Genomic DNA, 111550 nt, shown 5'->3' with positions numbered 1-111550 from the left:
GGTGACGGTGAGGGCTGCGAGAGCGACGGCGGCAATCTTGGTCTTGATCGACATGTGAAATTCCATCCGGGTTGAGGCGGTCCGTTGTGGTCCGCGTGCCCAATTGGACGAAGGCTTGCCGGATCAGGTTCGAGCGCGCGCGCCGCGACTCGCCGCTCCGGCTCTTTCTCGAACGATTTCAGGTGGATGAGAGCTAGCCGAGGGGACCCTTGGCGAGCCTGTTCACGTCGAAGTTATCGACCTCAGTCAGCAGCTCGCAAAAGGCGCGTGCGCCCTGGTCGAGCAGCTGCTCGCCCTTCGCCGGCACCGCCAGCGTCGCATTGCCGATCGCGCCGCTCGGGTGCAGATCCTGCGCCTGCCAGGCAAAGGGCGCGGGCCGCTGCGTCGAGAGCCAGCGATATTGTTGCTCCATCGCGATGCTGCTCGCGGGAAAATCCGCGATCGCGTTGGCGCGCACCTGGTCGGGATAGCGCGCCAGCATGATCGAGGTCTCGACCGCACCACCATGAATGCCGTGGCGCACTTCATCTGATGGGAACAGCTTGTCCGCAGCCGACAGCCGCGACCACGACGTCGTCACCACGAACAGCTTTTGATGCGCACGAAGATCCTGCGCCACCAGCATCATCGCCGCGCTGTTGCCGCCGTGGCTGGTGATGATGACGAGCTTTTTCACGCCGCGTCGTGCGATGTCCTCGCCGATTCCCGTCCAGCGCCTCAGCGCCACCTCGGTCGGCAGCGTCTGCGTGCCCGGATAGTCGATATGCTCGGTGGAGATGCCGACGGGTTCAACGGGCAGGAACGTCACCGGAAGAGACTCGGGCAGCAGCTCGTGCACGCGCGCCAGATAGGCCTCGCCGATCAGCACGTCAGTCTCGTATGGCAGATGCGGGCCGTGCTGCTCGGTCGCCGCCAGCGGCAGCACCGCGATCCAGCGCGACGCTTCCGTCGGACCAATGTCGGTCCAGCGGATCTCGGTCCAGTCGCGGGAAGGCGTCATCAAGGTTTCTTTGCCCGAATTTGTCACGTAGTTTGGGGTTATCAGGGGACGCGGGCCCGGCCGGCTCGCGTCCCCTGATGTGTTGCGGTTCTATCGTGTTGTTGTCACATCGGCTAGAAGCGATCGACGGAGTGCATTCATGAGCCCCTCTCATCTGCGGCGAGCGTTAATGGCGGGCTTGCTGGCCTCTGTGGTATCGATCCTGCCGGCGCGCAGCGAGACCCTGGACAAGGTCACCTTCGGCACCAATTGGGTCGCCGAGGCCGAGCATGGCGGCTTCTTCCAGGCGGTCGCAGACGGCACCTACAAGAAGTACGGGCTCGATGTCAGCATCGTGCCGGGCGGGCCGAACGAGAACAACCGGATGCTGTTGGTCGCCGGCAAGATCGATTTCTTCATGGCTGCGAACACGCTGATGTCGTTCGACGCGGTCGCCAACAACGTTCCCGTGGTGACGATCGCCGCGATGTTCCAGAAGGACCCGCAGGTGCTGCTGTCGCAGCCCGACGCGAAGGTCGCCAAGCTTGAGGACCTCAAGCCGCTGACGCTGTTCGTTTCCAAGGAGGGCATGTCCAGCTATTTCCAGTGGCTCAAGTCCGAATACGGCTTCAGCGAGAAGAACGTCCGCCCCTATAATTTCAATCCGCAGCCCTTCATCGCCAATCCCAAGAGCGCGATGCAGGGCTACGTTACATCAGAGCCCTTCGCGGTCGAGAAAGCCGGCGGCTTCAAGCCCAACGTCATCCTGCTCGCCGATGCAGGCTTCAACACCTATTCGACGCTGATCGAGACCCGCCGCGACATCGTCGAGAAGAAGCCGGACCTGGTGCAGCGCTTCGTCGATGCCTCGATCGTCGGCTGGTACAATTACATCTATGGCGACAATTCCGCCGGCAATGCCATGATCAAGAAGCTCAATCCTGAAATGACCGACGATCTGCTCGCCTATTCCGTCGCCAAGATGAAGGAGTACGGCATCGTCGATTCCGGCGACAGCGTGAAGGGCGGCATCGGCGCGATGAGCGACGAGCGCTACACGTCCTTCTTCAACAAGATGGTGAAGGCCGGCGTGGTGAAGGGCGATCTCGACTTCCGCAAGTCCTACACGTTGCGCTTCGTCAACAAGGGCGTCGGCGTCGAGCTGCGCCCCGCCAAGCCGTAACGCCAGCGTTGATGTCGTCAGCCAAGCCTTCATCCACGGTCGAGGCCAGCCTGACGGCGCTTGCCGTCAGCCTGCGCGGCGTGACGAAGGTCTACGACACCGGCGTCATGGCGCTCGGTCCGCTCGATCTCGCGGTCCGCAAAGGCGAGTTCATCTCGCTGCTCGGGCCCTCGGGCTGCGGCAAATCGACGGCGCTGCGGCTGATTGCAGGGCTCAGCCAAGCATCATCGGGCACAGTGCGGGTGTCGCGCCACGAGGGCGAGGTGCAAATTGGCCATATTCGTCAAGGTCATGGCATCGGCTTCGTGTTCCAGGAGCCGACCCTGATGCCGTGGAGTAGCGTGCGCGAGAACGTGCGGCTGCCGCTGAAGCTTGGCGGCATCGCGAAGGCCGAAGGGCGGGCACGCGCCGATGCGGCGCTCGCGAGCGTCGGGCTTGCCGACTTCGCCGATGCGTTTCCGCGCGAATTGTCCGGCGGCATGAAGATGCGGGTCTCGCTCGCCCGCGCGCTCGTCACCGATCCTGACATCCTGCTCATGGATGAGCCGTTCGCCGCGCTCGACGAAATCACGCGCTTCCGCCTCAACAACGATCTGCTGGCGCTGTGGCGCAGCCTTGGCAAGACCGTCATCTTCGTCACCCATTCGGTGTTCGAATCCGTCTACCTGTCGCAGCGCGTCGTGGTCATGACGGCGCGGCCCGGCCGCATCCAGGCCGATATCCGCATCGAAACGGTCGAGCCGCGCGGCGAGGAGTTTCGCACCTCGGCGGCGTACTCGGATTATTGCCGGCGCGTCTCGGCCGCGCTCGCGCCGTCTTATTCAGGGCAGTCGACGCTGTGAACGCGCAAGCCCCGGTCCCCGCAAAGCCGTCGGGCGCGCAAAGCGCGGTGCGCTTCGTGCTGCCCATCATCGTGTTCGCGGCGGGCCTTGCCGTCTGGGAGCTCGTGGTTCGCATCAGGGAGATTCCGCCTTACGTGTTGCCGGCGCCGTCAGCGATCTTCCTGACGCTGATCAAGGACTGGGCGGTGTTGTCACAATCGCTCGCCGCCACGCTGCTGACGACGCTGGAAGGTTTTGTCGCCGCAAGCATCGGCGGCATCGCGCTGGCGCTGTTGTTCAACCAGTCGAAATGGGTGGAATATTCGCTGTTCCCCTATGCCGTCGTGCTGCAGGTGACGCCTGTCATCGCGATCGCGCCGCTGCTGCTGATCTATCTGGAGCAGCAGACTGCCGTCGTCGTCTGCGCCTTCATCGTCGCCTTCTTCCCGGTGCTGTCCAACACCACGCTCGGGCTCAATTCGGTTGACCGCAATCTCGCCGGCCTGTTCCAGCTTTATGGCGCATCCAAGCCCCAAACCCTGCGTTTCCTGAAACTGCCCGCAGCATTGCCCTATATTTTGGGCGGCCTGCGCATCGCTGGCGGCTTGTCGTTGATCGGCGCCGTCGTCGCCGAGATCGCTGCGGGAACGGCGGGTGCCGGCTCGGGCCTTGCCTACAGGATCGCCGAGTCGGGCTATCGCTTGAACATACCCCGCATGTTCGCAGCGCTGCTGTTGTTGTCGCTGGCCGGGATTGTCATCTATGGGGTGCTGGCGCTAATTTCCCACCTCGTTTTACGGCGCTGGCATGAGAGCGCGCTTGGAAAGGAAAACTGATGTCTACCGGTTCGATTTCGTCCGACAAGATCGATCTTTTGATCTATGGGCCGGCGCGGCCGATCCTCGAGAACGGGTTTTCCGATCATTTCGTCGTGCACAAGGCCGAGACGCGCGGTGACCTCGAGCGGCTGACGCCGGCGATCCGCGACAAGATCCGCGGCGTCGCCGTGACCTATCACACCGTCCGCGCCGACAAGGATTCGCTGTCGCAGCTGCCCAAGATCGAGATGGTGGCGAGCTTCGGCGTCGGCTACGACCATATCGACGCCAAATACGCGGCCGAGCACAACATCATCGTCACCAACACGCCCGACGTGCTGACCGAGGAAGTCGCCGACGTCGCGATGGGCCTTCTGATCTCCACTGTGCGCGAATTCATCAAGGCCGATCGCTATGTGCGCTCGGGTCTCTGGCAGACGCAGAACTATCCGCTCAGCGTCGGCTCGCTGCGCGACCGCAAGGTCGGCATCGTCGGCATGGGCCGGATCGGGCAGGCCATCGCGCGCCGGCTCGATGCCTCGCTGGTGCCGGTGGTCTATCACTCCCGCAATCCGTCCAAGGACGTCTCCTACAAGCACTACCCTGACCTGATCGAAATGGCGAAGGCCGTGGACACGCTTGTCGTGATCGTGCCCGGCGGCGCTGCTACCGACAAGATGATCAATGCGGAGGTGCTGAAGGCGCTCGGCCCGCGCGGCGTGCTGGTCAACGTCGCCCGCGGTTCCGTCGTCGACGAGCAGGCACTGGTCCAGGCGCTGAAATCAGGCACCATCCTCGCCGCCGGTCTCGATGTATTTGCCGCCGAGCCGAACGTGCCTGACGAGCTCAAGGCCATGCAGAACGTCGTGTTGCTGCCGCATATCGGTTCGGCCTCGGTGGTGACGCGCAACGCCATGGACCAGCTCGTGGTCGACAACCTCAAATCATGGTTCTCCGGCAAGCCGCCGCTGACGCCGGTGGCCGAGACGCCGTTCAAGGGGCGCTGATGCAAATTCTCAGGGTCGTTGCATTCGCCGTCGCGGCCGGCATGGCCGCGATCGGCATCGCGCATGCGCAGGACGCGACGACCCTGAAAAAGGAGATGGTCGGGCAGTGGGAGCTCTCGACCACCGAACGCAGCAAGACCTGCGTCGTCACGATGAAGGGCGACGCCGCGGGACAGGGGTTCAAGCTCGAGCTTGAGCCGGCCTGCAAGGCCGCGCTGCCCTTCACCAAGGACATCGTCGCCTGGAGCGTCAAGGGCCTGGATATCGTCCGCTTGCAGGATGCATCAGGTGAATCCGTGATCGACTTCACCGAGGTCGAGGCCGGTATCTTCGAAGGGCTCCGACAGGGCGAGGGCGTCTACATCCTGCAGGACCTCGCTGCCGCCCGCTCCATGGCCAAGTCGATGGACCAGATGATCGGCGACTGGGCGATGGTCCGGGGCAATGGCCAGCCGATCTGCGGGATAACGCTGACCAACACGGAAGCCGACCAGGACAATTTCCAGGTTTTCCTCAAGCCGAAATGCGACGCGGCCATCACCCAGTTCAATCCGACGCAATGGCGGCTCGAGCGCGGCCAGATCATCCTGATGTCGAAATCAGGCGAGGTCTGGCAGTTCGAGGCCGACGACAATGCACAATGGCGGCGGGTTCCCGATACGGCCGACCCCTTGATCATGCTGCGCCAATAGGGGCCCGTCCGGTCCCGCAATTTTTCTGGGGCTCATGTCGATCCGGCACCGGCTGGATCGTCATCTGGATAGCGAGCTGATCGCGCGGCCGGCCCGGCCGTGTCTCGCCTTATCAGGAGTTTTGCATGCGGTTCATGTACATCGTCACCTCCAGTCAGCCCATGAAAGGCCCGAGCCCCGCGCTGATGGAGGCCATGCAGAAAATATCCGAGCGGGAAATCAAGGCCGGCCGGATGATCGACAATGGCGGGCTGATGCCGCTTGCGACCGGCGCCCGCGTGCGCATCGTCGACGGCGAGCTCAGCGTGATCGATGGCCCTTTTATCGAGGCCAAGGAAGTGATCGGCGGCTACGCCATTTTCGAGCTGCGCGACAAGGCGGAGGCCCTGGCCATGGCCAAGGAATTCATGCAGCTGCACCTCGATCACATGCCGGGCTGGGACGGGACCTGCGAATTGCGGGCGTTCGCCACGCCGGGCGTGGACGGGGCCTGCGAGGTTGATGCCAAATCGGCCGTAGCCGCTCACGCCTGATGGCCACCTGCGCGCCACCCGGTCGGCGGCGATGACGGCCGCCGACATCGATCAAGCCGTCCGTGCCACGATTCACGCAACCTGGCGCATCGTGCAGCCGCGGCTGATCGCGACGCTGTCGCGGATGTTGCGCGACGTGCCGCTTGCTGAAGAGCTGACCCAGGACGCGCTGGTGGCGGCGCTGGAAGCGTGGCCCGCCACCGGTGTCCCGGATAATCCCGGCGCCTGGCTGATGACGACCGCGAGGCGCCGTGCGCTCGATCATCTGCGCCGCGGCAGGATGCTGAGCGACAAGCACGACATGCTGGCGCGGGACATGTTGCAGGAGCAGGGGATCGTGCCCGATTTCGATGCCGCGCTCGACGACGACATCGGCGATGAGTTGCTGCGGCTGATCTTCACGGCTTGTCATCCGATCCTGTCGCGCGAGGCGCGCGCGGCACTGGCGCTGCGCATGATCTGCGGCTTGACCACGTCCGAGATCGCGCGCGCCTATCTCGTGCCCGAAGCCACCATCTCCCAGCGTATCCTTCGCGCCAAGCGGTCGCTGTCGAATTCCGGTCTCGCCTATGAGACGCCATCAGGTGAGGCTCTCTCGGAGCGTCTCGCCTCGGTGCTCGAGGTCGTCTACCTGATCTTCAACGAGGGCTATCTCGCGGCGCATGGCGAGGAATGGCTGCGTCCGCAGCTCTGCGACGAGGCGCTGCGCATGGGGCGGGTGCTCGCGGGTCTCGCCCCGGACGAGCCGGAGGTGCACGGCCTTGTCGCCCTGATGGATTTGAATGCCTCGCGGGCCCGTGCGCGGACCGATGCGAACGGTGATCCCGTTCTGCTGATGGATCAGGATCGCGCGCTCTGGGACTGGTTGCAGATCCGCAGCGGCCTGCATTCGCTCGAACGCGCCGGCGACCTCGGAGGCGCCGGTGGATTCTACGCGCTCCAGGCCGCGATTGCGGCGTGCCACGCCAGAGCGGAGACTGCCGCAGCGACCAACTGGCAGCGCATTGCACAGCTTTACGCCGAGCTGGCACTGCTGGTGCGCTCGCCGATCATTGAGCTCAACCGTGCGGTTGCGGTCGGCATGGCCGAGGGGCCGCAAGCCGGCCTCGACCTGCTGGACGCAGTCGCTGGCGAGCCGGCGCTGGCGACCTATCATCATCTGCCGGCGGTTCGCGGCGACCTGCTGCAAAAGCTTGGACGGCTCGCAGAAGCGCGGCAGGCTTTCGAAGCCGCCGCGCATCTTGCGACCAACGGACGCGAGCGTGTGCTGATGCGGCGCCGCGCCGCCGCCCTCGACGCTTAGACTATCCAGAGCATGATCCGGAAAAGTGCGCAGCGGTTTTCCCTCGCGACAAACGCGGAACGCGTTTGCGCGGAGATCATGCTTGAACAACAACCCAAAGCGCGACGACGATTCATCCCAATCTCATCGCGCTTCAGGTCGTCACCTTGGGCGGCGGCGCGGTGCCCTGGGCCCATTTCTCCATCTTGCCGAGCACGCCCCACGCGGTCAGCGCGAGCGAGATCGGGAGCGCGAATTGGCTCAGGCCCGGCACCGCACTCGCGATCGTTCCCAACAGCCCCGCAAGACCTCCCGCATTGGGGCTTGCGGTCACCGCGGAAAGCAGCGCGGTGATGAGCGAGCCGCCGATACCGAGCGCCGTCTTCTTGCCGTCGAGCATCTTGCCGATGGTCTCGCCAAGCGCACCGTTGACCTGGCCGAGCACGGGCTTGCCGTCCTTGTTGAGAAGGGTGCTCAGCAGGTCGACGATCGGTTTCAGTTGATCGGCAGGTGCGGGTGCAGGGGCGCCTGGTGTGGTTGGTCCAGTCGTCGGGACTGCGTTGTTGGCGAGAGCCAGAAGCCGTTCGAGCAGGCCGATCGGATCGTTGGCCACTGTCGTCCCTCCGGATATGACATTTCCTGACGTCGTGCCTCCCTTGGTCGCGCCTCCGCCTTGCAGCAATTGCCCAAGACTCTCCAGGCGCGACAGGATCTGGGACAGATCGACGGTGGGCATCTGGACCGGTTGTATCCCTGCGCGCGTGACGGCTGCGATCGTGGTCCCGTCGAGCAAGCCGGTGTCCTGCAGGCCGTTCTGCTGCTGGAACAGCGAAACCGCCGCCTTGGTCTTCGGTCCGCTGATACCGTCTTCGACCAGGGGCGGCTTGGCGCCGAGCCTGTTGAGGGTCTGCTGCATCAGCAGCACCGACGACGTCTCGTCCTCGTCGGGCTCGGAATGCGGGGCAATGGACGGGCTGTCGTCGAAATTGATCGAGGAATCCTGCGACATCATCGCGTGCAGGATGACCGCGGTGCCGAGCTGGGAATCGATATGGTTGGGATCGAAAACGTGGTCGGCCACGAATTTGCCGGCCCTCGCCTCGGGCTGCCCGTACAGGGTCGAGCCGCCGTAGAGGTAAGGCGAGTTGACGCCCTTGGCGTGATAGCCAAGGCCGTTGAAGCATTCGAGCCGGTACAGGGTGCGCGCGATGCACCAGTCCTGCGCGCCGACGAAGTTCTGGATCCTCAGCGCATCCACGGCGCCTTCGACAAACGAGGCGAACGGGCCGCGCCCTTTCGGAACGAGGCTTGTCACGCGATGCAGCGACTCGCCGTTGCCGAGATAGGTATCGAAATCGAAATTGGATTCGCGATAGTGGCAGAGCGCGACGAAGCACCAGGGCACGCCGGTCAGCCGCTCGACCTGCTGGTAGGTCGCCTTGCCGCCGATGGCCTTGCGTGCCGTTGCCTTGGCCTCGGCAAGGCGTGCGGGCCGGATCTGGAGATTGGCCCAGTTGCTCTCATACCCGCTCTTCAGGCTCTCGTATGACACCATTTCCTGCTCCCGCGAGTTGATGAAATATCGGTTCGTTGTGCAAATCAGGCGTGAGCCGCGTGCTGCCGTCGGGCGGGCACGTCCTCTGGGTGTGGTTCGGCAAATGTGGCAGGCCATCGCCGGAGTGCGTGTGAAATGACTTACAGATGCGGCGCGAAAGGTTGCGGTCAAAGGACGCAATCGTCCCCACACGCAACGCGGGAACCGGCCGAGCGGCCGTCCGTTAGCAATCAGGATGGTCCAGCTCGAGAATCTAGCAATGGCCAAGCGAATCCTTGCGATCGGCATCGAACCCGGCAGTGCGGATTACAGCGCCTTTCCGCAGCTCACGCCCGCGCTCGTGCGCAACTATATCGAAGCGCAGCTCCTGCGCCTGCGCGGCCTCGGCTACGAGGTCACAAGCTGTCTGATTGATCTCGATGCGACCGCTGAAGCTGCGGTGACGGCGGCGCTGCGCGACGAGCGCTTCGACTGCGTCGTCATCGGCGCGGGCCTGCGCGAGCCGAAGGAGCGGCTACGGCTGTTCGAGAAAGTGCTCAACCTCGTCCATCAGCTGGCGCCGCAGGCTGCGATCTGCTTCAACACGACGCCCGCCGACACCGCCGAAGCCGTGCAGCGCTGGGTCGATCCGTGATCGCGGCAAGCGCCTCTTTCCGGTGGTGCGCGGATCATGTTGCATGATAGGATTCATACAACCATTCCTAGAGCATAATTTTGCCGGATCCTGCGATGCTCAGAGCCGTCGTCATCGTCGTTGTCGCCCTTGCGTTGTCCGCCTGCGATGTCGTCGCCGTCGTGAAGGACGGCATGCGTCAGGCCGCGGCGGTCGAAGGCGATCTCGAGCAGTTGACCGGCGTCAAGCCGCAGGTCGGCTTTAACTGGCACAATGGACGCCTCACATCGGTGACCATCCTGTTTCCGAAGCTTTATGACACCAAGCCCCTGGGTGATCTCGCCGGCCTCGTGCGCGCGGCGGTAATCAAGGAATTCAAGCAGACACCGGACGCGATCGTGCTCTCATTTACACTCGACAAAGGGCCCTCGATCTGAGGCGGTGCAAAGGTCGTCAATGGGTGTCGCGACAGGCAGGCGCTTTGGCGCGAGGATCGGGGGTGTGCCGGATCCAGGCGAAATTTCTGGCCCGGGATCGCTTCAAACGCTATGACTGACCCGATCAAATGGAGGATTCGGAATGCTTCGACGCCTTGGAATTGCAGTATGTTTCTCGGTTGCGATGGCCGTCCCGGTCCATGACGCGATGGCGCAGGACGCCGTCGGCGGCGCCATCATCGGCGGCGTGGGCGGGGCGATTGTGGGCGGCGCGCTTGGCGGTGGCCGCGGTGCGGCCATCGGTGCCGTCGTCGGCGCCGGCACCGGAGCCGCAATCGCCGCCGAAGGCGAACGCCGCCGCTCCGGCTATTATGCCTATCAGCGCGGCTGCTACATGCAGCGCCGGGACGGCCGTTACGTCCCGGTCGATCCCAGGTACTGCTACTGAGGCGATCTCGCGCCGGCGCTGTCTCGCACGCGCCGGCTTGCCATGTCTGATCTGATCGTTGTGTCTGATCGCGCTGCTTAAGCGGCGCTGGCCCGTGTGACTGCGTCGCCAAGCACGGCATTGGTGTAGGCCTTGCCGCCGATGCCCCACAGGCCGTCCACCGCATAGAACCATGTTGACGACAATCCGCTTGCGCGGCTTGCGACCATATCACGATCGTTATATAACGATCGTGATTGCGATCGCACGGCGCGGGCGAGGCCGTCAATAAAGAGGCCGCGCGCGCGTGATCGCGGCTGCCGGCCGTTGCTTCCGCCGCCAGGGCAATTCAAGCGAGGAGTGCGAGATATGCGCCTGTCGAACTATCTCTTTTTCACGACCCAGTGTGAACCGGCGCTTGCCTTCTACGCGGCGTGCGGTCTCGGCAACGTCACCGAGATCATGCGTCATGGCCAGCCCGGCATGCCGCTCCGGAATCCCGCGATGCGGGGCAAGATCATGCACGCGAAGTTCGAAGGCCCCGGCATCTGTTTCTATGCATCGGACAACGACGACGCCGAGCCGATGCGCGGCTCCGCTCATATCCTGATCATGGATGATCAGGAGGCAACCACAGATCTGTTCGCGCGTCTTGCCGAGGGCGGCACGATCACCACGCCGCTCGGCATCCAGCCCTGGGGTGACTATTACGGCAAGCTCACCGATCGCTTCGGTGTGCAATGGATGTTGAACTGCGCGTTGGCGCGCGCTTAGGGCGAGAGCCTGGCGCCCGTCGCAATCAATTTCGTGCCGCCGGCGCTTCCGGCATGATCTGTCGCAGCGGCTCCGGCGAGATCGATATCTGGCCGGTGAACGGACGGTCGTGTGCCGCGATCAGCAGCACCGAGGTGGCGACGCCGGTCGCGAACAGGCCCATCGCGATCGCCGATCCCAGATCTTCAGATCAGCCGCATTCCGCGCAAGCTCGCATGCCCGCTCTTGCCGACGATGATGTGGTCGTGCACCGAAATCCCGAGCGGCTTGGCGATCTCGATGATTGCCTTGGTCATCTGGATGTCGGCTTGCGATGGCGAGGGGTCGCCGCTGGGATGATTGTGCACCAAAATCAGCGCAGTCGCCGACAGCTCCAGTGCGCGCTTGATCACCTCGCGCGGATAGACCGGGGTGTGGTCGACCGTGCCGGTCTGCTGCACCTCGTCGGCGATGAGCTGGTTGCGCTTGTCGAGAAAGAGCAGGCGAAACTGCTCCTTGTCGGCGAAGGCCATGCTGGTGCGGCAATAGGCGATCACCTCGTTCCAGGACGATAGCGCGTTGCGGCTGTTGACCTCGCCCTTGGCGACGCGATGCGCGGCCGCCGCGATCAGCTTGAGCTGGTTGATCGCGGCCTCGCCGACGCCGTCGACCTCGCGCAGCCGTGCCACCGGCGCATGCACGACCTCGGCGAATGAGCCGAACACCTTGATCAGCGTCTTCGCCAAGGGCTTGGTGTCGCGTCGCGGCAGCGCCGGAAACAGCGCCATCTCCAACAGCTCATAGTCGCTGAGCGCGTCCGCGCCGGCGCTGTAGAAGCGCTCGCGCAGCCGCTCGCGATGGCCGAGATAGTGCGGCGTGTCGTCGGGCTTGCTCTTGTCGGCGTCGGTCTTGGCGGGCATCGCGCGCCAGCATTGCCGCGGATCATCGCTTTTGCAACCGTCAATTGCGGCGGTTTCGGCCGCGCGTGGCGAAGAGAGGTCCTTTCGCGGCCGGTGATAGGCGCCGCACGCGCTTCACAAAAAAATTCGACTTCACCGTTTCCAGCCGGCCGGCCCATTCGTCTTGCTATCTGTGAGCTCCCCATATTCCGCGCGCCCTCCGGCGGGCAGGTCGAGCTCCTGATGGAGATCAATCGATGTGGCCGTTCCGAAGTCTTTCACGCCGCACAGTTCTTGCGCGGAGTGCCGTCGCGACCCTTGCCGTGGCCGCGCCGACCCTCAGCCGGCCTGCGAAATCAGAGACCGACGAACGCAAGGCTCGCCTCGACCGGGTGATCGATCGCGCCATAGCCGCGCGGCGCATCGTCGGCAGCGTCGTCTTGGTGATGCGGGATGGCGACTTCGTCTATCGCCGTGCTGCTGGTTTTGCGGATCGCGAGGCCGCGTCGCCGATGCGCGAGGACGCCATGTTCCGCCTTGCCTCACTGTCGAAGCCGATCGTCTCGGCCGCCGCCATGACGCTGGTCGAGCGCGGCGTGCTGGATCCGCAGGACCCCGTCACCAAATGGCTGCCGGATTTCCGGCCGCAGACCGCGGATGGAAGAATCCCGGAGATCACCATCCATCATCTGCTCACTCATACCGCCGGCCTCTCCTATGGATTCCTGCAGCCGCCTGATAGCCCCTATCAGCGTGCCGGAATCTCCGACGGCCTCGACCGGTCCGACATCACGCTCGACGAGGAGATCCGCCGTATCGCCGCCGCGCCGCTGCTCTACCAGCCGGGCACGCGATGGGGCTATTCGCTCGCGACCGACGTGCTCGGCGCCGTCATCGCGAAGGCGACCGGCGAGCCCCTGCCGGACGCTGTCCGCCGCCTGGTCACGACGCCGCTTGCGATGCGTGACACGACCTTCGTCGTCGAGGACGGAGCGCGGCTCGCGGTGCCCTACGTCGACGGCAAGCCGGAGCCGGCGCGGATGGCAGACCCGCATCTTGTGCCCTTCCGGGGCCCCGGGATCATTCATGCCTCGCCCTCGCGCGCGCTCGATCATCAGGCCTTTCCGTCGGGCGGCGCCGGCCTTGTCAGCACGGCCGGCGATTATGCCCGCCTTGCCGAGGCGCTCCGCCTCGGTGGCGCGCCGGTCCTGAAAGCGTCGACGGTACAGCGGATGACGACCAGCCGGATCGGCGAACTGACGCCGACGGGACTTCCCGCCTGGGGTTTTGGCTACGGGGCTTTCGTGCTGAAGGACAGCGCATTGGCGAAATCGCCGCAAGGGGCGGGAACATGGACCTTCAACTGCGCCTATGGCCAGAGCTTTTTCGTCGATCCCGTCGCAAGGCTGACCGTCATCGCCTTCACCAATACCGGGCTTGAAGGCGGTTTTGGTGCTTTCCCGGTCGAAATTCGTGACGCGGTCTATGGGCAGGGCAGCTGAGCGAAAAAATCTGCACCGACCGTTTCCTTTTCACCTCCCGTTCGTCTCAGCGGTATGGGCCTCGCCGAGCGGCCAGAACAATCTTCGAAGGAGAACCTCGATGCCAGAGATCAAAACCAGGCCATCGCGACGAGTCGTCGTTGCCACCGGCCTTGGTGCCGGCGCACTGCTCGCCGCCCAGATCGTCCCGTCCCACAGCCAGACCAGGAGTTCCAACATGGAAGCCACCATCCGCACCGGCAGCGACATCACCACCCTCGTCAACGTCTTCACGGTCGAGCCTGACAACCAGCAGAAGCTGGTCCAGCTCCTGAAAGAGGGCACGGAGACTTTCTTCAGCAAGCAGCCCGGCTTTATCTCGTCCAGCGTGCACGCCGGCAAGGAGGGCGGCCGCGCCATCAACTATTCGCAGTGGCGGAACGCCGAGGATATCGAGAATTTCCGCAAGGATCCGAAATTCGCGCCTTACATCCAGCGCCTCGCCGCGATTGCGAAGGCCGAGACCATCCTGTGCGAGGTCGTCGAGGTCAATCACGCCTGACCTGCGTGTGGCGCTGCGATCTCGGTTGACGTATCACGCGTACGGATGACGGGAGGCCTGGCTTGGCAGACGATGTGACCGGCAATGGTGCGGGGGCGGTCCGACAAACCGCCCTTCAGGCTCTCGAACGCCTTGCAGTGGAGATGCGGCCGCAGCTGCATCGTTACTGCGCGCGCATGACGGGCTCCGTTATCGACGGCGAGGACGTGCTTCAGGAGGCGCTGCTCAAGGCGTTCGAGGCCGCACCGCGGACCGAGCCGCTGGACAATCCGGAAGGCTGGCTGTTCCGCATCGCCCATAATTCGGCGCTGGATTTCCTGCGCCGGCGCGCCCGCTACAACGCTGCTCACGCCGATGAAGATCTGGACATGATCCCCGCTTTGACCAGCCCCGTGACCGAACGCGAGACCGTCACCGCGAGCCTCGGGACCTTCATGCGCCTGCCGGTGGCGCAGCGCAGCGCGGTCATCCTGCGCGACGTGCTCGGATATTCCGTCGACGAGGTCTGCAGCATCATGTGCGGGAGCGTTGCGGCCACCAAGGGCGCACTGCAACGCGGCCGCGTTCGCCTGCGTGAACTCGCGGCGGAGCCCGACGACGTCAGGCCTCCTGAACTCGAGACCGCCGAACGCGCCCGCCTGACACACTATGTCGAGCGCTTCAACGCGCGCGATTTCGAGTCCTTGCGCGACATGCTGGCCGACGATGTGCGGCTGGAGATGGTCAACCGGACGCGCCGGGCCGGCCGCCGCGACGTCAGCGAATATTTCGGGCGCTATGCCGAGACCAGCCCCTGGCATTGCGTCCCGGGCTTCGTCGATCGGCGCCCTGCGATCATCATGTTCGATCCGCAGGATCCCTCAGGTCCGCCGCGCTACTTCGTCCTCCTCGATTGGGAAAACGGCAGCATCGTCAACATCAGGGATTTTCTGTTCGCGCATTACGCAATCGAAGGCGCAGAGCTGTTCACGCTGGACCGATGAAGTCGAGGTGGAAGCAGATCAGCCGATCTGCTTCTCGCCATGCCGCTCCGAGAGCGTGAAGATCTCGACGCCTGTGGCGGTGACGCCGACCGAGTGCTCGAACTGCGCCGACAGCGAGCGGTCGCGCGTCACAGCGGTCCAGCCGTCGGACAGGATCTTCACATGCGGCTTGCCGAGATTGATCATCGGCTCGATGGTGAAGAACATGCCGGGCTTGAGCTGCACGCCTTCGCCGGGCCGGCCGATATGGATGATGTTCGGCTCGTCGTGGAACATGCGGCCGAGACCATGGCCGCAGAAATCGCGCACCACGCTCATGCCCTGCGGCTCGACGAAGCTCTGGATAGCGTGGCCGATGTCGCCGGTGGTGGCGCCGGGCTTCACGGCGGCGATGCCGCGCATCATCGCTTCATAGGTCACTTCGATCAGCCGCTCGGCCTTGCGCGCGATCGGGCCGACCGCATACATCCGGCTGGAATCGCCGTACCAGCCGTCGACGATGAAGGTGACGTCGATATTGACGATGTCGCCTTCCTTCAGCGGACGGTCGCCGGGCATGCCGTGGCAGACCACGTGGTTGAGCGAGGTGCAGGTTGAATAGCGATAGCCGCGATACATCAGCGTCGCCGGATAGGCGCCGTGGCTGAAGGCGAAGTCGCGCACGAACTCGTCGATACGGTCGGTCGGCACGCCCGGGCCGACGATGTCGGTGAGCTCGTCGAGGCACTTCGCCACCAGAGCACCCGCCTTGCGCATGCCGGCAAAGGCGGCCGGCCCATGCAGCTTGATCTGTCCGGTCTTGCGCAGGGAGGTATCGGTGGCTTCGACGTAGCTCATGCGGGCTGGTTCTTCTGGCTCGGGCCCGTTACGGGCGGAAAGGCTTGATTTCAGGCCCTAATTTAATGATTGCGGGCCTTGGTGCAAGCTTGGCTTACCCGCCATGCGCCCGAAAGCAGGCTCAATTCGGGACTTCTACGGTGGTTTCGACCGGCAGCGCCCCGCCGCGGACGCGGATTTCGCGGACGGGGTAGGGAACCCGGATGCCCTCGCGCTTGAAGGCATCCCACAGCGCCAGCATCACGTCGCTCTTGACGGCATCCATGCCGTCGGGGTCCGCAAGCCAGAGCGTCAGCGAGAACTTCATGCCGGCCTCCGCGAATTCGGTCAGCAGGCAGTTCGGCGGCTTGCCCTTTTGCGCGCGCGGATGGGCGGAGGCGGTCTCGATCGCGAGCCTGCAGACCAGCTTGGGGTCGGCGTCGTAATTGGTGCCGAAGGTGATCTTCACCAGCGTGTTCTTGTCGGTATAGGTCCAGTTGACGACCTTCTGCGTCACGAGGTCCTCGTTCGGCACCAGGAATTCGCGGCCGTCGCCGGCGGCGACGGAAATATAGCGCGTCTTCATCGCGCTGATGCGGCCGGTATTGTCGCCGATGGTGACGAGGTCCCCCGGCTTCACCGATTTGTCGGCGAGCAGGATGATGCCGGAGATGAAGTTGGCGACGATCTTCTGCAGGCCGATACCGATACCGACACCGACCGCGCCGGAGAACACCGCAAGCGCCGAGAGGTCGATGCCGACAGTGCCGAGCGCGATCACGATCGCGACCGCAAGCAGCCCGATGCGGATGATCTTGATCAGCAGCACCTGGACCGATGGCGTCAGATCGGTCGTCGAGTTGATCTTGCTCTCGGCGAAATTGCTGGCGATGTTGGTGAGCCAGAGCGCGAAAATCAGCAGTGCGCCGGCCTTGAGCAGCAAGAGCGGCGTCAGCCTGAGTCCGCCGAGCACGATGGCGTAGGAGTCGAGCAGGTCGACCGTGCTGTCGAGCTGGCCGAGGATGGACAGCGCGGCGACGAACCAGGCCACGATCGACACCAGTCTGACGAAGAAGGCATTGCGCAGCACCGAGGTGACGAGCCGGATCGCGAGCCAGGCGAGCCCCAGCTTGGCGGCGACCATCAGGAGATAGGAGCGGCTCGGCCAGGTCGCGTGATACATCACCACCCGCGAGATGATCACCAGCAGCGTGAACACCGCCGTCGAGGCGCTCGAGACCATCACGCGGGCGAAGTGCCGGAGCGGCAGCGGCCAGCGGTTCGCCACCGAGCTCATGTCGACGCGGTTGTGAACGCCGGCGTCCGCCGCATAGGCGATCCCGGCCGCCGCCAGGATCAGCCCGAATTGCAGGTAGAACCAGGGCGAGGAGATCTCCGCTCCGACGCTGCGCGCAGTCGTCTGCACGAACTCCATGAGGTCTTTGAGGTCCATGTCCATTTGGTGGTCTCGGGGAAGCGGTCGGGCGGGTTTGATTCGAAGGCGCTGCAGAATCCCACAAAGGCTGCAGCCGAGCCATCGATACACCGTGAAGTGAAGCGCGTTAAGGCCGCAAAATACGGGCAGATTGCCGCGAGCAGCGAAAATGGGTTGGCGCAGGAGTGTGGCGACGATAAGGATGCAATTCCAGCGATTTGTACCCGGAAGGTGGATGGCCTCCCTCGACTCTTTCAGCATCGCCATTCTGCTCGGCGCCGTCCTCGTCATGGCCGGCATCCTGTCGAGCCTGCTCGCGCTGCGCTTCGGTGCGCCGCTGCTGCTTGTCTTCCTCGCGATCGGCATGCTGGCGGGTGATGCAGGTCCCGGCCAGCTCCAGTTCAACGATGTCGGCACCACCTATCTGGTCGGATCGGTGGCGCTCGCGCTGATCCTGTTCGACGGCGGGTTGAAGACGCGCTTTGCCAGCATCCGCACCGTGCTCGCACCCTCCGTGGTGCTCGCGACCGTCGGCGTGCTGCTCACCGCGTTGATCACGGCGCCGTTTGCGAAATACGCGCTCGACCTCAACTGGACGGAGTCGCTGCTGGTCGGCGCGGTGGTGGCCTCGACCGACGCGGCCGCGGTGTTCCTGCTGGTGCACACCCAGGGGCTGCGCCTGCGCCCGCGCGTCGGCGCGACACTGGAGGCGGAATCCGGCACCAACGATCCCTTCGCGATCTTCCTGACGCTCATGCTGGTCGAATACATCTCGCTGGGGTCGAGCAGCCCAGGCCATGTGGTGATGGAGTTTGTCCAGGAGGCGTTGCTCGGCGCCGTCGTCGGCGTGATAGGCGGACGCCTCGTCGTCATCGGGCTCAACAAGGTCGCGCTGCCGCAGGGCCTGCACGCCCCGTTCGTGACCACGGCTGCGCTCGTCATCTTCGGCGGCTCGCAAATCATGCACGCCTCGGGATTCCTTGCCGTCTATCTCGCCGGCATCATCATCGGCAACCGGCCGACACGCGCGCACAATTCGGTGGTGGCGTTCCTGGATGCCGCGACCTGGCTGGCGCAGATCGTGATGTTCGTGTTGCTGGGCCTGTTGGTGTCGCCGAGCCGGCTGGGCTCCAGCGTGCTGCCGGCGATTGCCGTCTCGCTGGTGCTGATGCTGGTGGCGCGGCCGATCGCGGTGTTCGTGTGCCTTGCGCCATTCCGCTTCAACTGGCGCGAAAAGATATTCATCGCCTGGACGGGCCTGCGCGGCGCGGTCGCGATTTTCCTGGCGTCGATCCCGATGCTGGTCGGCCTGTCCAAGGCCTATCTCTATTTCGACGTCGCCTTCGTCGTCGTGATCATCTCGCTGCTGCTGCAGGGCTGGACGCTGGCGCCCGCCGCGCGCAAGCTGCACGTGGCGCTGCCGCGCGCCGAGCGCGGGCCGCGTCGTGTCGAGCTGGATCTGCCGGGCCAGCTCGAGCAGCAGCTCGTCGGCTATCCGGTGCGACCGAAGAGCCTGTATTTCCGCCGCGGCCTGATTCCATCCTGGTCGAAGCCGACGCTGGTGATCCGCAACGAGCACATCCTCACGCCCGCGGAAGCCGAGCCGGTCGCGCCCGGCGACTACATCTACCTGCTGGCGCCGCCAGAGAAGGCCGAGGCGCTCGACCGCTTCTTCGTCGACATGCAGCCGAGCACGGCGCCCGATCCGCATCTGCTCGGCGACTTCGTGGTCTCGGGCGAGCACACGCTCGCCGAGCTCGCCGAGATCTACGGCGTGAAGGTGACCGAGGACGAGGGCAAGCTCACGCTTGCCGATTATTTCGACGTCCATCTCGACCGCGCGCCGAAGGAAGGCGCGGAGCTGCCGCTCGACGAGATCGTGCTGGTCGCACGCAGCATCTCCGGCGGCCGTGTCAATGTCGTCGGCCTGCGCCTGCCGGAAGACGACGAGACGCCGGCGCCACTGACGCGGCGGCAGGCGCTGCGGAAGAAGCTCGCGGAGATCTGGTCGTCGGTGGCGGGGGTTTAGGCCGCTCTCGTTTTTGGCGAACCGCTTCCACACCCTCGCTGTCATTGTCCGCGAAGGCGGGCAATCCAGTATTCCAGAGGCCGTGCTGGGACACGGAGAGGCCGCGGCGTACTGGATGCCCCGGTCAAGCCGGGGCATGACAGCGGTGAGTGGGGCTGCTAGTGCCTCTACGTCAGCACCTTCACCCCGCCGAATGACGTCACGCGGCCCTGTCTCAGCATCACGATCTGCGTCGCGAGCTGGCGCAGTTCGGCGACGTCGTGGCTGACATAGACCATGGGGATATTGGCTTCGTCCCGCAGCCGCACCAGGTACGGCAAAATCTCGAGCTTGCGGGCCTCGTCGAGCGCGCCGAGCGGCTCGTCGAGCAGCAACAGGCGTGGCTTTGACAACAGCGCGCGGCCGAGCGCCACGCGCTGGCGCTCGCCGCCGGAGAGTTTTCCGGGACGACGGTCGAGCAGCGCGCCGATGTCGAGCAGCTCGATCACGCGCGTGTGCTGGGCAGCATCGGGCGCGAGGCGGTTCATCCGCCTTCCATAGTCAAGATTTTGCGCGACGTTGAGATGCGGAAACAGCCGCGCATCTTGGAAGACGTAGCCGATGCGGCGGCGCCAGGTCGGCACATGAATGCCGGCCGCGGTGTCGTCAACCGTCTCGCCGTCGATGACGATGGTGCCGCGGTCGGGCCGCAAGAGGCCGGCGATCATGTTGATCAGTGAGGTCTTGCCGGCGCCGGACGCGCCGAACAGGCCGGTGACGCGACCCTCGCCGGCGAAGGTCGCGTGCAGCGAGAACTCGCCAAGCTGCTTTTCGACGTCGACACGCAGCATGGTCAATTCCCGTGCAGGCGCGCGGTGGCGCGGCGGGCGAACCATTCGGCGCCGATGAGCGCGCCGAGCGCGAGCACGATCGAGACGATGACAAGGCGGCCCGCCGCCGCATCGCCATCAGGCGTCTGGATCAGCGAATAGATCGCCGACGAGATCGTCTGGGTCTCGCCGGGAATGTTGGAGACGAAGGTGATGGTGGCGCCGAACTCGCCGATCGCCTTGGCAAAGCCGAGCACCATGCCGGCGAGCACGCCGGGCAGCGCCAGCGGCAGCGTCACCGTGAAGAACACTTTGAACGGCGCGGCGCCGAGCGTCTCGGCGGCCTGCTCGAGCTTGCGGTCGATCGCCTCGATCGACAGCCGCATCGGCCGCACCAGCAGCGGAAACGACATCACGCCGCAGGCGAGTGCTGCTCCAGTCCAACGGAAGGCGAAGACGATGCCGAGATGATCGGCGAGGAAGGCGCCGACAAGGCCGCGACGGCCGAAGGTGAGCAGCAGCAGGTAGCCGGTGACGACAGGCGGCAGCACCAGAGGCAGATGCACGATCGCATCGAGCACCGACTTGCCCCAAAAATCCCTGCGGGCGAGCAACCACGCCAAGGCAATGCCGAATGGCGTTGCCACCAGCGTCGCGATGATTGCGACCCTGAGCGAGAGCAGGATCGCCGTCCATTCAGCGGGAGAAATGTCGTGCACGAAAAATCAGGTCGTCGGGCTGATCAGGAATTTAAAGCCGTATTTTTCAAGAATGGTCTTGGCCGCCGACGTCCGCAGGAAGGCGAGATAGTCGTTCGTCTCCTGCTTCGCGGTGGTGGTTGCCGCGACGGGATAGATGATCGCGGGATGCGAATCCGCCGGGAAGGTGCCGACGATCTTCACGCCGGGCTCGACCTTGGCGTCGGTGGAATAGACGATGCCGAGATTGGCTTCGCCGCGGGCCACCAGCGTCAGCGCGGCGCGCACGCTCTCGGCCATGGCGAATTTCGGCTCAGCGGCCTGCCAGGCCCCCAGCTTCTCCAGCGCGGCCTTGGCGTATTTCCCGACTGGCACGGATTTCACATCGCCGGTCGCGATCCTGCCGTCGCCGGCGAGTTTTGCGAGGTCGAAGCCTTGCGCGATGGTGACGTTGTCGATCTTGGAATCCTTCGGCGCGATCAGCACGATGCTGTTGCCGAGCAGGTTGACCCTGGAAGCCTCGTTGATGGTCTTCCTGGAGGCGGCGTAGTCCATCCAGTCGGTGTCGGCGGAGACGAATACATCGGCCGGCGCGCCTTGCTCGATCTGCTTGGCCAGCACGGAGCTTGCGGCATAGCTGACACTGAACTTGATGCCGGTCTTGGCGGTGTAGGCGGCGTCGATTTCGTCGAGCGCGTTCTTCATCGAGGCGGCAGCGAAGACCGTGATGGTCTTGTCCTCGGCGCTCGCAGGCGCGAGGCTCGCGAGCATGACGAAGGCGGTGAAAAGTCCGGCGATACGATACATGGATGGCGCTCCGTGCGAGCCCGCGCGCGCAAACGTACGCGCAATTCTGGCGTTGGGTGGATGAGGCGACGGGCGGAAGCGCTGTTCCCGCGTCCCCGCAACGGCTTACGGCCGGCGGGGATATCGCAGCTCTCGAAGATAGCAGGTGAAGGCCTCACGTCAAAGCCGACGGTTTGTCTGACCAGACCCGCTTATTGGGCGGCCGGCAGGATCGAAATCGACAGCGAATTGTCCTTGGCGCCGCTGATCTGGAGCACGAACGGCTTGTCCGACAGCTCGTATTTCATGGTCTTGCGGATGCCGTCGCAATCGGTCGCGCCGCTAAAGGCCACAGGCTTGAGGAAATGCCCGTCCTGGACCAGATCGACCCAGGCGCCCGAGGACAGGCTGATCGCGTAGAGCCCGGCTTTCGCCGCCTTGATGCCGGTGAAGCCGGCAAAGGTGCCATCCTTCGGCGCGCGCTCGGGCGGCGAGGGCAGCTTTGCGTCCTGCGGCGCGACCAGCCCCAGCGTGACCGCCGAGGACGGCACCGCCGCCTGCTCGGCTCCCGAGGCGAGCTTGGCACGGTCAGGTGCGGTCAGTGCGGCCCGGTCGCGCTCGATCGGCCATTTGAACTTGTCGCAGCCGCTGGGCTCCTCCGCGGCGAAGGCGGAGGTCGCGCCGATCGAGAGCACGGCAAGGAGAGTGAGGACGCGCATGGCAAATTCTCATCGTTGGCCACGCGTGGGCGCGGCTTGCGGTCAGGTTTTGTCGGAGGCGGGATGCGCATCCCGAAAATGCCGCGGACTTACGGCCGCGCGGCGAGTGCCGATATTAGCGCATTTGAATGGTGCGTACCAACCAACTCATCGTCATCCCGGATCTGCGCGCGCCTGCGGCGCGCTTGTCCGGGACGACGGCGGCGGGTGAGGCGGGACGTTGCCTCCCCACACGCCCTACGGCTTCGCATCGGCCGCGTGCAGCACGGCTTTGCAGGCCGCCGGCATCTGCGCCAGCGTCATCGGCGGTTTCGGCTTCGGCGGCTCCGGCGGCGGCTTGGGGTGCAGCACGCCCTCGCTGAACCAAAACGCGAAGTCGGAGGGCTTGCAGCCCTCGTCCTCGGATTGCGACGGCTGGCCGTGGCAGTCGCTGGCGCCCGCCGGGCAGCGCATGCGGATGTGGAAATGATAGTCGTGGCCCCACCACGGCCGGATCTTCGACAGCCAGGAGCGGTCGCCCTTGGCCTCGCGGCACAGCGCCTTCTTGATTGCGGGATTGACGAAGATGCGCTGCACCGCCGGCTCCTGCGCGGCATCGCGCAGCACCAGCACATGGGCGGGCGTGAACACTTTCGGATCGATGTCGAGGCGATCCTCGCGCACCATCATCACCGCGGACATCTCCTCGCGCTCCTCGCGCGAGAGACGGTGGTCCGGCATCGGCGTCAGCCAGATGTCGGCGTCCAGCCCGATCTGATGGCTGGCATGACCCGACAATGCCGGGCCGCCGCGCGGCTGGCCGATGTCGCCGACCAGAATGCCCGGCCAGCCCGCATCCTTGTGCGCCTTGGCGGCCAGGCGCTTGATCAGCGCGATCATATCAGGGTGGCCGTAGTTCCGATTGCGCGACAGCCGCATCACCTGCCAGGTGTCGCCGTTGAGCGGCATCTGCTCGGCGCCGCCGATGCAGCCCTTCACATAAGAGCCGATCACGTGCGCCGGCCCTTTCGAGGGCAGCAGCTTTCGCGCGAACAGCTCCTTGGCGCCGATCTTGGGATCGTTGGGATTGGCAAGCGGCGGCAGCGGCTTCGGGTTCACGCTGCCCTTGTCCTGGGCCAGCGCGCCGTTGGCGGCCAGGAGCGTCATCACAAGCAGGAGAGGGGCGATGCGGCGGGGACTCATGCTGCATCCTTATAACCCAACGCGGAGCCGATGCCGCATGCGGCGACGCGCCCAACACGACATTTAATTTTCCAATCGGATCATCCCAAAGTCGCATGCCGGGCCGTTCTTTAACGGTGCGATAACGCTATCCTGCATTGACCAAAATTCGTGCGCGGAGCGAGATGCATTTGCGTCCCTGCATGCAAGCAGGGTCTGTTCCGGAATTGATTCATGGAGACTGCGCGTTTTTGCAGCTCGGCTCTCGCCGATGGCGAGGCGGAAGCAGGTTCGACGCGCCTGACGACGCTTCTCACGCCTCGCAAACAGGCAAAGCGGTCCTGCGCCAGGCCGCGCCGTCGGTGCCGCCGCCGGCCAAGATTACTTTTCTTTCAGACACTTGGAGCAAGAGTTGCGGCCGCTGGGCGCGGTTAAGGCGTGTGAAGTTGAGTTTGGGGTCCAAAAAAACAAGAAAGCGAAAGCAGGCCGTGATCGCGGGACGACAACCGCGCAAGCCGCGCTTTGCGCGCGCGACTCATCCTTCCGGCGCGCGTGACCAGCTCGTGCAAAGCCGCGCGGAAACTGAAGCCGCCATCGCGGAAGCCCGCAGGTCGCATGAGCGGCTGCGCCAGGCCGTCGATCTCCTGCCGCAAGGCATCGTCATCCTCGATCCCGAAGGCCGCTACGTTCTCTGGAACAAGCAGTACGCCGAGATCTACAGCAAGACCGCCGACCTATTCCGGGAAGGCGCGCGGCTGGAAGACACGCTGCGTGTCGGCGTTGCCCGCGGCGACTATCCAGAAGCGGCCGGTCACGAGGACGAATGGATCGCGGCGCGGCTAAAGAAGCTCTACGAGCCCGGCAAGCGCCACGAGCAGACGTTGTCCGACGGCCGCGTCATCCTGATCGAGGAACGCCGCACCGATGACGGGGGCGTGGTCGGTCTGCGCGTCGACATCACCGAATTGAAGCAGCGCGAGGCCTCGTTCCGCCTGCTGTTCGACGGCAATCCCGTCCCCATGATCGTCTGCGCGCTGGATGACGAGCGCATCCTCGGCGTCAACGACGCCGCGATCGTGCATTATGGCTACAGCCGCGCCGAATTCGAGAAGCTGAAGATCCGCTCGTTGCAGGCCTTCGACAGCGAGCCGCCCTGGACCACCGACGGGTCCAGCGACGAGCAGGCCGCGCGCACGTGGAAGCACGTCAAGGCCGACGGCGCGCTGATCGATCTTGCGATCTATTCCCGCGAATTGACCTATGCCGACCAGCCCGCGGTGCTGCTGGCGCTGATGGACATCACGGAGCGCAAGCGCGCCGAGGCGCGGCTCGCCTTCATGGCCCAGCATGACGCCCTGACCGGCCTGCCCAACCGCAACCTGCTGCGTCAGACCGTGGACGAAATGCTGCTGCACACGCGCCGCAGTCCCGAGAAGGTCGCAGTGCTGATGCTCGGGCTCGACAATTTCAAGTCGGTCAACGACACGCTGGGTCATGCGGTCGGCGACAAGCTGTTGCGCGGCGTCGCCAAGCGGCTGCGCTCGACCCTGCGCGAGGAAGACGCGTTGGCGCGGCTCAATTCCGACGAGTTCGCGATTGTCCAGAGCGGCCTGACGCGGCCCGAGGACGCGGTCGGCCTCGCAAAACGCCTGCTCGAGGCCATCGCCGATCCCTATCTGCTCGATGGCCATTCCGTGGTGATCCGCGCCTCCATCGGCATCGCGATGGCGCCGGGTGACGGCGATGAGTCCGAAAAGCTGCTCAAGAGTGCCGGCATGGCGCTGTCGCGCGCTAAGCTGGACGCGCGCGGCAGCTTCGCCTTCTTCGAGGCCGCACTCGATGCCAAGGCGCAGAGTCGCCGCAAGATCGAGGTCGAGCTGCGCGATGCCATCCAGCACGACGTGCTGCGGCCCTATTACCAGCCGCTGATCGATCTCCAGAGCGGCCGCATCACCGGCTTCGAGGCGCTGGTGCGCTGGCCGCATGCCGAGCGCGGCATGGTCTCGCCGGCCGAGTTCATTCCGGTCGCCGAAGAGACGGGGCTGATTAATCCGCTCGGTGGGCTGATGCTGCGCCGGGCCTGCCTGGATGCTGCGACCTGGCCGGACGACGTCCGCGTCGCCGTCAATCTGTCGCCGCTGCAGTTTCGCAGCGGCAACCTGCTCTCGATGGTGACCGACGCGCTGAAACACTCCGGCCTGCCGCCGCGAAGGCTCGAGCTCGAGATCACCGAGACGCTGCTGCTGGAGAAGAGCGCACAGGTGCTGGCGACGCTGCATGCGCTGCGGGCGCTCGGCGTGCGCATCTCGATGGACGATTTCGGTACCGGCTATTCCAGCCTCAGCTATTTGCGTAGCTTTCCCTTCGACAAGATCAAGATCGACCAGTCCTTCGTGCGCGATCTCGGCGCCAACCGCGAGGCGCAGGCGATCATCCGCTCCATCGTCAGCCTCGGCAAAGGCCTTGGGGTCATCATCACCGCCGAAGGCGTCGAGACCGAAGCAGAGCTGAGCTGCCTCCGCGCCGAGGGCTGCGACGAGGGGCAGGGTTTCCTGTTCAGCAAGGCGCGGCCCAACGCCGAGATCATCAGCCTCCTGGCCGCGCAGCGCGGCATCGACGCCACGGACGAGGAGGACGCCGCGCTGGTGGCGTGAGTTCACCTCTCCCCGCTTGCGGGGAGAGGTCGAATTCGATCGGAGATCGAATTCGGGTGAGGGGGTACAGGTCTCTCGACGATCTCGCGTGGAGAGAGAGGCCCCTCACCCCAACCCTCTCCCCGTAAGAACGGGGCGAGGGAGCGCACCTCTCACGCGGCTGCTATCTCAGCCGACATCATGCAGGCGTCTAGTAGCCGGAGTAGGGGCCGGAGGGCAGGCAGGAATCGTCGACGTAGCGGTAGCCGCCGCCATAACCGTAGCCGCCGCCATAGCCGTAGTACGGCTCAGAGCTGTACGCGGGATAGCCGCCGCCATAGTACCCGCCACCATAATAGCCGCTTCCGTAATAGGCGCTCGCAATTCCGGCGCCGACGACGGCGCCTGCGACACCGTAACCGAGGCGACGGTAGCCATAGCCGCGATAGCCCCAGCCACCGCGATAGGCGAGGCCACCCCGATAGCCATAGCCACCACGATAGCCATAGCCACCGCGATATCCCAACCCGACGCCGCGATAGCCGTAACCGCCGCGGTAGCCGTAGCCCCAGCGCACTTCGGTGGTGGCGGGATCGACCATCGATTTGATCGTCGCCACTGAGGTCGGCATCGGGCCGGCCTGAGCACCCGTGGCGAGCAGGGCACCGGTCGCGGCGAGAACGGCAATACGCAGAGAGTTCGAAAACCTCATGACCATCTCCGTGCTGTGCGGCGGCGCTCTGGCGCGGCCATCGACAGCCTATTCAGAGATAGGCGTGCTGTCGTGTGCTTGATTTAGGTCAAATAGATCGAGGCCGGCTCGCGCGGGCCGCCTTACGCCGCACGAAGCCCGGCCAGGAAAATATCTACGCTCTTTATCAGCACCGAAGCGTGCTGGCCAAGCTCGCCCGAGGCGACCATGACATTGCCGGCGAGCGCCCGCGACTGATCGGCGGCCTGGCTCGCACCGGCGACGTTGGCCGAGACCTCGGTCGTGCCTGTGGAGGCCTGCTGCACGCTGCGGGCGATCTCCCGCGTCGCCGAGCCCTGCTCCTCGACGGCGGCGGCGATCGTGGTGGCGATGCCGCTGATCTCGCGGATGGTGCCACTGATGTCCGAGATCGCGGTGACGCAACTGCCGGTCGCGGCCTGGATCGCGTTGACCTGGGCGGCGATCTCGTCGGTCGCCTTCGCGGTCTGGCTCGCCAGCTCCTTCACCTCGGAGGCGACCACGGCAAAGCCGCGGCCGGCCTCGCCGGCGCGGGCCGCTTCGATGGTGGCATTGAGCGCCAGAAGATTGGTCTGGCTCGCGATCTCGCTGATCAGGCGCAAGACGTCGCCGATGCGCTCGGCGGAAGCCGCAAGGCTCGTGACCATCTCGGTGGTCTCGGTGGCCTTGACCACTGCACCGCTCGCGACCTGGCTGGAATGGGTGACCTGGCGGCCGATCTCGGTGACGGACGAGGCGAGCTCCTCGGTCGCAGCCGCGACCGCATTGACGCTGGTGGAAGCTTCTTCCGATGCGCTCGCTGCGGCGGAGGCGCGCTGCGAGGTGCCGTTGACGCTGGATGTGATCTCGCCGGCGACATGCTGCATGCCCTCGGTCGCCTTGGCGACGGCGGCGACCACGCCCTTGACGTCGGCCTCGAAGCGGTCGGCCATCTGCCGTTGCAGCGCCTGCTTCTCGATCGCGGCCCGGGCCTTGTCGGCCTCCTGCGCCTCGCGTAGCGAGCCTGCCTCGAGCATGCTCTGGCGGAACGTTTCGACCGCCTTCGCCATGGTGCCGAGCTCGTCCGGCCGTTCGCTGCCGGGAATGGTGACGCTGGTGTCGCCGCTCGACAGCCGGTTCATGATCGCGGTGATCGCAGTGAGCGGCCGCGACAGGCCGCGTCCGAGCAGGAACGCCAGCACGATGGCGGCGGCTAGGATTGCGACCGTGCCGAGGATCAGATGGCGCTCGGAGGCCGCGAAGGCGGCCTCATACTCGGTCGTGTCCTTGATGATTTCGAGCACGCCGACCGGCTGCCCGGCATAGTTCTTGATCGGCCCGACATAGACCTCGGCCGGATGGCCGTCGAGCTCGGCCTCGCGCAGCAGCGGCGCGCCTGATATCACGGCCTTCAACTCGTCCGGCTTGGCGACGGCGTTCTCGCCAAAGGTCGAGGACAGCTTGTTGAGCGAGCCGCCGTCGACGGAATAGACCGCAAGGTCGATGCCGAAGCGCTTCTTGGCGCGGTCGACGAACTCCTTGCCGAAGGCGGCGCCGATATCGACATTGGCGATGTTCTTGCCGTCGCGCACGATCGGCGTCATGCCGAAGATGCCGAGCGCCTCGCGACCCGGCTCGACGCCGACGATCTGACGGCCGGTCTTGAGCGCCTCGACCACGGTGGCGCGGCGCACGGAGACGTCGTCGCCGAAGGTCTTGGGCGCGTGGACGCGATAGAACGAGATCGCCGGCGGAAGCTGGAAGGTGATCAGCGGGATGCCTTGGGCTTTCAGCGCCTTGTTGGCGTCGCCGAGCAGGGAGCCGAGAGCGTCGCGGTCGCCCCGAGCGATGGAGTCGCCCACCGGCGGCAGCGCCGCGATCACGGCGGAGACGGCGAGTGCCGAACGTCCCTCATAGTCGATGGCTGCGATCACGCTCTCGTATTGCAGCTTGAGCTGCTGATCGAGCGCCATTCGCGTCAGCGCCCGCTGCTGGGTAATCGAGAAGCCGGAGAGGATGGCGCAGGCCACTGCAACGGTCAGTGCAATGGCGAGAATCAGGCGGGCCGCAATCGACTTGAGCTTCAGCATCGAGAATTCCCGGGCATTCCAAAAGATTGATTCTTGGTCTTGCCGAGACGGTCCCAGAAATTGCTTAACAACAAGGGCGGTGTGCGTCCGTGTTTCGGCGGAGCCGCCAGCACGCTTTTGCATGACTGATCGCCATGAGCGGACGGAAGTTGCGAAAGCGCTCGGCCAGCATGGTTTGAGACGCCCTGGAACGAGACAAAGCGCCGCAGGCTGCTAGCGATTTTCGGCGAGGATCATCTTACCGACATCCTCAAAATGCGTGTCGCGCGCCTGGATCTGCTGGGTGATGGCGTGCATGTCACGAAACCGTCGCTCGAACGGATGGCTGCGGAAGACGGCGGTGGCGCCGGCCATGCGATAGGCGGTGTCGACCACCGCCGCTGATTGCTGGATGGTCCAGGTTGCGGCGAGCCTGACAGCGCTGCGATGCGCCGGGCTGAAGACGCCAGTCGCCGAGAGGTCGCGCCACATCGCATGCGCTGTCCCGTAGAGATAGGCGCGTGCGGCGCGCAAGTCGGCTTCGGTGCGGCCGATCAGGCCCTGGATCGCCTGGTTGTCGCGCATCGCGCTCGCGGCCAATGACTGATGCTTGGCGCGCGCCAGCGCAATCGCTGCATCCAGCGTCGCACGCGCGACGCCGAGCGAGACCGCGGCAAAGCCGAGGCTGTAGGTCGAGCCGGTCGGCAGCCGGTAGAGTGGGCCCGGCTCGCGCAGGGCGTCCGGCACGTCGCGGAGCGCGGCGAAGCGATCGGGAATGAAGAGGTCTTTCACCTCGTAGGAATTGGTGCCGGTGCCGGCGAGGCCGATCGCCTGCCAGACGTCGTGCATCACGGCGCTCGCCAGCGGAAACAGCAGGGTGCGCAGCTCCGGCGACCCATCTGCAGTTTTCCGAGGCGTGCCGTCGGCATTGACGATGCGGACATGCGCGCCCAGCCAGCTTGCCTGCGGCGAGCCCGAGGCAAAGTCCCACCGCCCAGTGACGCGGTAGCCGCCCTCGACCGCGCGCGCCTCATGCGCCACCGCGCCCCAGGCGAGAATGCCGGGCGCGGTGTTGAAGATCTCGTTCGCGGTGTCGTGGTCGAGCGCGGCTGCGATCATCGCGCAGACGCTGTTTTGGCCGAGGCACCAGGCGGTAGACGCATCGGCCTTCGCGATCTCCTCAAGCATCTCCATGAAGATCTCGGGCGGCGCCTCCGATCCGCCCAGGCTCTGCGGCAGCAGCGCGCGGTAGAGCCCGTTCCCGATCAGCGCGCCCACGACGTCAGGCGTCAACCGTCGCGTCCGCTCGATCTCGTTGGCCTCATCGGCAATCAGCGGCGCGATGGCCCGCGCCCGGGCGACGAGATCGACTTCGACAGTTCCATCCATATCAGCGTTTCCTCGCCCATTCTGCTGTGAGCGGTGAACCCGATGGTGGTCTATCTGGTGGAGAGGATCAAGGTGGCTCGTGTCCTTCGGCCCCGCGCATAGAGATGAACGACCCGATCTGCTGCCTTGCTGATCAGCTTGTCGCGTGATCAGGATTAATGCTACGTTTTGTAGCATATAAAAGTCCAAGAGGCACGTCATGAAGAAGCCGACCCGCGGCGTCGCGGTGCCGCCCGAGTTGCGGCTCGAGGACGCGCCGATGAGCGATATCATCGATGCGCTGGCCGGCGAGCGTATCGCCGCGACGGCGCTCACAAAAGCCTATCTCGCGCGCATCGCGGCCTATGACCGTGGCGGACCGGCGCTGAACTCCGTTCGCGCGCTCAATCCGGACGCGCTCGCAATCGCCAGCGCGCTCGACGGCAGCAGGCCGTCCGTCAAACGGCCGCTGGCCGGCGTGCCGATCCTGGTGAAGGACAACATCGCGACATCGGACAAGCAGCCGACCACGGCGGGCTCGCTGGCGCTGGAGGGCGCGCGTGCGAGGCGCGATGCCACCGTCATCAAGCTGCTGCGCAAGGCCGGCGCGGTGATCCTCGGCAAGGCGAATTTGACCGAGTTCGCCAACATCCTCGCGGTCGAGATGCCCTCGGGCTACTCGTCGCTGGGCGGCCAGGTGAAGAATCCTTTCGTGCCTGATCTGGTGGACGAGCGCGGCATTCCGATCGTGGACCCGGGCGGCTCGAGCTCGGGGTCGGCGGTCGCCGTGGCAGCAGGCCTGTGCGCGGCCTCGGTCGGCACCGAGACCTCGGGTTCGCTGCTGCATCCCGCCAGCCGCAACGGCATCGTCACCGTGAAGCCGACCGTCGGGCTGATCAGCCGCGCCGGCATCGTGCCGATCGCGCACAGCCAGGACACCGCCGGGCCGATGACGCGCTCCGTGCGCGATGCAGCGGTCCTCCTGAACGTTCTGGCCGCCAAGGATCCGCTCGACCCGGCGACGGAGCGGCAGCGTAGGCCGGCCGATTACACCGCCGATCTTACGCGCGATGCGATGAAAGGCGCGCGCATCGGCGTGCCGAGCGATCCCGCCGATCCCTTGAACGATTGCTACTACGGCAAGCTGCCGACTGACGGGGCCAAGCTGATGGCCGAAGCCATCGAGGTGATGGAGGATCTCGGCGCCGTCATCGTGCGCGCCAACATGCCGACGCGCGGCTGGCTTGCCGGCCCTGGCACCAACATGGCCGTGCTCAACCGCAATCCGCTGAGTCCCAACAAGGGCAATCCAACCGGTGCGCCGATCGTGTTCCTCTACGAGCTGAAATACGGCCTCAATCTCTATCTCAGGGATTGGGCGACCAAGACAGACATCAAGACCATGGCCGATGTCATCGCCTTCAACGCCGCGAACCCAGAGAAGGCCTTGCGCTTCGGCCAGGACCTGTTTCTCGCCGCCGACCTCACCAAAGGCGACCTGAGCGAGCGCGAGTACAAATCCGCGCGTGCCATGGATTTGCTCGCGGCCAAGAGGCACGGCATGGATGCCTATTTGGACCAGCACAAGGTGGACGCCGTCCTGTTTCCCGGTGCGACTGGCGCTGCAATTGCAGCCAAGGCGGGCTATCCCAGCGTCATGGTGCCCGCAGGCCTCGTCGCGGGCGCCGGCGGCAAGGACACGCCCGATTATCCGCTCGGCATCAGTTTTGCGGGCCGTGCCTGGAGCGAGCACAAGCTGTTGCGGCTCGCCTATGCCTATGAGCAGGCGTCGAATGCGCGGAAGCCGCCGCCGGGCCTGCCGGCGCTGTGAACCTCGGCGGCGGGCGCGCGACCAATGGTGATGCCGATCGTCAGAATTCTCCTGGTCCTGCTCGCATTCGCTTCGCCAGCCTTCGCGCAGGATGGCATCCACGAGCTGAACGCCGCGCGCGATGCCGCCAAGACCTTCAAGGTCTATATCGACGGGGTCGCGAAAAAGGGCCAGCGGCCCGACCTGACCCGGCCTGATGTCGCCGCCATGCTCGGCCACATCTACGACCTGGAAGCGCTCGCCGCGCTGCCGCCCCCGGAGGCGAGCGACATGAACTGGCTGCCGGATTGGTTCGACGCTGCCAACCAGAGCCACAAGCTCTTCATCTTCTACGGCGCCAAGCCGGGGCCGCAGCCTGATTTGCCTGCGGTCGGGCGCAACATGACCGAATATGGCGACCAGTACGCGACAGCGGTCAGCTTCATGATCCGCGCCATGGCGCGCGAGGCTGTCGCAATCCCGATGTTCTGGAATGAGCTCCTCCCGGAGCATCGCACCCGCATCCGCGAAGAGGGCATTACGGGCGTTCGCAAGAATAGCGCCCTCTTCATCCTGACCACGGTCTGCGCGGCGATCCAGGGCGCCAGCAAGCCCGCCAACGCCCGCCTGGTGGCGGCTTCGCTGCGCGACACGCGCGAGATTTGGGCGGATTTTCTGTTGCCGGAGGACCGGGCCCGTGTGATCGCCGAACTGGCCGATCTTCCGAAATGGGCGCCGGATGAAATCGCCCGCGCCGATCTCGCCAAATTCACAGCTGCGCTGCAGGCGGTGAATTAGGCGCTCACGAAACCGGGCTGCTCTGCCCGAGGCGCGGCTCCGTGCCTGCCAGCAGCCGCTGAATGTTGGCGCGATGGCGAACGATCACGTAGAGGCTGCCGGCGATCACCAGCAGCCGATAGGGCAGCGGGTGGTCGAAACCGCAGACGAGAATGATGGCGGTGAATGCCGCGAGCATCGAGCTCAAGGAGACGATCCGCGATAGCGCCAGCGCGATGCCGAAGACTGCCGCTGCCCCCAGTCCCACCGGCCACGACATCGCCAGCAAGACTCCGAGACCGGTCGCCGCGGATTTGCCGCCGGTGAAATTCAGCCAGATCGAGCGGCCATGGCCCAGCAACGCGGCGATGCCGGCGAGGCTCACCGCCCATGGCACCCAGGCTTGCAGATCGGCCGCTGTCGGTGCGCTCGGAGACAGCACGCCATACAGCCAGGGACAGAATGTGCGGGCCACGAAGATCGCCGCCACGCCCTTCAGCACATCGATGACGAGCACCGCCAGGGCAGGCCATTTGCCGAGGGTCCGCAGCACATTCGTCGCGCCAGTCGATCTGGAGCCGTGCTCTCTGACGTCGATACCCCCAAGCAGTTGTCCTGCCAGATAGCCGGTGGGTATCGAGCCGAGCAGATAGGCGATCACCAATCCGGCTGCGCTCGCGATCCAGAAAGCCATAGAGATGTGTCCAATGTCCCGCGAGACCAGTCTATCGCGGACTTCGCTTGATCGCCATGGGGTAGGACCTTGGAGCCACCTTCGCGTTGTAGTAGAAAGCGCCGTGGTTGAGGTGGAAGCTCATGCGTCGCCCGCTCAGGATTTTCGGTGCCGTCGTCGGCCTTTTGGCGCTGACGATCGTGGGGTTAGGCGCCTGGATCGTCATCGCCCGCCAGGACATCTTGCAGCTCGTTACCGCTGGTACGGCGAAGACCGTCTGCTCGAATGTCTTCATGGCCGGGCGCGAGGTGGACGCGATCGTGCAAACCGACCTGCTGGCCCTCGGCTATCGGATCTTTCATCTGGTGAAGGTCGACGTCAGCCCCGCTGAACACCGCGTCGATGCCGCCCTTCTCGGGTTCATCGCCAGGCGTCACGCCCAATATGTCGAGGGCCGGGGTTGCACCAACGTCATGGACGACCAGTCCTGGAAGCGCCCTGCGGCACAGCCGCTTCCGCCCAGGGCGAGCGCGGATGCGCTCTGGCCCGCCGGCGAGAAGGTGGAGCTGTCCGAGAACACACGCTTGCAAGCGGCGGTGAACGATCCGGCCCTGCAAGGTCCGGGCATGCGCGCCATCGTCGTCGTGCATGACGGGCGTATCATCGCCGAAACCTATGGCGAGGGATTTGGCGCGACAACGCCGCTGCACGGCTGGTCGATGACCAAGAGCGTCACCGCGGCTCTGGTCGGCATGGCCATCAAGGATGGAAAACTGTCGCTCGCGCAGAAGCATCTGTTTCCGCAATGGGCCGGAGACGGACGCGCGGAGATCTCGATCGCCGATCTGATGGCCATGACCGGCGGGCTGAAATGGAGCGAACAAGAGGGTCGCGTCACCGATCCCGGGCGCATGGAATTTCTGGTGCGGGACACCGCAGCGTTCGCGCGGGACCTTCCACTGGAGACGCCGCCGGGAACGCGATTCAACTATTCCGGCGCCCAGACCGTCCTGCTGACGCGGCTCTGGCAGGACGCGGTCGGCGAGGGCGCTCCCTCCTATCCGCGCGAGCGGCTGTTCAATCCTTTGGGCATGACCAGCGCCGTGCTCGAGGCCGACGAAACAGGCACGTTTCGCGGCGAAGGTTTTCTCTTTGCCACCGCGCATGATTGGGCGCGGTTCGGCGAATTTTTGCGATTGGGTGGGCAATGGAATGGCACACAGCTCCTTCCCGTGGGCTTCGTCGACTATATGCGGTCACCCTCTCCCGTGTCCGACGAGGGCCACGGCCCGGCCTACGGCCGCGGACAGATCTGGCTGGCCAAGGGCCTCGGCTATGATCTCCCCACGGACACCTTCATGATGGAAGGGCATCTCCGCCAGGTGATCGCCATCATCCCCTCACGCAAGCTGGTGATCCTGCGCATGGGGATGACGCGCGAGGACATCGGCTTCAGCAACGCCAGACTGCTGCGCGCGATCGTGGCCGCAACCCATTAGCGCGCGCCGCCGGACCGTGTTGCATTCAGCGTCTGCCTGAAATGAAGGCTCTTCCCAAGCCTGCAACGCCGCAAAACGGTCACACAGAACGGCATCCTTGCGACGTCGTCGTGGGGAATTGGTGGGGAGCCAGACATGCGGACATGGGTCGGCGTCGTTATAGCCTTGTGTGATTCGCCTTCAGTCCCGTCAGTGCCAAGCCTGCATCAGCCTGCGGCATTCCGCAGGAAATCCAAGATGGATGGGCGACGACCTCGCCGGACAAGCAAGGACTGAACGCGGCGCTGCTGTGCGCGATGGATGAGGGCATTCGCGGCGGCAAGCTCGCCAATGTCGACGACATCGTCGTCATCAGGCACGGCGTGCTCGTCTACGAGAGCTACTATGACTATCCGCATCAGCTCAATTACGACGCGACCACGCGGCACAACGGCTATTCCATGACCAAGAGCGTGGTCTCGCTGCTGGTCGGCATCGCCATGGATCGCGGTTTGATCAAGGATCTGGACGCTCCGATCGCGTCGTATCTTCCCGACTACAAAGGCTTCCGTGAAGCGGACAAGGATCGCGTCACGCTCCGCCATCTTCTAACGATGTCGGCGGGCTTGGGCACTGACCGGGCGCTCGGCGTCAGGTTCGAGTACAACAGCGTCGAGACGGAATTGGTTGGCACGATCCTGAAGAAGGTCACCGGGAAGGGCGTCGACGTGCTGGCGCAGGAGAATATCTTCGCGCCGCTCGGGATCGAGGATGTCGCCTGGTACAAGGATCCCGTCAGCGGCCTTCCAACGTCGTCCCGCGGGCTGAGCCTGCGTCCTCGCGACTGGGCGAAGATCGGCCAGCTTGTTCTCAATCGGGGCGCCTGGGACGGCAGGCAGATTGTTTCGGCGTCCTGGATCGATCAATCGACGGCCGAGCACATCAAGACGGACAAGGCCGCGTTCAGCTATGGCTATCAATGGTGGATAGGGCATTCACCGGACACGAGCGGCTCCCTGCAATGGGCCGCTGCACTCGGCTTCAATTCCCAGAAGACCATCGTCATCCCCGCGCTCGACATGGTCGTCGTCTTCAACGCCGGGCGGGAGTCCAAGAACATGGTGGCGCCCGAGCTGGACCTGCTGGATCGCTACATCCTGCCGGCGACCTCGCGGGATTGATCGGGGTGCGGCCAAGCGGATCATTTGCGCCCTGCTTGCGCTGTGGGACGAGAAAGCTCCGCTGAGCGCCGGTAGCCCCATCCGCTTTGAACCTGTCCGCCCTCCGGGCGCACCAAACCGCTGAAGTCCCTGACATCTGCGGCGAAGGAGCGCGCGATGAAAGCCCTGAAAGCATCGATTTGTGTTGCCGTTGCCGCGCTCGCGCTGAGCTTGTCGCTGGGCACGCCGTCTTATGCGGAAGAGGATGAGGCGGGCACGCTCACCCGGCAGATGAAAGAGCTCTATCAGGCCGGCAAGTATAGCCAAGCGCTGCCGCTCGCCCAGAAGGCCTTGGCTCTTCGCGAAAAGGAGTTCGGCACCGATGATGCCATGGTCGCGATGCCGCTGAACGATCTGGGCACCATCCACTACAATCTGGGCCAATACCCTGTTGCCGAGCTGCTGTACAAGCGTTCACTGGCCATCAGGGAGAGGACGCTCGGTCCGAATTCCACGGAAGTCGCAACCGTCTTGAACAATCTGGGCGAGCTCTATCGGGCGGAAGAGCACTACACGGAAGCCGAGCCGCTGCTCAAGCGGTCGATCGCCATTCGCCAGAAAACGCTCGGTCCCAACGATCCCTCGATCGTGATGGCGATGAGCAACCTTGCTGCGGTCTACAGCAGTCAGGGCCGCTACGACCAATCCGAGCCGCTGTTCAAGCGTGGGCTTGCCATTCTCCAGAAGGCGAACGGCCCCGACGATCCCGAGGCCACTGTCTTGATGAGCAATCTCGCCGACGCCTACATCCACCGGCGTCGCTACGCCGATGCCGAGCGGCTGCTGAAGCGCGCGATAGCGGTGACCGAGAAGGCGTATGGGCCCGACCATCCCGACATCGCGCAGGCGCAGAACAATCTGGCGACGCTCTATGCGCGGCAGGGGCGTAACGCCGATGCGGAGCGATTCTACAAGCAGTCGGTGGCGACCTTCGAGAAGACCCTCGGTCCCGACCATCCCGATCTTGCCGACATTCTCAACAACCTGGCCGCGTTCTACAAGGATCAGGGTCGCTACGCCGATGCCCAGCAACTGTTCAAGCGGTCGGCCGCTATTCGCGGGAAGACCGGGCCGATCTGAACGGGCCTGTCGAGACGTCCCTGTCTGAGGATTATCGCGGATCGCGTTGAGAGGTTGCCAGAGGTTGCCATGACGACGCCTGCAAGACTGCTCGGACTTGTCGTTGCCCTGTCGTGGCTCGGATTGTCTACCGCAACGGCGGCCGGCGGCCCGTCGAAGGACGTCATGGGCGGCGCATGGACGCTCGAGATGGACCGCTACGATCGGCCATGGCTCACCTTCAACGATACGAACCACAAGACCGTGTTTCGCTTCGGCTGCGGGACGCATTACGAGCTCGATGCGGTCTATCCGGGCGAAGCGCCGAAGCAGGACCACACCGAAGCCACGATCACGATCGGCAACGGCAAGACGCAAATGGATTTTGCCGGCTTCACCTACGCCGCCCCCGAAAACTTCCCGCCGAATACCTCGTGGTTCAACCAGGCCGATCTCGGCCATCCCGAGCTCACCGATGACAAAAGGGGTGCGCTGGAAGATCAATTCCTGGATCTTCTGGCCTCCGGCCAACCCCTGACGGTCTCGGCCGAGGGCAAGAGCTACGTTCTGCCGCCGACCAAGGCGTCGCGCTGGCGCGCACGCTTCCAGAAGGTCTGCTGACGTGCCGGCCGCAAGCAGGCCGGTCTTCCCGACGGCACATTTTCGTATTTTTTATCACGACCGTGTCGGCATGGTCGGGTCTCCACCGTCCTTGGGTGGACACGTCGCGGCAGTGCTGTAAACGAATCCCGCGCATGGGCCGCGATGTCGTCACCTCGAGCCGTCAAATATCGAACTGGAGCAATACCCCCATGAGAATCTCCGTCGAAACCAGCGTCGCCGCCCCGATCGATCAGGTCTGGCGTGCCTACACGACGCCTGCCGACATCGTGAAGTGGAACGCCGCGTCGGACGACTGGCACACGACCAAGGCGACGGTCGATTTGCGCGAAGGCGGCCTGTTCTCGTCCCGCATGGAAGCCAAGGACGGCAGCATGGGTTTTGACTTCGCCGGCACCTACACGAAGATCCTCGAGCACAAGCGGATCGAATATGCCTTCGGCGATCGCAAGGCCGAAGTCGATTTCGTGCCGGGCCCCAAGGGCGTTGTCGTCCGCGTTGCCTTCGATGGCGAAACCACCCACTCGGTCGAGCAGCAGCAAGCCGGCTGGCAGGCGATTCTTGACAGCTTTGCGCGATACGTCGAAGCAAAGCAGAAGGCGTCGTAAGGGCCAAGACAACAAATAAGATAACAAATAAGTCAGAAAAGAAGACACGAAAGAGGCTGCCGAGCACGGCTCAGCAGCCTCTTTTTTCCGTCAGATCGCGCATGCGGACGTTCCTGAACCGATAGTGATCCCCGGTGATAGGTGAGGAACGATGTCGTGCGCCGCAGGATTGATGCTTGCCCTTTTGGGGAACAATTCGTAAGCCATGTGCAGCCGACCGGCGATCTCGTCAGGCTCCAGCATCTGGCGGCGCGGTTTGGCTGACGTGATGGAGGATCTCATGCGAATCGCCATTCTGGTTGTCGTCATGGTGGTGGGCCTTTCTTCCGCAGCGCGCGCTGACCGTGACTATCCCTGGTGCGTCATGGGCGGAGAGCTCGGCTATTCCGGCGACTGCATGTATGAGACGCGAGAGCAGTGCCTGGCCTCGGCATCCGGACGATGGAACCTCTATTGCGACATCAACCCGCGTGTGAGGTTCAAACAACAACAGCAGCAGGTCCAGCCTCCGCGCCGGACGCAGAGATCACAGTAAGTCCGGCAAGCGGTAGTCCGCCGCTGCAAGCCGGATTCGAAAATCCCTGGAGTGACATGATGCGCGTGCTTCTCTTCATCCTCATGGCCTGGATCGCAGTGTCTGCGACCACTCCAGCCTCGGCCCAGCGGTTCAGCGGCAATTATCCGGTGTGCCTTCAGACATGGGAGTGGGGCGGCGGCACCTACATCTCATGCCAGTATAGTTCGTGGGAGGAGTGCAAGGCGGCCGCTGCAGGCCTTTCCGCCATGTGCTTGACGAACCCTTACGTGCAGCAGCGGCCGTCTCAGCCGGTCGGCGGTCCGCGTCCCCGATAGGTGCGGTTGCGGCGGCCGCGGCCGGCGGCTTGTGCTTCAGTCCAATCAGCACCCGCGGCAAATGCCGCTGATCTTGCGGTCGATGGTCGCATCCTCCTGATCGAGGAAATCCAGCGGTCCCATGCTCGTTGCGGGAACGTCTGATACGTGCGGCTGGCGGTGCCCGACCGGTGCCGTCCACGGTCTGGTGGTCATTTCCTTGCCGATCGCCGATGGGTGGAAGGATTGCGCCGACACGGCGCCCATCGTCGATACCAGCGCGAGCGCAACCAGCAGCTTCGAGGTGATCATGAACGCCTCCAAATGCCATCCCGCGCGCGATGCGCGGTTCTGACATCAGGATTTGCGTCGAGCATCTGCTATTCCGCCGATAGCGGAGGCGTGATGTCGCAGTCGCGAAGGCCTTGCGGAATGAAGTTTGTCAGGCCGGCGCTTTGCGGCCGATCAGGCCGAACGCGATCATCGCGAGGCTGATGCCGCCGACGACGCCGGAGACTTCGCCGACAGTCCGCATCAAGGCGACGGGATCATTGGACCACAGCGTCATGTCGCGCATCGACAGGAAGAACAGCACGGCCAGCACCAGCAGCACCGTGCCCACCTCGATCAAGCGCCAGTTCCGTCGTCGCATGCGAATCCTCCCCGTATCGCCCGCGGACGGGCAGGTCGTTCCTCTGCTGGGGATAGTGTCGTCGTATCAGGATCGGGTTCGATCGGAGCGGCGGTCTTTCCAGCAGATACCGGCCCATCAATTGTTGTGATGACCGGTGTCCGCGTTTTCGTCTACGATCCGGATCGTTCATATTGAAAGGCTCGAGAATGCAAACCATTGGCTTGATCGGAGGCATGAGCTGGGAGAGCACCGCGCTCTACTACAAGCTCATCAACGAGCGCGTCCGTGATCGCATGGGCAAGCTGCATTCGGCTCCGCTGCTGATGTATTCCTACGACTTCCAGGGCATCAAGGAGATGCAATATGCCGGCCGCTGGACGGAGGCCGCGGCAAGCCTGGCGGAGGTGGCCAAGCTGCTCGAAAGCGCCGGCGCCCGCGCGATCGTTCTGTGCACGAACACGATGCACAAGCTGGCGCCCGACATCATCGCGAAAGTGACCATTCCGTTTATTCACATCGGCGACGCAACGGCGCAGCGCATTCGGGCCAAGGGATATCGCCGGGTCGGGCTGCTCGGCACCATCTTCACGATGGAGGAGGATTTCTACATCGACCGGCTGCGCGCGCATGATCTCGATGTCCTCATTCCGTCCGCCGGCGAGCGCGCCGACGTGAACCGCATCATCTACGATGAGCTATGCCTCGGAATCGTCGCCGACGCCTCGCGCCGCCGCTATCAGGAGGTGATGGCCGCGCTGGTCGCGCGAGGCGCCGACTGCATCATCCTCGGCTGCACCGAGATCACGATGCTGGTGGGGGCGGCCGATACGTCGGTCGAGACGTTCGACACCACGGCGATTCACGCCGAGACGGCGGCGGATTTCGCGATCGGGTCTTGATGAGGATTTTGCGTTGACGCGTAGAATGGGTCGAGCGAATTGTCCGCTGTAGCTCGCAGAGCGAAGGTGGAAGCGAAATCCACCTTCATTCGGTGTCCGACGAAAGCTCCAAGAATGATGCTCGTAACCAAGAATAGCGGTGCAGCCGATGCGCTGATGGGATCGACCCTTTGCACGCAGCTATTCCTGCGGTGCGTGTTGTTGAGGACCTCGATGCTTTCGCCGGCGGCATGATGAATGACGCTCGCGGCCAGTTCCTCCTGCCGGCGCTCGCTACGGTGTACACACTACGGTTGCGCCGCCCATTATTAGTCCTGCTTCTATGCCTCTCGTGAAGGCATGCCAGGCTTCCGTCTGATTGTTCCGATATCCGCCACTCACGGCATCCAAGTCCTCAACCATCAATTCCCGCGGCGTGATTTCGCTCGCATCGCTGATTTCGTTGTTGCGCCTAGCCATCTCCGTCTCCTCCGTTGGTGGGGCCGCCTAACGACCCTTGTTATGATAAATGTGTCCAACAACCGATGCCGCCTTGTTCCGCAAAGCCTTTCGCCATCCCGAGTTGGAACCAGGCCCATGCTTCGGTCTGATTGTTCTTAAGCCCACTGCTGACGCTATCCAGCTCTTCGGCCGTTAGCTCGAACTCATTGAATTCAGTCTGGTCTCTTTCCATGTCCGCTTCCTGCTGGGCTTGGAGGGACCATTCCCTCCCAATCTGTAAGTGCAGGATTACGCGATCCGGTCCCTGATCGCCGTGATCCTCATCACACTCTAAATGGGACCACGGCGCATCCATTTGGACGGTGTGTGCTGGGTTCTCCTCGGCGCGGTTTAGCTCGTAGGATGGGTTGAGCTCTTGTGAAACCCATCAAACTTGATCGCCGGCAAAGGTCTGGATGCGGCCGTCCTCTCGTCAGAACGATGGGCTTTGCAAGAGCTCATCCTACGAACGAACTTCAATTCGATCCTCGTCGTCCCCGAGTGGTTCGAAACGGCTCTTGAGCGTCTCGAAGGTATGTCGGACGATATACAGACTTCCGTCGAGGTACAGGTTGCGCTGCTCGACGCGTCGCCAGGCTTCGTCGTCGGAACACTCCAAACGATAGAGCCGCGCGCTGGCCCCCAAGGCTAGAACGATCGCCCTGATCTCGCTCCGCTGGGTTCGAGACCAAAAGCCGAGATCGAGCACCACGTCGAGTCCGAGCTCCACGCACCTTGTCCAGTGCGTCTCGATCAGTTTCGATACACGGTCGTGGAATTCCGCAAACCGATCGACGGGAGGATCGTCGCCATAGAGACGCGCCATCCATTCGTCGTGACTGAATCGGATGGCGGGCAACTGCTGCTCCAGCCTCCGAGCGAAGGTCGTTTTCCCCGCGCCGATGTATCCGTGGATCAGGTGAGCGGTCGGCATATTTCTGTCCCAGAAGGGTCGGCTTATTCAGATGATTGCCGAAAACGTCGCATCTACTCAAGGTAGCAAGGACGGAGTGTTCACGCCAGGTTGCTCGTGCGGAATCCATCAGGCGGCAGCCTTATGATCGGATCGCGTTGGCGCCGAGATCGGATGCTTGCGGTCTCTGGAACGCTTGCTGTGAGGCCCGTCAAACGTCTGACATCGGAAGCATCTCGAGCTTGGCAGACGATCTTTCCAGCATCCAGGCTTGAGCCGTTCGTCGCGGGTCATTCCGATATCGCTGGAAGTCCGCGTCGGATGCGAAGCTGACGATGTGTACTTCTACCGTGCCATCGCTATTGCGAAGCCGTCGCTCCAGACGCCCGTTGAACTCGGGCAAGAGCGGGAGCACGGCATCCTCGTAGGCTGTGAAGTCCGCAACGCCCGCTGCGGGTATTCGGGCGATGAGCGCAAACGTGACGGGGATGGCTTGATCGGACATCGTCGCTTGCCGGCTGCACCACTGCCATGATGCCACCATACCCCTGTTTTGCCCGACGGAGCAAGTCAAATTCGTGAAAATCGAAAAAGCGCAGCGACGCCCCTGCGTCGGCTACTGTGCATGGGGTTGTTTTCGAGATTTGCGGCGTTCGGCTCCGAGAATTTCGGACCGGAGCCTGGACGGCCTCAGCTGTCGACCTTCAGCGCGGCAATGAAGGCTTCCTGCGGGATGTCGACCTTGCCGAACTGCCGCATCTTCTTCTTGCCTTCCTTCTGCTTCTCCAGAAGCTTGCGCTTGCGCGTGATGTCGCCGCCGTAGCACTTCGCGGTGACGTCCTTGCGCAGCGCGCGCACCGTCTCGCGCGCGATCACCTTGCCGCCGATCGCCGCCTGGATCGGGATCTGGAACATGTGCGGCGGGATCAGCTCCTTCATCTTCTCGACCATGGCGCGGCCGCGCCCTTCCGCGCGGGTGCGGTGGACCAGCATGGAGAGCGCATCGACCGGCTCGGCATTGACCAGGATCTGCATCTTGACGAGATCGGCCGGCTTGTAGTCGGTCAGATGATAGTCGAACGAGGCGTAGCCCTTGGAGACCGACTTGAGGCGGTCGTAGAAATCGAACACGACCTCGTTGAGCGGCAAATCGTATTTCACCATCGCGCGGGCGCCGACGTAAGTCAGCTCCTTCTGCGAGCCACGGCGGTCCTGGCACAGCTTGAGCACGCTGCCGAGATATTCATCGGGGGTGAGGATGGTCGCCTCGATCCAGGGCTCCTGGATCTCCTCGATCTTCACGACGTCAGGCATGTCGACGGGATTGTGGATCTCGAGCTCGGTGCCGTCGGTGAGCTTCATCTTGTAGATGACGCTCGGCGCGGTCGCGATCAGATTGAGGTCGAACTCGCGCGACAGCCGCTCCTGGATGATTTCGAGGTGGAGCAGGCCGAGGAAGCCGCAGCGGAAGCCGAAGCCGAGCGCGGCCGAGGTCTCCATCTCGAAGGAGAAGCTGGCGTCGTTCAGCCTTAGCTTGCCCATCGCGGCGCGCAGCGTCTCGAAGTCGTCGGCGTCGACAGGGAACAGGCCGCAGAACACCACGGGGATCGCCGGCTTGAAGCCCGGCAGCATCTCGGTAACCGGCTTGCGGTCGTCGGTGATGGTGTCGCCGACGCGGGTGTCGGCGACTTCCTTGATCGCGGCGGTGATGAAGCCGATCTCGCCGGGGCCGAGCTCGTCGACCTGCTGCATCTTCGGCGTGAAGAAGCCGACGCGCTCGACGTCGTAGGCCGCGCCGGTGCCCATCATGCGCACGCGGCTACCCTTCTTCATGACGCCGTCGACGACGCGGATCAGAACGACGACGCCGAGATAGACGTCGTACCAGCTGTCGACCAGCAGCGCCTTCAGCGTGGCGTCGCGATCGCCCTTCGGCGGCGGCAGGCGGGTAACGATGGCTTCCAGCACATCAGGGATGCCGAGGCCTGTCTTGGCCGAGATCATCACCGCGTCCGACGCATCGATGCCGATGACGTCCTCGATCTGCTGCTTGACCTTCTCGGGTTCGGCCGCGGGAAGGTCGACCTTGTTCAGGACCGGAACGATCTCGTGATTGTTGTCGAGCGCCTGGTAGACGTTGGCGAGCGTCTGCGCCTCGACGCCCTGGCTGGCGTCGACCACCAGCAGGGAACCTTCGCACGCCGCCAGGGACCGCGAGACCTCGTAGGCGAAGTCGACATGGCCGGGCGTGTCCATCAGGTTGAACACGTAATCCTTGCCGTCCTTGGCGTGGTACTGCAGGCGCACCGTCTGCGCCTTGATGGTGATGCCGCGCTCGCGCTCGATGTCCATGGAATCGAGCACCTGCTCCTTGCCCGCCATTTCGCGGTCGGTGAGGCCGCCGGTCATCTGGATCAGGCGGTCGGCCAGCGTCGATTTGCCATGGTCGATATGGGCGACGATGGAGAAATTGCGGATGTTGGAAATGGGGACGGTCGTCATGGGCGCGGGATACCACTCACATCCCCGTGCGGCAACCATATTGCTGTATTTTCAGGGCCTTTCTTCACGCCAAGCTGATTCCACGGCGGCCCAAAACGCGCTACGCAACGGCCATGTCAACGACCTCGATCCCCTCCGCCCGAACGCGCGTAAAATCCCGGGTCAGCTTTGACCGTTTCCGGGCCTGGCTGGTCGCCTACGCGACCGACCCCTCGGCCCGGCTCTGGCTGGTGATCCAGTTCGCCATCCTGCACGCGGTGATCTGGACCTTCATCCTGATCAATCTCAAGGCAGCGCAGGACGTTCACATGGACGTCGCAGAAGCTTGGGGCTGGGGCCAGAAATTCCTTTGGGGTTATGGCAAACATCCGCCGCTGTCGGGCTGGATTACCGGGCTCTGGTTCAAGGTCTTTCCCGCGACCGACTGGGCGACCTATGCGCTGGCGATGGCGACCGTCAGTGTCGGCATGGTGATCTGCTGGCTGGTGGCAATGCGTGTGGTCGATCCACGCCGCGCGTTTCTGGTCGTGGTGATGGTCGCGCTCTATCCGATCTTCAATTTCAAGGGTTTCAAGTACAACCCCGATCTGCTTCAGCTCGTCACCCTCCCGCTCGTCGTGCTCGCTTATCTCGACGCGTTCGAGAAACGGAGCTGGCTATCAGGCATCTGGCTGGGGCTCGCCGGTGCGTTGGCGCTGATGACCAAATACTGGGTGCTGACCATGTTCGGCGCCATCGGCCTCGCCGCGCTGATCCATCCGGAGCGGATGAGGTTCCTGCTGTCGCCGGCACCCTGGGTCGCAATCGCGACGATGGCCGTTGCAATGATTCCGCACATCATCTGGCTGGCGGATTCGCATTTCGTGCCGTTGGCCTATGCCGGCGATACCTATAGCGTCGACGACGCCGGTCTCGTGCATCAGCTCGTGCTCGGTTACGTCCTGCACAATGCCGGACTGCTGGCTCTCCCCGTCGCGCTCGCAGCACTCGCGATGGCGCTGGTGCCGCCGTGGCGGACCCTGCTGTTGCGCGCGCCCTCGCGCATCGTCACGCGGGCCTGGGCGCGCGGCGTCAATCCCGGCGTCAATGTTTCGCAGGCGCTGAACGTCTGGATCATCCAGACCATCGTTGCAGCCGGACCGCCGCTCGGCGCGCTCGCCTTCAGCATCTATTTGAAGACCGACTGGGGCATTTCGCTGTTCTTCCTGGTGCCGCTCGCGCTGGTCGCGATTCCGGCGCTGCGGGTGCAGAGCGCGGTGCTGTTCAACATCGTAGCGATCTGGCTCGTGCTCAGCGTCGCGACGCTTGTCGCCTCGCCCTGGATCGCCGCGCGCGAGATGGCGGCGAACAGGGACAACACGGCGACCTACGGCGCGCGCTCCGAGCTCGCGCGCGAGCTGACGCAAGCCTGGCACTCCCGCTTCGCCTCGCGCTGGGCGATCGTCACCGGCACGATGGACTCGATCCAGCCGATGGTGTTCTACAGCCCCGACCATCCGGTTGCGTTCATCCCGAACGAGGCCTGGAGCTCCGGACTGACGACACTCGATGAGGTCAAGAAGGACGGCTTCATCGGCGTGTTCGATCCGACTGACGGCCGTCTGCCGGCGTTCGAGAAATGGGTGTCGGAGATCGCGCCCAACGCTGAGCGCATAGTGATGACCACGCGCCGCTTCACCCACGGCAAGGCCGGGCCGGCGATGACCTGGAATATCTACATCGCGCCGCCGGCCAAGTGAGGCTTTCGTCGTTCCGGGGCGTGCGAAGCGTGACCCGGAACCTCGAGAATCCGGGTTCGATGCTGCGCATCGCCCCGGAATGACGGATGGAGGGTTAAACCCCCTCTTCGTTGAACTTGCTTTCGACGAGCTCGGTGATCGCTTCAATCGCGGCTTCGGCATCAGTGCCGGCCGCCGCGACCGTGATCGTCGTGCCGGGTCCTGCAGCTAACATCATCAGGCCCATGATCGAGGTGCCGCCGACGGTCTCGCCGCCACGCGTCACCCACACCTGCGCGTTGAAACGCTCGACCGCCTGGACGAATTTCGCCGAGGCGCGGGCGTGCAGGCCGCGCTTGTTGATGATCAGGAGCTCCTTGGAGATCGCGCCTGCCGGCACGCCAGCCCCGGCTTGTGGCGCGTCGTCGCTCATTTGCCGGCGAGCACGCGACTGGCAATGGTGACGTATTTGCGGCCCGCTTCCTGAGCCATCGCGATCGCGTCCGGCAGCGGGCGCTCCTCGCGGACCTTGGCGAGCTTCACCAGCATGGGCAGGTTGATGCCCGCGAGCACTTCGACCTTGGGCCGGCTCATGCAGGAAATCGCAAGATTCGACGGCGTGCCGCCGAACATGTCGGTGAGGATCGCGACGCCATCGCCGGAATCGACGCGGTTAACCGCCTCGATGATGTCGCTTCGACAGAGATCGGAATCATCTTCAGCGCCGATCGTAATCGCTTCGATTTGCTTTTGTGGACCCATCACGTGCTCAAGCGCCGCCTTGAATTCGTCGGCAAGGCGCCCGTGGGTCACAAGTACTAGACCAATCATCGGAAAACTCCCGCGGGCGCTTTTGGTGCGCCGCACGAACGCGCCACTTTGACCATCCAGAGCCCCCGCGCAAGAGGGGATGTTGCGTATCTCCCTGAATCTAGACGGATGGATGAGGGGAGCTGCGCCGGTCTACTCGGTCGCGAGTGTGTGGCTCATATGGTTACCATTTCCCTTCAAACAATCGCCTCAGGCGTTAGCCGAAGGTTAACTCTTGGTAGTGGTCAAGGCCGCGACAACCAAGGGGAGGGGCGAATAGTCGCGGCCAACAGGGATTCGCGGTATTTCGACACCGAAAACCAGGGTTTTCAACGATTCCAGCGGCGGCAGGCGTTCGGCGTCGTCGGCGTCCAGATCGACCACGAGGCCGACCGTCGCACGCTCCACGAAGTCGCAGCGGCGGATCCCCAGCCCCCGAATCTCGATCAGGCCGGCGAGGACAGGCACGGGGCGCACCTCAATTTCATGGCCGACTGTCGCCAGATGGACACGGTCGTCGCCGACCAAAACGGCGCCTTCGAGCATCCCCGCGCGGCCCGCCATGATTAAATCGAAGGCAAGGCGCGATTTGCCGGCGCCCGACGGCCCGCGGATCAACACCGCCAGGGATCCGACCTTCACCGCGGATGCGTGAACGCTCGGCCGGCCGTCGTTCAACCTGCCTTGGCTCATAGCGCCGGCAGCCTCACCACGAAGCGCGCGCCGGCAACCGTCGGTGCGCCGTCTTCGTCAGTGGGGCCAGCGCGGTTCTCGGCCCAGATGCGCCCGCCATGGGCGTCGACGATCTGCTTGGAGATAGACAGGCCGAGACCGGAGTTCTGGCCAAAACCCTGATGAGGCCGGTCGGTATAGAAGCGCTCGAAGATGCGCTCCAGCGCGTCGTCGCGGATGCCGGGACCATCGTCGTCGACGACGATCTCGATCTCGCCGCGGACCCGGCGGCAGGTCAGGCGCACCTTGGCTCCGGCTTCCGAGAAGGATTGGGCGTTGGAGAGCAGGTTGGAAACCACCTGCCCGAGCCGCGAATCATGGCCCGTCACCGAGAACGTGTCGGTCGGACTGCGGCCCTCGAAGCGCGCCTCGACGGCGACGTCGTGGCCGAGCTTGGTTTCATTGGCGACCGCAACCAGCGTGCCGAGCAGCCGCTTGAGATCGACCGGGATCGCATCCTGCCGCTGCAATTCGGCATCGAGCCGGCTTGCGTCGGAGATGTCGGAGATCAGCCGGTCGAGCCGCTTGACGTCATGCTCGATCACCTCGAGCAGGCGGGCGCGGCTGTTCTCGTTGCGCGCCAGCGGCATGGTCTCGACCGCGGAGCGCAGCGAGGTCAGCGGGTTCTTCAGCTCGTGGGCGACGTCGGCGGCGAACATCTCGATCGCCTCGATCCGCTTGTAGAGCGCGTTGGTCATGTCGCGCAACGCGCCGGAGAGGTGGCCGATCTCGTCGCGGCGACGCGTGAAGTCGGGAATCTCGACGCGGGTCTTGATGCGGCGGCGGACGCGTTCGGCGCTGTCTGCGAGCCGGCGCACCGGGCCCGCGATCGTGCTTGCCAGCAGCAGCGACAGCATGATCATGACAGCTGCGGCGACGCCGCCGACCTTGAGGATCGCGAGGCGCTCGGCCGTGACCATCTGGTCGATCTCGTCGCCCTGGGTCGACAGCATCAGCGCGCCGTGAATCGCGCGTGAACGCTGCACGGGGACGGCAACCGAGACGATCACCTCGCCGCGCGAATTGACCCGCACCATCGAGCGCTTCTGGCCCTGTAGCGCATCGGCGACTTCGACATAGCCATTGCCGTTTTCGCGCCCGAGTTCGCGATAGAGCGGCAGGTCGCCGCGGTTCAGCCAGGTGCGCACCGCGGACTTGACGCGCTCGACCACGCCCGGCTTTTCCGACAGCGGCGGCAGCGGAATGCCCCGCACGATATCGAGATCACGGCTGTCGAGCAGCACGCTCCCGTTGGGATCGAAAATCCGCGCGCGGGTCTTGGTTGGCGAGATCAGCGTGCTCAGCACCGGCGCCACGCGCTCCGGATTGATCGGAAAATCCAGCGAATCATCCACTCCGCCGTAGCTCTCGCCCAGCTTCAGGTCGAGCAGCCGTTCCGGATCGACGGTGATCGCATTGGTCTGCACCGTTGCGGATGCGCCGATGGCGCCGGCAATGATCTCGGCCTGCACCAGGAGGCTCTGCGCGCGCGCGTCGATCAGGCCGGCGCGGAACTGCGACAGATACAGGATGCTCGCGACCAGCGCGACGAGGCCGGCAAGGTTGAGCGAGACGATGCGGCGAGTCAGGCTCGAGAACGACAGCGCGAAAAAGAACTGTCCGGCGCGCTTGAGCCAGTTCAGCGGCCCCCAGCCTCTTGCAACCGGCTTGTCCTCATGGTCCGAGGCGCCGTGGGATGCGATGTCCTCGGCGTTCGAACTCGAATCAGGCTGCGTTCGGTCAAGCAATGCTTACGCCCGCGTTAGGACAGCTCGTTGCGACGGTCCCGCATCCTAGAGCATGCCCGGTTCCGATGGAATCAGAACCGGGCTTGAGCTCTTTGTGAAGGCGCGTCGCGCCTCAGGCTTCCTTGAAGCGGTAGCCGACGCCGTAGAGCGTCTCGATCATCTCGAAATCGTTGTCGACCACCTTGAACTTCTTGCGCAGCCGCTTGATGTGGCTGTCGATGGTGCGGTCGTCGACATAGACCTGGTCGTCATAGGCCGCGTCCATCAGCGCGTTGCGGCTCTTGACCACGCCGGGCCGGGTCGCCAGCGCCTGGAGGATCAGGAATTCGGTGACCGTCAGGGTCACCGGCTCGTTCTTCCAGGTGCAGGTATGCCGTTCCGGATCCATGCGCAGCAGGCCGCGGTCGAGTGCCTTGGCATCGTTCTCCTTCGGTGCGACGGTCGGATCCTTCGGCGCCGAGCGCCGCAGCACGGCCTTGACGCGTTCCACCAGGAGGCGCTGCGAGAACGGTTTGCGGATGAAATCGTCCGCGCCCATCTTGAGGCCGAACAGCTCGTCGATCTCCTCGTCCTTGGAGGTCAGGAAGATCACCGGCAGGTCGGACTTTTGCCTGAGGCGGCGCAGCGTCTCCATGCCGTCCATGCGCGGCATCTTGATGTCGAGGATGGCGAGATCAGGCTGGGTGGTGCGGAAGCCGTCCAGCGCCGAGGCGCCGTCGGTATAAGTCATGATGCGATAGCCTTCGGCTTCCAGCGCGATCGAGACGGATGTGAGAATGTTGCGGTCGTCGTCGACCAAAGCGATTGTGGGCATGAGCCTCTGCTTTCTGCTTTCCGTTTGGGTCGTGGCTTAAAACGGCGAGCAATCCAGTGATGCGCCGCATACATGGGTGCCGAATTGGCGTTCGAACCTTGTCACCGAGCAATGCAAGCTGGGCTGAAGTGTGACCAAGTTCCACGAAACACGGCGGATTCGCCGCATATCGACCCATAACCGGGTTCGGGTTTACCCGAAAAAAGGCCCGCCTTGCAACCACCTGAGCCGAGAAAGCCCATGCAACCGACCCCCGATTTTGTTCCCCAAAAGCTCGCCAAATCGCTGCTCAGGCGCTCACGGCAGGGTGCGCTCGCAACCCTGATGGCTGGCAGCGGCGATCCCTATTGTTCCCTGGTCAATCTTGCCAGCCACCCCGACGGTTCGCCGATTCTGCTGATCTCGCGGCTGGCGGTCCACACCAGGAATATCCTCGCAGATAACCGGGTCTCCCTGATGCTGGACGAGCGCGCCCCGGGCGATCCGCTGGAAGGTGGCCGGATTATGCTGTCCGGCCGGGCCGAGCAGGCCGAGGGTGAGAGGGATTTGCTCCAGCGGCGGTATCTCAATGCTCATCCTTCGGCGGAAGCCTTTGTTTCATTTAATGATTTTTCGTTCTTCCGGATCATCCCTTCGGGAACCCATCTGGTCGCCGGTTTCGGCCGGATTGTCGATCTCAAGCCGGAGCAGTTCCTCACGGACCTGGCCGGCGCCGACGACCTGCTGGCGGCGGAGGAGGGCGCTATCGAGCATATGAATGCCGACCACCGCGAGGCCATGGCCCTTTATGCAACGAAGCTGCTGGGTGCGGCTGAGGGCGATTGGCGCTGCACCGGCTGCGACCCCGAAGGCCTCGACATGCAGGACGGCCAGACCGTGCTGCGCCTCGATTTTCCGGAGCGGGTCACCACCGGTCAGGCGCTGCGCAAGATGCTGGTACGTCTGGTGGGCGAAGCGCGCGCCAAGGTGAACCAAAAAGCGGACTAGCTACGACACATTGAACGTCGCCTCCCATCGCTGCGACCCAAGATCGTGATCGGTCCGAGGTTGGCAGCGAGGGTTCATGGCACGTCGTCGTTTTGCATTGGTCGCTGGCCTTGCGCTTGCGATCACGGCATCTCATGCCACGCTCGGCCTCGCCCAGACGGGCGGCCTTGCCGCGCAGAGCGCGCGCATCAATGCGCTGAGAACCGCCGGCAAATATTCCGAAGCCTTGCCGCTGGCGCAGGCCATGGTGGCCGCGCTCGAGAAGACCAGCAACAACCGCGATCTCGCCGCCGCACTCAACAATCTCGCGCAGATCTATGCCGACCAGGGACACGACGATCAGGCCGAGCCGATCTACAAGCGCGCCATCGCGCTGATGGAGAAGGCGACGGGCCTCGACGGCGTCGAGATTGCGCCGGTGCTGAACAATCTCGCCGCGCTCGATCAGCGGCAGGGCCGCTTCGCGGATGCCGAGCCGCTGTTCAAGCGCGCGCTGGCCGTCCGCGAGAAGGCACTGTCGCGCGAGCATCCCGATGTCGGCCAGTCCCTCAACAATCTCGCCACGCTCTATGTGAAGCAGGAGCGCTTTGCGGAGGCCGAGCCGCTTTTCCAGCGGGGGCTCGCGATCTTTCAGAAGGTCGGCGGTCCCGAGCACCCCGCGGTCGCAACACTCTTGAACAACATCGGCCAGCTTGATCGCGACCTCGGCCGTGATGCAGAGGCCGAGGCCCCGATCAAGCGGTCGCTCGCGATCCGCGAGAAGGTGTTGGGAGCGGATCATCCCGATGTCGCGCGCTCTCTCAACAATCTCGCCGGACTTTACGAGCACGAGCAGCGCTATGCCGATGCCGAGCCGCTGTATCGCCGCGCGCTTGCCATCCGCGAGCGTGCACTTGGGCCCGATCATCCTGATGTCGCGACATCGACCAGCAATCTCGCTTATTTCCTCTACGTGTCCGGGCGAATTGCGGACGCGTTGCCGCTCGCGGAAAAAACCTTTGCGGGTGATCGCGCGCAGCTGCGTGTGGTGTTGCCGATCCTGTTTGCGGCGCGTCAGCAATCCCTGCTGCCTGATGACAAGGCCCTGGACAAGGCGCTCGCCGCGATCCAGCGTGGCACCCAATCTTCCGCAGCCTCGGCCGTGAACAAGCTTGCCGTAAGGCTCGCTGCGGGCACTGACCGGCTCGCCGAACTGGTGCGCAAGGACCAGGATCTCGCGGCTGAATCCGACGCGCTCGACAAGGCGATCATCGCGGCCGTGTCGAAGTCATCGGCGCAACGCGACGTCGCCTCCGAGCAGCGGAGTCGGGCGCGGATCGCGGCGATCGCAAGCGAGCGCACCGCGTTGCAGAAGACGCTCGCCGTCGAGTTTCCCCACTACGCCTCGCTCTCCAACCCGCTGCCTTTGACGGTAAAGGATGTGCAGTCTCTCCTGTCGGCCGACGAGGCGATGGTGCTCCATTCCGTCGTCGACAAGCGTAGCTATGTCATCGCCATCACGCGCGAGAGCGCGGACTGGAAAGAAATCCCGCTTGGCGCGGACGCGCTGGCGCAGAAGGTGACCGCGTTCCGCAGAGGTCTCGATGTCGGCAAGGCCCGCGATGGCTCCGGCAAATCAGGCCTCTTTGATCTCGCGCTCGCCAACGAGCTCTACGTCACGCTGCTCGGCCCGGTCGAGGCGCTGATCAAGGACAAACGCAGTCTGCTCACGGTGCCAACTGGCGCCCTGACCGCGCTGCCGTTTCACTTGCTCGTCACGGAGAGACCGCCGGCTGCGATTCCGGACACGCTTGAAGGCTATCGCAGTGCGGCCTGGCTGCTGCGGCGACAGGCCGTCTCGGTGCTGCCATCGGTCGTCAGCCTGAAGTCGCTGCGGGCCTTCGCGCGCAGGGACGAGGGCGTCAAGCCGATGACAGGCTTCGGCGACCCAGTTTTCAATCCCGCCGAGGGCGGCCCTTCCGACCGGCGCGCAGCAGCTGGAAAAGTCGCCGCGCGGAATATCGCTACATCAGCCTATACCGATTTCTGGCGCGGCGCAGGCGTTGATCGCGCGCGGCTCGCGCAGGCGCTGCCGCAGCTTCCCGACACCGCAGACGAATTGAATGCTGTAGCGAAAGACGTCGGCGCGGCTGATGCCGACATCCATCTCGGCCGCGATGCCAGTGAAGCGACGCTCAAGCGTGCACCGCTTGCTCAATACGGCATCATCTACTTTGCGACTCATGGCCTCGTTGCCGGCGATATCAAGGGTGTGGGCGAGCCGTCGCTTGCGCTCTCGATACCCGATCAGCCGTCCGAGCTCGACGACGGTCTGCTCACAGCGAGCGAGGTTGCGCAGCTCAAGCTAAATGCAGACTGGGTCGTGCTGTCGGCCTGCAACACGATCGCCGGCGACAAGCCTGGCGCCGAAGCGCTGTCCGGACTGGCGCGCGCCTTCTTCTATGCCGGCGCACGCGCGCTGTTGGTTTCGCATTGGGCAGTGGATTCAGAGGCTGCCACCCGCTTGACCACTTCGACTTTCGATTTGCTCAAAAACGAACCAGGAATCGGCAGAGCCGAAGCCCTTCGGCGCGCGATGTTAACGTATGCTGATGACACCTCGTCGCCCCGCAATGCGTATCCCGCAATGTGGGGGCCGTTCGCGCTCATCGGCGAAGGCGCGGTACGATAGAACGGCGCGCCATTGTGCGTCGCAAAACATTCGATAACGCCGAAAGCTGCATTTGGTTGCGCGATCATTGGTGATTTTCGATGGGCGCGTTCAGAGCTGACATGCGCGACGTTTGGCGCGGTCCTTGAATAAACCAAAACCTACGGGATCAGCTTGGCAACGCCAGCGTTCATCAGTATTAGGTCATCCAGCCGAGGCCAACCGGCCTGTAATTCACGGTGACTGCGATGGCGCCAAAGCTTGGTCGCGCTTGATGTCGCGGGTTCTAGGAGGATTCTTCGTGCAAGAGACGGGCGTGCGAAACGGTGCCTTCGGCGCCGACAAATTCGGCTTAAAGAATCTCAAGCAGGTTCACTGGAATCTCGGCGCGCCGCAACTCTATCAATACGCGCTCTCCGCGGGCGAGGCGGTGCTGTCCGCTGACGGTTCGCTCTGCGCTGATACCGGTGAGTTCACCGGTCGCAGCCCGAAGGACAAGTTCACGGTGCGTGACGCCACCACCGACAAGAAGATGTGGTGGGCCGGCAATCAGTCGATCACTGCTGAGCAGTTCGAGACGCTCTATAAGGACTTCCTCAAGCATACCGAAGGCAAGAGGCTGTTCGCGCAGGATCTCTATGGCGGCGCCGATCCGGCCTACCGCATCAAGACGCGTGTATTCACCGAGCTCGCCTGGCACTCGCTGTTCATCCGCACCCTGCTGATCCGCCCCGAGGCGATCGAGCTGTCGACCTTCGTGCCCGAACTTACCATCATCGACATGCCGAGCTTCCGCGCAGATCCCAAGCGCCATGGCTGCAGGTCGGAGAACGTCGTCGCGATCGACTTCGCCCGCAAGATCGTGCTGATCGGTGGCTCCTACTATGCCGGCGAGATGAAGAAGTCGGTCTTCACCACGCTGAACTATTACCTGCCCGAGCGCGGCGTGATGCCGATGCACTGCTCGGCGAACGTTGGCGCCAATGGCGACACCGCGATCTTCTTCGGACTGTCGGGGACGGGCAAGACCACGCTCTCGGCCGATCCGAACCGCACGCTGATCGGCGACGACGAGCACGGCTGGGGCCCGAACGGCGTCTTCAATTTCGAAGGCGGCTGCTACGCCAAGTGCATCAAGCTCTCGAAGGAAGCCGAGCCGGAGATCTACGCGGCGTCGACCCGCTTCGGCGCGGTGCTCGAGAACTGCGTGCTCGACGAAGACACCCGCGTGGTCGATTTCGACGACGGCTCCAAGACCGAGAACACGCGTTCGGCCTATCCGCTCGACTTCATCCCGAACGCGTCGCGCACCGGTCGCGCGCCGCAGCCGAAGAACGTAGTGATGCTCGCCGCCGACGCTTTCGGCGTGCTGCCGCCGATCGCAAAACTCTCGCCGGCGCAGGCGATGTATCACTTCCTCTCCGGCTACACCGCGAAGGTCGCCGGCACCGAGCGCGGCCTCGGCAACGAGCCGCAGCCGGAATTCTCGACCTGCTTCGGCTCGCCCTTCCTGCCGCTCGATCCATCCGTCTACGGCAACATGCTGCGTGATCTCATCGCCCAGCACAATGTCGACTGCTGGCTGGTCAACACCGGCTGGACCGGCGGCAAGTACGGCACCGGTTCGCGCATGCCGATCAAGGTGACGCGCGCGCTGCTCACCGCCGCGCTCGACGGCTCGCTTCGCAACCTCGAATTCCGCACCGACAAGTATTTCGGCTTCGCGGTCCCGACCGCGCTGCCGGGCGTGCCGAGCGAAATCCTCAACCCGGTCAACACCTGGAAGGACAAGGACGAGTTCGACAAGACCGCGCGCGCGCTGGTCGGCATGTTCCAGAAGAACTTTGCCAAGTTCGAAGCGCAGGTGGATGCAGAGGTGCGTGCGGCGGCTCCGGACGTGAAGCTCGCGGCGGAGTAAACGCTCTGTCTTCAATGCAAAAGGGCGGCCGCGAGGCCGCCCTTTTTTTTGTGGCACGATCTCTCCCCTCGTCATTGCGAGCGGAGCGAAGCAATCCAGGCTGTCTCCGCGGACAGACTCTGGATTGCTTCGCTGCGCTCGCAATGACGGGGAAGCAACTACGCCTTGAAATACGCAATCTGCGTCGTGGTCGCGAGCAGCCGTCCGTTCGGCGACCACAGCTCGGCGTTCTGGTCGGCGTAGCTCTTGTGCATGATTTTCGAGTCGGCCGTCGCCAGCACGCGCGTGACGTCCTCAGCCGCGAGCTCTTCGCTGTCCGTATGGAAATACGTCGTCAGCGACACCGTGCCGAACGGCACCAGCTCGCGCCGGACATGGAAGATGCGACCGAAGAAGGCGTCCGACATCGACGTCAGCGACAGCATGTCGAGCTTGCGCGGTTCGCGATCGCGGATCCAGATTTTCGAGTAGGTGCTGGCGAGCTCGGCCTGCGGCGGGCCGAGCCGCATCTCGCCCTCGACGAAGCGGAATTCGTACTGATTGGCCCAGGATGCCTGGATCTTCGGGAATGGCAGCGTCTGCTCGAACGGCTTTGCATCAGGGTATTGCGCGACCCTGTGCTCCCAGGACGGCCGGCGCTCGGCGAACACTGCGGTGGCGAGCGTTGCGACCTCGCCGCCGCCCTGCGACAGTTCGACGCTCCAGTGCTGGCTGGAGCGGTTGGCCTTCACCAGGCGGATATCGAGGTCGAACGGGCCTTTGGCAATCGGCGCGCAGTAGTTGACGGTCAGCGCCAGCGGATCGCCGGCGGCTTGCGGATGCTCGATCAGCGCGCGCAGGATGGTCGCGGCGGTGGCGCCGCCGAATGGACCGACGAAGGCCCAGTAGTCGTCGCTGGTGTGCCCCTGCCAGCTCGAGTCACCGGCGGTGATGCGGGTCGCGTCATCGAAAGGGTGTGGGAGCTTGGCGTGCATGGTGATGTCCGGCGTTCAATGACGAACGTCATATCACGTCCATCGCCGGCTTGCGCAATTACCTCAGACGTAGCCGCTTCCACGCCGCGGAAATATCAGCCGGTTGCGTCGCGCCGATCTTCGGCTGTCTGGAATGGCGGCGTGATCGGATTGACCGGCACGTTCCAGATCTCCTCGGCATATTCGCGGATGGTACGATCGGACGAGAACCAGGCCATGCGCGCGACATTGAGGATGGAGGCTCTCGTCCAGGCCGGCGCCACCTGCCAGCGCGCGTCGACAGCGCGCTGCGTCTCGTAATAGGAATCGAAATCGGCGCTGACCATGTAATGGTCGAGATAGCGCAGCGCATGCGCGATCGATTCGAAGCGGCCGGGATCGCCGGGCGAGAACTCGCCGGCGCCGATCGCGTTGATGGCGCGCTGCAGCTTCGGCGAATTGCGGATCACGTCCGAGGCGTCCAGCCCCTGCTTGCGACGGATCATGACGTCGCCGGCTTCCATGCCGAAGATCGCGATGTTCTCCACGCCGACCTGGTCGCGAATCTCGATATTGGCGCCGTCGAGCGTGCCGATGGTGATGGCGCCGTTGAGCGCCAGCTTCATGTTGCCGGTGCCGGAGGCTTCCATGCCGGCGGTGGAGATCTGTTCGGACAGGTCGGCCGCGGGAATGATCACTTCGGCGAGGCTGACATTATAGTCGGGCAGGAAGACGACCTTCAGCTTGCCGCCGATCGTGGAATCGTTGTTGACGACTTCGGCGACGTCGTTGATCAGCTTGATGATCAGTTTTGCGTAGCGGTAGCTTGCCGCCGCCTTGCCGGCAAAGATCTTCACCCGCGGCACCCAATTGCCGTTGGGATCGTCCTTGATCGACTGGTACAGCGCGACCGTCTCGATGATGTTCAGGAGCTGACGCTTGTATTCGTGGATGCGCTTAATCTGCACGTCGAACAAAGCGGTCGGGTCCACCTTGATGCCGAGCCGCTCGCCGATCAGGCGGGCCAGCGCCGTCTTGTTGTGGAGCTTGACGCTGCGGAATTTCTTCTGGAATTCGGCGTCGCTGGCGCGCGCCTCGATCAGCGAGAGCTGGGTCGGGTCGTCGAGCACGGCTTCGCCGCAGGTCTCGCGCAAGAGATCGGTCAGCCTCGGGTTCGCCAGCATCAGCCAGCGGCGGAAGGTGATGCCGTTGGTCTTGTTGGTGATGCGGCCGGGATAGAGATGGTTGAGATCGTGGAACACGGTCTCGCGCATCAGGTCCGAATGCATCGCCGAGACGCCGTTGATGCGGTGCGAGCCGACGAAGGCGAGCTGGCCCATGCGCACGCGGCGGCCGCTCCTCTCGTCGATCAGCGAGACCGAGGCACGGAAGTCGATGTCGCCGGGCGCGCGCGCTTCGGCAAGCGCGAGATGCTGCACGTTGATGCGGTAGATAATCTCGAGATGGCGCGGCAAGAGCCGCTCGAACAGCTCGACCGGCCAGGTCTCCAGCGCTTCGGGCAGCAGCGTGTGGTTGGTGTAGGACAGCGTCGCGACGGTGATCTTCCAGGCCTCGTCCCAGCGGAAATTATGGAGGTCGACGAGGATGCGCATCAGCTCGGTGACGGCAAGGCTCGGATGGGTGTCGTTGAGCTGCACTGCGACCTTGGCCGACAGGCTGCGCAGCTGGCCATCGGATGACAGGTGCCGCTTGATCAGATCCTGCAGCGAGGCCGAGACGAAGAAATATTCCTGCCGCAGCCGCAGCTCGCGGCCCGCCGGGCTCTCGTCGTTCGGATAGAGGAATTTGCAGATCGCCTCCGCGCGCGATTGCTCGGCGCTGGCGCTGACATAGTCGCCCATGTTGAAGGCATCGAGCTTGAGCGGATCGGGCGAGCGCGCCGACCACAGCCGCAGCGCATTGACGTGCTGGCCGCGCCAGCCGACGATCGGCGTGTCATAGGCTATCGCTTGCACGGTCTCGCCCGGATGCCAGATCGCGCGGTCGCGGCCCTTGTCGTCGACATGCTCGACGCCGCCGCCGAAATTGACGTCGTAGATCACTTCCGGCCGCTGCAATTCCCAGGGATTGCCGAAGCCGAGCCATTCGTCCGGATATTCCTGCTGCCAGCCTTGATTGATGATCTGGCGAAACAGACCGTAATCGTAGCGGATGCCGTAGCCGATCGCGGGGATCGACAGCGTCGCCATGCTCTCCATGAAGCAGGCGGCGAGACGGCCGAGGCCGCCATTGCCGAGCGCCGCATCCGGCTCGCATTTGCGCAGCTCGGGCAGCGAAACGCCGAGATCGCCGAGCGCGACCTCGAAGATCTTCAAGAGCCCCATGTTGTTGAGTGCGTCGGTGAAGAGACGGCCGATCAGGAATTCGAGCGAGAGATAATAGACGCGCTTGCGGCCCGCGTCGTAGCTGCGCTTCTCGGCCGAGAGCCAGCGGTGCACGATACGGTCGCGCAGCGCCAGTGCCGCGGCCTGGTACCAGTCGTGCCTGGTTGCCATGCCCGCGTCCTTGCCGATGGCAAGGCGCAGCTTCGCCAGGATCGCGCCCTTGATCTCCGCCAGCGCGAGCTCGTCGATGGGCTGACCGGGGGCTGGGAAACTTGACTGGAACGATTGATCTTGCAAGGCCGTCACTTCCTGGTCGACTGAAACACCACTAAACCCTACGCGTCTTGTAACTCTAAAGGTCTTGCCCCTGCACCGGAACCATCGCTGGCGCGGCAGTGCACTGCGCTGGCGTAAAATTATGCAAGGAACGGGCCGCTTTGGGAACCCGGACCAGCACGGAGAAACGCTGATTTGGTGCTACAGTGAGCGCAGATTCAGCCATCACTGTGGAGGAGACGCCTCATGAGACTGCTGATCGAAATCGCGGCCGCAGCGCTTCTCGTCATCTGCATCGCCAGTTCGAGCGCCGCCTTCGCCGCCGGCAAGCGCAGCGCTGATGGCCTCAGCTGCGGCTTCTCCCTCCCGCAAAACGCCACGCCTGCGCAGCGCTGCGCCGCCATCAAGCGCCAATGCGGCGGCAAGTTTTACGCCAGCGCGTGCGGGGACAGGTTGATGTCGGCGGCGAATTGAGGCGAGCTGGGGCGAAGCGAACTGCCGCCCATCGTCGTCCTGGCGAACCCTATGACGGGTCACTTTCGACGAGGTCTATTCTTCGTCGCTAGGCGCCTGCATGACCGCTTCGATGTCTTCGGGGGTCATGGTGGTTGTTGGCAACAAGTCGTTGAGTTGATCGAATGTGATGATACCCATCGGACGGCCTAGTTCGAGTGCCATTCGGATTGCATCCTGTCGTCTCACGTGTAGGTCCTCCAACAAGCTCTTCTACAAAGAGAAAAGACCTTCGACTTCGTATTGCCATTCCCTTGGAACAAATTAAGAACACTTTAGCAAGTCTTTGATATATCATTGTGATTCGGCGCATTGCCGACACAATATCTAGGGTCTGACAGCCGTCGCGAGGACTACATGTCCACCATTGCCTTCGATCAGTTTGCACTCACCCGGATCGCCGATTTCGCGCGGTCGCTGTCGCGGCTGCACCAGGCGGCGCGGCGTCATGCGGTCGACGACGACCAGTTCGACCGCGAGTTCAACGCGGTGTGCCAGTCGATCTGGGGCTACACCATCGACGACATCAGCGACGATCTGTTCGCGCCCGAGGATCATCATTTCCTCGACACGCTGGACGAAGCCCATGCGCGCATCTTCGCAGCCGAGCAGGGCTATGACCTCGTCGGCGAGACCGGCATGCTGACCGATTGGTGGGGCTTCTGCTGGATGATTTTGGCCGAGAAGCGCGGCCTGCTGACGGCCGAAAATCGCGCCGCCGCGCGCGCTGCGATCGAGGAGAAATATCTGGCCGCGCCGAATGTGATCGGGGTGATCATCGGGCGGTAGTGCGACCACCGTCATCGCTTCGCTACGTTCGCAATGACGGTGTGGAAACAGTCGGGCCTTAATCCAGCCCCGCCCGCTTCGCCGATTTCGCCGTTGCCTTCGGCACGGCCGTCACGTCAGGCAGCGTCTCGCGTACGATCTCGGCGGCCGGGGCATCGGCCGCCACTGTCTCCGCGCGCACCGGCGCCACCTTCATCTCGCCGAGGCGAGCGCGAACCTGTGCGGTGAGGCCGGGATAGGACGCGACCGGAGTGAACTCCGCGGTCTGCTCCTGGCCGAGGCGGATGCCGGTATAGGCAACGAGACCATCGGTGGTGGCGATGACATCGCCGGCCTTCAGCGAACCGTCGAGCGTCAGATCGACCGGTGCCAGCCCGGCCGGCTCGCGGCCGTTGCAGGTGCAGTCCGCGCGCAGCGCCTTGCGGTAGGCGAAGGCGTTCTCGCTGTCGGCGTAGCGCTCGCCGGTCTGTGAATAAGCGCCGTCGATCGAGGAGCCGAAATACACTTTTGTCGCGGTGGCAGGGCAGAAGGCCTGACACATCTGCGCCGGCGAAGCGAGGCCGCGCATCAGCGGAAAATATTTGCCGTCGCAGCTACGCACGCAGAACGCAGGGCCGGAGCCGCCCGCCGCCGCCGTGCGTGTCGGTGGCACATATTGGGGCTGGCCTTGGGTCTGCTGACTGGCGAAGGGATCGACGAAGGAGCTCGCCTGCGGCGGCACGTCGCGCTGGGGCCGCTGCTGCTGTAGTCCGCCGAAGAAGAAGTCGAACAGGCCCTCGGCTGAAACCGGGGCGGGGGCTGCAAGCAGCGGGCCTGCGAGAATGGCGGCCACAAGCATCGCGCGACGCCGCCGGCGCGCATGGGACACAATGGTACGCAACGCTTACTCCACCCGACGCTACTGAACCGGCCGGGACCGTCAGGTCTCAGCACATGATTCACCATAAAGCGGGATGGTAAATGAGCGGTTGAGGGGGCGCGGCGCGGCCGCTTAGGCCTTCAGGAATTCCGACGCCTTGTACAGCGAGCGGAACGGCAGGCCGGCTGCGCCAAAGGTGTCGGTGGCGCCTTCCTCGCGGTCGACCATGGTCAGCACCAGCACGACTTCGGCACCGGTCTCGCGCACGGATTCCACGGCCTTCATGGCCGAGCCGCCTGTCGTGGTGACGTCCTCGACGATCACGACGCGCTTGCCGGCGAGCGTCTCGCCTTTGGGCAGGCCTTCGATCGCCAGCTTGGCGCCATGCTCCTTCGGCTTCTTGCGCACGAAGAAGGCCGCGATCGGGTGGCCCTTGATCCAGGAGATCTGCGCCAGCGCACCGGCGAGCGGCACCGCGCCCATCTCGAGCCCGCCGATGAAGTCGAGATTGTCGTCCTTCAGCGTCTCATAGGTGAGCTCGGCGAGCAGCGTCGCGCCCTCGGGGTCGAGCATGGTCGGCTTGAGGTTGAAATAGAAATCGCTCTTGCGGCCCGACGCGAGCGTCACCTCGCCCCGGCCGAAGGAGCGGCGGCGGATGATTTCGAACAGGCGGGCACGGGAGGCAGATTTCGACACGGTGGTCCCTCGAACAGCGTTTTTGAGAGGTGGCGGAATTTATCCGCGACCGCCACGACATTCCAGTGGGGGTGTCTACCGTCAACAGGGATCGGCCATCCCGCTCCGCCGGTTGTGGGGGTGCAAGCTCCTGGAGTAGGTGGATGCCCGATATCGCGGGCAAGAAACTGGGCAAGAAACCGGGTAAGGAAACAGGCAAATGACCATCGAGCTGCACACCTGGAACACGCCGAACGGCCGCAAAATCTCGGTCGCGCTGGAGGAAATGGGGCTGCCCTACAAGGTGGTTCCGGTGAACATCACCAAGGGCGAGCAGATGGCGCCCGGGTTCCTCAAACTGTCCCCCAACAACAAGATCCCCGCGATCCTCGACCCGGAGGGCCCGGACGGCAAGCCGGTCAGCATCTTCGAATCCGGCGCGATCCTGCTCTATCTCGGCGAAAAGACCGGCAAATTCCTGCCCAAATCGCTTGGCGAGCGCATTCCGGTCTACGAATGGCTGATGTGGCAGATGGGCGGCTTTGGCCCGATGCCCGGCCAGGTGCATCATTTCATTGCGCTCGAGAACGAGCAGGACCGCGCCTATGGGCTCAAGCGCTACATGGCGGAGACCCGCCGGCTTTACGGCGTGCTCGACCGTCGCCTCGATAGCCGCGAGTTCGTCGCCGGCAACCTCTCGGTCGCCGATTTCGCCATCCTCGGGTGGGCCTGGCGCCATCCCCGCCACAAGGTGAATCTGGCCGATTTCCCCAACGTCAAGCGCTGGTACGAGACGCTGATGGCGCGTCCGGCCGTGAAGCGGGGGATGGAGGCGAAGCTGGATTGAGGCTTCTTCTCCCTCTCCCCGTTGTTACGGGGAGAGGGTTGGGGTGTGGGGGCCTGTCTCCGCAGATGAGATGCCCGTGAGACCTGTGCCCCCTCACCCGGATTGCTCCGCAATCCGACCTCTCCCGCAGGCGGGGAGAGGTGAAGATCACACCTTCTTCGCTTCCACGGCCATCCGCACGGCAAGGCCCGCCAACACGGTGCCCATCAGCCAGCGCTGGACCAGCATCCAGCTCGGCCGGCTCGCCAGGAACAGCGCGATCGATCCGGCCGTGAGCGCGATGATCGCATTGACGCTGACGCTGATCGCGATCTGGATCGCGCCCAGCGCCACCGACTGGGTCAGCACGCTGCCGGCCGTGGGGTCGATGAACTGTGGCAGCAGAGCGAGATACAGCATCGCGATCTTCGGATTGAGCAGATTGGTGACGAGCCCCATCGTGAACAATTTGGGCGGGCTGTCGATCGCGAGCTGCTTCACCTGGAACGGCGAGCGGCCGCCCGGCTTCACCGCCTGCCAGGCCAGCCAGAGCATGTAGCCGGCGCCGGCAAAGCGCAGCGCGTCATAGGCGAAGGGAATGGCGAGCAACAGCGCCGTAATGCCGAACGCCGCACACAGCATGTAGAACACGAAGCCCAGCGCAACGCCGCCGAGCGAGACGATGCCGGCCGCCGGTCCCTGCGTGATCGAGCGCGAGATCAGATAGATCATGTTCGGCCCAGGCGTGAGCACGAGACCGAGGCAGACGAGGGCGAAGCCGAGCAGAGCGGAGGTGTGGGGCATGGCTGAACCGGTGCGGGAGATGCAGCGGTTCTAATAGGCGCGGGACCGCGCGGCCATCGCGCAATTGCACGGAGGACAATTCGGTTCGGTTCTACGTCCCCGCCTGCGCGGTGCGGATAAACGCAGCGAAGCGCTCCACCGCCAAACGTAAAGGCTCCGCGAGGACAGGATCGGCGGCGATGCCATGTTCGTCCCAGGCGCCGCCCAGCAGCGGCAGGGTCACGCAGGCCTCCGTGGCGAGCCGCGCCGACATCGTCTCCAGCGTCAGCGTCAGGGCGGCCAGCGCGTGCGTTGCGCGCGGTGAGGTGTTGATCAGCGCGACGGGCTTGTCAGGGAATTCATGACTCCCCACCAGCCAGTCGAGCGCGTTCTTCAATACGCCCGCGACGCCGCGGGCATATTCGGGACTCGAGATCAGGAGCCCGTCGACGCGTCCGATCAGCTCCCGCATCGCGCCGACAGGCGCAGGCACATCGTCGCCATCGAGATCCGGATTGAAGAAAGGCAGGCCGGCAATTCCCTCGAACAGGATCACCTCGACGCCAGCAGGGGCAAGCTGCGCGGCTGCGCGCAACACGGCTGTATTGCTCGAACCGGCCCGCAGGCTTCCGGAGATGGCTGCGATCTTCATGGGATGGCCGTCAGTGCGCCTCGTCCCAGTTCTTCGCCGCGCGCGCGTCCACATGCAGCGGCACCGACAGCAGCACGGCCGGGAACGGCGCGTCCTGCATCACGTGCTGGACGACGGGAAGCGTCTTCTCGACCTCCGCGTCCGGCACCTCGAAGATCAATTCGTCATGCACCTGGAGCAGCATCTGCGCCGAAAGCTTCTTCTCGGCGAGCGCGTCCTCGACGCGCGTCATGGCGCGGCGAATGATGTCGGCGGCGGTGCCTTGAAGCCGGGCGTTGATCGCCGCGCGCTCATTGAAGGCGCGCACCGAGGCGTTGGACGCCTTGATATCAGGGTAGTGGCACTTGCGGCCGAACAGCGTGGTGACGTAGCCGTGGCTTCGGCAGAAGTCGCGCGTCTCGTCCATATAGGCGCGGATGCCGGGGAAGCGCTCAAAATACTTCTTGATGTAGGCCGAAGCCTCTTCGCGGGCGATGCCGAGCTGGTTGGCGAGGCCGAACGCGGAGATGCCGTAGATGATGCCGAAATTGATCGCCTTGGCGCGGCGGCGGATTTCGCTCGGCATGCCCTTGATCGGCACGCCAAACATTTCCGATGCGGTCATCGCGTGGATGTCGAGGCCGTCCTTGAATGCCTGCTTCAGCACCGGAATGTCGGCGATCTCTGCCAGCAGGCGCAATTCGATCTGCGAATAGTCGGCGGAGACCAGTTTGTGTCCGGGCGTCGCGATGAAGGCGCGGCGAATTTTTCGGCCGTCCTCGGTGCGCACCGGAATGTTCTGCAGGTTCGGCTCGTTCGACGACAGCCGGCCCGTGGTGGTCGCGGCCAGCGCGTAGGTCGTGTGCACGCGATGGGTCTGCGGATTGACATAGGTCGGCAGTGCATCGGTATAGGTCGATTTCAGCTTCGAGACCTGGCGCCACTCCAAGATCTTCCGCGGAAAATCATGGCCCTGCTCGGCGAGCTCGTCGAGCACCTGCGCCGTGGTCGACCACGCGCCGGTCTTGGTCTTGGTGCCACCTGGCAGGCCCATCTTGCCGAACAGGATGTCGCCGATCTGCTTGGGGCTGCCGACATTGACGGGCTCGCCGGCGATCTCCTGGATCTCGGCCTCGACGCGCGCGGCAGTCTGGGCAAAGTCGCCTGATAGACGCGACAGCACCTGGCGGTCGATCGAGATGCCGCGACGCTCCATGCGTGCGAGCACCGAGACCAGCGGCCGCTCCAGCGTTTCGTAAACCGTGTTCATGTGTTCTGCGACGAGGCGCGGCTTCAGCACGCGCCAGACCCGCAAGGCGATGTCGGCGCCCTCTGCCGACAGCGGCGCTGCCTTGTCGATCGGCACCTGATCGAAGGTGATCTTGCTCTTGCCGCTGCCGAGCAGCTCGCTCTCCTTCAGCATGGCGTGGCCGAACCAGCGCTCGGACAGCGATTCCAGCGCGTGCGAGCCGCGGCCGGCATCGAGAACATAGGAGATCAACTGCGCATCGTCGGCGTTGCGCAGGGTGATGCCGTGCTGCGCCAGCATCACGGCGGCGAATTTGACGTCGAAGCCGATCTTGATGATGCCGGCTGATTCAAGCACCGGTCGCAGCGCCTCGATTGCATCGGTGTGCTTGACCTGATCCGGCGCGAGGCCGGCGTCGAACAGTCCGGCGCCGCCGCCGGACTGCTTGTGTGCCAACGCCACATAGCAGGCCTCGTTCGGTGCCAGCGCCAGTGCTACGCCGCAGAGATCGGCCTGCATGGGATCGATCGAATTGGCCTTGATCTCGATCGCGACATGGCCGGAATCATGGATGCGTGCGATGAAGGCGTTGAGCTCGGCCAGCGTCTTGATGGTCTGGTACTTGGCCCGGTCGACCGGGAGCTTGCGCAATGCCTCTTCGCGCGCGACCGCGAGCGAGATGGGCGCGCCCTTCAGGCTTGCCAATTTGTCGCCCTTGTCACCGCCCTTGACGGTGGCCGCGGGAGCGGCGAAGAGGTCGCCCGACGTCTCGGACGAAGCTGCTTTCGCGGCCGGGCCGCCGGCCTTGGCCGCGCTGCTGTTCGACGCGTCCGCATCGACGTTGCTCGGATCGATCTGCGAATAGTCGGCGACGCGGCGCGTCAGCGTCGTGAATTCCATGGCCTTCAGGAAGGCGATCAGCTTGCGCGCATCGGGCTCGTGGACGGCGAGGTCGTCGAGCGGCACCTCAAGGTCGACCTTGTCGTCGAGCAGGACGAGTTGGCGCGAGATCCGCGCCTTGTCGGCATTCTCGATCAGCGCTTCGCGGCGCTTCGGCTGCTTGATCTCGGTGGCGCGGAACAGGAGCTGTTCGAGATCGCCATATTCGACGATCAGCTGCGCCGCGGTCTTGATACCGATGCCGGGCACGCCGGGCACGTTGTCGGTGGAATCGCCGGCCAGCGCCTGAACTTCAACCACCTTCTCCGGCGGCACGCCGAATTTCTCGATCACTTCAGGGATGCCGATGCGACGATCCTTCATGGTGTCGTACATGACGATCTTGTCGTTCACGAGCTGCATCAGATCCTTGTCGGAGGACACGATGGTCGTGGTGGCGCCGCGTTCGCTCGCCTGCCGCGCATAAGTGGCGATCAGGTCGTCCGCCTCGAAGCCGCCTTGTTCCAGGCAGGGGAGGTCGAAGGCGCGCACGGCCTCGCGGATCAGGGCAAATTGCGGGATCAGATCGTCAGGCGCCGGCGGCCGGTGCGCCTTGTACTCGGGATAGATCTTGTTGCGGAAGGTGACTTCCGACTTGTCGAACACGATCGCCAGATGCGTCGGCCGGTTGTCGGCCGGCATGTCACGCAAAAGCTTCCACAGCATGTTGCAGAAGCCGAGCACGGCATTGACCTGCAAGCCGTCGGACTTGCGGTTCAGCGGCGGCAATGCGTGATAGGCGCGGAAGATGTAGCCGGAACCATCGACCAGGAAGATATGGTCGCCTTTGCCGGCCGCCTTGGCCGCGACCGGTTTGGCAGCAGCTGTCGCAGCAGTGGGCTTGGTGTCGGCTTTGGCGGAGGTCTTCGGGGATGTCGTTTGGGAGCTCTTGGGCATGGCCGCAATGTATGAATTTTTGCGGCAAAAGACAGCCTCGGCGGATCGCTATTTTGCCGACTCGCACAGCAAATCGTGGCCTCAGGCCAGGCAGTCCTCGATGAAACCTGCAACAGCGCGTATCGTGGGCGTGCGGCGCAGGTCGCGATGGACAACCAGCCAGACCTCGCGCCCGACGGGACGGCCGCCGACGTCATAACGTTCCAGCTGCGGATCGGCCTCGCCGAGGAATTTCGGCAAGGCTGCCAGACCCATTCCCGTCCTTGCGGCCGCCGCCTGGTTCTCCAGATCGCTGGTGCGAAGCACGATTTCGCGCGATGCCGCGAAGCGCATCAGCCATCGCTGCTGAGGCGCTTCGTCCATGCTGGAATCGTAGGCGACGAATGCGAAAGCATGCGGTGGCGTCGTCTTCAGATAGTCCGGCGAGCCATAGAGGGCGAACTCGAAATAGCCGATCTTGCGCGCGATCAGCCCTGGCTCCGTCGGACGCGACAGCCGAAGCGCGAGATCCGCCTCGCGACGGTTGAGCGAGGCCGTGCGCTTCTCGCCGATCAGCTTGATTCTGATGCCGGGATGCTGTTGTCGCAGCCGGATCAGCTTCGGCGCGATCAGGACGTTGGCCAGCGAAGGTGGCGCGCTGATCGTGATCTCGCCGCCGATCCCGGACTTCGAAGCCTGCACGGCGCGCTCAACCGCAAATGCCGTCTCGGCCATCGGAGCTCCGATCTTGGCGATGCGCTTGCCGTTCTCTGTGAGTTCATAGCTGCGCGGCCTGCGGTCAACGAGCTTGAGCGACAAGGATGCTTCCAGGGCAGCGACGCGGCGGGCCACGGTGACATGGTCGACGTTGAGGCTCCTCGCCGCGGCGGACAGGGTGCCCTCGCGTGCGAGTGCCAGGAAATGCTGCAGGTCGGTCCAGTCCATTTGTGCGAATTCTCACATCAAGATCTCAATCTTGGGCAGTTTCGCAGATTGTGGCGTCATTCCATAGTCCTTCCGTCATCGACAGGAGGACCCGATATGGCCGTGTTCGTGAGATTGAAGAGCCCCGGCGGCGTAGACCAGCTCGAGCTGGTGAGCGCAGACCTGCCGCCGCCAGGCCGCGGCGAAATCCGGTTGCAGCAGACCGCAATCGGTGTGAATTCCATCGACATTTATCAGCGCAAGGGTCTCTACGCGCTTCCACCCGAGCGCATTCCAGGCGTCGAGGCGGTGGGCGTCATTGCGGCGCTGGGGCCGGAAGTGACCGGTCTCGAGGTGGGCGACCGCATCGCCTATGCGGGTGCGCCGGTCGGCGCCTACGCGTCCGAGCGCAATTTGCCGGCCTGGCGCTGTGTGAAGCTTCCCGCCGGCATCGCGGACGAGGCGATCGCTGCGGCGTTCGTCAAGGGCATCACGGCGGACATGCTGCTCAATCGTGTTTTCGCGGTTGGCGGCGGCACGACAATTCTCGTCCATAGCGCCGCAGGAGGGCTCGGACAGCTTCTGACGCGCTGGGCCAGCGTAACAGGGGCGATCGTGATCGGGGCCGTCGGATCACAGGCCAAGGCCGAGATCGCCCGCGCTGCCGGTGCGTCTTATGTGATCATTGGGCGGGATGCCGATTTTGCCGCAGCCATCGCCGATGTCACCGCCGGGCGCGGCGTCGATGTCGCCTATGACGGCGTCGGCGGGACGACGCTGCAGAAGACGCTTGGCTGCGTGCGGCCCTTCGGCGTCGTGGCCAGTATTGGCCAGTCGGCCGGGCCGATCCCATCGGTCGATGTTCACGATCTCGGGCCGCGGCGGAGCCTGATGTTGGCGCGGCCGAGCGTCATGGCTCACATGAACGATGCCGATGGGTATCGCCGTTCTGCCGAGCGGGTGCTTGCCGCGATCACCGATGGTGTGCTGCAAGTGGGCGGCACAGCCTACAGCTTGCAGGACGCGGCGCGGGCTCAGGCCGACCTCGAGGCCGGGCGGACGACGGGCGCTTTGTATCTGCGCCCCTGAAGCGGTCTATTCCGCCGCCTGCAACACCGGTCCGACCTTCTTTGGCGCGATCCAGAATGCGTCGGGTCGCTCGAACAGGAAGTCGGCGTGCAGTCGCAGCGCGATCTGCCAGATCGCGAGCGATCCGAGCACGCCGACGATGGTGACGATCAGCGACATCGCGCCGATATCGGGAATGATGCTTGTGTGCAGCAGCAGCGTTCGCGTCGCCGCCATCGGCAGGAAGAAGGCGAGATAGATCACGATCGAATGCTCGCCGCAGAACCGCAGGAAATTGCACCATCCAGCGCGCGCCAGCAGCGTGCCTGATGTGATGATGGCGCAGGCGCCGGCGAAGCCGAGCAGGAGCGAGACGATCTTCCACTCGCTGGCGCCTGATGCGACGAGGCCGGCATTGACCAGCGCCCAGGTCGCGAGCGCCGCGAGTGCAAGCGCGGGATGGCTTCTTGCGCGGTCCGACAGTGCAAACACGTAGGGCGCGAACAGATAACCGGAATAGAAATAGACGAAGCGCGCGCAGAACTCGTCGATCGCGGTCCAGCCTGTCGTGATGCGGGCCGTCTCCAGCGCTGCTGCGACGATCCAGATCGCGGCCGAGGGGATTCGCCGTGTCAGTTTTGTGACAACGAAGAAGACCGGCAGCAGATAGATGAACCAGAGCGTGCCGAACGGCTCGATGAAAGATTCCAGATACAGCAGGCCGACGTCGCGCCAGCCGGTTTCGGCCGCGAAGGCAGGTGCCTTGAAGCCGAACTGGATTGTCACCCAGACGACATAAAAATAGGCGAAATGCACCACCTTGCGGTCGAGATAGGTTCGCCAGTCCCGATCGATCACCAGTGGCAGGAACAGACCAGATATCAGGAAGAAGTCCGGCATCCGGAATGGCTTTGCGAAGGCCACGAGCAGATGCATGAACCCGGGTTCACCGGCGGCGAGCTCGACCCCCAGCACCGAATGCATCATCACGACCATGATGATGCAGATACCCTTGGCGTAGTCGACCCAGTCGACACGCGCGGCGGGCGAGGCGCTAGGTCCCCGGCTCGCGGCTGATGTGCCTGGTGATGCCATGGTGTCCCTTTTCGAGGCGTATTCCGCCCGGTTCTGTGCGGGCGTGGGGCAGTGTGCAGCCCCGTGGCTTAGGATTTCTTTACTTCTACAATTCGCATGCCGGTTTTCGCGTCCGGACGGTTTCCTTCTGTCGAGAAAATGCTAAACCGCCCTATATCCGGGGTTTCGTTAACCAAGCCAGAGCAGGGATTTTCATGCGAATCGCGATGATCGGAACAGGCTATGTCGGACTGGTGTCTGGAGCCTGCTTTGCGGATTTCGGTCACGACGTCACCTGCGTCGACAAGGACGAGAAGAAGATCGCAGCGCTCCATCGCGGCGAGATCCCGATCTACGAGCCGGGGCTGGACGAGCTGGTCGCCAATAACGTCAAGGCCAAACGGCTGGGTTTTACCACCGATCTGTCCAAGCCCGTTGCGGATGCCGATGCCGTGTTCATCGCGGTCGGCACGCCCTCGCGCCGCGGCGACGGTCATGCCGATCTCTCCTATGTCTACGCCGCCGCAAAAGAGATCGCGCAGTCGCTCTCCGGCTTCACCGTCGTGGTGACGAAGTCGACCGTGCCTGTCGGCACCGGCGACGAGGTCGAGCGCATCATCCGCGAGACCAATCCGTCAGCTGATGTCGTCGTCGCATCCAATCCCGAATTCCTGCGCGAGGGCGCCGCGATCCGCGATTTCAAGTTTCCCGATCGCGTCGTCGTCGGCACCTCCGACGAGCGCGGCCGCAAGGTGATGGGCGACATTTACCGACCGCTGTCGTTGAACCAGGCGCCGCTGATGTTCACCGCGCGCCGCACCGCCGAGATGATCAAATACGCGGCGAACGCGTTCCTCGCGACCAAGATCACCTTCATCAACGAGATCGCGGATCTTTCCGAGAAAGTTGGCGCCAATGTGCAGGAGGTCGCCCGAGGCATTGGCCTCGACAACCGCATCGGCACAAAATTCCTGCACGCCGGTCCCGGCTTCGGCGGCTCCTGCTTCCCCAAGGACACCAAGGCGCTGATCAAGATCGCGCAGGACTACGACGTCAACTTGCGCATCGTTGAATCCGTGCTCGCGGTCAACGAGAACCGCAAGCGCGCGATGGCACGCAAAGTGAGCCAGGCGCTCGGCGGCTCCTTGCGCGGCAAGACCATCGCGGTGCTCGGCCTGACTTTCAAGCCCGACACCGACGACATGCGCGATGCGCCGTCGATTCCGCTTGTCACCGGTCTGCTCGACATGGGCGCGAAGGTGAAGGCTTTCGATCCCGTCGGCATGGAGCAGGCCAAGGGCGAGCTGCCCAGCATCACCTATTGCGAAGATGCCTATTCCTGCGCGCAAGGTGCCGATGCGGTCGTCGTCGTCACCGAATGGACGCAGTTTCGCGGCCTCGATCTCGATCGGCTGAAGGCGACCATGGCCCAACCCGTCGTCATCGACCTCCGCAACATCTTCCGCCCCGAGGACATGGCTGCCGCCGGCTTCACCTATGAGAGCGTCGGCCGCCCGCCTGTGCAGGGTTGACCATTGACCACTGCGCATAATTCCGTCATGGCCGGGACGAGCCCTGGGCATGACGAGTGGATAGGCCTTGCCCCGCACTTTCGATACGCCCCTCCCGATCGATGCCGTGCTCGGCGATTTGTCGCGCACCATGGAGGCGCACAACGCAGCCGTACTGGTGGCGCCGCCCGGGGCCGGCAAGACCACGCGCGTGCCGCTGGCGCTGCTCGATGCGCCCTGGGCCAAGGGCAAGAAGATCATCGTGCTGGAGCCCCGGCGCATCGCGGCACGGGCCAGCGCCGACCGCATGGCCAAGTCGCTCGGCGAGCGCGCGGGTGAGACCGTCGGCTACCGCGTTCGCTTCGGCTCGAAAATCTCCCGTGCAACGCGCATCGAGGTCGTGACCGAAGGCATTTTTACCCGCCAGATCCTCGACGACCCTGAACTGTCAGGCGTTGCCGCCATCCTGTTCGACGAATTCCACGAGCGCTCGCTCGATGCCGATCTCGGCCTTGCGCTGGCGCGCGACGCGCAACTGGGCTTGCGTGAGGATCTGCGGATCCTGGTGATGTCGGCGACGCTCGATGGCGCACGTGTCGCAAGGTTGCTCGGCGAAGCGCCGGTCGTCGAGAGCGAGGGGCGGGCGTTTCCGGTCGAGACCCGCTATCTCGGCCGCAAGGCGGATGCACCGGTCGAGCGGCAAATGGCGGATGCGATTGCCTCGGCGCTCCGTGCCGACAGTGGCTCGGTGCTGGCGTTCCTGCCGGGCGCCGCCGAAATCCGTCGTACGCAGAATTTCCTGGCCGAGCGCGTGCAAGACGCTTCCACCGAGATCGTGCCGCTGTTCGGCGCGCTCGATGCCGCCGTGCAGGATCGCGCCATTTCTCCCGCACCCAGGGGCATGCGCAAGGTCGTGCTCGCGACCTCGATCGCGGAGACCTCGCTCACCATCGAAGGCGTGCGCATCGTCGTCGATTCCGGTCTTGCCCGCGTGCCACGCTACGAGCCCGATATCGGCCTGACGCGGCTCGAGACCGTGCGTGCTTCGCGCGCTGCGGTCGACCAGCGCCGCGGTCGCGCCGGCCGTACCGAGCCTGGCATCTGCTACAGGCTCTGGGACGAACCGCAGACGGCGTCGCTGGCGCCCTATACGCAGCCGGAAATTCTCAGCGCCGATCTCTCCTCGCTGGTGCTCGATCTTGCACAATGGGGCGTCGCCGATCCGGCCGCGCTGTCGTTCCTCGATCCGCCGCCGCAGCCGGCCTTGAAGGAAGCCAAAAGCCTGCTCACCGAGCTCAACGCGCTCGACAGCGACGGCCGCATCACCGCTGAGGGCAAGAGCCTGCGCGCGCTGGCGCTGCCGCCGCGGCTGGCGCGCATGATCGTGGATTCGCATCGCGCGGGGTGCGGCGAGGAAGCGGCCGAGATCGCAGCTGTTATCACCGAGCGCGGGCTCGGCGGCGACAGCGCGGATCTCGAGCTCCGGCGCGACCAGTTCCGCCGCGACCGTTCGCCGCGGGCCGCGAGCGCGCGCGATATGGCGCGACGCTGGGCCTCGCAGGTGGCAGCCTCCGAGAAGCCGGGTCAGCAGGAGGATCTCTCGACCGGCCTGATGCTCGCTTATGCTTTCCCGGACCGTGTCGCGCGCAACCGCGGCAATGGCAGCTTCGTGCTCGCCAACGGTCGTGGCGCCGCAGTGGAGCAAACCTCGTCGCTCGCTCGCGCACCCTACATCGCGATCGGCGAGATGACCGGCACAGCCGCGAGCGGCCGCATCCTGCTCGCCGCGCCAATCGCCGAAGCTGACATCGAGCGGCACTTTGCCGAGCACATCGAGAGCGTCGACGAGATCTCCTTCGACCGCGGCGCGATGGCGCTGCGCGCACGGCGCAAGCGCGTGCTGCATGCGATCACGCTGTCCGAGGCCACGCTTTCGGTGTCGCCTTCGGAAGTTACTGCGCGCATCTTCGCTGACGGACTGATTGCTGTGGGCCTCGACCGGCTGCCCTGGTCGAAGGCCGCCAAGCAATGGCGCGACCGCGTAATGTTTCTGCGCAAGGCCGAGGGCGAGAGCTGGCCTGATCTGTCGGACGATGGGCTGATCGCGCGGCGCGACGATTGGCTGGTGCCGGTGCTCTACGACAAGATCGCGCTGAAGGATATTTCCGCCGGCGATCTCTCCGATGCGCTGATGGCGCTGTTGCCATGGGAGATGCGCGCGCGGCTCGATCGCGAGGCGCCGACCCATTTCGAGGCGCCGACGGGAAGCGTGCTGGCAATTGACTACGAGGCCGAGCAGGGGCCGACCATCGCCGTGCGGCTGCAGGAATTGTTCGGTCTCAACACCCATCCGTCGATCGCCGCCGGCAAGGTGCCCTTGGTGCTTGAGCTGCTGTCGCCGGCGCAGCGCCCGGTGCAGGTGACGCGCGATCTCCCCGGCTTCTGGCGCGGCAGCTACGCCGCCGTCCGCTCCGACCTGCGCGGCCGCTACCCGCGCCATCCCTGGCCGGACGATCCGGCGACCGCACTGCCGACCCGCCGGGCCAAGCCGCGCGGGACGTGAAGCCGTATTATTAACCGTCCGCTCATCCTTTTCGTCAAAATAGCACCGGCGTTGCTGCGACCTCGCTCGCAGCAGGGCGCGTCGCGTGGTGAAATCGCGCGTTCGGCTCGGAAGTGGTGTGATGCGTAACATTATGATCTTCGCGGCCGTGATGATCGGTCTCGGTACATTCATGGCGCAGATGGCGGACAGGATGAGCTCCGCCTCCGCCACGTCGGCGCCGCACACGACGGTCGCAGTTGCGACCGCCGCGCCGGCCGGCAGCCGCAGCCTCAACATCCCCCGCGACATCCGCGGTCATTTCCAGACAGAGGGCCGCATCGACGGCCAGCGCATCGGTTTCATGGTCGACACCGGCGCCTCCGTGGTGGCGCTGAACGAGACCTCGGCCGCCCGCTTCGGATTGCGTCCCTCGCGCAGCGAGTACAACGCCACGGTCACCACCGCGAACGGCACCATCAAGGCCGCGCGCGCCCGCATTGCCATGCTGGATGTCGGCGGCCTCGTCGTGCGCGACGTCGATGCCATGGTGCTGCCGGACGCCGCGCTGTCCGAGAACCTGCTCGGCCTCTCCTTCCTGTCCCGCCTGAAGCGCTTTGAGTACGCCAACGGCCAGATGGTGCTGGAGCAGTAAAAGCGGCCGCATTTCAGCCTCATGATTTCGAAACTGCCCTGAGCGAACCTGCGGCCGGTAACGCTTTTCCGTTACCAAACTGCCGCAATTATCCGCCATAAGCCTTCATTCCCGCCTTCCGCTGCGCCCTGGCATTCGCTAAGGCTGCATCAATCCCGCCATTTTCACGAGACCGCCTCAATGTTCCCCAAGCCGAAATCCGTCTTGTTGCCCAACACCTACGCCTTCGAATCCGAGCCGATGGTGAAGCCCACGGGTTTCCGCGAATACGACGCGCGGTGGTTGTTCCAGAAGGAAATCAACCTGATGGGGATACAGGCGCTCGGCATGGGCCTCGGCGCGCTGATCGCCGAGCTCGGCGTCAAGCAAGAGATCGTCACCGGCCACGATTTCCGCGGCTATTCGGCCTCGATCAAATATGCGCTGATCTCCGGCTTGATGGCGGCGGGCTGCAAGGTCCACGACATCGGCCTTGCGGTGACGCCGATGGCCTATTTCGCGCAATTCGACCTCGACGTGCCCGCTGTCGCCATGGTCACGGCCTCGCATAACGACAATGGCTGGACCGGCGTGAAGATGGGCGCCAACCGTCCGCTGACCTTCGGCCCTGACGAGATGACACGGCTGAAGGAGATCGTGCTGGGCGCCGAGTTCAAGAACAAGGCCGGCGGCTCCTACCAGTTCCACGAGAACTATCCGGCGCGCTACATCGCCGACCTCACCAATCGCCCAAAGCTCAAGCGCAAGCTCAAGGTCGTCGCGGCCTGCGGCAACGGTACGGCTGGTGCGTTCTCGCCCCAGGTGCTGGAGGCGATCGGCTGCGAGGTGATCCCACTCGACACCGAGCTCGACCACACCTTCCCGAAATACAATCCGAATCCTGAGGACATGGAGATGCTGCACGCGATCCGCGACGCGGTGCTGCATCACAAGGCCGATGTCGGTCTCGGCTTCGACGGCGATGGCGACCGCTGCGGCGTCGTCGACAACACCGGCGAGGAGATATTTGCCGACAAGGTCGGCGTGATGCTGGCGCGCGACATGTCGGCGATCCACAAGGACGCGCAGTTCATCGTCGACGTGAAGTCGACCGGTCTGTTCATCACCGATCCCGTCTTGCAGAAGCAGGGCGCCAGGACCGCCTATTGGAAGACCGGCCATTCCTACATGAAGCGCCGCACCAACGAGACCGGTGCGCTCGCGGGCTTCGAGAAGTCCGGCCACTTCTTCTTCAACAAGCCGTATGGCCGCGGCTATGACGACGGCCTCGTTTCGGCGATCGCGATCTGCGACATGCTCGATCGCGCGCCCGGCAAGTCGATGGCCGATCTGAAGAATGCGCTGCCGAAGACCTGGTCGTCGCCGACCATGTCGCCGCATTGTGCCGACGAGGTGAAGTACGGTGTCATCGACCAGGTCGTGAAGCATTTCGAAGGCTTGCAGGCGCAGGGCGCCAAGATCGGCGGCCAGTCGATCCGCGATCTCGTCACCGTCAACGGCGTGCGCGTTACGGTCGAGGACGGCAGCTGGGGCTTGGTGCGTGCTTCGTCAAACAAGCCCGAACTCGTCGTCGTGGTCGAGAGCCCGGTCTCCGAGCAGCGCATGCACGACATGTTCGAGATGGTGAACAGCGTGCTGCGTGACCATCCCGAGGTCGGCGAGTACAATCAGAAGATCTGATCTGGAGATCTGATCTGGCTGCCGCGGTGCACTTACGCCCACCGCATTCATCGCTGTCATCACCCGCGAAAGCGGGTGATCCAGTATTCCAGAGAAGCTAGTGAGATACGGAGACGCCGCGGCGTACTGGAGCGCCCGGTCAAGCCGGGCGGTGACAGCTTCCCCGCGGCGCCCTACGCCGTCCGCAGCGATCCCAGGAAGCCATCCACTTCGGCCTTGAGACGGTCGGACTGCGAGGACAGTCCCGCGGCGGCCTGATGCATCTTCGAGGCGGCGGTACCTGCCTCATCGGACGCCTTGCTGACGCTGGCGATGTTGTCGTTCACTTCACGGGTGCCGGTGGCAGCCTGCTGGAGGCTGCCGGCGATCTCGCGGGTTGCGAGACCCTGCTGATCGACCGCAGTCGAGATCTGGCCGGAGATTTCGTCGATCTCGGCGATGGTCGCGCCGATCGCCTGGATGGCGTTGACGGCGTCGCCCGTGGCGCTCTGGATGGTCTGCACCTGGGCCGAGATTTCCTCGGTGGCCTTGGCGGTCTGGTTTGCCAGCGCCTTCACTTCACTCGCGACCACGGCAAAACCCTTGCCGTGCTCACCGGCGCGGGCAGCCTCGATGGTGGCGTTCAAGGCCAGGAGATTGGTCTGGCTTGCAATGTTCTGGATCAGCGTGACGACCTCGCCGATCTTCTGCGTGCCGCTGGCAAGGCCTTCGACCACCTGATTGGTGCGGCGGGCTTCGTCCGCGGCACGGGCGGCGATCTCGGCGGAGCGTGCGACCTGCTGCGTGATGCTGGTGACCGATGCGGTGAGCTCCTCGGTCGCGGCGGCCACCGTCTCGACATTGCCGGAGGCCCGGTTCGAGGCCGCAGCCGCGGCCGCAGTCTGACGCGCGGTATCGGCGCTGTTGTTGCTCATCGCGGACGACAGCTGCTGCACCTCGCCGGCGGCAATCGCTACCGCCTCGACGATACCGCCGATGCTGCGTTCGAAATTGCTCGCAAGCCGCTGTTTGGCCGCCTCTCGGTCCTGCTCGGCGCGCTGCTCGACCTCATGACGCTCGCTGTTGGCGCGCGCTTCGGCCGCCATCGCCGTCTGGGCCTCGGCAGTCTTCACTGCCGTCGTCTCGAACAGCTCCTGGAGCTTATGCGCGAGCGCGATCAGAACACCGGCCTCGATCAGCAGGATGACCGCATGCAGCACGACGCGACCGAAATCGGAGCCGCCGGTATAGATCGCCGCGGGGAGCAGGAAGTTCAGCGCGATATGATGCAGCGCGACCGCGACCGTCGCCGCGACGATCGGCCGGTAGTCGCAATAGGCGACCGTGCAGGCCAGCGCCGCGAAGAAGTACATGTGCATGTCGATCTGCCAGGGATGTCCCTCGAACTGCCAGGTGAACATCGACACGCCGCTCATGAGAGCAACCGCGAAAACGAGGCGGGTGGAGAGGCCATTGCCGGACACGCGCCAGGACAGGGTCGCGGCGAGTGCGAAGATCGTCATGAAGATTGCAGGGGTGAGCCAGGCCTTGCCGAGCGCAAGCCCTATGGTCATGCTGATCGGCACGTGCAGCCAGAGCATCGCGACGAGAATCTTGCTGGTGGTTTGCCGCAGCGATTCCAGTCCGTCGTTCTCGACAACCATTCATCCTCTCCAGGACTACGTGCCAAATGGCTACCCGCCATCTGGCAATCCACCAAAACATGCTGAGACCGCTTGCGCGTCCATCACGAACCATGCGCCGGCATCATGCAGGCGAGTCAGTCCGTCATGGTCATCCGGGCGGACGACGAGAAGAGTGGGAAGGGCGGTCGCCCTCACGATCGACGCTTGCGCCGATCCCGCAGCCTGAAAGACCTGCTGCGTGCTCCACCAGGGTGGAAACGCAACCGCGACGACCGTCGCGCCCGGACGAACCTGTAAGGTGAGGATGGCCAATGCGATCCAGCCTGCGAGCAGCAATGCAGTCGCATTCGCCCAGGCAGGCCACCGCCGGGACGGAATCGCCGTTCTCCCCTCCATGGCGCGAAGATAGGCGAACGAAACTAACTCTCGGTAAATGCCCGGTTAGGGTCGGTTCCGCTGCACGATTGCCGCCGCTCGCGCGATGGTCGCAGAAATTCAACTCTGGGTGGGCGGTTCTAGCCGCCCGGCGGGCCGAACAGTGCGCGCAGCTTTGCGCCCGCACCGTGCGCCTCCCAGGCATCGGCGAGCATCGTGATCCATTCGCCGAGCGCGATCCGGATCGGGTTGAAGGAGGGCGCACCGCCGACGAGGCCGAAGCGGAGCGGCTGGTCCGTGGGCCGCTCGGCGAAGGTGCCGAACAGGCGGTCGAAGACGATGAGGATGCCGCCATAGTTCTTGTCGAGGCACGCCTCGTTGCAGGCGTGGTGCACGCGATGATGGCTCGGTGTGTTGAGTATCCATTCGAGCGCACCGAGCTTCGGTGCAAAGTCGCTGTGGATGAAGAACTGGTAGAGCAGGTTGATCCCGAGCATCGTCACGATGGCGAAGGGATGGAATCCAATCCAGGCGAGCGGCAGGAAGAAGAGGAAATTGCCCGAAATGTTGCCGGTCCAGCCGAGTCGAATCGCCGCCGTCAGGTTCAGCCGTGTGGTCGAGTGATGCACCGCATGCGTCGCCCACATCCAGCGGATACGGTGCGAGGCCCGGTGCTGCCAATAGTACATAAACTCGCTGCCGACGAACAATCCCGCGAGCGCGAGCGGGCCGGATTGCTCGAAGTCGAACAGGCGGTGCTTGTAGAGGAAGGCGAACGGCACGGCGAGTATTCCCGCCTCAACCGCGCGCAGTACGTTCTGCCCCAGCGCGACGCCGAATGACGCAACGCTTTCGCGCCAATCGTGGGTCTCGCGGTGAGCCAATCGGCCAATGCCGTATTCGAGCAGCATCAGGCCAAGCGCCGTCGCCAGGATCAAGCGACGGAGCGTGGGATCGAGCAGGAGTGATGCCGTACTCATCGTGTCCTCCTATTTCGGGGCGACGCCCGCGGTGATCGCGCGCTCTCGCAGCGATTGCGCGCGTGGCATCACTTGCGCGCAAGCGGCGCTGAGCTGGTCGGCATGAGACTTCAGGCAGGCGAGGATGCGTCCGCCACCCGGCGTGACGCTGCTGCACAGGCGGTCATAGTCGGCGCTACATGCGCGCAGCAACAACATTGCCTCGCTCCGCATATCGGCGGGCACCTGGGTCTGCGCGAAACCGGGCGTGGCCATTGCGACCATCAGTGCAGATATGATTGCGATGCGTGCTGGCGAGATGAGGTGAGAGTAGGTGGACATGTCGTTCTCCTGGGCTTTCGAGGGTGCGAGCCGCCGCCGCGCGGGGCAGGCGCGACGACGGCCCGGCCCGGCCTCGCTCAGCGCGAGATCGTGCCGGTGCGGGTGTAGGTGTTGCCGGCGGGGCCGGTGCGGGTGACGTTGCGGCTGCAGCTTCCATTGGCGCAGCTTCCAGTCGCGGTGACGCTGGAGGTACCGCGCGGACCGGTGCCGGTCGCCGATCGCGTCCAGGCATTGGCGTCCGCAGCGGCCGCAACCGACAGGGTGCCGATGACGAGGGTGGTGAGGAAGAGCTTGGTCATGTTCGTCGTCTCCTTGTGGGGCTGCCGTAAGCGGGAGCCGTGCAGGGGAGACTGAGCGGGCGATGTCTGCGCCGCATTGCCGGGACGAAACGATTGTTATGGCAATGTCGGGCGCGTGTAACACTATGTAACAACGCTGCCCGCGCCCTTGCGCGAGCCGTGATGTCATCCACAATGCGGCGATGAATGCGCATCCAGCCACGATTCTCATGGTGGAGGACGATCCCGAGATCAGCCGTCTCGTCGCCGATTTCATGCGGCGCGAGGGGTTCGAGGTCGCCTGTGTCGGCGACGGCAAGGCGATGGATGCGATGCTTCAGCGGTTGCGGCCTGACATCGTGATCCTCGACCTGATGCTGCCGGGCGAGGACGGGCTTTCGATCTGTCGCCGCTTGCGCGCAGACGATTCCGTCCCGATCCTGATGCTGACCGCCAAGAGCGACGAGATCGATCGCGTGGTCGGCCTGGAGATGGGTGCCGACGATTATCTCGCAAAGCCGTTCGGTCCGCGCGAGTTGCTGGCGCGGGTCCGAGCCATCCTCCGCCGCAGCAATGGCATCATCGCCAAGCCGCTGGTCCGGCGATTTGCGTTCGACCGCTTCGTGATTGATCTCGATGCGCGCAGCGTCGAGGCGATTGAGGCCGAGGCGCTGCAATTGACCAGTGCCGAGTTCGACCTGCTCGGCTGCTTCGTGCAGCGGCCGCGCCGGGTACTGACCCGCGACCAGATCCTCGACTGGACGCGGGGACGTTCGGCCGAGCCGTTCGACCGCACCGTCGACATGCTGATCTCGCGGCTTCGCAGGAAGCTCGACGGTGCCAGCCCCGGCTCCAATCTCATCACGACGGTGCGAAACGGCGGCTATCTGTTCACCGCGACCGTCAGGCAGGTGTCGTGATGCTGCGCGTCACGCTGGCGGCGCGGCTGGCCCTGATCGGCTTGATCGGCTTTAGCGTAGTGGTCACCGTCGTCGTGGCGATCTTCTATCGCACCACCGTTCATGAGAACGAACTGACCCGGCCGACGCCCGAACGCCTCGATGCGCTGGCTTCGCTGCTCGAGCGCACGGCCATTGCTTCGCGGCAGTCCGTGCTGGATGCCGTGTCTTCACCGCAATTCATGGTGCGGGTCATGCCGTCGGCTACACCGGTCGATGGCGAGACGCCGGAGCAGCAGCAAAAGCTGCGCGAGACCTATGCCGCCGGCCTGTCGGGACGCCCGGTCGAGATCGTGTCGCCACCCGACCACCGTGTCGCGCGCATGTTTCCCCGCATCGCGCGGCTGATGGCCAATGCCATCGAATTCCGGATCGGCCTGCACAGCGGCGAGCTCCTGATCATCGATGCCTATACCCGCCTGCCGGTCACCCCGCTCGGCCTGCCCGTCGGTTTCGGCGCGGGCCTGTTCGGCTCGATCGTGGCCCTGCTGGCGCTGCTGGTCATGCAGCGCGAGACGCGGCCATTGGCGCACCTCGCCGCTGCCGTCGATCGCGTCGATCTGTCGGCCGATCCGCCGCCGCTGCCGGATGCGCGCCGCAGCGCGCCCGAAATACGCGCCGTCATTGCCGCGTTCAACCGCTTGCAGGGGCGGCTCGCGGAGATGCTGCGCGCGCGCATGACGCTGGTTGGCGGCATCGCCCATGATGTCAGGACGTTCGCGACCAGGCTGCGGTTGCGCGTCGAGCACATCCCCGATGATGCCGAGCGGCAGCGGGCGGTTGCCAATATCGACGACATGATCCGGCTGCTCGACGACGCGCTGCTGTCGACGCGGGCCGGCGCCGGTGGCCTGTCGCAGGAGATGGTCGAGTTCGTCGCGCTGATCGCCGCCGAAGTGCGCGATCGCCGCGCGCAGGGCGCCCCGGTGGATTTGGTAACGGACGCGCATGCGCGGGATACGATCGTGCTCGGGGATCGACTGGCGCTGCGGCGGATCCTCGCCAACATTATCGACAACGCACTGGCCTACGGTCATGCCGCACAGGTTCGCGCGGCGCTGAAGGACGGCGCCATTGTCGTGTCGATCGACGACGAGGGGCCGGGCATTCCGGCCAATCAGCGGCAGGCGGTGCTGGAGCCGTTCCACCGGCTGGAAAAGTCGCGCAATCGCGCGACCGGCGGCGCCGGCCTTGGCCTTGCCGTGGCGCGCAGCCTCGTCGAGGCGCATGGCGGCACGATCGATATCGCCGCGGCCCCGAGCGGGGGCACGCGGGTCACTGTCGCGCTGCCGACGTTTCAGCCAGCCTAAACGCGCCAAAAATAAGAATTAAGTGTCAGGCCGCCACCACCGCCGGGATCGGCAGCGCCGTCACCGACTTGATCTTCTCCATCGCGAATCGCGAGGTGACGTTCTTGAGCGGCACGGCGCTGATCAGCTTCTTGTAGAAGATGTCATAGGCCTGCATGTCCGCGACCACGACGCGCAGCATGTAATCGACGTCACCGGCCATGCGGTAGAATTCCATCACTTCGGGCATGGCGCTGACGGCTTCGGCGAATTTCTTCAGCCAGGCGTCGGAATGATCGGAGCTCTCAACCGAGACGAATACGGAGATGCCGAGCCCGATCTTGTTCTGGTCGACCAGCGCCACGCGCTTCAGGATCACACCGTCGGCCTCGAGGCGCTGGATGCGCTTCCAGCAGGGGGTCGAGGACAGTCCGACACGGTCGCCGATTTCGGCAACGGACAGTGAGGCGTCCTCCTGGAGGACCATCAGGATCTTGCGATCGATGGCGTCGAGCCGGCGGCTGGTCTCGGGGATCTGGACAGCGACATCAGTCATTTGAAGAACTTTGTTCCAATTTAAGGGCCGATTTCCCTGATATAGAGAAAATCTTTCTATAGCAAGTCCATAATCGTAGCGTGTCCCCGCAATAGGGCTAACGCCTATCCTGCAAAAACGCTTCAACTTCAATACGTTGCGGTGCGGCCATGCCACCACCATGGCGCGTGCATTTCAGCGCCGCAGCGGCCGCGGCGAATCGCAGCGCCTCGCGCACGCTGCCACGCTCGGCGAGGCGAAGCGTGAAGGCGCCATGGAAGACATCGCCGGCGCCGAGCGTGTCCACTGCCTCGACCGGAAAAGCTGGCGTCTCCTCCAGCTGGCCGACCTCGTCCAGCCAGATCGTGCCACGCGGGCCGCGGGTGGCGGCGAGGAAAGCTGGCGTGAGTTTGGCGAGCCGCCTCAGCGCTTCGCTGTCGTCTTCGACGCTGGCGGTCTCCTGCGCCTGCTCGCTGGCAAACAGCAGATGCGAGGCGACCGTAAGCAAGCCGTCCGTCAGCTCCATCGCGCGATCGACGCCGACGACGACGGGAATGCCGCGCCGGCGCGCCTCGGTGCAGAGATCGATGCAGAAGGCGCCGCAGCGGCTCTCGACGAGCACTGCCTGGCAACCCGCGAGCAGTTCGTCGGCATCGGATAGCTTTACGCTCCACAGCGCGGGATCGCGGTAGATCGTCAGCGTTCGTTCGCCAGACGCGTCGATGATGATCGCCGAGACGGGCGTGGTCGCGCCAGGGATGCGCACGATGTGCCCGGTCTCGATCCCCTCGGCAGCCATCCGCTCGAGAATGAAGCCGCTCGACGTCTCCAGCGCATCGCCCATCGGCCCCGCAAACGCGACGCGGCCGCCGAGCCGCGCCATCGCGATCGCGGCGTTGAGCGCGTTGCCGCCGCAGATCTCGGCAAGATGCATCGCGTTCGCCTTGCTGCCGCGCTCCGGCACGGCCTCCACCCGGAAGGTGAGGTCGCGCACGGGAATGCCGATGCACAGGATGCGCGGCGCGATCGCAGAGTGCGCCATCGGCCGCCTCAGATCTTGTCGTGCACCCAGCGACCGAGCAGGTGATGCGCGATCGCAAACGGATGCGGTCCGGCAAGTCCGTCCGGATGCGTCCGTTTCAGCATCAGCGCCGCCTCATCGCGCGTGAACCAGCGTGCGTCCTCCAGCTCGGAATGGTCGACCACGATGTCCTCGTTCAGCGCCCGCGCGCTGCAGCCGATCATCAGCGACGACGGATAGGGCCAGGGCTGCGTCATGTAATACTGCACGTCCGTGCAGCGAATGCCTGACTCCTCCAGGATTTCGCGACGCACCGCATCCTCGATGGTTTCGGCGGCCTCGACGAAGCCGGCGAGGCACGAAAACATGCCCGGCGGAAACTGCTTCTGGCGGCCGAGCAGGCATTTGTCGCCCGAGGCGACGTGCATGATCACGACCGGGTCGGTGCGGGGAAAATGCTCGGCCTTGCACGCCGGGCATTCGCGCTTCCAGCCGCCTTCTTTCATCGCGCTGCGGGTGCCGCAATTGGCGCAATAGCCGTGGCGCTGGTGCCAGCCGACCATCGACTTTGCCATCGCAATCGCCGACAGCTCGTCGGGCGGGATCGCGCCCTGCATCGCCATGCCGCGCAGCTCGGTGACGGTGTAGTCCTCGCGGCCGATGAGTTTCTCGGCAGCGGCCTGTGCCAGGCCCATGCCGAAGATCGCCGCGCCGTCGCGCAAGCCCAGAAAGATCGTGCCCGGGTTGGCGCCGCATTTCAGCGCCTCGTCGATCGACAGCAGCGCACGCGCCTTGTCGCCCTCGCGCTTCACCAGCAGCGAGTCGCGGTAGACGACATAGGCGCGCGACGACGACTTCTGCTCCATCGCGAACAGCTTTTCGTCGTCGCGGCGCAGATGCGCGGCGCGATCGAGGATGTTGGTGACGAAGGCCGGCTGCCCCAGCGGAAACGAGTCAAATGCTGACATTTCTTGTTCTTTCAACCCAACCAGATTTTCTTGCGAAGCGCGCTGATGAAATTCTGTACCTCGGTGGCATCGTGCGCCAGCGGCTTCATCACGCCCCAGACCGGCCGCGGCCAGGCGGCATCGCTGGTGCGGCGTGCGATGATGTGAATGTGAAGCTGCGGCACGAGATTGCCGAGCGCCGCGACATTGAGCTTGTCGCATTTGGTGATCTCCTTCAGCGCGCGCGAGACGCGGGAGACCTCCGTCATCAGCTGTGCCTGCTGTACCTCGTCGAGATCGATGATCTCGACCGCATCGGCGCGTCGCGGCACCAGCAGCAGCCAGGGATAATGCGCGTCCTTGATGACCAGCACCTTCGACAGCGGCAGATCGCCAATGTCGATGGTGTCCTCTTTCAGGCGGGAGTGCAGCGACCAGGCAGGTTCGGGCATGGAGGTTTCCGGATGGCCCGATGGGGTCGGGCGTGCTGGGTCGGACCATACGATAGGGAGTTGGCGAGGGGAAGGATTGGGCTCCGCTCTTGCTGCATACACGCTCGTCGTCCCGGACAAGCGCGCCCAAAGAGCGCGCCGGGACGACGACCGAGTTTGTGCCGTGCCGGTGGCTGCCTTACGCCTCCGCCAGAACCCGCGCGTTGCCTCGAATCGAGGCCTCGCTCACGCGAATCCCGAGACCCGGCCCATCGGGCACGACGACGTGACCTCCGCGGTTGGCCACGCGCTCTTCCAGCACGTCCTCGGTCAACACGTGGTGCGGCATGTAGAATTCGCAGCCGAGCGAGATGCCCGGTGTTGCCGCGATCAGCTGTGTCCCGGCGGCAAGACCAATGCCGCCTTCCCATAGCGTGCCGCCATAGCCGGGCAGGCCGGCGATGTCGGCGATCGCCATGATCGCCTGCGCCTCGAACAGGCCACCGGCCTTCATCAGCTTGATGGAGACGGCATCGGCCGCCTCGCGGCGCGCCACCTCCATCATGTCGCGGCGGTCGAAGCAGCTTTCATCGGCGAGCACGGGCGTTTCCAGCGCCGCGGTAAGCTGCGCCATCACGTCGAGGAATTTGCGCGGCACCGGCTGCTCGATGAAGGTCGGCGCGAATTCCTCGACATCGCGCAGGATCTTGATCGCGCCGAACGGCGCCAGCGCCTGGTTGTAGTCGACGCGCAGATCGACCTTGTCACCAAATTCCTTCCGGATCGCCTCGAGATGACCGAGGTCCTCGCGATGCGGCTTCACGCCGGTCTTGACCTTGTAGATGACATTCCCCTCCGGAACCATCTTTCGCATGCGTTCGAGATCGGCGGCGAAATCCGGATCGGCGATCGAAAAGGAAAGGGGGATGGTATCGCGCACCCGGCCGCCAAGGAGATCGGCGACCGACAGCCCCGACGATTTGCCGACGATGTCGAGCAGTGCCATCTCGATCGCGACTTTTGCTTCGGCATGGCCGACCAGCGCGCGGTCGAGCTCCGCCATCAGCGCGCGGACGCGCCGTACGGGTTTGCCGAGCAGGATCGGCCGCAGATAAATGTCGAGCGCCGAGAACGCCGCTTCAGGCGTTCCCGTAAAGACCTCCCACGGCGCCGCCTCGCCCCAGCCGACCACGCCGTCGCTGGAGGTCAGCTCGATCAACACGCGCTTCACCGTGCCCTTGACGTTGCCGACGCCCTGCAGGCGCGCCATCTTGATCGGGCTTTCGATCAGGAACAGGCGGAGGTGTTGGATGGTTGCTTCGGTCAAGTCAGGCCTCCATTGACGTGCCAGACCTGGCCGGTGACGTAGGATGCTTTCGGGGATGCCAGGAAGGCGACGATCTCGGCGACCTCGTCCGGCCGCCCGCGGCGGCGCATCGGGATCAGCGCTTCCGTTGCGGCAATCTGCTCGGGCGACAGCCGGCTCTCGCTCGGCTTGTCCTTGACGATCAGGCCGGGGGCCACCGCATTGACGGTGATGCCGTCCGTCGCGAGCTCGACTGCGGCGAGCCGCACCAGCGCTTCGAGCGCGGAGCGGCTCGCGGCCGTTGCCGCAAACGGCGCGAATTCAGGCCGGATGGCGTGTGCCACGAAGGACGATACCGCCACGATCCGTGCATCTTGGCCGGCGCGTAACAGAGGAAGTGCGGCTCCGACCATCCGCGTGAACGCGAGCGCCGATTCGTCCATCGCTTGCCGGAAATGGTCCGCGGGCGTGCCGATGGCGCTGCCGCGGCGGGCGTGGCCGCCGACGAGAACCAGTCCATCGAGCCGGCCGAAGGCGGTTTGCGTGGCGGCGATGGCATCGGTCGCGGCTGTTTCCTCGGCAAGATCGCCAAGGCATTTGGCGACCGCGGCGCCCTTTGCTTCGGCTTCCGCTGCGGTGGCATCGAGTCCCGTGGCGTTCGAGCGCGTGTGCAGCAGCAGCGCCGTGCCGGGTGCGGCAAGCAGCTTTGCGGTGGCGCGGCCGATGCCGCTGGCGGCACCGGTGACGAGATAGACGCGAGTGATCTCGGACATCACAGTGTCGCGTTCGCCGGCGGCAGCGCGCCGGTGCGGTGGAAATGGCTGAGGAAGGCGCGCGTCGCGGCTTCGCTGGGATTGTCGATCACCTGCCGCGCTGGGCCTTCCTCGACCACGACACCGTCGCGCATGAAGATGAGGCGGTCGGCGACCTCGCGGGCAAAGGCAATCTCGTGGGTCACGATCACCATGGTCATGCCTTCGGAAGCCAGCTGCTGGATCACGCTTAGCACCTCGCCGACGAGCTCCGGATCGAGCGCCGACGTCGCCTCGTCGAACAGCATCACATCAGGCTCCATCGCAAGCGCGCGCGCGATCGCGACGCGCTGCTTCTGGCCGCCGGACAGCGTTGCCGGATATTGGTCCGCCTTCTCCGCAAGGCCAACTTTGGCAAGCTGCGTGCGAGCGAGCTTTTCGGCCTCGGCCTTGGCCATGCGCCGGACCGTGACGGGCCCCTCCATCACGTTCTGAAGCGTCGTCATGTGCGGGAACAGATTGAAGTGCTGGAATACCATGCCGGTCGTGGCGCGGAATTTTGCGAGCGTCCTCACATCGGGAAGCTTCGAACCGTCGCCGAACGCGAAGCGCGTGTCGCCGACGCGGACGCTGCCGCCGTCGGGCACGACCAGGAGATTGATGCAGCGGAGCAGAGTCGATTTGCCCGAGCCTGATGGCCCGATCAACGCCACGACGCCACCCTTGGCGACGTCGAGACTAATGTTCTTCAGGACTTCGTTGCTGCCAAAGCTTTTGCGAAGGCCACGAACCTCGATTTTCGGAATGGTCTTGGACGTGTCGCTCATTCGCTGACCGCCAGTCGCTTCTCGCCGCGGCGGACGATGATGGTGAGCGGGATCAGGATCGCCGCATAGGCGACCGCAACCGCCGTGTAGGTCTCCAGCGGCCGGTAGCTGTCATGCGCTGCAACCTGGCTTTGATAAACCAGATCCGGCACGGCCAGCACCGAGACCAGCGAGGTGTTCTTGAACTGGATGATCGACTGGTTCATCAGCGCCGGGATCATGCGCTTGATCGCCTGCGGCAGCACGATGCGTCGCATGCTCTGGCCCGGTGTCATGCCGAGCGCGGCGCCGGCTTCCGACTGGCCCTTGTCGATCGAGATGATGCCGCCGCGGATGATCTCCGAATAGAACGAGCCGCCATAGAGCGACAGCGCCAGCGCCGACGCGGTGATCGGCGTCATCTCGACGCCGGCTAGGATCGGCAGTGCGTAGTAGAACCAGATCAGCTGCACCAGGATCGGCGTGCAGCGGAACGCCTCGATGAAGGTGAGGGCGGTGAGGCGTACCGCCTTGAAGCGCGACAGGCTGCCGAACGCCCCGAACAGGCCGAAGACGAGGCCAAGCACCACGATCACCACGGTGAAGCCGACGGTGACGCCAAGCCCGTTGAGAAAGAGCCAGCGATAGCTCCAGAGGATGCCGAAGTCCCACTGATACATGCGTGTTTAACTCGTCGTACGCCTAGTCGCTGGCATTGTCGTTCCGGGGCTCGCGTCGCGAGAACCCGGAACCTCGAGATTCCGGGTTCGATGCTTCGCATCGCCCCGGAATGACGGTGGAAAGCTTACAACGAAACGCCCGGCGGAATGTCCGCCTCGGTCACGCCCACCAGCTCCATGTTGGTGATGATGGCGTTGCGGATGAAGCCGAGGCCCTTGTTGAAGTCGATCCAGGTGTTGACGTAGTCGCGCCAGGTCTTGTCGTTCTCGCGCCGGAAGCCGGCATTCGACGTCGTCGCGAAGATCGGCGTCGGCAGCACGAACTGGCCGAGCGAGGGGTTCTTCTTCAGCACGGTCAGCGACAGCATGGTGATGAGGCACTGCGCGTCGACACGGCCGGTCTGCAGCGCGGCGGTGGCATCGTCGGCGGTCTTCAGGCGCGAGATCTGCGCCTTCGGCGTCAGACGGCTGACGACCTGGTCGTGCGAGGAGCCCTGGTCGACCGCGATCTTGATATCGGGCGAGTTCAGCTCGGCCCAGCTCTTCGGCTTGAAGTCCTTCTTGCAGAGGATGCCGAAGGCGTTGTTGAAAACAGGCACCGAGAAGTCGATCACCAGCGCGCGCTTCGGGGTCGGATTGAGGCCGAAGAAGATGTCGATCTTGTTGGACTGCAGATCGAGCACCGAATTGCCCCAGGTGGTCTCGGTGATCTCGAGCTCCGCCTCCATGTCGTCGGCCAGCCCCTTGGCGATGTCGATGTAGAAGCCCTTCCACTGGCCGCTGGAAAGATCCTTCATGTAATAGGGCCCGCCGCCGCCGACCGCACCGATCCGCATCTTCTTGGTGCGGCGGATGCGGGCAAAGGTCGATTCGTTGGGATCAGCCGCCTGGGCCACGGCCGGAGAGGCCAGCGCGCTCGCGGTCGCCGCGCCGATGGCGCCAAGTCCGACAATCGATGCAACATCACGACGTGTAACCATTGGGATCAATCGCTTTTCTGGTTAGGTGGAGTTCCGGCAGCGTTCTTACCAAGGCGGCCTTGGTAGCGGAAGCACAGCCTATCGGCTGGGCAGACCCGGAATTGCCCGGATGCTGGGCAAGATCAAGTGGGCCAATGTGATACCCGCTTGCTTTCCGCTCCCTTTGGCCCCAAATAGGGACCGGGAGATTGGCGGTGGACGAGCCACTCGCCAACCGGGTCAGGTCCGGAAGGAAGCAGCCCTAACGAGGTCCGGATCGGGTCGCTCGTCAGTCTCCTACCTGTTTTTTCGAGCGAATTGCGCTGGCGGGCCTCCCGCTGGCGCGCTCATGTCCGCAAAAGCCAGCCGAGAGACATTCCATTGCGGATTGACCGATGACCGACGCTGGCGCCCCTCCACCTCCTGATCGCGCCGGCCCGGCCGGCAACGCGCCTTATCGGGTGCTGGCGCGGAAATACCGCCCCTCAAGCTTCGACGATCTGATCGGCCAGGAGGCCGTGGTCCGCACCGTCTCCAATGCCTTCGAGACCGGGCGGATTCCGCAGGCCTGGATCCTCACCGGCGTCCGCGGTGTCGGCAAGACCACCACTGCGCGCATCCTTGCCCGTGCACTCAACTACGAGATGCCGGATGGCTCGGTGAAAGGCCCGACCATCCACATGCCGACGCTAGGCGTGCATTGCCAGGCGATCATGGAAAGCCGGCACATGGACGTGCTGGAGATGGACGCCGCCTCGCATACCGGCGTCGACGACGTCCGTCAGATCAATGACAGCGTGCGCTACGCGCCGGCCAGTGCCCGCTACAAAGTCTACATCATCGACGAAGTCCACATGCTGTCGACGGCGGCGTTCAACGCCTTCCTGAAGACGCTGGAGGAGCCGCCGGAACACGCCAAATTCGTGTTCGCGACGACCGAGATCCGCAAGGTCCCGGTCACGGTGCTGTCGCGCTGCCAACGCTTCGACCTGCGCCGTGTCGAGGCCGACGTGCTGATGAAGCACCTCGCCAACATTGCCGCCAAGGAAAATGTCGAGATCGAGCCCGAGGCACTCGGCATCATCGCGCGCGCGGCCGAAGGCTCGGTGCGCGATTCGCTGTCGCTGCTCGACCAGGCGATCGCGCATGCGGCCGGCGCCGTGAAGGCGGACGCGGTCAGGCAGATGCTGGGCCTTGCCGACCGCACCCGCGTCATCGATCTCTTCGAGTCGCTGGCGCGCGGCGATATCGCCGCTGCGTTCAAGGAGTTCCGCGATCAGTACGACGTCGGCGCCGATCCGATCGTCGTGCTCTCCGACCTCGCCGAGTTCGTCAATTTCGTCACTCGCGTGAAAATCATTCCGGCGACCGCCGACAACGTCGCCTATGGCGAGACCGAGCGCGTGCGCGCGAAGGACTTCGCCTCCAAGATCTCGATGCGCGTGCTGTCGCGGATGTGGCAGATGCTGCTCAAGGGCATCACCGAGGTGCAGGGCGCGACGCGTCCGGCTGCTGCTGCCGAGATGGTGCTGGTGCGCATCGCCTATGTCGCCGATTTGCCGACGCCGGACGAAGCGATCCGGATGCTGGAGCAGAACGGCGGCGGCTCGCAGATTGTGAGCGGCAGTGCCGCGCGCAGCAGCGCGCCGGCTGTGCCGACGGCCTCCGCCGCGCCCGCCCTGCCAGCCGCGCCGGTTCGCATGCCGACGTCATCGCCATCAACGTTCGGCGGCGGGGCCCGGCCGCAGATGGCGGCGCCCGCGCCGGATCCGCAAGGCGCAACACCTCAGCTGCGTGTCACCAGCTTCACCCAGCTCGTCGCGCTCGCGGGTCAGAAGCGCGACCTCATGACCAAGAGCGCGCTCGAAGGCGACATGCGCCTCGTTCGTTTCGAGGAAGGCCGACTGGAGGTCGCGCTCGAGCCGAACGCCTCCAAGACCATGATCTCCGAGCTCGCGCGCAAGTTCGAGCTGTGGACCGGTCGGCGCTGGACCATCATTGTTTCCAATGAGCAAGGCCAGGCGACGCTGCGTTCGGTGAGCCAGGCCGCCAAGCAGGAACATGCGCGCAATGCCGAGGCTGACCCGCGCGTGCAGGAGGTGCTGTCGCGCTTCCCCGGTACCAAGGTCGTCGAGGTCCGCAGGCTTGCCCCCGAGGCGCCGGAATCCAATGATAACGCCGACTACGGCTCTGACGATCTGCCCGACGGTTCCGACGCCGACGATCTCTGAGCCAATCTTTGAGGACGAAAACCCATGGCTGATTTTCTCGGCATGATGAAGCAGGCGGCGCAGCTGCAATCCAAGATGCAGGAGATGCAGGAGCAGCTCGGCAATGTGGAGGTCGAGGGCATTTCCGGCGGCGGTCTCGTCGCCGTGCGCATGACCGCCAAGATGGACGTCAAGGCCGTCAAGATCGATCCCTCGCTGATGAAGGCGGAAGAACGCGAGGTTCTGGAAGATCTGCTCGTGACTGCCCTCAGTGATGCTCGCCGCAAGGCGGAGGCCGCGATGCAGGAGAAGATGCAGTCGCTGACCGGCGGGCTCGGCCTGCCGCCGGGGCTGTTCGGCCAGTAACATGGGCGCGGTTGCAGGTCCTGAAATCGAGCGGCTGGTTCAGCTTCTCGCACGGCTGCCGGGTTTGGGTCCGCGCTCCGCGCGGCGCGCGGCGCTGCATCTGATCAAGAAGCGCGAAGCGCTGATGATGCCGCTGTCGTCGGCCTTGCAGGTTGCGCTGGACAAGGTCCAGGTCTGCAAGACCTGCGGCAATATCGACACGCAAAATCCCTGCACGGTCTGCACCGATCCGAAGCGCGATCCCGCCATCATCGTCGTCGTCGCCGATGTCGCCGATCTCTGGGCGCTGGAGCGTGCCAATGCGACGCAAGGGCGCTATCACGTGCTCGGCGCGACGCTGTCACCGCTCGATGGCGTCGGTCCGCAGGATCTCACCATCGACGCGCTGGTGGCGCGCGCGCATGCGGCCGAGGTGCACGAGATCATTCTGGCGCTGAACGCAACTGTCGACGGCCAGACCACCGCGCACTACATCACCGACCTGCTTCAGGACGCCAACGTCAAGGTCACCCGGCTGGCCCATGGGGTGCCCGTCGGCGGCGAGCTTGATTATCTCGATGAGGGCACGCTATCGGCCGCGATGCGGCAGCGGACCCTGTTCTAGCCACAGACCTACGGAACGGACGACATGACGAAACGATTCGCCACACGATCGGCTTTGGCCGCGACGATGCTGCTGCTCGTGACACCGGCCATCGGCGCCGCGCAGGAGGACGATGGTGCGCCGCCGCCCTCGAAGCCCGGCAAGCCGATCAGTGCCGGCGAGGTGCTGTCGGGCGAGCTCAACGCCATGAAGATTCGCGACGTCAAGAACGCCGGCAAGCGTGTTGCGATGTACCAGATCACCTCAGAGCCGCGCCGCCTGCCGGCGCCGAACGGGCTGTGCGATCTGGAGACCGGACCTGAGACGTTCCAGCTCGTCACCTCCAGCGACGCGCAGGCCTCGCAGCTGAAATCCTTCGTCGGCAAGGAGATCTCGGTGAAGGTGGATGAGGTCGCCTGCGCCAGCGATCCCGGCCAGATGAGTGAAGCCGTGGTGACGAAGTGGAGTTTGGTGAAGAAGTAAGGGCGGCGAGACGCTTTCGCCACGTTTTCGGTGTCATCGCCCGCGAGGGCGGGCGATCCAGTACGCCGCGGCTTCTCGGTCAATCACAACTGTCTCGGAGTACTGGATGCCCCGCCTTCGCGGGGCATGACAATGAGTGGTGATTATACCCTCACCGGCCCCAGCGCATCGAAATGTCCGCGCCTCTGTAGCCAGACCAGCAGCACCAGGCTCGGGATAGCCACCAGCACGCAGATCACGAAGAACAGCGGCCAGCCGGTTGCGGCAGCCACGAAGCCGGCGCCTGACGAGAGATAGGTTCGCCCCACCGCCGCGAGCGCGGTGAGCAGCGCATATTGCGTCGCCGTGTGCAGCGGGTTCTGGCAGAGCGCGGAGAGATAGGCGACGAAGATCACGGTGCCGATGGCGCTGGTGAAATTCTCGGCGCAGATGGCGAGCGCCAGCGCCCATTGACTGGTGCCGACCACAGCGAGCCAGGAGAAGGTGAGGTTGGCCAGCGCCTGCACCACGCCGCCGATGCAGAGCGAAGTTGCCAGCGAATAGCGTCGCGCAACGAAACCGCCGGCAAAGCCGCCGATCAGCGTCGCGGCGAGGCCGACGCCTTTCACGATCGCCGCATAGTCGTTGCGGGTGAAGCCGAGGTCGATCACGAACGGCGCCGTCATGGTGCCGGAGAATGCGTCGGTGAACTTGAACAGCACCACGAAGGCGAGCGCTGCGATCGCATCCTTGCGCGACAGGAACTCCGAGAAGGCACCGATCGCCGCATGCAGCACGCGCGTGAACGCGGTCTCTTCGTGCGTCGCGGCTTCGGCCCTTTCCGATTGCTCGGGCTCGGTGGCAACGAGCGCCGTGATCGTCCCGATCAGCACCATCGACGCCATCACTACATAGCCCCACATCCAGGCCGCGCTGCGGGTGATACCGGTGCTCTCGAAACCGGAGACGATGAACAGCGCCCCCGCGGTCGAGACCAGCATGCCGATGCGATAGGCCGCGACATAGGCCGCCATGCCGGCGGCCTGCTCGCTCTCGGGCAGGCTCTCGACGCGAAAGGCGTCGACCACGATGTCCTGCGTCGACGACGTCGTCGCCACCAGCAGCGCGCCGAGCGCGACGTAGAACGGCGAGCGTGCCGGATCGGTCATCGCCAGCAGCAGGATCGCGACGATCAGCAGTATCTGCGAAAACAGCAGCCAGCCGCGGCGCCGGCCGAAGGCTCGGGTGAACAGCGGCACATGCAACGCATCCACCAGCGGCGCCCACAGGAACTTCAGCGTATAGGGCGTGCCGACCAGCGCGAACAGCCCGATGGTCTTGAGGTCGACGCCGGCTTCGCGCATCCACACCAGCAGCGTCGAGCCCGATAGCGCCAGCGGTAGCCCTGAGGAGAAACCGAGGAACAGCACAATCAGCACCCGCGGTTGCAGATAAACAGCCAGGCTGTCGCGCCATGAGGTCGCGGGAGCATCGGTGCCGGCGGAGGAGGTCGCGTCGGGTGCGGTCATGTGGAGGTGTTAGCAGATTCTGGGCGAAAAAACTCCCACGGCAGTAGTGAGGCGGAAGTCCTCAACGCACCCTCAGTGTCATCGTCCGCGAAGGCGGACGATCCAGTAATCACCAGCGTTTCGGTTCAATCGCCACCGTCGCGGCGTACTCGATACCCGGCCTTCGCGCGGTATGACGCCATCATGGTGGCCCGGCTATAGCGGGATAAAGATCATCCCAATTCGGGTTGTCTTTCTCGATCAATCGGACCTTCCAGGCCCGATTCCATTTCTTGAGCCGCTTCTCTCGTTTGATCGCGTTCTCTGGATCGTCGAACTGCTCGAAATAGACGAGCCTTGCTACGTCGTACTTTTCCGTGAAGCTCTCGATGAGTTTTGACTTGTGCTCAGCCACGCGGCGGATGAGATCATTCGTTACGCCAATGTAGAGCGTGCCGCCGATCTTGCTGGCGAGAATGTAGACGTAGTAGGAGCGTGCGCCCATCTGCCGTCTCTCCTGTCTTCGTCCGCGAAGGCGGACGATCCAGTACCCACCAGCGTCTCGGTTCAATCGCAACCGACGCGGCGTACTGGATGCCCCGCCTTCGCGGGGCATGACAGTGTGCCGTAAATCTACTCCCCCGCCTGGAGCTTCCTCGGGAACAGCTCCGGCGTCCCTGTAGCCACCAGCCGCGGGCCTTCGGGCGCGTCCGTCTTGCTGAAATCCAGCTCCTCGATCCTTCCGGCCCGCTTCTCGATCTTGTCGGCGGAGATCAGGATCTGGCGGACGTCTTCGTTGGCATCGGCAAAGTGCTTCTGCAATTTAAGCACGCGGTCGCGCAGGCGGCCCAGATCGTCGCCGAGCTTGATCACCTCGGTCTGGATCTGGTCGGCGGCATCGCGCATGCGCGCGTCCTTCATGATCTGCTGCATGACCTGGATCGCAAGCATCAAGAGCGACGGCGACACCAGCACCACGCGGGCGCGATAGGCCTTCTGGATCACGTCGTCGAAACCGTCGTGGATCTCGGCGTAGACCGATTCCGACGGCACGAACATCAGCGCCATCTCCTGGGTCTCGCCGGTGACGAGGTATTTTTCCGCGATGTCGCTGACATGCTTCATCACGTCGCCGCGCAGCCGCTGCGTGGCGAGGCGCTTCTCCTCGTCCGTGCGGGCATCGTGCAGCGCGGTCATCGCCTCCAGCGGGAATTTCGCGTCGATGCAGAGCGGGCGCTGGTCGGGCAGGAACACCACGCAGTCGGGCCGTTTTCCGGTCGAGAGCGTGAACTGGAATTCGTAAGCACCCTTCGGCAGGCCGTCCTGGACGATCGCCTCCATCCGCGCCTGGCCAAACGCGCCGCGCGACTGCTTGTTGGCGAGCACGTCGCGCAGGGTGGTCACTTGCGTGGTGAGGTCGGTGAGGTTCTTGTGCGCGTTGTCGATGATACCGAGCCGCTCGTGCAGCGCGCGCAGGCTCTCCATGGTGTTGCGGGAGGAGTGTTCCATGGACTGGCCGACCCGATGGGTCACCGAATCCAGCCGTTCGTTGACCGCGCGCGCCATCTCGGCCTGGCGGCCGGCCAGCGCCTGGGTCATGGCGTCGGCGCGGCCGGCGGCCTCGCTCTGGGCGTGCAGGACCTGGCTGAGGCGCTCCTCGAGCTCGTCGGCCCGGATCGCGTGCGCCATCGCCAGTTCCGCCCCGCGCCGCCCGGAGCGCGCGATCACGACCGCAATGACGATCAGTAGGATGAGAACCAGCGCGCCGAAGCCGATCAGCGCATCGATTCCGCGCACCGGCCAGTCGCCCAGCATGAAAATGATCTCGTTCATGCTGCCCTTCTATCCGATTCGCCAGGGTGCACGAACGAATAGCGAACATTTATAGTTAATCCATCCCTAATTTTTATGGTTAACGAAACCCGAAGTTTTATGGTTAGCGGACCGTTAACGCGTTCCCGGCCGCATTGACCGCTTGTCGCGCGCAGCTTAAATCGCCCGCCATGGCCCTCAGAGAAATCATCATCCTGCCCGACAAGCAGCTGCGCCTCGTCTCCAAGCCGATCGAGAAGGTCACGCCGGAGATCCGCAGGCTAGCCGACGACATGTTCGAAACCATGTACGACGCGCCCGGCATTGGCCTCGCCGCGATCCAGATCGCGCAGCCGCTGCGGCTGATCACCATGGACCTCGCCAAGCCCAACCAGGACGGCGAGACCAAGCCGGAGCCGCGCGTCTTCATCAATCCGGAGATCCTCGCCTCCTCCGAGGAGCTGTCCACTTACGAGGAAGGCTGCCTGTCGATCCCCGAATATTACGAGGAGGTCGAACGCCCGGCGAAGGTGCGCGTGCGCTTCATCGATCTCGACGGCAAGGTGCATGAAGAGGACGCCGAAGGCCTCTACGCCACCTGCATCCAGCACGAGATCGACCATCTCAACGGCGTGCTGTTCGTCGACTATCTGTCGAAGCTCAAGCGCGACCGCGTCATCAAGAAGTTCGAGAAAGCCGCCAAGCGCGCGGAGTAAGGTCCGATGCCCCTCCGCCTGATCTTCATGGGCACGCCCGATTTCTCCGTGCCGACGCTGCTTGAGCTCGTCGCGCATGGCCACGAGATCGTGGCCGTCTACACCCGCGCGCCGAAGCCGGGCGGGCGGCGCGGGCTGCAATTGCAGCCGACGCCCGTGGAAGAGGCTGCGCGAAAGCTCGGCGTGCCGGTGCTGACGCCGAAGACGCTGAAGACGCCGGAGGCGCTGGAGGAGTTTCGCGCGTTCGATGCCGATGCCGCCGTCGTCGTCGCCTATGGGATGATCCTGCCGCAGGCGATCCTCGATGCGCCAAAGCTCGGCTGTTACAACCTTCACGCCTCTCTGCTGCCGCGCTGGCGCGGTGCAGCGCCGATCAACCGCGCGATCATGGCAGGCGATGCCGAGAGCGGCGTCATGGTGATGAAGATGGATGTCGGCCTCGATACCGGCGACGTCGCCATGGCCGAGCGTCTGCCGATATCAGACAACATGACCGCGGTCGATCTGCATGATCGCCTCTCCCGCCTCGGCGCCGATCTGATGGTGCGCGCGATGGCGGCGCTCGACCGCGGCGGGCTCCAGCTCAAGAAGCAGAGCGAGGAAGGCGTCACCTACGCCGCCAAGATCGACAAGGCCGAGGCGCGGATCGACTGGAGCAAGCCCGCACACGCGGTGTTACGCCACATCCACGGCCTGTCGCCGTTTCCCGGTGCCTGGGCCGAGCTTGCCGACGTCAGCGAGAACGCGCGCGTGAAAATCCTGCGTTGCGAGCTTGCCAAAGGCTCCGGCGCGCCGGGTGCGGTGCTCGACGATCAACTCACCATTGCCTGTGGCGAGGGCGCAATTCGCATCCTCGAGCTGCAGCGCGAAGGCAAGGCGCGGATGCCAGCGGCGGACTTCTTGCGCGGCGTGAAGGTCGAGCCGCCGATGCGGCTCGCCTGATGCCCCGCTACAAGCTCACCATCGAATATGACGGCGCGCCGTTCTTTGGGTGGCAGATCCAGGATACGCTGCCCTCGGTGCAGGGCGCGCTGGAAGCGGCGGTGAAGGCGATGACCGGCGCCGATTTGCGCGTGCATGGGGCCGGCCGCACCGATGCCGGTGTGCACGCGCGCGGCCAGGTCGCGCATGTCGATGTCGAGAAACAGTTTCCGCCGGGCCGTTTTCGCGACGGGTTGAATGCGCATCTGCGCCCGCATCCGATCGCGGTGCTCGAGGCCGAGATCGTGGCTGATACGTTCGAGGCACGCTTCTCGGCCATCAAGCGCCACTATCGCTACCGCGTCATCAACACCCGCGCCAATCTCGCGCTCGATGTCGGCCATGCCTGGCGCGTGCCGCGCCGGCTCGACGCCGACGCCATGCATGCGGCAGCCCAGCGCCTGCTCGGCAAGCACGATTTCACGACGTTTCGCGATACCGAGTGCCAGGCCAAATCGCCGGAGAAAACGCTCGACCAGCTCGACGTCACGCGCGACGGCCGTGAGATCATCATCGTCACCTCGGCGCGCTCGTTCCTGCACAGCCAGGTGCGTTCGATGGTCGGTTCGCTGGTCTGGGTCGGCGAAGGCCGCTGGACCGCCGACGATCTTTCCGCAGCGCTAGAGGCCCGCAATCGTGCCGCCTGCGGCATCGTCGCGCCGCCGGAGGGGCTGTATCTGATGAAGGTGGATTATTAGGCTAGGCGAAATACCGCGTCAGAATCCCGCGATACACCTTCGTCAGCTTCTCCAGATCCACCACCGGCACGCGCTCGTTGACCTGGTGCATGGTCTGCCCGACCAGGCCGAATTCGATCACTGGGCAATAGCTCGAGATGAAGCGCGCGTCCGAGGTGCCGCCTGAGGTCGACAGCTCCGGCTTGCGGCCCGTCACCTCTTCGATTGCCGAGACGGCGAGATCGGTGAACGGGCCCGGCTTGGTCACGAACACATTCGAGTTCGACGGCTCCCAGACGATGCGGGCCTTGATGCGGTTGCCGCAGGCCTTTGTCAGCCGCGTCTCGACCAGCTCGCGCAAGGATGCCTGCGTGTGGTTGTCGTTGTAGCGGATGTTGAACTTGGCGCGGGCCTCGCCGGGGATGACGTTGAAGGCCTTGTTGCCGACGTCGACCGAGACGAATTCGAGATTGGAGGCCTGGAACTGCGCGCTGCCATGATCGAGCGGCTCGTCGCTGATGGCGACGATCAGCCGCGAAATATCGGGCACCGGATTGGAGGCGCGATGCGGATAGGCGACGTGGCCCTGCACGCCGTCGACGACGAGCGTGCCGGATTGCGAGCCGCGGCGGCCGACCTTGATGGTATCGCCGAGCGTCTCGACATTGGAGGGCTCGCCGAGCACGCAATGATCGAACTTCTCCCCGCGCTCCGCCGCCCATTTGAGCAGCTTGATGGTGCCGTTGATGGAGACGTCTTCCTCGTCGCCGGTGATCAGGAACGAGATCGAACCTTTTCCGTCGGAGCGCGCCTTGCCGCTGTTGGCGGCGAGATGCTCCAGCACCGCTGCGACCGAGCAGGCGATGCCGCCCTTCATGTCGACCGCGCCGCGACCGTGCAGGAAACCGTCCTTCACCTCGCCGGAGAACGCGCCGACGCTCCAGGCGCTCTCGTCGCCGGGCGGCACCACGTCGGTGTGGCCGGCGAAGGTAATGTGCGGGCCTTCAGTGCCGATCCGCGCATAGAGATTGTCGACGTCGGCGGTGCCGTCCTCGCTGAACGTCACGCGGTGGCAGGTGAAGCCGGCTGCGTTCAGTGCCTTCTCAAGCACGCCAAGCGCGCCGGCGTCTTCAGGGGTTACCGAGGGGCAGCGGATGAGGTCGCGGGCAATGGAGAGAGCATCGGTCATGGGCCCCGCTTAACATGCATGCCGCCGGGTGGGCTAGCGCTGGGAGGCACGAATTCGAGCTCGCGGCTCTGGTCCCAGCTTTTCGCAGGGGAGGCGGAATCGTCAGCGGCCTCAGCCTCCGGGTCCGGACCGAACCTGTTGGGCCCGATGGTGCCGCGCAGAAAGCCGGTCTCGACAAAGACGCAGAGCGTGAGGAGGGCGCTCGCCAGTGCGAGCGGCAGCACCCAGTAGCTGTCCGGAAGTCGCTCCTCGAACTGCTTGTAGAGGCCCGGCAGCACGAAATACGCGAGCAGCCACCACGCGCTCTTGTCGCGGTCGTGCAGGCGCTTCACCACGATCGCGAGATAGATCCAGAGCAACAGTCCGGTCGCGACCAGCTTGAGCAGCAGCAGCGGCAGATGGTCCAGCAGCGACCATCGATAGGCTGTGGGATCGACGATCTTGAAAATGTCGTCGGCATCCAGGCTGAACGATGCAATCTTGCCGCTGAAGGCGACCATGATGCCCGCGCAGAGGAAGAGCAGCAGGATCATGCCGCAAAAGACAAAGATCAGGCTGCACCAGAACCCGGCGCGGCCAGTGCGGCCGTCGAAGCGGAAGAGGTACCAGGTCCAGTCCATGCGAGAGGCTCCGGGCGGGAGGAGCCGCCCGGAAATTGGTCGCGATGGAGGGGGAGGGGGTTCGATCGCTCCTCGGCGTTGTCCCGGCCTTCGCCGGGACGAAGATGGAGAGGCAGTGTGCGCCGATCAATCCCGCAGCAGCTCGTTGATGCTGGTCTTCGAGCGCGTACGCTCGTCGACGCGCTTGACGATCACGGCGCAGGCGGTGCTCGGGCCGATCTGGCCGTTCTTCATCGGCTTGCCGGGCAGCGCGCCGGGCACCACGACGGAATACTCAGGCACCTCGCCCATGAAGATCTCGCCGGTCTCCCGATCGACGATCTTGGTCGAGGCGCCCAGGAACACGCCCATCGACAGCACCGCGCCCTTGCGCACGATCACGCCCTCGGCGACCTCGCTGCGCGCGCCGATGAAGCAATCGTCCTCGATGATCACAGGCTCGGCCTGCAGCGGCTCGAGCACGCCGCCGATGCCGGCGCCGCCGGAGATGTGCACGCGCTTGCCGATCTGCGCGCAGGAGCCGACGGTGGCCCAGGTGTCGACCATGGTGCTCTCATCGACGTAAGCACCGAGATTGACGAAGGAGGGCATCAGTACGACGTTCTTGGCGATGAAGGCCGAGCGGCGCACCACGGCGCCCGGCACCGCGCGAAAACCGGCATCGCGAAAACGGTTCGGGCCCCAGCCTTCGAACTTCGAGGGCACTTTGTCCCACCAGTTGGCCTGGCCCGGGCCGCCGGGAATGACGTCCATGTCGTTGAGGCGGAAGGAGAGCAGCACGGCCTTCTTCAGCCACTGGTTGACCTTCCACTTGCCGTCGGCCCCGCGTTCGGCAACGCGCGCCTCGCCCTTGTCCAAGGTCTCCAGTGCCTGGTTCACGGCCTCGCGGACTTCACCCTTGGTCGAGGTCGAGATGCCGTCGCGCGCCTCGAAAGCGCTGTTGATGGTGGATTCAAGGGCGGACAGGGACATCGGGATTTCCTCAGAGGCAGACGGGGATTTTGATGGATTGGGAGGCTTTTTCGGGATTTGGAGAGGTGGAGTCAAGCTTGGTTCGCTGTCATCACCCGCGAAAGCGGGTGATCCAGTACGCCGGGCAGTCGTGATAAATCGGGATGGCGGTGATTACTGGATACCCCGCCTTCGCGGGGTATGACGGCTACTTGGTATGGGACAGCTTGCCCAAAAACCCCGCCAGGTCATCCGTGACGTGATCGACATGATCCGCATCGCGGCCCTCCAGTTCCCAATCCTCGCGCACCACGTCCTTGGTGCCGTCAGGCACCACCAGCACCGTGGTCATGCCGAGCTGATGCGGGACGGTGAGGTTGCGGGCGAGGTCCTCGAACATGGCCGATTTGGTCGGATCGACCGCGTGCAGATCGAGGAATTTCCGATAGGTCTGGGCTGCCGGTTTCGGCTCGAACTCGGCGGCGATGATGTCGAACACGCCGTCGAAATGCGTGGCAAGGCCGAGCCGCGCCAGCACCGCATCGACATGGTCGACCGACCCGTTGGTCAGGATCAGTTTCCGTCCCGGCAGCTTTGCGATCGCCGCGCCCAGCTGTGGGTTCGGCTCCAGCGGCGAATGGTCGATCTTGTGCACGTAAGCCAGATAATCGTCGGCGCGCACGCCATGCAGGGTCATCATGCCGCGCATGGTGGTGCCGAAGCGTCGGTAATAATCCTTCTGGATATTGCGCGCTTCCTCCGGGCCGACATTCAGCCAGTTGCAGACGAACTCGCCGATCCGCGCGTCGACCTGCTGCCACAGATTGACGTGATGCGGGTAGAGCGTGTTGTCGAGGTCGAACACCCAGGTGTCGACATGGCTGAAGTCGCGGGGTTGGGTCATTTCAACTCTCTATCCGGTAAGTGCAGGCGCTGCTCCACTCTCCGCCGTCGCCGGGTCGACACCGGTGTTTGTGGTCGCCACCATCACGGCACCGCAAACCGCAGCGTCCTGCCGCCACTGCTCATGTCCACCACGCCAAACCCCGTCGCCGCAAACCCGCGCGCGCCGCAATCGGTCTGCTCGTTGGTTTCGAACTTGGTCTCGCGGGTGCAGAGCTGCTTGTCGCCGCCCCAGTTCAGTGGCTTGTCCTTCAGCTTGATAGCACGGTTGTCGCTATCCACGGCTTCCGCGAAGCTGAAGATCTGCTTGGGCTGGCCGGTCACGTCAGGGTGCAGGCAGGTCTTGGGATCGATGCGATACCAGCCGCGGCTGGTGACGGACTTGCCGTCGTCGGTCGCGATTGCAGCCATCACCTTGTGCGGGGTGTCGTTGCACCAGGTGAGGCCGCTGGTGGACGGCGTCTGCGCCGCATCGACCATGGTCTTGAAGAAGTTTGGCGAGGAGACCAATTCGGACGACAGCCCGCGGCTCTTCAGAAAGGCGGCGAGGGCGGCTTGCGTCTTCGGCCCGTCGACGCCGTCGATGGCACCGATGTCGTAGCCTGCGATCACCAGGAGGCGCTGGATGCCGGCAAGCCGCGCCTGCTCGTCGTCATATTCGGAATCCTCAGCGAGATAGGCGACGAGATTGCCGTCGTCGGCCTGCGTTGGCGTCACTTGCGTGAACGCCGCCTGCGTCTGGCCGCTGCGGCATTGCCGCGCAGCGGCGATGACGAAATTGTCCTGCGCCACGCACAGCATGTCATTGCCGTTCTGCGGGATCGGCGAGGCGCCGTAAACGCCGAGCGCGCGGGCGTTGAGCAGGATGCGGTCGGCAGTGAGCGTGCCCTGCACCACCACACGGCAGGTGGCGGGATCGATCCTGAACCAGCCGCGCGTCGCCGTCGCCGCCTTGTCGTCGATGCCGATCGCGGCCTCGACGACATAGGACATGCGGTTGCAGATCTTCAGATCGGCGAAAGCAGGCGCGGAGGAGAAGAACAACGAGACGGCGGCGGCCGGCAATGTCATCAGGAAGCGGGTGAAGGGGGAGCGGTGGCGCAGCGTCAGTCCCGTCATTCCGGGGCGATGCGAAGCATCGAACCCGGAATCTCGAGATTCCGGGTTCGCCCTTCGGGCGCCCCGGAATGACTGCTCCAGTTCTTTCCTCACTTGTGGATCAGCGTTCCCGTGCCCTGGTTGGTAAAGAGTTCGAGCAGCACGGCATGCTGCATCTTGCCGTCGATGATGACGACGCCCTCGACGCCTTGCTCGAGCGCGTAGATGCAGGTCTCGACCTTCGGGATCATGCCGCCGGAAATGGTGCCGTCGGCGATCAGTTTTCGCGCGTCCTTCACCGAGAGCTGCGGAATCAGCTTCTTCGACTTGTCGAGCACGCCGGGCACGTCGGTGAGCAGCAGCAGGCGTTTTGCTTTTAGCGCGCCGGCGACAGCGCCCGCAAAGGTGTCGGCGTTGACGTTCAGTGTCTGGCCTTCCTTGGAGGTCGCCAGCGGCGCCAGCACCGGGATCAGCTCGTAACCGATCAGCTGATTGAGCAGAGTCAGGTCGACCTTTTCAGGGTCGCCGACGAAGCCGAGATCGATCGCCTTCTCGATGTTCGAGCCCGGATCGATGATGGTGCGCGTCGTCTTCGACGCCTTCACCATGTTGCCGTCCTTGCCTGAGAGGCCCACGGCCTTGCCGCCGGCTTCGTTGATGTAGCCGACGATCTGCTTGTTGACGGAGCCCGCGAGCACCATCTCGACGATCTCGATGGTGGCAGCGTCAGTGATGCGCAGGCCGGCTGCGAATTCCGAGACGATGCCGAGGCGCTTGAGCATGGTCGCGATCTGCGGCCCGCCGCCATGCACCACGACAGGATTGATCGCGGTCTGTTCGAGCAGCACGATGTCGCGGGCAAAATTCTTCGCGGTCTCCTCGTCGCCCATGGCGTGGCCGCCATATTTGATGACGATGGTTTCCTCGTCGTACTGCTGCATATGCGGCAGCGCTTCGGACAGGATGCGGGCCTGGTCGAGCGGGGAGATTTCGGTCATGAGGCGGATCTCGCTGGCGGGACTAACGCGGCCTGCGTTCTATCTGATTGGCGAGCGAGGCGCAAAGTGGCGTTCTTCCCCTCTCCCACAAGGGGAGAAGGAAGAAGAGGTCACTCTTTTCCCGCCATCACGGCCGCCAGCGTCACCGCCAGCCAGCTCAAAATCATTGTCGTTCCACCCGTCGGTGCGGCCATCGGAAACAGTGAATGGCCGGCATATTGCCGCAAGGTGAGGTCGCCCGCGAACAACACCGCGCCGATCACGAAACCGAATGCTGCGATCAGGCCAATTCCGCCGTGCAGAAGGCCGCGCGCGAGCAAGGCGACCGCCGCCAATATGGCAGTTGCATGAAACAGCAGCATGGCGCTGGCAGAGGCAAGCCGGCTGGCGTCGCTGCCGTGGGCAGCGGCCGCGGCCAGCGCGACGCCAGCGGCGCCCATCAGGCCGGCAAGGGCAATCAGCAGGCGGGGCATCACTTGGTCCGCTCTTCCAGCAGTTTCGCCATGGCAGCACGCAATTCAGCCATGCCCGAGGAGTTGCGCGACGAGGTCGCGATCACGTTCGGGAACGCGGCCGGATGCTTGGCAAGTGCGGCTTCCGTCTCGGCGATGCGCGATTGCAGCTCAGAGGCCTTCACCTGGTCGGCCTTGGTCAGCACGACCTGGTAGCTGACGGCGGAGCGGTCGAGCGTCTTGAGCACTTCGAGATCGACATCCTTCAAGCCGTGCCGCGCGTCGATCAGCACATAGACGCGCGCGAGCGAGGCCCGCCCCAGCAGGAACGTGTGGATCAGCTCGGTCCAGGAGGCGACCTGGCTCTTCGGCGCCTTGGCGTAGCCATAGCCGGGCATATCGACGAGCCGCAGGTCGCTCTTCCCCGGGACCTCGAAGAAGATCAGCTCCTGGGTGCGGCCCGGCGTATGCGAGGTGCGCGCCAGCGCGTTGCGCCCCGTGAGCGCGTTGATCAGGCTCGACTTGCCGACATTGGAGCGCCCGGCAAAGGCGATCTCCAGCCCCGCCATCGGCGGCAGCGTCTGAATCGAGGGCGACGCCCAGATGAACTGCCAGTCGCGCGCGAACAGCTTTCGCCCGGCCTCGATCAGCTTCGCATCTTTGTCGTCGGTCATGCGAAGCTCTTTTGTTGCGCCGTCATTCCGGGATGGTCGGAAGGACCAGACCACAGGTGCGCAATTGCGCACCGGGGAATCTCGAGATTCCGGGTTCGATGCCTCGCATCGCCCCGGAATGACAGAGGGGGAAGGCTACGTCGCCTCAGTCGTCACTTTTTTTTTGAACACGTTTCTGATGTTATCGAACAACTCCACCTTCACGCCGTTGCGGCGCATGATAAAGCTCTGCTGGAGCACCGAAAGCGTGTTGTTCCAGGCCCAGTAGATCACGAGACCCGCCGGGAAGCCCGCCAGCATGAAGGTGAAGATCAGCGGCATCCAGTTGAAGATGATCTGCTGCGTCGGATCCGGCGGCGTCGGGTTCAGCTTCATCTGGAACCACATCGTGATGCCCATGATGAGCGGCCAGATGCCGAGATGCAGATAGTGTCCGAACAGGGGAAGGGTGGTCGGATCGAACGGGATCAGGCCGAACAGCGTGAAGATATTGGTCGGATCCGGCGACGAGAGATCCTTGATCCAGCCGAAGAACGGCGCGTGCCGCATTTCGATGGTGACGAACAGCACCTTGTACAGCGAGAAGAACACCGGGATCTGGATCACCACGGGAAGACAGCCGGCGACCGGATTGATCTTCTCCTTGCGGTAGATCTCCATCATCTCCTGCTGCTGCTTCACCTTGTCGTCGGGATAGCGCTCCTTGAGCGCCTGAAGCTGCGGCTGGATCGACTTCATCTTCGCCATCGAGGCGTAGGACTTGTTCGCCAGCGGGAAGAACAACAGCTTCACGATCACGGTCACGAGCAGGATCGAGATGCCGAAATTGCCGAAGAAGCGGTAGAAGAAGTCGAGGCCGAGGAACATCGGCTTGGTGATGAAGTAGAACCAGCCCCAGTCGATCAACAGGTCGAAATGGTTGAGGCCGAGTGCCTTGTTGTAGCCGCCGAGCCCGGCGAACGGGAACACGCCGACCACGCCGGCTTCCTTGGCGCCGGCGAACAGCCGCGCATTCGCGGTCGCAGTGCCGCCGATCGCGACGGTGACGGGGTCGAGCAGATAGTCGGTCTGGTAGGTGTGGACGTTGCCGTTGAGGTTCGAGGAGAACCGCGCCTGTAGCTGCGCACTGGTGTCGGGCAGCAGCGCCGAAGCCCAGTATTTGTCGGTCATGCCGAGCCAGCCATTGGTGGCCTTGAAGCTCACCGACTTGGCTTCGTCGATCTTCTTGTAGGCATATTCCTGCAAGCCATCGAGATAGCCGATCAGACCTTCATGCAGGATGTAATAGCCGGAGACCTGCGGCGTGCCGTGGCGCGAGATCAGCGCGAACGGATAGAGCGTGACAGGCGCGTTGCCGACATTGCTCACGTCGTCCTTGATGGTGAAGAGATAGTGGTCGTCGACCGAGATGGTGCGGCGGAAGGTGAGACCTTCGCCATTGTCCCATTTCAGCACCACGGGCGTGGCCGGCGTCAGGCTGCCGCTGCCGTCCTGCTGCCAGACGGTCTGGGCATCAGGCATCTTCGACGTCACGCCCGTCGCCGCCACCCAGCCGAACTCGGCGTAATAGGGCTCTGCGGTGCCGGAAGGTGAATAGAGGATGATCGGCGGCGATTTCGGGTCGACGGTCTCGCGGAATTGCAGCAGCGCGAGGTCGTCGATGCGGCCGCCCTTCAGCGAGATGCTGCCGGCGAGGCGCGGGGTGTCGATCTTGACGCGCGGCGAGGCCGCAATGGCGGCGTCGCGGCTGACGGTCGGCTGGGCCTGTTGGTTCGCGCCCGGCGCGGTGGTCGGCGTCGTGCTGCCCGCCTGCGGCGTGGCGCCCGGCGTCGCGGAGGCCGTCGGCTGCGGATTGGCCTTCTGCAGCTCGGTCTGCGCCTGCTGCTGGGCGCGCTGCTTCTCCATCGCCGGCACGTTGTAGAAGTACTGCCAGGCGATCAGCACCAGGCCGGACAGAATGACGGCGAGGATGGTATTGCGATTGTCAGTCATCACTATGGTCTCGTCATCAATCCGGTTTGCGGCTGGCGGCGGGGCTGGGCTTGGCCCCGCGTCCCCTGTGAGATTCCTTGGCCGTATGCCGCGCGGGCTTCGTGAACGCTATGCGCAGATCGTCGAGCATGGTGGTGAAGTCGCGCGAGAGCGCGTCCCTGCGGCCGACCAGCACGTAATCATGATGGGGTTGCATCGATACCGGATCGAGCCGCTTCACCAATTCGCGAAGCCGGCGCCGGATGCGATTGCGTTCGGGGGCGTTGCCGTTCTTTTTGGTAACGGTGAAGCCGATCCGGACAGGACCGAGGTCGTCGCGACCAAGACTTCGGCGGTCAAGGCTTTGCAGGACGAACGCGGGACTGTTCACCCGCGCGCCATTGGCAACGGCGAGGAAATCCGCTCGCTGCCTCAGCCGATCCATAATGAAATCCCGGAAAAGGGGGTCCGGCTCAGGCGCTCAGACGCTTGCGGCCGCGGGCGCGGCGGGCGGCAAGAACCTTGCGGCCGCCGGCAGTGGCGAGACGAGCACGGAAACCGTGACGGCGCTTGCGCACCAGTTTGCTGGGTTGATAAGTCCGCTTCACGGGTTTTTCTCCGCTGACCGGGCAATTTGCCTGTAGAATTGATGATAAAGTCCGGAAGATGCGGCTCAAAACGGGCCGTTTCCGGCCCCAGAAGAGCCGCTCCCGGTGTCGCACCGGGTCATCGCGGACAATTTGCGCGGCTTATAAGGTAGCGTCTTGTTTTCGTCAACGCCGCAGGACCGCACAGTTCCGGTGAATATCGCTGTTTCCTTGGGGTTTTTAACCCTTGAGGTGGCGGATGGCGATATCAGCGCCTACATCCCACCTCGGCAGATTAGCGATCTGTAATTTGACCGCCCCCAGGCGCGGTCGCATCTTCCAACAGCGAAGCTCTCTCAGAAGGCCAGCAGGGGCGAATTTCGTGGCAGCGACGGACCTTCAGCAGCCGACACAAGGCCTGGATCAAAATCTTGATCCGGATATGGATCGGCCAGAGGACCAGCCGGATTCTCCGGCGACGCGGTCCCGTGGCCCGGGAGGGCTCGGCCTGTCAGGCAAGCTGCTGCTGCTGACCGTCCCGCTGGTGATGATCGCGGCCGTGCTGCTTTATGTGCCCGCGATCGCCAACTTCTGGGTCAATCGCCTCAACGATCGCGTCGCCGCCGCCAATACCGCGGCGCTGGTGCTCGACGCGGCGCCGCTCGGCATGGTGCCGGATTCGCTGTCGCGGGAAATCCTCAAAAGCATCAATGCGCGCGCCGTCGCGATCAAGATGGGCCAGCAGCGCCGGCTGCTTGCCAGCGACAATCTGCCCTCGGCGATCGAGCATGACGTCGATTTGCGCGACATGACCGTGTGGGAGGCGATCACCGGTTCGTTCCAGATGATGTTGGAGACCGGCAACCAGCCGATCCGCATCGTCGGTCCCGGTGTCGGCAACGCCCAGTTCGTCGAGATCGTCACCGACGAGCAGCCGCTGCGGCAGTCGATGTACCGCTTCTCCCGCAACGTCGTGGTGGTCGCGCTGATCATCGGCGTGTTGACCGCGGGCCTCGTCTATCTCGCCCTGCATTATCTCTTCGTGCGGCCGATGCGGCGGCTGACCGCGAGCCTGGTCGGTTTCCACGAGAATCCGGAAAGCTCGGCGCGGATCATCGTGCCGAGCCAGCGCAGCGACGAGATCGGCGTCGCCGAGCGCGAATTGTCCGACATGCAGCGCGACCTGATGTCGATGCTGCATCAGAAGAGCCGGCTCGCCGCGCTCGGCCTTGCCGTCTCCAAGATCAACCATGATCTGCGCAATCTCTTGGCCTCGGCACAGCTGCTGTCGGATCAGCTCGCCAGCGTGCCAGATCCCAGGGTGCAGCGCTTCGCGCCGAAGCTGGTGCGTTCGCTCGAGCGCGCCATCGCCTTCTGCCAGTCGACGCTCTCCTACGGCCGCGCCCAGGAGGCCGCGCCCGACCGCCGCATGATGCTGATCGAGCCTGTCGTGCTCGAGGTGCGAGAGACCGCGGGCCTTGCCAATGACGTTTCGATCGCCTGGGTCTCCGCGATCGAGCGCGGCCTTTCGGTCGATGCCGATCCCGACCAGCTGTTCCGCGTGCTGCTCAACCTCGTGCGCAACGCCGCGCAGGCGCTGGAGAGCCATGCCTCCGGCGACGGCGGCCCGCAGCAGATCCGGATCACGGGCAAACGCGAGGGCGCAGTCGCCATCCTGGAGGTCTCAGACACCGGCCCCGGCGTGCCCCAGAAGACCCGGGAGCATCTGTTCGAGGCGTTCCAGACCTCCGGCCGCCCCGGCGGCAGTGGGCTGGGCCTCGCCATCGCCGCCGAGCTGGTCCGCGCCCATGGCGGCGACATCCATCTGGTCGAAGGCACCATCGGCGCCACCTTCAGGATCGTCATCCCCGACCGCCCCGTGGAACTCCTCTCCATCCGCAACGAGCGGCAGCGGGCGTAGGTCGGCCAGCGGCCCTAGTCGCTCGTGATTCCGGGGCGGCGCTGCGCGCCGAACCCGGAATCCAGAGGTCTTGGCGCGAGATTCCGGGTTCTCACGTCGCGAGCCCCGGAATGACGGTGGGGAGGCTGTCATCCCCCTGCAAAAATCTCCCCATCCCGGACCTTGCCAACGCCGGCAAGAGCGGTTAGTCAGAGCGCTCTTTCGCACCCCTTCCGGCGCTGTCCGGAGGCTGCGTGCGGGCTTAGGCTCGCACGTCCTGCGAAAAACGCGCCCGTAGCTCAGCTGGATAGAGCATCAGAC

At 64.4% G+C, this 111550-nt stretch carries 114 protein-coding genes, 1 tRNA gene, 1 other RNA gene and 1 pseudogene (2 of these 117 running past the window's edge); 50 read left to right on the top strand and 67 right to left on the bottom strand.

Translation table 11 applies throughout. The features are described 5' to 3' along the window. Positions 1–54, bottom strand: the 5' end (the start) of a protein-coding gene (locus XI06_RS43095) for a hypothetical protein (protein ID WP_237859947.1). It extends 210 nt beyond the left edge of the window; 54 of the gene's 264 nt are visible here — the first part of the coding sequence; it begins with the start codon at positions 52–54; its stop codon lies beyond the left edge, outside the window. A 139-nt stretch (positions 55–193) separates the two neighbouring features. Then, on the bottom strand, positions 194–1000 hold the full coding sequence (locus tag XI06_RS43090; protein WP_237859944.1) for a creatininase family protein: 807 nt from the start codon (positions 998–1000) through the stop codon (positions 194–196). Between the two features lie 139 nt (positions 1001–1139). On the opposite strand from XI06_RS43090, the gene XI06_RS43085 reads away from it, so the two are divergent. From XI06_RS43085 to XI06_RS43055, 7 genes are all read left to right on the top strand, one after another. Then, positions 1140–2162 (top strand): ABC transporter substrate-binding protein, encoded by a 1023-nt coding sequence (locus XI06_RS43085; protein ID WP_237859940.1) that lies wholly within the window; start codon positions 1140–1142, stop codon positions 2160–2162. A gap of 11 nt (positions 2163–2173) precedes the next feature. After that, on the top strand, positions 2174–3004 hold the full coding sequence (locus XI06_RS43080; protein ID WP_237859938.1) for an ABC transporter ATP-binding protein: 831 nt from the start codon (positions 2174–2176) through the stop codon (positions 3002–3004). Further along, positions 3001–3819: an ABC transporter permease gene (locus tag XI06_RS43075; protein ID WP_237859937.1), complete on the top strand. Its 819-nt coding sequence runs from the start codon at positions 3001–3003 to the stop codon at positions 3817–3819. The genes XI06_RS43080 and XI06_RS43075 overlap by 4 nt, the downstream gene beginning before the upstream one ends. Continuing rightward, positions 3819–4808 (top strand): 2-hydroxyacid dehydrogenase, encoded by a 990-nt coding sequence (locus XI06_RS43070; RefSeq protein ID WP_237859935.1) that lies wholly within the window; start codon positions 3819–3821, stop codon positions 4806–4808. The genes XI06_RS43075 and XI06_RS43070 overlap by 1 nt, the downstream gene beginning before the upstream one ends. Further along, positions 4808–5500, top strand: a complete 693-nt coding sequence (locus tag XI06_RS43065) for a protease inhibitor Inh/omp19 family protein (RefSeq protein WP_237859933.1) — start codon at positions 4808–4810, stop codon at positions 5498–5500. Before XI06_RS43070 ends, XI06_RS43065 begins: the two co-directional genes overlap by 1 nt. A 125-nt stretch (positions 5501–5625) precedes the next feature. Further along, entirely contained in the window at positions 5626–6033 is a 408-nt protein-coding gene (locus XI06_RS43060; protein ID WP_237859931.1) for a YciI family protein, read from the top strand. Between the two features lie 31 nt (positions 6034–6064). Next, positions 6065–7336, top strand: coding sequence for an RNA polymerase sigma factor (locus XI06_RS43055; protein WP_237859929.1), 1272 nt, complete (start codon positions 6065–6067; stop codon positions 7334–7336). Positions 7337–7469: 133 nt separating this feature from the next. Here the strand turns inward: XI06_RS43055 and XI06_RS43050 are convergent, their stop codons facing one another. Then, positions 7470–8870, bottom strand: coding sequence for a peptidoglycan-binding protein (locus XI06_RS43050; RefSeq protein ID WP_271608059.1), 1401 nt, complete (start codon positions 8868–8870; stop codon positions 7470–7472). A gap of 259 nt (positions 8871–9129) precedes the next feature. Here XI06_RS43050 and XI06_RS43045 point away from each other — a divergent pair, with 259 nt between their 5' ends. The 3 genes from XI06_RS43045 (at position 9130) to XI06_RS43035 (ending at position 10368) form a co-directional block, all read left to right on the top strand. Next, positions 9130–9504 (top strand): hypothetical protein, encoded by a 375-nt coding sequence (locus XI06_RS43045; protein ID WP_237859927.1) that lies wholly within the window; start codon positions 9130–9132, stop codon positions 9502–9504. Between the two features lie 95 nt (positions 9505–9599). Next, positions 9600–9920, top strand: coding sequence for a hypothetical protein (locus XI06_RS43040; protein WP_271608058.1), 321 nt, complete (start codon positions 9600–9602; stop codon positions 9918–9920). Between the two features lie 142 nt (positions 9921–10062). Beyond that, positions 10063–10368 carry a hypothetical protein gene (locus XI06_RS43035; RefSeq protein WP_237859923.1) on the top strand — a complete coding sequence of 102 codons (306 nt, stop codon included), beginning with the start codon at positions 10063–10065 and terminating at the stop codon, positions 10366–10368. Between the two features lie 77 nt (positions 10369–10445). Here XI06_RS43035 and XI06_RS43030 read toward each other — a convergent pair whose 3' ends face one another. Next, positions 10446–10577: a hypothetical protein gene (locus XI06_RS43030; RefSeq protein ID WP_271608057.1), complete on the bottom strand. Its 132-nt coding sequence runs from the start codon at positions 10575–10577 to the stop codon at positions 10446–10448. A 139-nt stretch (positions 10578–10716) separates the two neighbouring features. Between XI06_RS43030 and XI06_RS43025 the strand changes: the two genes are divergently transcribed. Then, a complete protein-coding gene (locus XI06_RS43025; protein ID WP_237859921.1) occupies positions 10717–11121 on the top strand; it encodes a VOC family protein in 405 nt (134 codons plus the stop codon). Positions 11122–11146: 25 nt separating this feature from the next. On the opposite strand, the gene XI06_RS43020 is transcribed toward XI06_RS43025, so the two are convergent. Next, entirely contained in the window at positions 11147–11284 is a 138-nt protein-coding gene (locus XI06_RS43020) for a bestrophin-like domain (RefSeq protein WP_237859919.1), read from the bottom strand. 22 nt (positions 11285–11306) lie between these two features. Then, positions 11307–12020 (bottom strand): RadC family protein, encoded by a 714-nt coding sequence (gene radC / locus XI06_RS43015; RefSeq protein ID WP_271608056.1) that lies wholly within the window; start codon positions 12018–12020, stop codon positions 11307–11309. Positions 12021–12256: 236 nt separating this feature from the next. Here radC and XI06_RS43010 point away from each other — a divergent pair, with 236 nt between their 5' ends. From XI06_RS43010 to XI06_RS43000, 3 genes are all read left to right on the top strand, one after another. Beyond that, entirely contained in the window at positions 12257–13501 is a 1245-nt protein-coding gene (locus XI06_RS43010) for a serine hydrolase domain-containing protein (protein WP_271608055.1), read from the top strand. Positions 13502–13601: 100 nt separating this feature from the next. Further along, entirely contained in the window at positions 13602–14042 is a 441-nt protein-coding gene (locus tag XI06_RS43005) for an antibiotic biosynthesis monooxygenase family protein (protein WP_237859913.1), read from the top strand. A 62-nt stretch (positions 14043–14104) separates the two neighbouring features. Then, positions 14105–15025, top strand: a complete 921-nt coding sequence (locus XI06_RS43000) for a sigma-70 family RNA polymerase sigma factor (RefSeq protein ID WP_271608054.1) — start codon at positions 14105–14107, stop codon at positions 15023–15025. Between the two features lie 18 nt (positions 15026–15043). On the opposite strand, the gene map is transcribed toward XI06_RS43000, so the two are convergent. Beyond that, positions 15044–15862, bottom strand: coding sequence for a type I methionyl aminopeptidase (gene map / locus XI06_RS42995; RefSeq protein WP_237859911.1), 819 nt, complete (start codon positions 15860–15862; stop codon positions 15044–15046). Positions 15863–15983: 121 nt separating this feature from the next. Beyond that, the gene (locus XI06_RS42990; protein ID WP_237859909.1) at positions 15984–17300 is read right to left on the bottom strand and encodes a mechanosensitive ion channel family protein; all 1317 of its coding nucleotides are present in this window, start codon (positions 17298–17300) and stop codon (positions 15984–15986) included. 211 nt (positions 17301–17511) lie between these two features. On the opposite strand from XI06_RS42990, the gene XI06_RS42985 reads away from it, so the two are divergent. Next, complete coding sequence (locus XI06_RS42985; protein WP_237859907.1) at positions 17512–19305, top strand: potassium/proton antiporter; 1794 nt, start codon at positions 17512–17514, stop codon at positions 19303–19305. A gap of 167 nt (positions 19306–19472) precedes the next feature. On the opposite strand, the gene modC is transcribed toward XI06_RS42985, so the two are convergent. From modC to mepA, 5 genes are all read right to left on the bottom strand, one after another. After that, positions 19473–20135: a molybdenum ABC transporter ATP-binding protein gene (gene modC, locus XI06_RS42980; RefSeq protein WP_271608053.1), complete on the bottom strand. Its 663-nt coding sequence runs from the start codon at positions 20133–20135 to the stop codon at positions 19473–19475. Positions 20136–20137: 2 nt separating this feature from the next. Beyond that, positions 20138–20833: a molybdate ABC transporter permease subunit gene (modB, locus tag XI06_RS42975; RefSeq protein ID WP_271608052.1), complete on the bottom strand. Its 696-nt coding sequence runs from the start codon at positions 20831–20833 to the stop codon at positions 20138–20140. A gap of 6 nt (positions 20834–20839) precedes the next feature. Then, entirely contained in the window at positions 20840–21619 is a 780-nt protein-coding gene (gene modA, locus XI06_RS42970) for a molybdate ABC transporter substrate-binding protein (protein ID WP_237859899.1), read from the bottom strand. A 191-nt stretch (positions 21620–21810) separates the two neighbouring features. After that, on the bottom strand, positions 21811–22317 hold the full coding sequence (locus XI06_RS42965; RefSeq protein ID WP_237890823.1) for a hypothetical protein: 507 nt from the start codon (positions 22315–22317) through the stop codon (positions 21811–21813). A 237-nt stretch (positions 22318–22554) separates the two neighbouring features. Beyond that, positions 22555–23499: a penicillin-insensitive murein endopeptidase gene (gene mepA / locus XI06_RS42960; protein WP_237859895.1), complete on the bottom strand. Its 945-nt coding sequence runs from the start codon at positions 23497–23499 to the stop codon at positions 22555–22557. A 467-nt stretch (positions 23500–23966) separates the two neighbouring features. Here mepA and XI06_RS42955 point away from each other — a divergent pair, with 467 nt between their 5' ends. Next, complete coding sequence (locus tag XI06_RS42955; RefSeq protein ID WP_237859893.1) at positions 23967–26132, top strand: putative bifunctional diguanylate cyclase/phosphodiesterase; 2166 nt, start codon at positions 23967–23969, stop codon at positions 26130–26132. A gap of 190 nt (positions 26133–26322) precedes the next feature. Here the strand turns inward: XI06_RS42955 and XI06_RS42950 are convergent, their stop codons facing one another. The 3 genes from XI06_RS42950 to XI06_RS42940 form a co-directional block, all read right to left on the bottom strand. Continuing rightward, positions 26323–26823 carry a hypothetical protein gene (locus XI06_RS42950; RefSeq protein WP_271608051.1) on the bottom strand — a complete coding sequence of 167 codons (501 nt, stop codon included), beginning with the start codon at positions 26821–26823 and terminating at the stop codon, positions 26323–26325. A gap of 122 nt (positions 26824–26945) precedes the next feature. Continuing rightward, positions 26946–28910 carry a methyl-accepting chemotaxis protein gene (locus XI06_RS42945; RefSeq protein ID WP_271608050.1) on the bottom strand — a complete coding sequence of 655 codons (1965 nt, stop codon included), beginning with the start codon at positions 28908–28910 and terminating at the stop codon, positions 26946–26948. A gap of 213 nt (positions 28911–29123) precedes the next feature. Beyond that, entirely contained in the window at positions 29124–30278 is a 1155-nt protein-coding gene (locus XI06_RS42940) for an acyl-CoA dehydrogenase family protein (protein ID WP_271608049.1), read from the bottom strand. Between the two features lie 199 nt (positions 30279–30477). Between XI06_RS42940 and XI06_RS42935 the strand changes: the two genes are divergently transcribed. Continuing rightward, positions 30478–32088 (top strand): amidase family protein, encoded by a 1611-nt coding sequence (locus XI06_RS42935; protein WP_271608048.1) that lies wholly within the window; start codon positions 30478–30480, stop codon positions 32086–32088. A 30-nt stretch (positions 32089–32118) separates the two neighbouring features. After that, entirely contained in the window at positions 32119–32865 is a 747-nt protein-coding gene (locus XI06_RS42930) for a hypothetical protein (protein ID WP_271608047.1), read from the top strand. A gap of 4 nt (positions 32866–32869) precedes the next feature. On the opposite strand, the gene plsY is transcribed toward XI06_RS42930, so the two are convergent. Beyond that, complete coding sequence (gene plsY / locus XI06_RS42925) at positions 32870–33538, bottom strand: glycerol-3-phosphate 1-O-acyltransferase PlsY (RefSeq protein WP_271608046.1); 669 nt, start codon at positions 33536–33538, stop codon at positions 32870–32872. 122 nt (positions 33539–33660) lie between these two features. Here plsY and XI06_RS42920 point away from each other — a divergent pair, with 122 nt between their 5' ends. The 5 genes from XI06_RS42920 (at position 33661) to XI06_RS42900 (ending at position 38503) form a co-directional block, all read left to right on the top strand. Then, positions 33661–35016: a serine hydrolase domain-containing protein gene (locus XI06_RS42920; RefSeq protein ID WP_271608045.1), complete on the top strand. Its 1356-nt coding sequence runs from the start codon at positions 33661–33663 to the stop codon at positions 35014–35016. A 296-nt stretch (positions 35017–35312) separates the two neighbouring features. Next, positions 35313–36176: a serine hydrolase domain-containing protein gene (locus tag XI06_RS42915; RefSeq protein WP_271608044.1), complete on the top strand. Its 864-nt coding sequence runs from the start codon at positions 35313–35315 to the stop codon at positions 36174–36176. A 156-nt stretch (positions 36177–36332) separates the two neighbouring features. After that, positions 36333–37295 carry a tetratricopeptide repeat protein gene (locus tag XI06_RS42910; protein WP_271608043.1) on the top strand — a complete coding sequence of 321 codons (963 nt, stop codon included), beginning with the start codon at positions 36333–36335 and terminating at the stop codon, positions 37293–37295. 69 nt (positions 37296–37364) lie between these two features. After that, positions 37365–37895 (top strand): hypothetical protein, encoded by a 531-nt coding sequence (locus XI06_RS42905; protein WP_237859869.1) that lies wholly within the window; start codon positions 37365–37367, stop codon positions 37893–37895. Between the two features lie 191 nt (positions 37896–38086). After that, complete coding sequence (locus XI06_RS42900; RefSeq protein WP_237890801.1) at positions 38087–38503, top strand: SRPBCC family protein; 417 nt, start codon at positions 38087–38089, stop codon at positions 38501–38503. A gap of 90 nt (positions 38504–38593) precedes the next feature. Here XI06_RS42900 and XI06_RS42895 read toward each other — a convergent pair whose 3' ends face one another. Then, positions 38594–38785 carry a hypothetical protein gene (locus XI06_RS42895; protein WP_271608042.1) on the bottom strand — a complete coding sequence of 64 codons (192 nt, stop codon included), beginning with the start codon at positions 38783–38785 and terminating at the stop codon, positions 38594–38596. Between XI06_RS42895 and XI06_RS42890 the strand changes: the two genes are divergently transcribed. Both XI06_RS42890 and XI06_RS42885 read left to right on the top strand, forming a co-directional pair. Next, positions 38784–39038 (top strand): DUF3551 domain-containing protein, encoded by a 255-nt coding sequence (locus tag XI06_RS42890; RefSeq protein ID WP_237859866.1) that lies wholly within the window; start codon positions 38784–38786, stop codon positions 39036–39038. The two genes, XI06_RS42895 and XI06_RS42890, sit on opposite strands and share 2 nt — an antisense overlap. A 56-nt stretch (positions 39039–39094) precedes the next feature. Further along, positions 39095–39355: a DUF3551 domain-containing protein gene (locus XI06_RS42885; RefSeq protein ID WP_271608041.1), complete on the top strand. Its 261-nt coding sequence runs from the start codon at positions 39095–39097 to the stop codon at positions 39353–39355. Positions 39356–39400: 45 nt separating this feature from the next. Here XI06_RS42885 and XI06_RS42880 read toward each other — a convergent pair whose 3' ends face one another. Both XI06_RS42880 and XI06_RS42875 read right to left on the bottom strand, forming a co-directional pair. Beyond that, positions 39401–39646 (bottom strand): hypothetical protein, encoded by a 246-nt coding sequence (locus XI06_RS42880; protein ID WP_271608040.1) that lies wholly within the window; start codon positions 39644–39646, stop codon positions 39401–39403. A 130-nt stretch (positions 39647–39776) separates the two neighbouring features. Then, positions 39777–39986: a hypothetical protein gene (locus XI06_RS42875; protein ID WP_271608039.1), complete on the bottom strand. Its 210-nt coding sequence runs from the start codon at positions 39984–39986 to the stop codon at positions 39777–39779. Between the two features lie 188 nt (positions 39987–40174). Between XI06_RS42875 and XI06_RS42870 the strand changes: the two genes are divergently transcribed. Continuing rightward, positions 40175–40867, top strand: coding sequence for an aspartate/glutamate racemase family protein (locus tag XI06_RS42870; RefSeq protein WP_271608038.1), 693 nt, complete (start codon positions 40175–40177; stop codon positions 40865–40867). Positions 40868–41366: 499 nt separating this feature from the next. Here the strand turns inward: XI06_RS42870 and XI06_RS42865 are convergent, their stop codons facing one another. The 4 genes from XI06_RS42865 to lepA form a co-directional block, all read right to left on the bottom strand. After that, positions 41367–41540: a hypothetical protein gene (locus XI06_RS42865; RefSeq protein ID WP_271608037.1), complete on the bottom strand. Its 174-nt coding sequence runs from the start codon at positions 41538–41540 to the stop codon at positions 41367–41369. 270 nt (positions 41541–41810) lie between these two features. Further along, positions 41811–42281 (bottom strand): AAA family ATPase, encoded by a 471-nt coding sequence (locus XI06_RS42860; protein WP_237890797.1) that lies wholly within the window; start codon positions 42279–42281, stop codon positions 41811–41813. 190 nt (positions 42282–42471) lie between these two features. Then, entirely contained in the window at positions 42472–42765 is a 294-nt protein-coding gene (locus XI06_RS42855) for a hypothetical protein (protein ID WP_271608036.1), read from the bottom strand. 185 nt (positions 42766–42950) lie between these two features. Further along, positions 42951–44762: a translation elongation factor 4 gene (gene lepA, locus XI06_RS42850; protein ID WP_237859851.1), complete on the bottom strand. Its 1812-nt coding sequence runs from the start codon at positions 44760–44762 to the stop codon at positions 42951–42953. A gap of 113 nt (positions 44763–44875) precedes the next feature. Between lepA and XI06_RS42845 the strand changes: the two genes are divergently transcribed. Further along, positions 44876–46501, top strand: coding sequence for a glycosyltransferase family 39 protein (locus XI06_RS42845; protein ID WP_271608035.1), 1626 nt, complete (start codon positions 44876–44878; stop codon positions 46499–46501). A 94-nt stretch (positions 46502–46595) separates the two neighbouring features. On the opposite strand, the gene XI06_RS42840 is transcribed toward XI06_RS42845, so the two are convergent. The 5 genes and pseudogenes from XI06_RS42840 to XI06_RS42820 all read right to left on the bottom strand — a co-directional run bounded on the left by XI06_RS42840 (position 46596) and on the right by XI06_RS42820 (position 50584). Beyond that, positions 46596–46913 (bottom strand): HPr family phosphocarrier protein, encoded by a 318-nt coding sequence (locus tag XI06_RS42840; protein WP_237859847.1) that lies wholly within the window; start codon positions 46911–46913, stop codon positions 46596–46598. Continuing rightward, entirely contained in the window at positions 46910–47311 is a 402-nt protein-coding gene (locus XI06_RS42835) for a PTS sugar transporter subunit IIA (protein WP_007597752.1), read from the bottom strand. The genes XI06_RS42840 and XI06_RS42835 overlap by 4 nt, the downstream gene beginning before the upstream one ends. 189 nt (positions 47312–47500) lie before the next feature. Next, positions 47501–47968, bottom strand: a pseudogene (locus tag XI06_RS42830) (HPr kinase/phosphorylase). Between the two features lie 11 nt (positions 47969–47979). Next, positions 47980–49770, bottom strand: a complete 1791-nt coding sequence (locus XI06_RS42825) for a sensor histidine kinase (RefSeq protein ID WP_271608034.1) — start codon at positions 49768–49770, stop codon at positions 47980–47982. Between the two features lie 112 nt (positions 49771–49882). Next, positions 49883–50584: a response regulator transcription factor gene (locus tag XI06_RS42820; RefSeq protein ID WP_027535781.1), complete on the bottom strand. Its 702-nt coding sequence runs from the start codon at positions 50582–50584 to the stop codon at positions 49883–49885. 240 nt (positions 50585–50824) lie between these two features. Between XI06_RS42820 and XI06_RS42815 the strand changes: the two genes are divergently transcribed. The 3 genes from XI06_RS42815 to XI06_RS42805 all read left to right on the top strand — a co-directional run bounded on the left by XI06_RS42815 (position 50825) and on the right by XI06_RS42805 (position 56139). Continuing rightward, positions 50825–51571, top strand: a complete 747-nt coding sequence (locus XI06_RS42815) for a HugZ family pyridoxamine 5'-phosphate oxidase (RefSeq protein ID WP_271608033.1) — start codon at positions 50825–50827, stop codon at positions 51569–51571. A gap of 76 nt (positions 51572–51647) precedes the next feature. Continuing rightward, positions 51648–54242: a CHAT domain-containing protein gene (locus XI06_RS42810; RefSeq protein WP_271608032.1), complete on the top strand. Its 2595-nt coding sequence runs from the start codon at positions 51648–51650 to the stop codon at positions 54240–54242. Between the two features lie 280 nt (positions 54243–54522). After that, complete coding sequence (locus XI06_RS42805) at positions 54523–56139, top strand: phosphoenolpyruvate carboxykinase (RefSeq protein ID WP_237890788.1); 1617 nt, start codon at positions 54523–54525, stop codon at positions 56137–56139. A 158-nt stretch (positions 56140–56297) separates the two neighbouring features. Here XI06_RS42805 and XI06_RS42800 read toward each other — a convergent pair whose 3' ends face one another. Next, a complete protein-coding gene (locus XI06_RS42800) occupies positions 56298–57113 on the bottom strand; it encodes an acyl-CoA thioesterase (RefSeq protein ID WP_237859838.1) in 816 nt (271 codons plus the stop codon). A gap of 95 nt (positions 57114–57208) precedes the next feature. After that, positions 57209–59734, bottom strand: coding sequence for a glycogen/starch/alpha-glucan phosphorylase (locus XI06_RS42795; protein WP_237859836.1), 2526 nt, complete (start codon positions 59732–59734; stop codon positions 57209–57211). 225 nt (positions 59735–59959) lie between these two features. Between XI06_RS42795 and XI06_RS42790 the strand changes: the two genes are divergently transcribed. After that, the gene (locus tag XI06_RS42790; RefSeq protein WP_237859834.1) at positions 59960–60187 is read left to right on the top strand and encodes a hypothetical protein; all 228 of its coding nucleotides are present in this window, start codon (positions 59960–59962) and stop codon (positions 60185–60187) included. 75 nt (positions 60188–60262) lie between these two features. On the opposite strand, the gene XI06_RS42785 is transcribed toward XI06_RS42790, so the two are convergent. Then, the gene (locus XI06_RS42785; RefSeq protein WP_271608031.1) at positions 60263–60415 is read right to left on the bottom strand and encodes an RNA polymerase sigma factor region1.1 domain-containing protein; all 153 of its coding nucleotides are present in this window, start codon (positions 60413–60415) and stop codon (positions 60263–60265) included. A 168-nt stretch (positions 60416–60583) separates the two neighbouring features. On the opposite strand from XI06_RS42785, the gene XI06_RS42780 reads away from it, so the two are divergent. Continuing rightward, positions 60584–61015: a hypothetical protein gene (locus tag XI06_RS42780; RefSeq protein WP_237859829.1), complete on the top strand. Its 432-nt coding sequence runs from the start codon at positions 60584–60586 to the stop codon at positions 61013–61015. Positions 61016–61073: 58 nt separating this feature from the next. Here the strand turns inward: XI06_RS42780 and XI06_RS42775 are convergent, their stop codons facing one another. Then, positions 61074–61853: a DUF2865 domain-containing protein gene (locus tag XI06_RS42775; RefSeq protein ID WP_237861290.1), complete on the bottom strand. Its 780-nt coding sequence runs from the start codon at positions 61851–61853 to the stop codon at positions 61074–61076. Between the two features lie 153 nt (positions 61854–62006). Continuing rightward, on the bottom strand, positions 62007–62570 hold the full coding sequence (pyrE, locus tag XI06_RS42770; RefSeq protein ID WP_237859827.1) for an orotate phosphoribosyltransferase: 564 nt from the start codon (positions 62568–62570) through the stop codon (positions 62007–62009). 199 nt (positions 62571–62769) lie between these two features. On the opposite strand from pyrE, the gene XI06_RS42765 reads away from it, so the two are divergent. Then, on the top strand, positions 62770–63396 hold the full coding sequence (locus XI06_RS42765; RefSeq protein ID WP_271608030.1) for a glutathione S-transferase family protein: 627 nt from the start codon (positions 62770–62772) through the stop codon (positions 63394–63396). Positions 63397–63543: 147 nt separating this feature from the next. Here XI06_RS42765 and XI06_RS42760 read toward each other — a convergent pair whose 3' ends face one another. The 4 genes from XI06_RS42760 to XI06_RS42745 form a co-directional block, all read right to left on the bottom strand. Continuing rightward, complete coding sequence (locus tag XI06_RS42760) at positions 63544–64179, bottom strand: LysE family translocator (RefSeq protein WP_237890756.1); 636 nt, start codon at positions 64177–64179, stop codon at positions 63544–63546. A 91-nt stretch (positions 64180–64270) separates the two neighbouring features. Then, entirely contained in the window at positions 64271–64810 is a 540-nt protein-coding gene (locus tag XI06_RS42755; RefSeq protein ID WP_237859820.1) for an NADPH-dependent FMN reductase, read from the bottom strand. 10 nt (positions 64811–64820) lie between these two features. Continuing rightward, positions 64821–67874, bottom strand: coding sequence for a DNA polymerase I (gene polA, locus XI06_RS42750; protein ID WP_237890754.1), 3054 nt, complete (start codon positions 67872–67874; stop codon positions 64821–64823). 81 nt (positions 67875–67955) lie between these two features. Then, the gene (locus XI06_RS42745) at positions 67956–68798 is read right to left on the bottom strand and encodes a LysR family transcriptional regulator (RefSeq protein ID WP_271608029.1); all 843 of its coding nucleotides are present in this window, start codon (positions 68796–68798) and stop codon (positions 67956–67958) included. A 96-nt stretch (positions 68799–68894) separates the two neighbouring features. Between XI06_RS42745 and XI06_RS42740 the strand changes: the two genes are divergently transcribed. After that, positions 68895–69866, top strand: a complete 972-nt coding sequence (locus XI06_RS42740) for a quinone oxidoreductase family protein (RefSeq protein WP_271608028.1) — start codon at positions 68895–68897, stop codon at positions 69864–69866. Positions 69867–69872: 6 nt separating this feature from the next. On the opposite strand, the gene XI06_RS42735 is transcribed toward XI06_RS42740, so the two are convergent. Next, a complete protein-coding gene (locus tag XI06_RS42735; RefSeq protein WP_271608027.1) occupies positions 69873–70940 on the bottom strand; it encodes an acyltransferase family protein in 1068 nt (355 codons plus the stop codon). A 194-nt stretch (positions 70941–71134) separates the two neighbouring features. Here XI06_RS42735 and XI06_RS42730 point away from each other — a divergent pair, with 194 nt between their 5' ends. From XI06_RS42730 to XI06_RS42715, 4 genes are all read left to right on the top strand, one after another. Continuing rightward, the gene (locus XI06_RS42730; protein ID WP_271608026.1) at positions 71135–72451 is read left to right on the top strand and encodes a UDP-glucose dehydrogenase family protein; all 1317 of its coding nucleotides are present in this window, start codon (positions 71135–71137) and stop codon (positions 72449–72451) included. A gap of 67 nt (positions 72452–72518) precedes the next feature. After that, the gene (gene hrpB, locus XI06_RS42725; protein WP_271608025.1) at positions 72519–74993 is read left to right on the top strand and encodes an ATP-dependent helicase HrpB; all 2475 of its coding nucleotides are present in this window, start codon (positions 72519–72521) and stop codon (positions 74991–74993) included. Positions 74994–75114: 121 nt separating this feature from the next. Further along, a complete protein-coding gene (locus tag XI06_RS42720) occupies positions 75115–75627 on the top strand; it encodes a TIGR02281 family clan AA aspartic protease (protein ID WP_237891743.1) in 513 nt (170 codons plus the stop codon). Between the two features lie 180 nt (positions 75628–75807). Then, positions 75808–77307: a phosphomannomutase/phosphoglucomutase gene (locus XI06_RS42715; protein ID WP_271608024.1), complete on the top strand. Its 1500-nt coding sequence runs from the start codon at positions 75808–75810 to the stop codon at positions 77305–77307. Positions 77308–77480: 173 nt separating this feature from the next. Here the strand turns inward: XI06_RS42715 and XI06_RS42710 are convergent, their stop codons facing one another. From XI06_RS42710 to XI06_RS42690, 5 genes are all read right to left on the bottom strand, one after another. Continuing rightward, positions 77481–78950 carry a methyl-accepting chemotaxis protein gene (locus tag XI06_RS42710; protein ID WP_271608023.1) on the bottom strand — a complete coding sequence of 490 codons (1470 nt, stop codon included), beginning with the start codon at positions 78948–78950 and terminating at the stop codon, positions 77481–77483. A gap of 30 nt (positions 78951–78980) precedes the next feature. Then, the gene (locus XI06_RS42705; protein WP_333909391.1) at positions 78981–79268 is read right to left on the bottom strand and encodes a hypothetical protein; all 288 of its coding nucleotides are present in this window, start codon (positions 79266–79268) and stop codon (positions 78981–78983) included. A gap of 179 nt (positions 79269–79447) precedes the next feature. Beyond that, positions 79448–80287 (bottom strand): sterol desaturase family protein, encoded by an 840-nt coding sequence (locus tag XI06_RS42700; RefSeq protein WP_271608022.1) that lies wholly within the window; start codon positions 80285–80287, stop codon positions 79448–79450. A 9-nt stretch (positions 80288–80296) separates the two neighbouring features. Further along, entirely contained in the window at positions 80297–80608 is a 312-nt protein-coding gene (locus tag XI06_RS42695) for a cysteine rich repeat-containing protein (RefSeq protein WP_237859801.1), read from the bottom strand. A 77-nt stretch (positions 80609–80685) separates the two neighbouring features. Beyond that, a complete protein-coding gene (locus XI06_RS42690) occupies positions 80686–80907 on the bottom strand; it encodes a hypothetical protein (protein ID WP_237859799.1) in 222 nt (73 codons plus the stop codon). 182 nt (positions 80908–81089) lie between these two features. Here XI06_RS42690 and XI06_RS42685 point away from each other — a divergent pair, with 182 nt between their 5' ends. Continuing rightward, the gene (locus tag XI06_RS42685; RefSeq protein WP_271608021.1) at positions 81090–81806 is read left to right on the top strand and encodes a response regulator; all 717 of its coding nucleotides are present in this window, start codon (positions 81090–81092) and stop codon (positions 81804–81806) included. After that, positions 81806–83155: a sensor histidine kinase gene (locus XI06_RS42680; RefSeq protein WP_271608020.1), complete on the top strand. Its 1350-nt coding sequence runs from the start codon at positions 81806–81808 to the stop codon at positions 83153–83155. Before XI06_RS42685 ends, XI06_RS42680 begins: the two co-directional genes overlap by 1 nt. A 25-nt stretch (positions 83156–83180) precedes the next feature. Here the strand turns inward: XI06_RS42680 and XI06_RS42675 are convergent, their stop codons facing one another. From XI06_RS42675 to XI06_RS42635, 9 genes are all read right to left on the bottom strand, one after another. After that, a complete protein-coding gene (locus XI06_RS42675; RefSeq protein ID WP_063693182.1) occupies positions 83181–83690 on the bottom strand; it encodes an Lrp/AsnC family transcriptional regulator in 510 nt (169 codons plus the stop codon). A gap of 97 nt (positions 83691–83787) precedes the next feature. Beyond that, positions 83788–84711: a sugar kinase gene (locus tag XI06_RS42670; RefSeq protein WP_271608019.1), complete on the bottom strand. Its 924-nt coding sequence runs from the start codon at positions 84709–84711 to the stop codon at positions 83788–83790. 8 nt (positions 84712–84719) lie between these two features. After that, positions 84720–85658 (bottom strand): NAD(+) diphosphatase, encoded by a 939-nt coding sequence (gene nudC / locus XI06_RS42665; protein ID WP_237891748.1) that lies wholly within the window; start codon positions 85656–85658, stop codon positions 84720–84722. A gap of 11 nt (positions 85659–85669) precedes the next feature. Beyond that, positions 85670–86089 carry an HIT domain-containing protein gene (locus XI06_RS42660; RefSeq protein WP_271608018.1) on the bottom strand — a complete coding sequence of 140 codons (420 nt, stop codon included), beginning with the start codon at positions 86087–86089 and terminating at the stop codon, positions 85670–85672. Positions 86090–86267: 178 nt separating this feature from the next. Further along, the gene (locus XI06_RS42655) at positions 86268–87395 is read right to left on the bottom strand and encodes a muconate cycloisomerase family protein (protein WP_237859788.1); all 1128 of its coding nucleotides are present in this window, start codon (positions 87393–87395) and stop codon (positions 86268–86270) included. After that, on the bottom strand, positions 87392–88147 hold the full coding sequence (locus XI06_RS42650; protein WP_271608017.1) for an SDR family NAD(P)-dependent oxidoreductase: 756 nt from the start codon (positions 88145–88147) through the stop codon (positions 87392–87394). The genes XI06_RS42655 and XI06_RS42650 overlap by 4 nt, the downstream gene beginning before the upstream one ends. Continuing rightward, complete coding sequence (locus tag XI06_RS42645; protein ID WP_271608016.1) at positions 88147–88953, bottom strand: amino acid ABC transporter ATP-binding protein; 807 nt, start codon at positions 88951–88953, stop codon at positions 88147–88149. Before XI06_RS42645 ends, XI06_RS42650 begins: the two co-directional genes overlap by 1 nt. Then, the gene (locus tag XI06_RS42640; protein ID WP_129275997.1) at positions 88950–89612 is read right to left on the bottom strand and encodes an amino acid ABC transporter permease; all 663 of its coding nucleotides are present in this window, start codon (positions 89610–89612) and stop codon (positions 88950–88952) included. The genes XI06_RS42645 and XI06_RS42640 overlap by 4 nt, the downstream gene beginning before the upstream one ends. Positions 89613–89737: 125 nt before the next feature. After that, positions 89738–90592 (bottom strand): transporter substrate-binding domain-containing protein, encoded by an 855-nt coding sequence (locus tag XI06_RS42635; protein ID WP_271608015.1) that lies wholly within the window; start codon positions 90590–90592, stop codon positions 89738–89740. A gap of 183 nt (positions 90593–90775) precedes the next feature. Between XI06_RS42635 and ffs the strand changes: the two genes are divergently transcribed. The 5 genes from ffs (at position 90776) to XI06_RS42610 (ending at position 94213) form a co-directional block, all read left to right on the top strand. Then, positions 90776–90872: signal recognition particle sRNA small type (gene ffs / locus XI06_RS42630), an RNA gene on the top strand. A 94-nt stretch (positions 90873–90966) separates the two neighbouring features. Further along, positions 90967–92802, top strand: a complete 1836-nt coding sequence (locus XI06_RS42625) for a DNA polymerase III subunit gamma/tau (RefSeq protein WP_271608014.1) — start codon at positions 90967–90969, stop codon at positions 92800–92802. Positions 92803–92826: 24 nt separating this feature from the next. Beyond that, entirely contained in the window at positions 92827–93147 is a 321-nt protein-coding gene (locus XI06_RS42620; protein ID WP_271608013.1) for a YbaB/EbfC family nucleoid-associated protein, read from the top strand. A gap of 1 nt (position 93148) precedes the next feature. Continuing rightward, entirely contained in the window at positions 93149–93751 is a 603-nt protein-coding gene (recR, locus tag XI06_RS42615; RefSeq protein ID WP_027561562.1) for a recombination mediator RecR, read from the top strand. A gap of 24 nt (positions 93752–93775) precedes the next feature. Further along, complete coding sequence (locus XI06_RS42610; RefSeq protein ID WP_237859775.1) at positions 93776–94213, top strand: hypothetical protein; 438 nt, start codon at positions 93776–93778, stop codon at positions 94211–94213. Between the two features lie 143 nt (positions 94214–94356). On the opposite strand, the gene XI06_RS42605 is transcribed toward XI06_RS42610, so the two are convergent. The 3 genes from XI06_RS42605 to XI06_RS42595 all read right to left on the bottom strand — a co-directional run bounded on the left by XI06_RS42605 (position 94357) and on the right by XI06_RS42595 (position 97533). Then, positions 94357–95721 carry an AmpG family muropeptide MFS transporter gene (locus XI06_RS42605; RefSeq protein WP_237859773.1) on the bottom strand — a complete coding sequence of 455 codons (1365 nt, stop codon included), beginning with the start codon at positions 95719–95721 and terminating at the stop codon, positions 94357–94359. Positions 95722–95902: 181 nt separating this feature from the next. Then, a complete protein-coding gene (locus XI06_RS42600; protein ID WP_237859771.1) occupies positions 95903–96205 on the bottom strand; it encodes a GIY-YIG nuclease family protein in 303 nt (100 codons plus the stop codon). Between the two features lie 128 nt (positions 96206–96333). Then, complete coding sequence (locus tag XI06_RS42595; RefSeq protein ID WP_271608012.1) at positions 96334–97533, bottom strand: DNA recombination protein RmuC; 1200 nt, start codon at positions 97531–97533, stop codon at positions 96334–96336. A gap of 170 nt (positions 97534–97703) precedes the next feature. On the opposite strand from XI06_RS42595, the gene def reads away from it, so the two are divergent. From def to truA, 3 genes are read left to right on the top strand one after another with little or no spacing between them, the layout of a single operon-like run. Next, entirely contained in the window at positions 97704–98228 is a 525-nt protein-coding gene (def, locus tag XI06_RS42590) for a peptide deformylase (protein ID WP_237859767.1), read from the top strand. A 6-nt stretch (positions 98229–98234) separates the two neighbouring features. Continuing rightward, a complete protein-coding gene (gene fmt / locus XI06_RS42585; RefSeq protein WP_237859765.1) occupies positions 98235–99170 on the top strand; it encodes a methionyl-tRNA formyltransferase in 936 nt (311 codons plus the stop codon). Beyond that, the gene (truA, locus tag XI06_RS42580) at positions 99170–99907 is read left to right on the top strand and encodes a tRNA pseudouridine(38-40) synthase TruA (RefSeq protein ID WP_237859763.1); all 738 of its coding nucleotides are present in this window, start codon (positions 99170–99172) and stop codon (positions 99905–99907) included. Before fmt ends, truA begins: the two co-directional genes overlap by 1 nt. A gap of 1 nt (position 99908) precedes the next feature. On the opposite strand, the gene dapE is transcribed toward truA, so the two are convergent. The 11 genes from dapE to rpmH all read right to left on the bottom strand — a co-directional run bounded on the left by dapE (position 99909) and on the right by rpmH (position 109350). After that, entirely contained in the window at positions 99909–101075 is a 1167-nt protein-coding gene (gene dapE, locus XI06_RS42575; RefSeq protein WP_237859761.1) for a succinyl-diaminopimelate desuccinylase, read from the bottom strand. Next, positions 101072–101695 (bottom strand): DUF805 domain-containing protein, encoded by a 624-nt coding sequence (locus XI06_RS42570; protein ID WP_237891753.1) that lies wholly within the window; start codon positions 101693–101695, stop codon positions 101072–101074. Before XI06_RS42570 ends, dapE begins: the two co-directional genes overlap by 4 nt. Before the next feature lie 126 nt (positions 101696–101821). Next, complete coding sequence (gene dapD, locus XI06_RS42565) at positions 101822–102667, bottom strand: 2,3,4,5-tetrahydropyridine-2,6-dicarboxylate N-succinyltransferase (RefSeq protein WP_237859756.1); 846 nt, start codon at positions 102665–102667, stop codon at positions 101822–101824. A 187-nt stretch (positions 102668–102854) separates the two neighbouring features. Beyond that, complete coding sequence (locus tag XI06_RS42560; protein ID WP_237859754.1) at positions 102855–103550, bottom strand: pyrimidine 5'-nucleotidase; 696 nt, start codon at positions 103548–103550, stop codon at positions 102855–102857. Between the two features lie 83 nt (positions 103551–103633). Then, positions 103634–104620: a DUF1036 domain-containing protein gene (locus XI06_RS42555; RefSeq protein ID WP_237861288.1), complete on the bottom strand. Its 987-nt coding sequence runs from the start codon at positions 104618–104620 to the stop codon at positions 103634–103636. Positions 104621–104757: 137 nt separating this feature from the next. Next, positions 104758–105645: an acetylglutamate kinase gene (gene argB / locus XI06_RS42550; RefSeq protein WP_237859752.1), complete on the bottom strand. Its 888-nt coding sequence runs from the start codon at positions 105643–105645 to the stop codon at positions 104758–104760. Positions 105646–105755: 110 nt separating this feature from the next. Continuing rightward, positions 105756–106118, bottom strand: coding sequence for a DUF423 domain-containing protein (locus XI06_RS42545; protein WP_237859750.1), 363 nt, complete (start codon positions 106116–106118; stop codon positions 105756–105758). After that, the gene (gene yihA / locus XI06_RS42540) at positions 106118–106771 is read right to left on the bottom strand and encodes a ribosome biogenesis GTP-binding protein YihA/YsxC (protein WP_271608011.1); all 654 of its coding nucleotides are present in this window, start codon (positions 106769–106771) and stop codon (positions 106118–106120) included. The genes XI06_RS42545 and yihA overlap by 1 nt, the downstream gene beginning before the upstream one ends. A 135-nt stretch (positions 106772–106906) precedes the next feature. Next, positions 106907–108763: a membrane protein insertase YidC gene (gene yidC / locus XI06_RS42535; protein ID WP_237859747.1), complete on the bottom strand. Its 1857-nt coding sequence runs from the start codon at positions 108761–108763 to the stop codon at positions 106907–106909. Positions 108764–108779: 16 nt separating this feature from the next. Further along, positions 108780–109187: a ribonuclease P protein component gene (rnpA, locus tag XI06_RS42530; protein ID WP_237859745.1), complete on the bottom strand. Its 408-nt coding sequence runs from the start codon at positions 109185–109187 to the stop codon at positions 108780–108782. 28 nt (positions 109188–109215) lie between these two features. Next, on the bottom strand, positions 109216–109350 hold the full coding sequence (rpmH, locus tag XI06_RS42525; protein ID WP_008542748.1) for a 50S ribosomal protein L34: 135 nt from the start codon (positions 109348–109350) through the stop codon (positions 109216–109218). Between the two features lie 421 nt (positions 109351–109771). Here rpmH and XI06_RS42520 point away from each other — a divergent pair, with 421 nt between their 5' ends. Both XI06_RS42520 and XI06_RS42515 read left to right on the top strand, forming a co-directional pair. Continuing rightward, positions 109772–111250: a sensor histidine kinase gene (locus tag XI06_RS42520; protein WP_237861287.1), complete on the top strand. Its 1479-nt coding sequence runs from the start codon at positions 109772–109774 to the stop codon at positions 111248–111250. A gap of 267 nt (positions 111251–111517) precedes the next feature. Next, positions 111518–111550 (top strand) — tRNA-Arg (locus tag XI06_RS42515) (it continues 44 nt past the right edge of the window).

Origin of the sequence: Bradyrhizobium sp. CCBAU 11434, from assembly GCF_028128895.1 — a bacterium.
Classification (GTDB): domain Bacteria; phylum Pseudomonadota; class Alphaproteobacteria; order Rhizobiales; family Xanthobacteraceae; genus Bradyrhizobium; species Bradyrhizobium zhengyangense.
This window is presented reverse-complemented; position numbering and strand designations above follow the sequence as displayed.

Excerpts from the sequence above, each read along its gene's own strand:
- XI06_RS42635 (WP_271608015.1), bottom strand. The coding sequence starts at position 90,592 with ATGGTTACACGTCGTGATGTTGCATCGATTGTCGGACTTGGCGCCATC.
- XI06_RS42920 (WP_271608045.1), top strand. The coding sequence starts at position 33,661 with ATGCGTCGCCCGCTCAGGATTTTCGGTGCCGTCGTCGGCCTTTTGGCG.
- XI06_RS43045 (WP_237859927.1), top strand. The coding sequence starts at position 9,130 with ATGGCCAAGCGAATCCTTGCGATCGGCATCGAACCCGGCAGTGCGGAT.
- XI06_RS42765 (WP_271608030.1), top strand. The coding sequence starts at position 62,770 with ATGACCATCGAGCTGCACACCTGGAACACGCCGAACGGCCGCAAAATC.
- XI06_RS42695 (WP_237859801.1), bottom strand. The coding sequence starts at position 80,608 with ATGTCCACCTACTCTCACCTCATCTCGCCAGCACGCATCGCAATCATA.
- XI06_RS42935 (WP_271608048.1), top strand. The coding sequence starts at position 30,478 with ATGAAGAAGCCGACCCGCGGCGTCGCGGTGCCGCCCGAGTTGCGGCTC.
- yidC (WP_237859747.1), bottom strand. The coding sequence starts at position 108,763 with ATGACTGACAATCGCAATACCATCCTCGCCGTCATTCTGTCCGGCCTG.
- XI06_RS42700 (WP_271608022.1), bottom strand. The coding sequence starts at position 80,287 with ATGAGTACGGCATCACTCCTGCTCGATCCCACGCTCCGTCGCTTGATC.
- dapD (WP_237859756.1), bottom strand. The coding sequence starts at position 102,667 with ATGTCCCTGTCCGCCCTTGAATCCACCATCAACAGCGCTTTCGAGGCG.
- XI06_RS43030 (WP_271608057.1), bottom strand. The coding sequence starts at position 10,577 with ATGGTCGCAAGCCGCGCAAGCGGATTGTCGTCAACATGGTTCTATGCG.
- XI06_RS42740 (WP_271608028.1), top strand. The coding sequence starts at position 68,895 with ATGGCCGTGTTCGTGAGATTGAAGAGCCCCGGCGGCGTAGACCAGCTC.
- XI06_RS42570 (WP_237891753.1), bottom strand. The coding sequence starts at position 101,695 with ATGGACTGGACCTGGTACCTCTTCCGCTTCGACGGCCGCACTGGCCGC.
- XI06_RS42605 (WP_237859773.1), bottom strand. The coding sequence starts at position 95,721 with ATGACCGCACCCGACGCGACCTCCTCCGCCGGCACCGATGCTCCCGCG.
- XI06_RS42930 (WP_271608047.1), top strand. The coding sequence starts at position 32,119 with ATGCCGATCGTCAGAATTCTCCTGGTCCTGCTCGCATTCGCTTCGCCA.
- XI06_RS42860 (WP_237890797.1), bottom strand. The coding sequence starts at position 42,281 with ATGCCGACCGCTCACCTGATCCACGGATACATCGGCGCGGGGAAAACG.
- map (WP_237859911.1), bottom strand. The coding sequence starts at position 15,862 with ATGAGCTACGTCGAAGCCACCGATACCTCCCTGCGCAAGACCGGACAG.
- radC (WP_271608056.1), bottom strand. The coding sequence starts at position 12,020 with ATGCCCGCCAAGACCGACGCCGACAAGAGCAAGCCCGACGACACGCCG.
- XI06_RS42685 (WP_271608021.1), top strand. The coding sequence starts at position 81,090 with ATGAATGCGCATCCAGCCACGATTCTCATGGTGGAGGACGATCCCGAG.
- XI06_RS42895 (WP_271608042.1), bottom strand. The coding sequence starts at position 38,785 with ATGAGATCCTCCATCACGTCAGCCAAACCGCGCCGCCAGATGCTGGAG.
- XI06_RS42815 (WP_271608033.1), top strand. The coding sequence starts at position 50,825 with ATGCAACCGACCCCCGATTTTGTTCCCCAAAAGCTCGCCAAATCGCTG.
- XI06_RS42560 (WP_237859754.1), bottom strand. The coding sequence starts at position 103,550 with ATGACCCAACCCCGCGACTTCAGCCATGTCGACACCTGGGTGTTCGAC.
- XI06_RS42945 (WP_271608050.1), bottom strand. The coding sequence starts at position 28,910 with ATGCTGAAGCTCAAGTCGATTGCGGCCCGCCTGATTCTCGCCATTGCA.
- XI06_RS42650 (WP_271608017.1), bottom strand. The coding sequence starts at position 88,147 with ATGTCCGAGATCACTCGCGTCTATCTCGTCACCGGTGCCGCCAGCGGC.
- XI06_RS42735 (WP_271608027.1), bottom strand. The coding sequence starts at position 70,940 with ATGGCATCACCAGGCACATCAGCCGCGAGCCGGGGACCTAGCGCCTCG.
- XI06_RS42595 (WP_271608012.1), bottom strand. The coding sequence starts at position 97,533 with ATGAACGAGATCATTTTCATGCTGGGCGACTGGCCGGTGCGCGGAATC.
- XI06_RS42800 (WP_237859838.1), bottom strand. The coding sequence starts at position 57,113 with ATGCACGCCAAGCTCCCACACCCTTTCGATGACGCGACCCGCATCACC.
- XI06_RS42905 (WP_237859869.1), top strand. The coding sequence starts at position 37,365 with ATGACGACGCCTGCAAGACTGCTCGGACTTGTCGTTGCCCTGTCGTGG.
- XI06_RS42790 (WP_237859834.1), top strand. The coding sequence starts at position 59,960 with ATGAGACTGCTGATCGAAATCGCGGCCGCAGCGCTTCTCGTCATCTGC.
- XI06_RS43005 (WP_237859913.1), top strand. The coding sequence starts at position 13,602 with ATGCCAGAGATCAAAACCAGGCCATCGCGACGAGTCGTCGTTGCCACC.
- XI06_RS43010 (WP_271608055.1), top strand. The coding sequence starts at position 12,257 with ATGTGGCCGTTCCGAAGTCTTTCACGCCGCACAGTTCTTGCGCGGAGT.
- XI06_RS42645 (WP_271608016.1), bottom strand. The coding sequence starts at position 88,953 with ATGAGCGACACGTCCAAGACCATTCCGAAAATCGAGGTTCGTGGCCTT.
- XI06_RS42600 (WP_237859771.1), bottom strand. The coding sequence starts at position 96,205 with ATGGGCGCACGCTCCTACTACGTCTACATTCTCGCCAGCAAGATCGGC.
- XI06_RS42730 (WP_271608026.1), top strand. The coding sequence starts at position 71,135 with ATGCGAATCGCGATGATCGGAACAGGCTATGTCGGACTGGTGTCTGGA.
- XI06_RS43025 (WP_237859921.1), top strand. The coding sequence starts at position 10,717 with ATGCGCCTGTCGAACTATCTCTTTTTCACGACCCAGTGTGAACCGGCG.
- XI06_RS43040 (WP_271608058.1), top strand. The coding sequence starts at position 9,600 with ATGCTCAGAGCCGTCGTCATCGTCGTTGTCGCCCTTGCGTTGTCCGCC.
- XI06_RS43020 (WP_237859919.1), bottom strand. The coding sequence starts at position 11,284 with ATGGGCCTGTTCGCGACCGGCGTCGCCACCTCGGTGCTGCTGATCGCG.
- modA (WP_237859899.1), bottom strand. The coding sequence starts at position 21,619 with ATGTATCGTATCGCCGGACTTTTCACCGCCTTCGTCATGCTCGCGAGC.
- XI06_RS42690 (WP_237859799.1), bottom strand. The coding sequence starts at position 80,907 with ATGACCAAGCTCTTCCTCACCACCCTCGTCATCGGCACCCTGTCGGTT.
- XI06_RS43055 (WP_237859929.1), top strand. The coding sequence starts at position 6,065 with ATGACGGCCGCCGACATCGATCAAGCCGTCCGTGCCACGATTCACGCA.
- XI06_RS42680 (WP_271608020.1), top strand. The coding sequence starts at position 81,806 with ATGCTGCGCGTCACGCTGGCGGCGCGGCTGGCCCTGATCGGCTTGATC.
- XI06_RS43080 (WP_237859938.1), top strand. The coding sequence starts at position 2,174 with ATGTCGTCAGCCAAGCCTTCATCCACGGTCGAGGCCAGCCTGACGGCG.
- XI06_RS42545 (WP_237859750.1), bottom strand. The coding sequence starts at position 106,118 with ATGCCCCGCCTGCTGATTGCCCTTGCCGGCCTGATGGGCGCCGCTGGC.
- XI06_RS42715 (WP_271608024.1), top strand. The coding sequence starts at position 75,808 with ATGTTCCCCAAGCCGAAATCCGTCTTGTTGCCCAACACCTACGCCTTC.
- XI06_RS42875 (WP_271608039.1), bottom strand. The coding sequence starts at position 39,986 with ATGCGACGACGGAACTGGCGCTTGATCGAGGTGGGCACGGTGCTGCTG.
- XI06_RS42985 (WP_237859907.1), top strand. The coding sequence starts at position 17,512 with ATGGCCTCCCTCGACTCTTTCAGCATCGCCATTCTGCTCGGCGCCGTC.
- truA (WP_237859763.1), top strand. The coding sequence starts at position 99,170 with ATGCCCCGCTACAAGCTCACCATCGAATATGACGGCGCGCCGTTCTTT.
- XI06_RS42675 (WP_063693182.1), bottom strand. The coding sequence starts at position 83,690 with ATGACTGATGTCGCTGTCCAGATCCCCGAGACCAGCCGCCGGCTCGAC.
- XI06_RS42640 (WP_129275997.1), bottom strand. The coding sequence starts at position 89,612 with ATGTATCAGTGGGACTTCGGCATCCTCTGGAGCTATCGCTGGCTCTTT.
- XI06_RS42820 (WP_027535781.1), bottom strand. The coding sequence starts at position 50,584 with ATGCCCACAATCGCTTTGGTCGACGACGACCGCAACATTCTCACATCC.
- XI06_RS42845 (WP_271608035.1), top strand. The coding sequence starts at position 44,876 with ATGTCAACGACCTCGATCCCCTCCGCCCGAACGCGCGTAAAATCCCGG.
- fmt (WP_237859765.1), top strand. The coding sequence starts at position 98,235 with ATGCCCCTCCGCCTGATCTTCATGGGCACGCCCGATTTCTCCGTGCCG.
- XI06_RS42900 (WP_237890801.1), top strand. The coding sequence starts at position 38,087 with ATGAGAATCTCCGTCGAAACCAGCGTCGCCGCCCCGATCGATCAGGTC.
- XI06_RS42885 (WP_271608041.1), top strand. The coding sequence starts at position 39,095 with ATGATGCGCGTGCTTCTCTTCATCCTCATGGCCTGGATCGCAGTGTCT.
- XI06_RS42760 (WP_237890756.1), bottom strand. The coding sequence starts at position 64,179 with ATGCCCCACACCTCCGCTCTGCTCGGCTTCGCCCTCGTCTGCCTCGGT.
- dapE (WP_237859761.1), bottom strand. The coding sequence starts at position 101,075 with ATGACCGATGCTCTCTCCATTGCCCGCGACCTCATCCGCTGCCCCTCG.
- def (WP_237859767.1), top strand. The coding sequence starts at position 97,704 with ATGGCCCTCAGAGAAATCATCATCCTGCCCGACAAGCAGCTGCGCCTC.
- XI06_RS43070 (WP_237859935.1), top strand. The coding sequence starts at position 3,819 with ATGTCTACCGGTTCGATTTCGTCCGACAAGATCGATCTTTTGATCTAT.
- rnpA (WP_237859745.1), bottom strand. The coding sequence starts at position 109,187 with ATGGATCGGCTGAGGCAGCGAGCGGATTTCCTCGCCGTTGCCAATGGC.
- yihA (WP_271608011.1), bottom strand. The coding sequence starts at position 106,771 with ATGACCGACGACAAAGATGCGAAGCTGATCGAGGCCGGGCGAAAGCTG.
- modC (WP_271608053.1), bottom strand. The coding sequence starts at position 20,135 with ATGCTGCGTGTCGACGTCGAAAAGCAGCTTGGCGAGTTCTCGCTGCAC.
- XI06_RS42870 (WP_271608038.1), top strand. The coding sequence starts at position 40,175 with ATGCAAACCATTGGCTTGATCGGAGGCATGAGCTGGGAGAGCACCGCG.
- XI06_RS42520 (WP_237861287.1), top strand. The coding sequence starts at position 109,772 with ATGGATCGGCCAGAGGACCAGCCGGATTCTCCGGCGACGCGGTCCCGT.
- XI06_RS43035 (WP_237859923.1), top strand. The coding sequence starts at position 10,063 with ATGCTTCGACGCCTTGGAATTGCAGTATGTTTCTCGGTTGCGATGGCC.
- XI06_RS42780 (WP_237859829.1), top strand. The coding sequence starts at position 60,584 with ATGTCCACCATTGCCTTCGATCAGTTTGCACTCACCCGGATCGCCGAT.
- recR (WP_027561562.1), top strand. The coding sequence starts at position 93,149 with ATGGGCGCGGTTGCAGGTCCTGAAATCGAGCGGCTGGTTCAGCTTCTC.
- XI06_RS42710 (WP_271608023.1), bottom strand. The coding sequence starts at position 78,950 with ATGGTTGTCGAGAACGACGGACTGGAATCGCTGCGGCAAACCACCAGC.
- XI06_RS42660 (WP_271608018.1), bottom strand. The coding sequence starts at position 86,089 with ATGCCCGAACCTGCCTGGTCGCTGCACTCCCGCCTGAAAGAGGACACC.
- argB (WP_237859752.1), bottom strand. The coding sequence starts at position 105,645 with ATGACCGAAATCTCCCCGCTCGACCAGGCCCGCATCCTGTCCGAAGCG.
- polA (WP_237890754.1), bottom strand. The coding sequence starts at position 67,874 with ATGCCCAAGAGCTCCCAAACGACATCCCCGAAGACCTCCGCCAAAGCC.
- XI06_RS42915 (WP_271608044.1), top strand. The coding sequence starts at position 35,313 with ATGGATGAGGGCATTCGCGGCGGCAAGCTCGCCAATGTCGACGACATC.
- XI06_RS42755 (WP_237859820.1), bottom strand. The coding sequence starts at position 64,810 with ATGAAGATCGCAGCCATCTCCGGAAGCCTGCGGGCCGGTTCGAGCAAT.
- XI06_RS42990 (WP_237859909.1), bottom strand. The coding sequence starts at position 17,300 with ATGGACATGGACCTCAAAGACCTCATGGAGTTCGTGCAGACGACTGCG.
- XI06_RS42840 (WP_237859847.1), bottom strand. The coding sequence starts at position 46,913 with ATGAGCGACGACGCGCCACAAGCCGGGGCTGGCGTGCCGGCAGGCGCG.
- XI06_RS42620 (WP_271608013.1), top strand. The coding sequence starts at position 92,827 with ATGGCTGATTTTCTCGGCATGATGAAGCAGGCGGCGCAGCTGCAATCC.
- XI06_RS42910 (WP_271608043.1), top strand. The coding sequence starts at position 36,333 with ATGAAAGCCCTGAAAGCATCGATTTGTGTTGCCGTTGCCGCGCTCGCG.
- plsY (WP_271608046.1), bottom strand. The coding sequence starts at position 33,538 with ATGGCTTTCTGGATCGCGAGCGCAGCCGGATTGGTGATCGCCTATCTG.
- XI06_RS42835 (WP_007597752.1), bottom strand. The coding sequence starts at position 47,311 with ATGATTGGTCTAGTACTTGTGACCCACGGGCGCCTTGCCGACGAATTC.
- XI06_RS42890 (WP_237859866.1), top strand. The coding sequence starts at position 38,784 with ATGCGAATCGCCATTCTGGTTGTCGTCATGGTGGTGGGCCTTTCTTCC.
- XI06_RS42720 (WP_237891743.1), top strand. The coding sequence starts at position 75,115 with ATGCGTAACATTATGATCTTCGCGGCCGTGATGATCGGTCTCGGTACA.
- lepA (WP_237859851.1), bottom strand. The coding sequence starts at position 44,762 with ATGACGACCGTCCCCATTTCCAACATCCGCAATTTCTCCATCGTCGCC.
- XI06_RS42555 (WP_237861288.1), bottom strand. The coding sequence starts at position 104,620 with ATGACATTGCCGGCCGCCGCCGTCTCGTTGTTCTTCTCCTCCGCGCCT.
- XI06_RS43090 (WP_237859944.1), bottom strand. The coding sequence starts at position 1,000 with ATGACGCCTTCCCGCGACTGGACCGAGATCCGCTGGACCGACATTGGT.
- XI06_RS42965 (WP_237890823.1), bottom strand. The coding sequence starts at position 22,317 with ATGCGCGTCCTCACTCTCCTTGCCGTGCTCTCGATCGGCGCGACCTCC.
- XI06_RS43060 (WP_237859931.1), top strand. The coding sequence starts at position 5,626 with ATGCGGTTCATGTACATCGTCACCTCCAGTCAGCCCATGAAAGGCCCG.
- XI06_RS42950 (WP_271608051.1), bottom strand. The coding sequence starts at position 26,823 with ATGAGGTTTTCGAACTCTCTGCGTATTGCCGTTCTCGCCGCGACCGGT.
- XI06_RS42670 (WP_271608019.1), bottom strand. The coding sequence starts at position 84,711 with ATGGCGCACTCTGCGATCGCGCCGCGCATCCTGTGCATCGGCATTCCC.
- XI06_RS43050 (WP_271608059.1), bottom strand. The coding sequence starts at position 8,870 with ATGGTGTCATACGAGAGCCTGAAGAGCGGGTATGAGAGCAACTGGGCC.
- XI06_RS42610 (WP_237859775.1), top strand. The coding sequence starts at position 93,776 with ATGACGAAACGATTCGCCACACGATCGGCTTTGGCCGCGACGATGCTG.
- XI06_RS42625 (WP_271608014.1), top strand. The coding sequence starts at position 90,967 with ATGACCGACGCTGGCGCCCCTCCACCTCCTGATCGCGCCGGCCCGGCC.
- XI06_RS42745 (WP_271608029.1), bottom strand. The coding sequence starts at position 68,798 with ATGGACTGGACCGACCTGCAGCATTTCCTGGCACTCGCACGCGAGGGC.
- XI06_RS43065 (WP_237859933.1), top strand. The coding sequence starts at position 4,808 with ATGCAAATTCTCAGGGTCGTTGCATTCGCCGTCGCGGCCGGCATGGCC.
- XI06_RS42855 (WP_271608036.1), bottom strand. The coding sequence starts at position 42,765 with ATGTCCGATCAAGCCATCCCCGTCACGTTTGCGCTCATCGCCCGAATA.
- mepA (WP_237859895.1), bottom strand. The coding sequence starts at position 23,499 with ATGAGTCCCCGCCGCATCGCCCCTCTCCTGCTTGTGATGACGCTCCTG.
- XI06_RS42880 (WP_271608040.1), bottom strand. The coding sequence starts at position 39,646 with ATGATCACCTCGAAGCTGCTGGTTGCGCTCGCGCTGGTATCGACGATG.
- XI06_RS42865 (WP_271608037.1), bottom strand. The coding sequence starts at position 41,540 with ATGGAAAGAGACCAGACTGAATTCAATGAGTTCGAGCTAACGGCCGAA.
- nudC (WP_237891748.1), bottom strand. The coding sequence starts at position 85,658 with ATGTCAGCATTTGACTCGTTTCCGCTGGGGCAGCCGGCCTTCGTCACC.
- XI06_RS42940 (WP_271608049.1), bottom strand. The coding sequence starts at position 30,278 with ATGGATGGAACTGTCGAAGTCGATCTCGTCGCCCGGGCGCGGGCCATC.
- XI06_RS42775 (WP_237861290.1), bottom strand. The coding sequence starts at position 61,853 with ATGCTTGTGGCCGCCATTCTCGCAGGCCCGCTGCTTGCAGCCCCCGCC.
- XI06_RS43085 (WP_237859940.1), top strand. The coding sequence starts at position 1,140 with ATGAGCCCCTCTCATCTGCGGCGAGCGTTAATGGCGGGCTTGCTGGCC.
- XI06_RS42810 (WP_271608032.1), top strand. The coding sequence starts at position 51,648 with ATGGCACGTCGTCGTTTTGCATTGGTCGCTGGCCTTGCGCTTGCGATC.